Here is a 115,343-nt window from a genome sequence, read left to right on the forward strand (position 1 = left end):
TAGCAATAACCACGATCAGACGGCAGCGTGATAAAGCGTGGGGTAGAGCCACCCATCGGTAACAAGAAATAACTCTCTTGCTCAGCTTCCGTTTCCGCATCTTCTGGCGTGCTTGCCGTCTCGCCTAGCTTGGGATCGCTGGGTAACAACGAATTGCGTCGCACTCGAACGAACAAATAGAGCCCTAAGTTATTCAGCAGTGGAAAGCTCTCGAGTGTCACGTTCATGGGCGAGACAATCGGATAGAGTTCTTCCAAAAATACACGTTCAGCCGCTTCGCGATGTCGCAAACTTGCTTCCGCCAGATGCACATGCTCAAGCCCTTCGGCTCGCAGATTGGGTTCAATCTGTTCGAGGTAACACTTGTATTGATCGCGAACGATCTCATCGACGCGATCGTGTACCATTGCCAATTGTTCTGCCGGCGTGTGGCCGCTAGGATCCATTCTGTCCGGACGCTGTTCCTCTTGGATCTGCAGCGATCCAACGCGAACCATGAAGAATTCATCCAGGTTCGAAGCCGTAATTGCCAGGAATTTCAGGCGTTCCAGCAGCGGAACTTTGCCGTACATCGCTTGCTCCAACACCCGCTGATTGAATTCCAACCAACTCAATTCACGATTGATAAACGCGTCCGGGGGCAATTGCATTGTCATGCAAGTCTTTCTCAGCAAACTTTGATCGTTGAAAATCGTCACAACTCCAGCGTGGCCCACCGATTCTAGTTTGTCCTTCGAACTCTGAAAACCAGCGATCTATTAAAGACGTGAAACAGACTCCTCAGATAGCTGACCATACCGACGTTCGTTTAACGTGCCCATCTAGAGAGTAGCACCGTTATATCGCCTTCTCAATAATTTCGACTGCCATGTCGATTTGATCTTCGGTGACGACTGCGGGCGAAGGCAAGAAACGCAAGCGAGTTGGATCGCTGCCGGCTAAAAAGCCCATCAATCCAAGCTCAAACAATTTTAATGTCAAATCGTTCGCCTTGGTCGCGTCGCCATCACCGGGTGTAAATGCCAACATCATGCCTTCACCATAAGGGCCAGAAATTTTGCCTGGATGCTTGGCCTTCAGTTCCTCCATGCGCCTGACCCAATGCTGATGACGCCGCATGTTCCAACCTTTGGGGCCAAAACAGTCTTTGCTTTGCATTTCGCGCAGAGCTGCTAGGCCTGCATGGATCGATGCGGACGATGCGGTAAAGGTCTGCGATAGAATCGGGCCCTTAGGTTTTAAACCAGTTCGATACAGCGTCGCGCATAACTGCGTGATCTTACCAATGGTTACGATATCCGCGTACTTCTCCAGTTCGAAGTGCTGAAAGGCAAATGGCTGACTAAGCCGCCCGAACGTTTGCACTTCGTCAAAGATGATCGAGATATTGTTCTGCCGACAGATTTGGCAAAGCTGCGTAAAGTACTCTTTAGTGCCCGGATAGTATCCGCCTTCGCCAGCAACCAATTCGATCCAAATACAAGCGTGCTGGCCAGGGTAACGTGCGATCAAATGCTTCAAACCTTCGATCGCAGACTTTGTGGTTCCTTCAGGATCGCGGGGATGAAACATCGTCAAGTAATCGACGTCAAGCGTCTTGGGTAAACCCATCCGATAGGGAGCTCGGTCCGTTAACGCTGCTAATGCGAGCGAGCGGCCAGCGAAACAGTTATCGATGCAGATGACGCGGCTGGCGGGATGTCTTGCGTGGAACGCAATCTTCAAAGCATTCTCGTTGGCCATCGCTCCGCTAGTGGTCAACAACACGTGCTGCAGTTCTGATTGCTCCGGTTTCGCTAGTTTCAATAGTTCCTTGATCATGCTGACTGTGGGTGTGGATTGCTGCAAATTGCCTTGCATCACAGTGTCTTCAATGGCAGCGTCCACGGTTGCGGCAACGTTGGCAGGATGAGAATGCCCCATGCCATGCACGCCAATACCGACGATGAAGTCCAATTTGACACTTCCATCAGCTAGTTCAACAAACGGGCCATTACCTAGTCCACTAGACAAGTATGGAAAGAAAGTCGCCCCCCCTCGGCCAGTAGCCAGATCGTCCAATAGTTGTTTGTATTTGTGTTTCAGCGAAGGTTTGGAGGCTGATATCGCATTGAGCTTGGAACTGTGTTCTTGGACCGCTTCAACCAGCAATCGTTTGGCTTCTTGAATGCGAGGATCGTTTCGTAAAGCATCCGCAACTAATTCATTTGTAGACGGGAGTGCGTTCTCTGACATAGGATGCTTTCACTGGGATAAATTTACGGTTGGATACAACATAACGATACAAAAAAGACCCAGCGAACTCAATTGGGCTCGCTGGGTCTAAAAATTTTTAGCTTGACAAGTTGTCGCGATATTATCGGCGGTAGTTTCCGCGTCCGCCGCCGCTGCGATCACCGCCGCCGCCGCCGCCGCCACCACCGCGACGACCGCCACCGCCACCACTGCTGCGGTCACTCCCGCCGCCGCCACCACGTCGGTTGCGATAGTTGCCGCGTGGCTCGCGATCGCCACCGGAACTGCTTGGGCCGCCTTCACGACCGCCGCGGTCATAGTAACCCGCACCACGCTCGCCGCCGCCTTCTTCGCCTTCGACGTCGCCTTCAAATTCTTCGTCGTCCGCAGCACCCACGGCTACGGCCGCAAGTTCATCTTCCAGGCCCAATTCTTCTAGAGCTCGGCGACGCGACAACTTCACGCGGTCATGATCGTCGATGTCGATGACCAAAACTTTCATCGTATCACCGACCTTGCAGACGCTATCAACATTTTGGACAAAGCCGCTGGACAGTTCGCTGATGTGGCAAAGCCCGTCTCGACCTGGAAGGATTTCAACGAATGCGCCGAAGTCGCGAACGCTGGTCACAGTACCATCATAGATCTTGCCGATTTGGACCGTTGCGGTGCAAGCTTCAACACGACGAAGTGCTTCGTGAGCCGAATCGCGGTCGACGCTAGCCACGGTGACGGTGCCGTCATCCTCGACGTCAATCGTCGCTCCAGTGCCTTCCTGAATGGCGCGAATGTTCTTGCCGCCAGGACCGATCAGCAAGCCAATCTTTTCTGGGTCAATTTTTGTTCGCAGTAGGCGAGGTGCGTATCGCGAAATCTCAGTCCGAGGACGTGGAATGCAAGTCAACATCTTACGCAAGATTTCCATGCGTGCTTCACGAGCTTGCTTCAACGTTGTGCGGATGATCTCTTCACTAATACCGTCGATCTTTAGATCCAATTGAATGCCAGTGATCCCGTTTTGCGTTCCAGAGATCTTGAAGTCCATGTCACCAAAGTGATCTTCATCACCCAGGATATCGGTCAGCAGCGTATAACGATCGTTGCCGTCTGATCTTTCGCGAACCAAACCGATGCTGATGCCTGCGACAGGGTTGGTGATCGGAACACCGGCGGCCATCAACGCCAAGCAACCACCGCAAACGCTGGCCATCGAGGATGATCCATTGCTTTCCAGGATGTCGCTGATGATGCGAATGGTATAAGGGAAAGTATCGCCGTCTGGAATGACGGGTTCAAGCGAACGTTCGGCAAGGGCACCATGACCAATTTCGCGACGGCCTGGTCCGCGAATCGGCTTGCATTCACCCACCGAGAACGATGGGAAGTTGTAGTCCAGCATGAACTTCTTGCTGTACTCTTCGATGAGGCCATCGATCCGTTGCTCATCACGCGTGGTACCTAGCGTTACTGTGACGAAGGCTTGTGTTTCACCACGTTGGAACAGTGCAGTTCCGTGCGTACGTGGCAGCAAGTCTGTTTCGCAGTCGATGGCACGCAGTGATTTGCTGTCACGACCGTCGGCTCGCATGCCCGCAAGAATTAGGTCGCGGACCACTTTTTCTTCCAAGGCGTGATAAACGCGATGGAATGTATCGGAAGTCAAAGCGCCTTCGGCTGCTGGATCGGGAATGAGTTCCGATTTTGCTTTGTCGCGGAGGGCTCGCACCGCATCGGCTCGAGCGTGCTTGCCTTCGGTTAGTTTGGCGGACTTCATTTCCTCGTAGTAGCGTTCGCACATTTGCGACATCAGTCCCGAGTCGTCAATTGCCACAAAATCTCGTTTAGGCTTTTGGGCTTTCTGGGCCAACTCTAGCTGCAGATCGATAATTTCACGGATGACATTTTGAGCAAAAAGAATGGCGTCCAACATTTCCGCTTCGGGAATCTCTTGGCCGAAGCCTTCGATCATGACGACTTCTTTTTGGTTCCCCGAAACGATCATGTCGAGGTCGGATTCTTCCAATTGTGCGTCGGTTGGGAACGGCAGCAGTTCGCCGTTGACACGCCCGATACGAACCGACGCAATAGGGCCTTGGAAAGGCAGGCTGCTGATCAATAAAGCGGTTGCCGCACCGTTCATGGCCAGTACGTCGCCGTCATTTTGGAGGTCGCTGCTCATGACCATGCTTTGGATCTGGACTTCTTCAAAGAAGCCGTTCGGAAACAATGGTCGTAGAGGCCGGTCGATCAAGCGACTGGTCAAGATTTCCTTGTTGGTGGGACGGCCTTCACGTTTGATGAAGCCACCTGGGAATTTGCCTGCCGCAGCCATACGCTCGCGGTAATCGCAGGTCATAGGGAGGAAGTCGGTCCCTGGCCGGGAGGCCGAATTGGCGACGGCGGTCAAGACAACCGTTTCGCCATACTGAACTACCACGCAGCTTTCTGCTTGTTTTGCGTATTGTCCTGTGGACAAGGTCAAGACATTTCCGCCAATTTTCTTTTCTACTACGTATCTCACGATTTACCCAATTCCTAACTTTCAAAAGTCCTAACAATATGCGAGCCGCATGCATCAAAATTCAGATGCAGAAATATCCGCCAGACTCGCGAAGTTTGCAAATGCAGCACAGTGCAGATGCGTCCAAAACAACAAAACACAACAAGCGAACGAAATGAATTTGGACCGGTCGCCGGCCGAGCCAAAAAAGAGAAGAGAAACTTATAAAGCAAAGTCCCTTGGACTTTGATTGATGGGGCGATGAGTGAGCAAAGGTAACACTTGCCATCAGTCACACAATAAACTTTCCGCGACGAGTAGAAGACTCAAATACACGCGGCAATCCCTACAAGACGAACAGCAAAACACACCTTGGCGTCAACAACAAAAGACGCCAGCACACACTACCACATCAAGAAACCAAGACTGAGCTAGCTTCCAAGCCCAATCGAAACAGACGCAGAACCGCCTGAGCTGAAACCTACTTACGGATGTTCAACTGGCCGATAATGTCGAGATATCGGTTTGGATCATGTTTGCGAACGTAATCCAAAAGCGATCGACGACGACTGACCATACGCAACAAGCCACGACGGCTTGAATAATCCTTAGTATGGGATCGCATGTGTTCGGTCATCATATTGATGCGCGTGGTCAACAAAGCGATCTGCACGTCTGGCGACCCGCTATCGGCTTCGTTCTGACGAAACTTCTCAATAATTTCTTGCTTACTGGCAGTGACTGAACTCATCTTCGATTTAAAAACTCTAAGTAAAACAGGCTAAATCTTAGTTTATGAAGCCGACAAGCTTATCGAATTCCGCCAGGAAAGCAACGGCAATCTGGATTTTTCCTTATAGGCTATTGGAAGCTGGCTGACCCTAGCAAATTCAAAGCGGATTTTAGGCTGCCCTACCCCTACGCTGGCTATTGATCAGTATAATCCGAGACGCTTCCAGACTTTTGCGAGCAGAAAAGCCATTTTCTCCAGCTCGCCAAGGGGCTGTTTGCAAAATAGAGCCAGGAAAAATAGATCGAATCTCGCCCCCCTTTCGGAACCCCGCCTTATGCAAGCAACCGCTTCCAATAGCTCCGCGCCGCCACTATCGATGCCTTATCGCATCGTGCTTTCCATCATGATGTTCCTGCAGTTCGCGATTTGGGGCTCATGGGTCATCGTGTACTACCCGTTTTTAATCGAAAAGGGGTTCACGCCGGCACAAGCGACTTCCATCAATGCGAACATATTCTTGGGAGCCATGATTTCGACGCTCTTTGCGGGTTATATCGCAGATCGACTCATTAACAGCGAACGACTCATGGCTATCTGCCACTTTGTCGGCGCAGGATTGCTGCTGGCCATGAGCCAGGTAACAGACCCAGCGCAGTACAATTTGCTGTTTGTGATAACCCTATGCTACTCGCTGTTTTTCAATCCAACCCTGGCTGTGGTCAATTCGCTAGCCTTTCGAAATGTCCCCGACGGGGCTCGGGATTTTCCAGGCTTGCGTGTGCTGGGGACAATCGGCTGGATTTGCGCTGGTCTGTCTATTGATCGTATTTTTCCAGGTACCACGCTGGGCAGGTCTGGCGAGCAGATTTCCAATACGATTGGTGGCAACGGGCCTTTATTGCAAGCGGCGGTGCTATCGCTGGTTTTTGCCATCTACTGCCTCGTCGCATTGCCAAAGACGCCACCCACAGGAACCGGCGCAGTCGCGGCTGACTTTTTGCGATCAGTGGGAATGCTCAAGGACTTCTCCTACGCGGTGTTCTTCGTAGTGACCTTGGTCGCTGCGATCGCCATGGGCATGTATTTCAATTCCGCCGGTGATTTTTTGGCTAAGGGAGCGAAGATTGAAAACGTCGGATCTACGCTCGCGATTGGGCAGGGTGTCGAACTTTTCTTACTAGTGTTGCTGCCCTTCTTTTTGAAAAAGTTTGGTCTCAAGATTGTTATGACCATCGGCCTGTTCTGCTGGGCCTTACGCTACTTTTTGTTTGCCAACGGTGGACCTGCAGGATTTCCGTTAGCCATGGTATACATCGGCGTTGCCGTGCACGGATTTTGTTTTGACTTCTTTTTTGCTAGCGGCTTCATCCATGCAGACCGATCTGCACCTAGCGACCTCAAGGCGAGCGCACAAGCTCTGCTTGGCTTCTTGGTGTACGGTCTAGGCACTTGGCTAGGAACACTGTTCTGCGGCTACTTGAACAGTCGCTACCAAGACGAAGCTGGCGTCACAGACTGGTATCGTTTTTGGATCATGCCCAGCGTCATGCTGTTCGTTGCACTGGCAGCTTTCATCGCATTGTTCTGGCCGAAGAAAGAATACGCGGCAGAGCAAACACCAGCCTAGAGCAGCATGACTAGTCCACGGTTGAACCGCGTGCCTTGTGCCGGACGCGCGGTTCAGCTTACCTGGATGAATCGAAGAGTTCCTGAAGCTCGCTGAGCCTTTGCACAAGCTGCTGGACCGGTTGGTTTAACAGCGATTGCTCACTATCCACCGGGAGGTTCAACACTCGCTGAAGGGTCTGGATTTTCCCAGCCAACAGGCCCTCCTCGCGGCCCTCCTCGCGGCCCTCCTCGCGGCCCTCCTCGCGGCCCTCTTCGCGGCCCTCTTCGCGGCCCTCTTCGCGGCCTTCTGCCTTCGCTAAGCGCTCGATAGAAGTAATGTAAGGCATACTTTTCTCCTGCTCATATTGCTCTAGTTTGTGACGAAAATCAAGTTCCAGGTCGTCCGGCAAACGCATCATCCAGTCTATCACACGAAACAGCATGCGGACATCGCTTGCGGAAAATCCTTGCTCGTACAGCGGTCGCAGTAGTCGCAATTTCCATTTGCAGCGATCCTCCAAGTCGCCAGCGGTTCGCATCGTCACCAAATGGGCGACGATGACCACAGCAAACGGATTAGGCGAGTTCTGTAGCGTGTCGACTTTGTCTTCATAATCTAATAGTTTTACGATTGGGAACCGAAAATCAATCTCGCACCTAAAATTCGACTCTTTAAATCCGGACGGACGCCAGTTTGAATCGACGTCACCGAGCACAGCTAAGCTCACGACTCGCTTGTTATACTTGTCTCGAATTCGATAGAAATAGACAAACATGCGGTTGGCAAATTCGGTATCTCGCTGGCTTTGCACTTCCAAATGGATTAGTAGCCATGCCACAGAATCTGTTAGTAACTGGACTTCTACTAACTTGTCTACTGTTCGGACGCCAAGTTCACTTTGCGGTGCAATCTGCAACAACTCTTTGTCCAGCATTTTTGGTTCCACCGACCAATCGATCTGCGAAGCCAGTGCCGGAAAGCAGAGCTCTAGGAAAGGACGGAAGTAGGCGTCTAACGCCTCTTTCCAAGGATTGTCATAATCGGTCATCGGTCCCCCGTAACGTATTCGAAAGTCGCTTATGGCGAAGGTGTCCAGCACTAACGCAAGTTAGCATACATTGGCAGATATCGGTAATACACCTCAAGGCACATAGCGCCCATCGCAGTTGAATAGATGCGGCCGCCGTAACCACCCCAAACACAAGTCGGATCCCATGAGCCCGCTTCTGGACCAGTTGACTGCTGAGTGCTTACCAGATGCGGCTTGAGCGCTGCATTCCAACGAAGCCAAGCATCTCCCTGCTGTTGGAACATCGCCAGCGTAGCGTAATAAAAATAGTAGAAATTCTCTTCGCTCTGTCCAGGTAAATTGGCTAGCAACATTTCCGTCGCTTCCCGCTGCGCCGCTACGTTCCAAGCTCTACCCAGTAACTTTCGAGAAGCAAATGCTTCGGCGGTCATCGCAGGCGTTGGCGTCTGTCCCGGAATTGGACGATACACCGCCAGTCCTCGATTGGGACCCACCGCTACACTATCCAAAAATCGATGCATGCTCTCAAGCGTGTTACCGGGCAACTGCAATCCACCTCTCCTGCAGGATTGCAACGCAAGTGCTTGCCAACCAAACTGACTGAGATCACCTGGATCTCCAGTGTACTTCGCATCGTAACGCCATCCACCAGTCTGTGGGTTCTGTGCTTGCAACGTGTAGCTACAACCGCGATAAACCGCATCATGCAATCTGCTGTCCGATGTGATTGCGTACGCTTCGGCTAAAGCTAAAAGTGCAATCCCATGCGAGTACATTCTCGCGTAACGCACGTCGGGCTGATTACCAACCTGCTTAGGGCCAGCCAAATCACCCGAAGGCATTTGCGACGCCAATAGGTATTCCAGTCCAGCAATTACATTCGCGCGATAAGTGCCCGTTTGGTACGTGTGCCCATCTCCAAGGAACGCAAGCAACGCCAGCCCTGTAATTGCAGTGTCCGCCTTGCCTCCTGTTCCATAACGATTCTCATTGAGGGCTCCCGTTTCGCGTCCAGCACCACTCAACGCAGCACTCCAACTTCCATCAGACTGCTGCTTTCGAGCTAGATAGGCCAACGCAGCACTGACCGCCGCTTCCGATGAGGCATCGCCGCCGTTGGCCATCGCTAGTTGCGACCGCATTGGCGAAAACCTTAGCTGATAAATCTCACTGGAGAGTTGCTGTTCGGGTGCCGTGCTAGGCTGTAACTGTTTGAAATTCGACGACAGGTTGTCATCGGTCGATCGGCTGACTAGCGTCGCTGGTCCCCCGCGAGGCTCATCAAGTAAAGCGGCCTTGTTAAACGAAATTGCCGGTGCATCCGTTTGTTCCGAGCTCCCAGCAGTCGTCCTCTTTTCCACCGGAATGTCACCAGGTATTGGTGGCAGTACGTCTGGCATTTGCTCTGGCTGTATTTTCGTAGCCGTAGCATCAGTCCGCTGAGGTACGATGGGTTCACTTAAAGGCGCTAGGAATTCCGGCGGTACTTGCAGTCGAACTTCGGCAAGCTCTGTATGGATCGGCAACGAGAGTTCGTCGGCCAAGACATCTGGAATCTCAAGTGGTACCGGAGCTACAATCGGCTTGGCCCACTGCGGTGCAGTGACTTGTTCTGGAAATAGCTTGTCCGCTTCTTGCTTTTCTTGTTGGGCAGGAGTCGACGCCAAGACTTGAAAAGTTACGGGGGATTGATTCGTTGAAGGAGGACCCGATCCTTCACCATTGCCGGGATGGATGACTCGGGTTCCATAAGCGTACATCAGCAACCAAACGTGCGCCAAAACCGCAAGTGCAACGCATTTTGTCAGCGGTTTACTCTGCCCCCACTTGGTCCATGAAGCGATGGCTAACGAAATCGCAATCATGGCAAACACGATCCCAAGCACTACTGCCCACAGTTTCGAACCGTGGTTAAAAGCGGCCAGCGGAAGCAGATTCGATACCATCGCCGAGGTGCAGCAGAGTAGAACCGTTAAGGGAGCCAGACAAACGTCCATAAACCCCTCGTTACCTTCGCGCTGGCATTTGGCTTTGCGCCGTGATGATCATCAACTTCGTCACGCCCGCCGCACTGATAGCATCTGCGACATCAGTGAATTTTTGCAACGGAACATTTCCGTCTCCGCGGACGTCGACGCCGGTATCCGGGTACTGACTGACTGCTCGACGCAGTTCCTCGGTCAATTGTGATAGAGACACTGTACGGCTATCGATCGCAACCTCGCCAGCCTGCGTAATAGTGACCACCCGGTTTCGCGGACCGGGAATCATTGCTGCGGCAGCATTGGCTCGCGGCAAGTTTAAATTAATTTGTCGCTCCGATTCGTTGAAACGAGTTCCCACCATGAAGAAGATGATCAACAAAAAGAGGACATCGATCATACTGGTCAAATTGATCGTCGGCGCTTCATCGTCTCTTGATTTAACAAGCATGATCCATTACTCCCAATGAACGTGGAACATGTACTAAGCCGCTTTGCGAGTCCGCGACCTTGGACGATTCGATTCAATCTCCGCTAAACCTTCCGCACTGATGGTATCCACGACTTGTTGCGCATAGCCATCCATCTCCAACAAAAGTCGGTCAACTCGCCCCGTGAAAAACATGTAAGCGATGTACGCAGGGATCGCGACAAAAAGTCCGCTAGCCGTAGTCAGCAAAGCTTGTGAAATGCCGCCAGCCAGAAGCTCTGGACGGCCCATCGCATTGGCGCCTGAAATCTCGTTGAACGCTTCAATCATCCCCAGGACAGTGCCTAGCAAGCCTAGAAGTGGACACACGTTGCTGACTGCCGATAGCAAACGTAAGTGTTTTCGCAGCGATAACGTAACGCGTTCACCGGTGTCCATCACCGCTTGCTCTACATCCACTGCCGGTCGCCCATATCGACGGATCGCAGCGGAAATAATCTCGGCAATGGGGCTCGGGTTCTTTTGGCACAGTTCTAAAGCTTCTTCACGATCAATCTGTTGTTGCTCGAGCATTTCGATCAAACGACGCACAAAAGGTCTTGGGATCACACGCCCGCCACGCAGATACAGCAAGCGTTCAAAGGAGAATACCGTGACAACAAAGGAACAGAGTGCAATCGGATACATCATCCAACCTCCGTCATGAAAAATCTGCAACAAACTCCGCGTTGGGATTTTGCTGCTAGTTTCTTCGCCCGCTTCCGCTTGGATCGATGCCGTGGAGGGTTCGGGAGCTAATGGAGCTCCGCCAACGCCGGAGCTCGCATTCGCGTTGGGCAACGAAGCGATGCGAGCATTTGGATTGAAGGCAGGAGGCTGCTGCTGTCCCTGGCTGTTAAACTGCGGGTACTGCGCAAAGGCCACCGGCTCAGCGATCATCGCGAGAAGTATACCGACGAGTAAAGCTCGGATGGCATGCATTAGGGAGAACATGGGTTTGGGTTCGAGGAAATGCATTGAAACACAATGTAACGAGCGGAGCATATCTATCTATCGACGATTCCGCGTTAGCAATTGCACCGTATATCAAAACTATTCGGTTACTTCCAAAATTGCTAAAGCTAGCGTGTGCCATTTGGTTGCGTCTCCGCGACGCGGACGGATTGAGTCTCACTAGCCTGGCGTAATCTTTGATCTGCTTCGTCCACATGAATAGACGTTGGGTAATCTGCGAGCAAACGTTGATAAGTCGTGATAGCAAGTGACCAATCCCCAAGCATCTCGTGACATTTTGCTGATTGCAATTGCGAAACTGCGCACCATTGCGTCTGGTCTTTATATTGCAAGACAGCTTCATAGTTTTGAATCGCGAGGGGATAGTTTCTCTGCAGGAAGTATGTTTCGCCGATCAGCCATTGAGCTCGAGCAGCAATCTCATTTTCATCATTGGATGCTGCCTGGATCGCGGCCGCCAGTAGCTTGCGGGCTGCTTCCAATTCGCCTTTCGCTACTGCGATACGACCAAACAGATAGTTGGACGCCGCTGCATACTGGAAGTCGTCGGTTGCTGCCCGCAGATCGCTTGCAAACTGATCGGCGATGGACCAATCATTTTCAATTGCGGCAATCTCGCCCAGTCGCAGCGTGCTTAGGTATCGGATCTCTGGGGTTTCGGACAATTCACGGCTGGCTAAGATTTTGGCAAAAGATTCACGAGCTAACTCGAATTTTTCCAACTGGTAACTGCCTTCTGCCAGCAGTAAAACGGACGGAGCTCGCCAGCGGTCGGTGAGTGACAAGACGCTGACCGTTTTTTGAAGCATTTCGACACCTTGTGCGGCATCTCCACTGTCAATTGTCGACTTCGCCCAGCGAAATGCTACTTCGGAATGTAAATCCGTCGGCAGTTGAGGCCCTTCCAGTAGCTTGGAGCATGCCTTCGCTCGCTGACGATTGTCCACATATTCATCAGGCAAGCGAACATAATGGATGAGAGCACGCTGACGGACTTGGGCATCCATTGCCGTTTGTCCCAGCACCGCCAACTCGCTCACTAGCGATTCGGCAACCGTATGCTTCAGTTCCGCGACGATAGTTTCCAGCTTGGCTAGCTCCAACAGTCGCTGGCTAGGGGGATTCATCGCTTTGAGTTCCGCAACGAGCCCAGCGGATAACGCTTCGCCTCCTTGTGCGTTCTGGATCTGCAATAAAATCACGGTCGCTTTATAGGACAGTTCACTTAAAGTACTCACGTTCGCGCTTCGTTGACGAAGATCATTCAGCAACGCTGCCGCAGAATCCAACTGTTTTTCCTTCTGCAATAAAGTCGCTTTAAGCAACAATGCAGACAAGTAGTCGTGGGAGTTCATCTGCGAATCTTGGATCGAGCTTTCGCACAACGCCTTCGCTTCTACGAAATCAGGGTTGGTTTCAGCGAGTATCCAAGCGAGCTGGAGCTTGGTGGAAGCTCGCAATGGCTGCGGGATTTCACTGGCTAAGAGCTCTCGCAGAGACTGAATCGCTTCGTTTGATTGAGCCGCATGAGCATGGATTTGAGCCAAGCGAAATCGGCAATAGGGACGCAACTTTCCTAGCGAGGCATCCTGGGAGTTTGCCACATGAGCCAACCAAAACTCGAAATACTTTTGCGCCTTGCCTTCATTCCCCATCGCATAGAATGACTCGGCTGCCAAATAGATACTTTGCAGGTCGCTGGTTGACGGTTGCGATTGCATAGGCAGTGATTCTACCATTGCAATCACTTGTCCATACTCTCGCTGTAGATACAGGTTCAGCAACTGTTGGTAAGTAGGCACTACCGATTCGTCCGCCCGACTGCTGGGCGGTGCCCCTGCTGCTGCCGCAATCATGACAATGATGCCAAGCCCGATCAGCGGCCAGCGGTTCATGGAGCGTTTGCAGGTTAACATAGGTAAGCTTTGGATAACTTGAGTCGTAACGATCAATGGTGACCGTACTAAAAATCAAGCTAGCACTGCAAGAGCTTATGAATCGGTATTGAGATCGCTAGCAAAGACTAAGCTCGATTTGAGTCCAACCACATACCGCCAGCGGCGTTGCGATTTCTGATTCGCGGGTGCATCTGCAACGGGTACGGGCGCAACTATGCTTACTAGTTTTTCCGCTGATTGAAACTCAATTTTGGATTGTCCGAAACTACGCAAGCAAATACCTGGTGCCCCTTGAATCTCCAGTTCAACCATATGGTCGCTGCTCTGTAGGCAGCGGCAGTTTTCCGTAAGTCGATACGTCGAACCGAAGCGTTCCAGCGAGCGAGTTTTGCAAGCGAAATCAAACGCGACGGATTCGATCGTGGCATCGCCTTCGATCGCACAAGACCAAGTAGATTTGCCGGCAGAGCCTAATCCCATCAGCACCGGCGCCTTGCCCACACTAGCAACTTCCGCAACCAATTCTTGCATTGGACCGCTGGGCGGGATGTCTTGCGAAGGATCGCCTTCGACGCTTCGTAGGATCTCAATCTCACTCCCGTCTGGTTGTTGGGCAAAAATGCTATGGCCAAATCGGTCCGGTAGCCAATAGCCACGGACAACAATGGGGGTGGAACGGACTGTCAGTTCATTTCGAAAGTCTACTTGCACTTGTTCTGCGTTCATTTGGAATATTCTATTTTAATCTTCATCTGGTTCGGCGACTGAGCCATCGGACTTCATGCGCCATCGTAGGTAGGCATCCAGGAATCCTTGAATCTCACCATCTAAGACGGCGTGAAAGCTGCCCACCAAATGGCCAGTACGAGCGTCTTTCACTCGCTGGTCAGGATGCAAGAAATAGTTACGAATTTGCGAGCCGAATCCGACACGAGCTTTCGTTTTATATTTCGCATCTTTCTCCGCCTCCCGCTTGTCCACTTCCACTCTAGCTAGTCGAGCACGCAACATTTTCCAAGCTTGAGCTCGATTCTGGTGTTGGCTGCGTTCGGTTTGACAAGCAGCTACAATCCCGGTTGGAATATGCGTCAAACGAACTGCGCTGTCGGTTTTGTTCACATGCTGACCGCCGGCACCGCTTGCGCGATAGGTGTCTTCGCGAACATCCTTGTCTAGGATTTCGACTTCGGCTGAATCCCCAACTTCGGGCGAAACGTCAACTGCGGCAAAACTAGTTTGGCGTTTGCCTTCCGCATTAAACGGACTGATACGAACTAATCGATGTGTACCTTCCTCGCCTTTTAGGTAACCAAATGCGGAGGGGCCTCGGATGGCGATGGTTGCTTGCGTGATTCCTGCCTCTTCATTGTCGGCGCGATCCAGCAGTTCTACTTCGTAGCCATTGGATTTTGCCCAACTGAGGTACATGCCCAGTAGCATTTCGGCCCAATCATTTGCATCGATACCGCCGTCGCGTGCATGCACACTCAGGATAGCTGGACAATGATCGAGTTCACCGCTGAGTAAACTTTGGACTTCCAGTTGTTCGGTGGCGTCGTGAAGTCGTTGCAATTCCGCATCGACTTCAGCAGCCATGGCTTCGTCCTCGCCGGCCAACTCAATGAGTTCTTCGGCGTCGACAATCGCTTGAAGAGCTTCCGAAAGCGGCGTGACTACACTGCGCAACGATTTCAACTCAGAAAGCGTTTGCTGAGCTCTTTCCTGGGAGTTCCAGAAATCGGGTGCGAGCATCGATTCTTCGAGCTCTTTGACGCGAGAGGACTTGCGACCGTAGTCAAAGAGAGTCCTTGAGTTGGACCAGTCTTTCAGCAATTTCCTTACAACGATTGGATCGATCGATTTCGCTCATGAATTTCTCAGTAGTTTCAGCTAGATAGTTCGACTGCAGCAGTCAGTCGACAAGTATACGGCGAAGTAGGGAGGTCGTCCAAGGGCTAATGCAAAGCTTGAGCCAATGGATTTAGCTACAAAAGATGCTTCGCCTTGGCGGCCAAGTATTGATTCACCATGGGGCTGGTCAAATCGTTGGGGAAGGCGTCGATGGCCAAGACGCCTGTATGCTCCATTTTGCGGATAATGTCTGCTCGCCACAAGAGAACTTGAGCCGCGGCCGCGCTGCGGTACAACACCAACTCGTCATGATCCGGATTGTCAGCGTAATCAAAGACACGGCTATCTCGCAGCAATGCCAGGACGGGTAAATGAGCACGTGTGAGGTTCGACAGATAGTTGGTGACTTCAGTGGCCGAAACGTCATCGATGACATTGGTGATCAGGAAGACCATCGAGCGGCGGCGGCAGCTATTTGAAAAGTGAAGAAACGCTTTATCAAATCGCGTTGGGACAAATTCGGCGAAGCGATCAAAACCTGCGTGAATCAATCGATTCATTTGCGATTTGCCACTGTGCATTGGAACATAGGAATGGACGCGATCGGAGAAAGCCATCATCCCGACACTGTCGCCTTGAGCTAGCGCTACATAGCTCAGCATCAAGATGGCATTGAGCGCATGGTCCACCATGGTAAGGTCGCCTTGTTCGCTGGTCATCATACGACCACAATCCAGCAGGAACATGACGCGCTGGCTTTGATCGGACTGAAACTGCTTGACTGTCAGTTTATTGCGGCGAGCGGTACAACGCCAATCGATGTGCTTGTAATTGTCATCCTGATTATAGTCTCGCATTCGTTCGAAGTTGTTATCCTGACCTAATCGTCGAGTTCTGCGAACACCGATCAAGCTGAGCCGATTTGTTCGGGCTAGCACCGCGTATTCGGCAAGCTGTTGCATGTCTGGGTAGACATTCAATTCGCCGACGGCTGGTACGGTGTGAAAGCGGGACCAGAATCGCAAAGCGGAGAATCGTCGTAGATAGATCTTCTCAAATCGATAAACACCGCGTTTACTAGGCCGCATCGAGTATTCCAGCTCCATCGCACGGCGAGCAGGCAGTCGGACTTCCTGCATACTTGGACTAGCATTCAGTTCAGCGACATAATCGTCCTTGACTTGAACAAACCAAGCGAACCGCGAATAGTTCATGATCGACAGTTTTGCCGCGTGCGGCTTGCGAATAGAAGCGGTTCGCTGCATCCGTCTGGTTGCGCGAAGATCTACTCGACCGATCAAACTAGCTTGGTCTGCAATCAAAATAGCAAAAATGACCAAGTCGCCGATCAAGCTAAACAGCACAGGTTGTCTTACGATTACGCCTAGAATCGAAATCAGAAAGCTGGCTGCAAGTAGCCATAACAATTGGCGATTTGGATAGATTTTGGCCAACCATGCCACAAGTATCAGATAGACCAGCGCGACCAGTAGCAGTGCCCATGGCAAAACGTTTGCAATTGCATTAGCACTCATGAGCGCTTGCTTTCTATAAAACTGCGTTGCCTAGATCCGTGGAACTTCGATGCTACGCACCAGTTTGGTCAATTCCTGATCAACCTTTTGTCCCTCAACCTCCGCTTCGGCTGTTAGCACAACGCGGTGTCGCAGGGCTGGCAAAGCGATTTCGATCACGTCATCTGGGACTGCGAAATCGCGACCATGAAACGCTGCCAACGTGCGGGCACCTTGGACCAGCGCCAGTCCAGCGCGGGGCGAAGCTCCCATAAAAAACGTGGGCCAAACTCGAGTTTGACGAACGATTTGGTTGACATAATTCAGCAGTTTCGGTTCCACGCGAACCTTTGCGTTTTGTTTCGTTTGCTTCAAAATGCCTTCCGGGTTCGTCACTTGCTTGATACTTTCATTCAGCACTCGATTGATGTCCAGTTGTCGTGAATGAAGGTCTAAGACTTTCGCTTCTTCTTCTTCGTTTGGATAATCGACAATGGTCTTGAACATGAAGCGATCCAATTGAGCTTCAGGCAAATTGTAAGTGCCTTCGCTTTCAATCGGGTTTTGTGTTGCCATAACCAAAAACGGTCGCGGGACTTGGTGGCTGGTACCGTCAATGGTAACGCGGTACTCTTGCATAATTTCAAGAAGCGCCGCGTGAGTTTTCGCTGGGGAGCGATTGATCTCGTCGGCTAATAGAAACTGCGTAAAGACCGGTCCAGGGCGAAAGCGGAAATCTTGTGTCTTCAAATCGAGGATGGGAGCACCAGTCACGTCCGAAGGCATTAGATCCGCAGTAAACTGAATGCGTCCAAACTCACATCCCAACACACGCCCAAGAGTTCTCACGAATAGCGTTTTCCCCAAGCCAGGAACGCTTTCAATCAGCACGTGCCCACCAGAGAAAAGCGCCACCAGCGAGGTGAGTACCAATTCGTCTTGTCCCACATAGATGCGACTGATCTCCGTCTTAATCGCATTGAACAATTCGCGGCATGACGAGTTGCTGGAAGTTTCAGACGCCGCTACCGGTGGGGCTACTGGCTGAACCACAGGCGGAATACCGACAGCTTGCTGTTCAGCGCTGGATGCTGTATCTATGTCTGGTCGGTGAGGAAGCTGATTTTCTTCTTGGTCCATGCGATTGCTTATTTCTTGACGGGAAGTTGTTGCTTTGAGTTTGTAACAGATGATAAAGGATTTGATGAAGTTGCGGAGGGAGGCGTCGGCGAGGTAGTACCCGGATATTGCTGGGGCCTAAGGCTTGATGCTGGCAACGTTGCGGAATTGGAAGTTGGTTGGTCTATCGCAGCCCACAGCGACTTGGTTTCCTTGCGTATTTCACGATGGTATCGAGCAATGCTGCGGACTGCATAACCATGATCCCTAGTACGACGAAGCAATTGCCCGAACGCTTCGATGTGTTTACCAAAGTCGGATGTTCCTCGTTCTACAGGGGATTGCGCGCGACCAAAAATCGGCCATAGAGCAATCAACGCGACGACTCCCAACAACAGGCAATGCGCCAAGATGATGTTGAGCGGGTAAATCATGAACAGTGCCAAGCCGAAGGGGTCCTCAGATTTGGGCTTTCCGTAGCGTATTGTAGGAGAACTGGACTCAACAAATGCGACTCGACCCCTAGACTTTGTACTTTTGATTAGGGACATGGCCACTTTTCGCTTGTCTACGTCGGCCAACGCGTAATTGCAAAATAGCGATGCATTGGTCACCACCAGGAGCCTACTGTTCAGCCAACGTTCGCTACGGACCTCGAAAGCGAAAGGAGTCCCGTCCTCAGTTTCCAAAATCGAAGTTGTTGAAAGATAATCCAACGTTTGCCAAGCGAGTTGGTTTAGCACAGAGTCATCGACAGGAGTATATGCAGGCGTTGAGGCAGTGCTAAACTTGCCCAGTCGTTCCGAGTCTTTGGTTTCCGAATAACGTTGATCAGCCAGTTCCTCGAGGGTTGGTAAACGATTCTTCTGCGATTCAAGGGCAGCTTCTGCTTCTTCGACCGTTATGCTTGGACGCAACGTGTCTTCGTCGTAATCTGCGTAGGGGTCGTCCGAATGCTCATAAGTCGTCCATGCATTGGACTCTGCTTCCATTTGCTGCTGGACCAATTTATTAATCTCGGCATCAACTTCCTTCCGTAACTCTGCCATAAAGATCGACTCTAGCTTCGATTGCGAGTACTCGGTGATGGGAACGAGCTTGGTTCGCAATGAAGCTTGGCATTCAAGATCAGAATCCTCCGACCCGTCAAAAGCGCTTACGGTCGTTTTCCGCAATTGACCAAGCTGCGGTTCAACTACAAACCAACGGCTGAACTCAGGCGACTTTGGAGCAGAGTTGGTATACTTCGTAAAATAATCGGCTGCACTTTGCGCAGCTTGTTTGAAATACATCAGTCGTACGTCGGGGTTGACTAGCTGACTAACGTCCTTCCAGTAATCAGGCCCAGCTTGGTAGTCTCGACCTACATAGATAAATGTGGCGTCATTATTGTTCTGCAGCCAATCCTCGATCCAAGCCGACTGTTGGGCTGTGGGCGGGCTAAAATTGTCCGGCGTCCATACGATCGTCCCAAAATTATCAAGTCGCTGATTCAGTTGCGCAGTTTGAACAGTCCGCCGTCCTGAGTATTCGAACAGTTGACGGAACGCGCTAAAACCATTCAAGCTGACGTTGGCCGAACTCGATGAATCGCCATAGGTTTCTGACGGGAGTTTGGTGCAACCGGCGAACATCAACACCAACAGGAGCCCGCTTGACACCACACTAGGATATACGGGTTTGTCCGCACCTGACTTGCCGGATGTTTTGGACGCCGAAATCTCAACCGTGACGGCGTGGGCCGCCTCCAAGCAGGACGTGTATTCATTTTCAGTCAGGGTATGCTGCCCAAAAAACGCTCGCTCAAAGGAGAGCATGATCGTGCGGAAACTGGATGCAATCTGTGGTTTAGCTCGCAGTTCGCGAAGGTACATGCGGTTCGTCTTACCTCGCCTCAAGGTAACTAGCCGCTGGTGGTCAAGTTCTACCAGTATGAAACTAAACAAGTAAACAACTGCCATGTTGTAGTCAGACTGGCTGGCAAATCGTTTCGCGGTTGCTAAAAATCCGTCTTCAGCCACCTCTAATTCAAACGGTAGTTCTGCAATCTTGGCAGTCTCCAGGACCGCTCGGTTGGTGACCGATACCGCAGGGCGGAAAAACTCGATTGCAGGTCTGCGCAAAACGTGTACCAGTATCGTCAAAACCGCAATCAGCAACACAACACCAATCACAAGTACCATTGAGGACAAGTCAAAGAATGCCAGCCAGTTCCAATTCCAGCTTGGCGATGGCTGCCGCGGGTCATTGGCCATGCGATTTCGGTTGTTTAAGTAACTCTCATTATTAGGTAACGCGTTCGTCGCGGGCGCGGCCAATTCTTGCTTACTGGAATTCCACCATTTAGATGACGTTCCTGATCGCAAGTCCGGCGTCTTGGCATCTCGATTGGAACTGGGTAGATATCCGCAGCCAACCTGCAGAAGCAGCCAAACAACCAGCAGCAGCGATCGATATTGATACGTCTTACACATCAACTTTAGTCCAATCTAATACGTTCTGCTTCGGCCATAAAACGCAATCGAACTTCCCAACTTTCAAGCAAAATACGAGTGTCGATATAGCTCACAAATCGAAAGATTGTGGCAAAGATCGAAAGCAAGAATAAGTTGCCAGGAAACAAAATCAGCGAATGCCACCAAGTCCATTGATTGCCCGCAAAAAACAATTGCAAGGCCCACAACTGGCTGAATGTCATCAACAGCAGCATCAGTGTCCCCATTGAAGCCATGAAGATGAATCGCATGATTAGTTCTGAGGTAAGCAACTGGTGAAGTGGTTTGATTCGTTTGCGATAGGCCGACAACTGTTTCCGGATGGATGCACGGTTATCCGATTGAACAAGACCTTGCTCCAAAGCGATTACCTCAGGAGAGAAAGGTCTTACGGCTCGCAACAGCAGCGCAATTCCACAAACAACAAGCGGCAGTAGAAAGAGTTCTACAACAGGTTGAAAATCGCCTGAATATGTGGTCATCGCAACGAGTGCCGTCGCTGGGAGTACGCCGCGGTAAATACCCAACGCGAGAAATTTAAGCCATGGCAGGCGGCGATAGCTAAGCCAAATTTCCCGCCACGTGGCATCGACTCGGAACATCTGCTGGCCGATCGAGAATGTCAATGGAAGCATCGCTACGGGTAGCTGCAAGACGAACAAAACTGTCGCCAAGTACAGGAACCGGATATGCAAACTGCTTTGATCCAGCAGCAATATCGATTCACTTCGGGCAACGTTGACACCTGCAACAGGATACAGGACCGCGATATCGATCAATACCCACGGCAACCAACCGAGGGCAGCCAATAGGATGAAGCGTACCGGGAAAGTCCGGCAGAGAATGACAGTCAAATCCAGCAAGTCATAATTGGTACGCGAGCGAACTGCGATCAGAGTGTTATCAAGCTGCATGAAGTTCCTCGCTTTCGGCGCTCCCGAGAACGACGAAGTAAATCATCATGCCCACCGAACTCATGATCGCCCACATAGCCTTTAACAGGTAAGGGAGACTGGTTGGAGAAATACATGCTTCGGTGAAGGCGGCCAAGATGAACAACGCGACCGCTGACAGAATAATGGGTATCGCATCAATCGCGGATCTTCGCAGCGAAGCCAGCCGAGTTAACCCATTCGTGATAAAAAGCCCAACTCCCAATCGCAATCCAGCCGCTGCCGAAAGCGATATTGCCGTTAATTCAAAAGGCCCATGCGCGGTCACAAACTGAAAGAAGTTCTCGCCGCCTACGGCTGTTTCACGGGCCATATACCCAAACGAAGCGCCCAGCACAATGGCGTTGGAAAGCAGTTCGTATAGACACGGCAAGATTAAAATTCCCGCTCCAAAACATCGCAAACCGATCGATGTGTTGTGTTGGATATAGAATGCGGACATCATTATGTAGTGTTCTTGACCGACTTGAGATGCAATCGGTTCCTCGTACATGTCTTCCAGCCCGTTGATTTGATCTGATCCCAGGACGCGTTCAGCAAAGTTGGGGAACGCAGATTCGTTGGCCGCACATAGGGCAGCGATCGCAAAGAAACCAAAGAACAAAACGCTTGCGATCTGGACGCAGAGATCGTTAAGCACCTTGCGCGGCGTCACGACAAACACATTATGTGCAAAGCTGCGAAACGCGATGGCTCCAGAACCATACATCGTATTGTGCGACCGAGCGACCAAGTTATGTAGATATCGGACCGTTGGTGTTGGCAACTTGTTTTCATTAGCCATTGCCAGGTCGCTGCAAGTGCTGCGATAGTGCAGTGCAAATGTGGCGGCCTCCTCGCCGCGCATGTGGTGCTTCTTTACACCTTCGTCAATCTTGGTATTCAAGCGTTCCAGTGCTTGCCAGTTGTCTGAACGCTTTTTTAAGTACGCACCAATCTTCATAGCAAACTCACCTAGTTCATTCCTGTGGGAAGTGCCGCCGTGCTCGAAGTCAACAGCCCACTCATCGTTGCTGCAGGGGAAAATGTCGTTGCAGTTTCTTCCCAATCTGCTTTCTCATCTCGCAAATAGAATTCACGGTAATGAAGGGCGCAAACAATTTGATCGTTGGATAGGTCTAGTGGCAAGTCGTATCGACTGCGTATGGCGTTGACCAAAATCGCACTCAATTCATCACGTTGACCCTCGCTCATGCGATTGCGGCGATCGATGTACAGAGAGATCGCTTGAACGGTCGAAGGTTGTAGAATTAAATCAGCCGGCAGTTGGGCCGCCAAGGCGTCCATGACCGGATCGCTTAAGTCTGCAAAGCGATTTACATAATCAGCCTCAACGGCTACCACGATGGTATTGGCCGCAATGTCACCCAAACGTTGAAATCGCTTCGTGATGAACATGCACACGATCGCCGAAAGAAAAAGCGGAATCGGAATTCGGGTACCACTGAAGTCGTCAAACGTTAGCAGGTACATTGGCATGAAGTCAGCCGTCCGGCATAGATTTCGAATCAACGCGGCGATGAAGCTGACGGGCCTGCCATCAGCCATGACAACTTGAATTCCCAGCAAGCGTTTGCCAGGAGTTTGACCTCGGTTCAGGCATTCGAACAAGGTGCCGTAGAACCATGAAATAATGAAGTAGGAAATCAGAAACAGGGCAGTTGCGGTTGCAAAAGCGAGGGATGAATTACTTAGCGCACCGCTGCAGGTCAAGATAAAAAAGAGGCCCACCATGAAACCAGCGCGCAGTGAGAAATCGAGCACGAAGGCAGGCAGTCGCCGCGAGTAACCAGCTAGCTTGTAATCAAATCGCACATTCTCCGGAGTGGTCACCGTTGCGGTCAGATCGATTTCTTCGTGGAAATTATCAGTCCGCATCCGATCCCTTTTCTTGGCCGTTAAGTTTGTGCAAGCGTGTTGGCTGAGGCGCCCTTGGGACTCTATTCTACGTCAACGTATCAAGTTTTTGCACTAGCTCGTCAAAATGTTGCAGCGCTACATCCACTGGTTCGGGGGTGGTCATATCCACCCCTGCGTCTTTCAACAAATCTAGAGGATCTTTTGAGCAGCCTGATTTCAGGAATCGCAGGTAATCCTGCAACTCTTGCTTGCCACCTTCCAACACGCGTCGCGATAAGGCAATTGCAGCCGACAGTCCTGTCGCGTATTTGTAGACGTAGAAAGCACGATAAAAGTGCGGAATGCGGAAGCACTCAAGTTCCAGTTGCGGGTCGATCACAAATTCAGGACCAAAGTAGTCGTCCAGCAAGCCGCGATAGGTTTGGCGAAAAGTGGCAACTGTCAACGGTTCGCCCGCTTCCGCCATCGCATGGATCTTCTTCTCAAACTCCGCGAACATGGTTTGCCGAATGATAGTGGCCCGAATACTGTCGACTTCATGGTTGATCAACGCTGCTAGTTCGGCCGGGTCAGAAGCACGCTTCATCAATTCCACTGCCAACAACTGTTCGTTGAAGGTGCTGGCTACTTCCGCAACAAAAATCGTGTAGTTGTAATACTGGAATGGTTGAGTTGATGCCGAGTAATAACTGTGCATCGAATGGCCTGCTTCGTGGGTCAACGTGAAAACGTCGTTCAACACCGAAGGCTTGTAGTTCATGAGAATGTAAGGTTCACCGTCAAAACTGCCGCAACTGAACGCACCACTCTGCTTGCCCTTGTTTGGGTAACGATCACACCAGCGACCGCTCAAGCCAGCTTGCAGGGTGGACGTGTACTGGCTCCCCAGTGGACGTAGCGAATCGATGATTACCTCTACCGCTTGATCCCACGTATGATGCGTTTGACTGTCGGCAAGGATTGGGACGTAAGTGTCGTAGTGATGGATTTTCTCCAACTTCATCTTACGACGACGCAGTTGAAAGTAACGATGGACTGCAGGCAAATGCTTCCTGACCGCCGCAATCAAGTTATCGTACACGCTGATCGGTACATTGTCAGGAAACAGTGATGAATGCAACGCGGAAGGGTACTTGCGAGCTCGCGCATAGTAGACATCGGTATGTACGCTTCCAGCCAATGTCGCTGCCAATGTGTTTTCATGGTCGGCGAATTCAGCATAGTATTGACTAAACGCAGTTCGTCGAACTTCTCGCGAAGGGGATAGCAGCAGCGATGTGAACGTTGCATTGGTTAGTTCAACCTGCTCGCCCTTTTCATTCTCAATCATACCGAACTTGAGATCGGCATCATTGAGTTGGCGGAACGTGTGGCTGGCTGTATGTGCCATTTCGCTTTGCATCGCCAGCAGTTGCTCTTCGCGTGCTGACAGCGTATGTTCGCGATATCGCGCGACACGTTGAAGTACCAGCCAATAATCCTTTAATATCGGGTCGGCAAGAAACTCGTTCATTGTTTCTGGATCGATGGCCAGCAACTTGGGGCGAATGTAACTACCCGCCTGATTGCACCTGCTGGCAGCAGACTGAAAGCGGGCCAGCAACCCTTGATAATGACTGTTGCTCTGGTCTTCGGTGGTTTTCAGGAACGCGTAGACACTCAGGCGTTCGCCCAAACGATCCATCTTGGTGTCGAAGACCAAACAATCCAAAATAGATTGAGCGTTTTGTCCAAGCGTCTCTTCGAACTGCGCGTATCCAATAATGCTTTCGCTGTAGTTCGAGAAATCCTTTTCCCAGTCAGCGTCGGATGCGTAAAGCCGCGACAGATCCCAGGTATCTGAGGCATTGACCTCATCGCGAGTCAGTAGCTTGCTCATTGAACTGTTCACCAATCCTTTATCCAAAAAATGAACTGTATCAGCTTGCAACCTGATGCCACTGCAGAGGTTGCGTTGTGCGTTCCAAACAGGAATCCCTTTTCCGCCAAAATACGTTATGCTTATCTGATCAAATTTTTGAGATTCCTCAATGACGCGTCCGGCCGATGTGCGGTGATTTTGCCGACTTCTTCGCCTGCGGACCGCATGTAAGGATTTTACGAGGACCGCAAAGGTGAACAATGGCCAGTAAACGTGCCGCTAATGTCTTAGGGGAGCAACTGACAACCTGCAGTGTGAGCCCGATGACGGGTTTCTATCGAGATGGTTGTTGCAATACTGGCGCGGAAGACGCCGGCATGCATCTTGTTTGTGCCTTGATGACCGACGATTTTTTGGCATTCTCGAAATCGCGTGGCAATGATTTGTCTACGCCGATTCCGGCTTATCAGTTCCCTGGATTGCAGGAAGGCGATTTTTGGTGCCTATGCGTGCTGCGCTGGAAAGAGGCGTTAGAGGCAGGTTGCGCACCGAAGGTTAAGCTGTCGGCGACGCATATTTCTGCATTAGAATTTGTTGAACTGGATGACTTGCAAAAACATGCGGCGGAAGAATAGGCGCTTGCCCAACATTCTATGTTAAAGCTTGCTGGTTCACTAAACCGTTACCCTGCGCGAATTACGACCTTAGGGTTTTCTGCCCTCATCATCGTCGGCACTATTTTGATGCTGATACCATGGGTGATCGCGCCAGGCCGCGAGCCAATGAATGTCCTCGACGCGTTGTTTATGGCAACAAGTGCTGTCTGCGTGACGGGCTTGTCGGTGCGTTCGCTAGCCGACGATTTTAGTTTATTCGGACAAGTCGTGATCGCCATCCTGGCTCAAATCGGCGGCCTTGGAATCATGACTTTGACTACTTTCGTCCTCCTGGCCACAGGCGCTCGAGGAGGTTTGCGTCAGCAACTAGTCATCAGTTCTACGATTGCCGGAGAAACGAAAGTTGACCTCAAAACGCTGCTTAAACGCGTGTTGTGGTTTACGGCCGTCTGCGAATTGGTCTGCGTCGTGCTGTTATTCGGACGTTTCCTCTTTTACGACATGACCATTGGAGCAGCATTCTGGAATGCTGTTTTTCTTTCAATCATGTCATTCTGCAATGCAGGTTTCGCATTGGACAATACCAGCCTGATGCCGTTTCAGACGGATGTATATGTACTGGTCACCATTGCTCTATTGATAACCATTGGTGGTCTTGGCTATCCCGTGGTCTTTGATGTGAGCGCTTCCATCAAGAAGAATCAATGGCGATGGTGGGGAGACTTGCATATCCATTCGAAACTAATGCTATTGGGGACCACCATTTTGATTCTTGGTGGCACTTTATCGATCTTGTACTTGGAGTGGTTCAACCCGCTTTCCAAGAATTTGCCAGTTCAGGAGAAGGCATTGACGGCGTTCTTTCAAAGCATTGCATGCCGCACCGCAGGTTTTAATTCAGCCGACGTTACTCAGTTTGGAAATGCGACGCTGATCGTCATGATGATGCTAATGATGATCGGCGGCGGTGCGTGCTCTACGGCCGGTGGTGTCAAAGTGACCACCTTGGTCGTTGTGGTACTGTACGCGTACGCTAAATTTCGCTCGCGAGATAAGGTTACTATCTTTCGACGCACGATTCCTCAGCAAGCCGTGGATCGCGCTATCGCGACAGCCATGGTCTTTGTTGCAGTCGCATTGCTGGGGATGGTAGCGGTATTATCGATTGAAGAGATTGCAAGAAACGAACATACCCAACGCCGTGAGTTCTTGCAAATCGTGTTCGAAGTGGTCTCCGCCATTGGAACCGTTGGACTTAGCATCAACGAGACCTGGAACCTTTTACCAGGCAGCAAGTTCGTGATCATCATCTTGATGTTTCTAGGCAGGCTTGGCCCCATCGCTTTCTTCTCAGCTCTTTCTAGCACGCCCAAGAAAGCAGCCCTACAGTACGCTTCCGAAGAACCCATCGCAGGTTGATTATTATGGCAGAAAATCGTCGCTTTGTTGTCATCGGCCTAGGCACTTTCGGGTCCGCGATCGCTCGCAAACTGCATGAAAATGGTATTCGTGTCACTGGCATTGATGCCAGCACCGAACGCGTAGAAGAATGTCAACATTTTTTGTTCGAGGCGATCATTGGGGATGCTACCGATCGTGAAACATTGGCAGCGATGTACCTGGATCGTACGGACTCGGTCGTGATCTCGATGGGAGAAGACATTACCCGATCGCTTCTAGCGACTTTGCACGCCAAAGAGTTGGGAGCCAAACGTGTGATTGTGAAAGGTGTCACGCGCGAACATGGAAAGCTGCTGAAAAGCCTGGGCGTAGAACGCGTGGTTTTCCCAGAGATCGAGATCGCGCAGCAATTGGCCGATCGACTGACTTGGCCCAGCATTATCGACTTCTTGCCGATCGATTCGGACTACAGTTTCGTGGAAGCCGCTATGCCTGAAAGCTTAATCGGCAAACTGCTCATGGAATCGGATCTCCGTAGACGGTTCGGTTTGTGGGTCGTGGGCGTTAAGGATATCATGACAGGTAAACTGCATATGTTCCCGGATGGGGAATTCCGATTCGGTGAAGACCAAATGTTATTGGTCGTTGGCAAAGATCTAGATCTCCGGAAGTTCCGCGAAGTTCTCAAGTAAGTTGAACCCATCCAACACTGGGGGCCAATCAATGAAGTCAAAACGTGATGCGCAGCGCAAGGCGCAATTGAAACGAAAACGCGCGCTTTTGAAGTCTGAATCGAAGGCTAACCTACAAATACTTTTGGATGAAGCACTTGACTTGTTTCAGAGGGACATGCCAAAAGATTGCGTTTTAAAATGCGATCAAATCATCGCCTGCGAACCTCATTGTTACCCAGCTCATATAATCAAAGCCCGCGCATTCTTTGCGATAGGTGATATCGACCAGGCGATTAATACACTGCGAACGGTAGTCGAAGGTAGTAGTTGCGATTCTTCCGTACTGTGGTGTGAGTATGGATCCCTTTTGTCGGAAAAGGGACTAAACGATCAGGCGATCAGCGCTTGGCAAAAAGCGATTGAACTTGACGCCAATCTGCAGCTAGCGAGACGCAATCTCGCATTCCAACTCTATGCGTCTTCCGATCTAACACAAGCACAGTCGCATTTTGAATTATTGATGAAAGCTGATCCAAATGACGTCGAAGTTGTTCGGAGACTAGCAACGATTGCGGCCGATTGCGATGACATGGATAAGGCCGCTGCCTTACTAACGGAAGCGATCAAAAAGTTCCCCAAGGATTCAGAAAACTATCGCGTGCTATGCTCGCTCTACCGCGAAGCAGGAAACATTCCTTTGTATCGAAAATCGCTAGAAGATTGGTTGAAAGCGGATCCCAACAACGCTATCGCCAAACACATGTTGGAGGGGATCGCCTCCAGTGACGGCGTTGCCCCACCCCCACGAGCTAGCGACGAATATATACGCCAACTATTCGATCAATTCGCGCCCAGCTTCGACTCTTCCCTCAATGATCTGAGATACCAAGGCCCTGGACTGCTCGGCCGTGCCATTGAGGAGGTTCTAGGCTGCCATCCTAACGCCCAATGCCAACCGCAGGTCGATATCTTGGACGCTGGATGTGGAACGGGCCAATGCGGCGACATCCTGCGCAAGTACGCGGCCAAGCTGGTTGGCGTGGATCTCTCAACCGAAATGCTTAAAGTTGCAGACACGCGTCAGTTGTATGATCAATTGGTCGCAGACGAGCTTACAAAATACTTGCAACATACAGACCAAACTTATGACTGGATCGTTGCCTGCGATACATTCAATTATTTTGGTGAGCTCAAAGAGCTGATGGCAGCATGCAAACGAACATTGAAACCGAACGGATTACTTCTGTTTACTCTGGAACACAATGTTGAAACGGATTCTGCGGATTATGTGTTGAATCCAACCGGTCGCTACTCGCATAACCGCAAGTATGTTGAGCTATGCCTAGCTGAACTAGAGTTTTCGCTGTGCTCCCTGACGGAGGAGGTCATACGCTTACAAGCAGACCAAGCCGTAGCATGTCTAGTCGTTGTCGCCCGAACCATGTAGCTAAAATGGCTAGTGGCCGCTGGTCGCGAACTGCTCAAGCAGAGTCAAAGCTTTTAACATAAGTGCTCGATCAATGGAATGCACGTCGATGGGCTCGCCAATTTGACGCAGCATCGTCACTGTCAAACGACCACCTAAATGCTGACGGAATTCTTCCAAGCCAGCCAGCAGACTGTCATGGTCGCCCAGCAAATCGTTCCAAAGATTGAGGCCTAGATTTTGAAGCGCAGTACAGACATCATATGCCTCCGCCTCTGAAAGCCCGAACGCTAAGTGCGAGTAGATGCTATCGAGAGCCACTCCGATTCCAACCGCTTCTCCATGTGGCAAGCGATAATCACTCATTGCCTCCAAGCGGTGGGCAGACCAATGCCCGAAGTCTAGCGGCCTGGCCTCCAAGGCTTCAAACGCGTCGCCACCGGCAGTAATGTGCCTTAGATGCATCAAGCAAGAATCCTTAATGGCTTGCACGGCAACTGCCATGTCGCGTTCCGCAATCCGATGCGCATTGGTCAGCAGCCACTGAAATCGAGTTCGATCCTTCAGAGCTGTTACTTTCACCGCCTCGGAAAAACCGCACCGGAACTCCGCGTTTGGCAAAGTGCGCAGCAATCTTGCATCGTTGATAACAGCCCATGGCACTGCAAACGTTCCAATCCAATTCTTCTTGCCAAAGTAGTTGATTGCATTTTTTACTCCGACACCCGAGTCTGCTTGAGCAAGCGTCGTGGTGGGAATGCGAATCAGCCGAATGCCTCGATGGGCAAGGGCCGCCGCATAGCCCACGGCATCAAGAAACGCTCCGCCACCAATCGTGACAATATAGCTGCGTCGATCTAAGTTATGCTCGTTAACCAATCGCAAGACGTATTCGACTGCATGTGAGTCCTGCTTAATTGACTCCCCCCCCGCCAAGCAATGTAAATGGGTGGTCACTTCCACGCTCGCGGATTTTTGCAGGCCCTGCATCAATTCATCAGCAGCCGAAGAAGCATTCTGAATGGCTGATTCGCAGAGGACTAAAGTTCTAGCCGGTCCCGCACTCTCGCCATCCAGCAGGGAAGTCAATACGCTTAAATCCGCACTGCAAACATCCTCGGTAAACCTTAAGCGATGGGTAAAAGGGACTTGGAAAGCAATATCGAATCGATTGCTTTCCGCGCGATCGGACCCTGGGTGATCACTGGCTGGACGATCAACCTCGGAACGGTTCTCGGAAGAATGCGTTGCAGATACGGAGTGGCTAGGCGAAGAACTCTGCAACGGAACGGCTTTCAAATTGGCGGGAGCACGCTGTAAAGAAGACATGGCGACGTGCAGGTAGTGTGGGCGAAAAACGAGGCTAACTTAAACGATTATAACTCAAAACGGCTCGTAACTCCAAATTTCGATGCATCAAGCCGTTGGTTCATCTGGCTTGCCCGCTTGTTGAGCACTCTCTGGTTCAGATATTGGAAGATCTTGAGTTGCGGAAGGCGAATTGTGCGCTGTGTGCGGTTCCGACATGGGGGCCGTCGTCGCTGGCTTGAGTTGGTTTGGCGAGGGGGCGGCAGATGTCGTTACAGGAGTCGTGGGAGCCACAGGGGGGGCGGCTGTCGCTTTTGGTGTTGGTTTCGCGTCCTGCTTGGCCGTGCTAGGAGCACCAGCAGATTTGCCGTGCGGTTTGCCGCTGGGCTGAAAGACCAGCACCATGACCGCTCCAGCAATGGTGGTAGCCAACGCTCCGACAAAAAGCGGGCTAATCTGGCTCAGTGTCCCCGATACGCTCATTGAAACAATGGTATTGATGATCGGCGCAAAGCCAAATACCAGCGGCATTACGAAAATGGGCTTACCACCAAAGTTAAATGCATAGATGATTCCAAGAGCCCCCAATGCGCCCAGGGCTCCGGCACCCGTTGACCACAAAGCTCCCCAGAAATCCCACTGCCCACGATCCAAGCCGGTCTGAATCAAGATGAGGGGAATCGCAACTGCAATGAAGAAATACGCCAGACCAACACAGCAAAATGGACGCAAGCGAGAGCCGCCCATCCGCATCTGGCCAATATGCAAGACTGGGCCGTACGCTCCCCAGCAGAATGCCGCCATGATCATCGAGAATACGATCCCGGTTGTGCTGTTGAGTTCGTCTTTGGATTCGGACGTATTGGCCGACTGAACCGCAGCCGCTTCGACAACGGGCACTTCCGTCGACTGAAACGCAGCGAAATGAAGCACAGGAGCCGTCTGGTCGAGAGAAACGGAAGCAGTCACGGTGGCGGCGGTCTTTGCTTTTTCCGGCGAGCCTTTCGAAATCAAGACACCGATCGCTCCCAAGATCACCAGCCCCAAACCAACCACGAACAAAAACTTAATCTGGTTGAAAGTTCTGTTGATGGTAGCCGTCACCAAGGTATTAACGACTGGTGCTAGGCCAAAGACAAAAGGCATCACGTAGATTGGCTTGCCACCAAAATTCAGTGCCATGATGATCCCAAGGGCACCTAACGCGCCCACCGCACCGGCCACAAATGACATCACGGTGCCAGTAAAGGACCAAAATCCTTTCTCGCCGTTTTTCGTCAACATCGCTCCCGGGAATAAGACTGCGATGAAAAAATAAGCGACTCCTACAAACACAAAGGGCTTCAGCATCGCGTGGTCCATCAGGTCTTGCCCCTTATGCAGCAAGATTCCGTAGGTTCCCCAGGAAAAGAACGTCAAAGCCGTAAAGCCGAGGACTGCTGGAAGTTTGATCATTTCGCGTCGTGTGAAGGCAGGATGGTGCTAATACTGGAGCTTCAACCAATTCAGTTGCCGAGCACACTCAGCGGCCAAAGCTCTCTTTCCATGACGAATTGTACTTGGTTCGGGAAGTTCGCCCACTGCCAACCAGCAGAACTTTACATCTATCGTGCAACGAACTTTCCGAATGAGCCCTAAATTGATCCCTCAACGTTCATGGGGCATAGCGCCAGTTTTTCAAATAGTAGACCAAATCGGACATTTGTTGGGGATCGATCTGCATCTCAAAGCCGCTGGGCATCAGCGAGACACCTGTTGATTTGATCGATTCAATGTCCGATTTAGCGAGTTCACGCACCAGTCCACTGCTGGTTTGAATGTGCACCGTCGCTGCCGATTCTTGCTTGACAATCCCGTCGACGATCTCCCCGTCGTTCAGCAGAACGATAAACCGAAAATAGGCTCCATCAATGGCGCGATTAGGGTCTAAGATCGAAGTCAGCAACTGCTCGGGCGATTGCTGCCGACTGTCGGAGATATCAGGGCCAACGGCTGTGCCATAATTCTCCAGGCGATGGCAAGCGGCACATTGCTTACGAAATACGTCTCGACCGCTAGCGATATTGCCGACGGTGTCGAGATTTGTTTGGTAACTAGCCACCACGCTCGCTCGGTCAACGTCGATAGAGGCGGTCCATAAACGCTCGATACGCGATCTCAATTGCTCGTCGCGAACATTTCGCAACCGATCGGCTTGCAGTGTATCTAGCTGAGTAATCGTTATCTCGCCGGTCTCTAGCGTCGCAAGTAAGCTCTGTCGGCCACTGGGACCAGCCATCAAAGCATTGAACAACTGGTTGCGAAGCTCACCAGTGGCTGTAACGAAACGCTTGAGCAACTGCGCCTGGTCAAAGCTTCCGCCCTCGGCGCTCGTAGCCAACATCGCAGCCGTCGCGTGAGGAAACCGGTTTTGCTGAATCAAGTCCGCTTGCAATCTTTGTAAGTCGGGATGGTTTATAAAGGGTAGCAACCGAGCCAGTAGGAATTGTAATTGCGTATTGATCGAATCTGATTCTGCAAAATAGCGTTGACCGTGCTGCAACACAAAATGCTGCGTTGCAGGCAATTCCGCGAATTCCTTTCCGGCAGGGCTTCGTACCGAACCGTTGAGTAGAGTCGCTAGCCAAGCGACCTGCGAAGTCGATACTTGCGATGAATCCTGATTCACAGCATCGATTGCCCGAAAGATCATTGATTTGGTGGAGTCGACTGAATGAAGATCGCTGAGATTTCGCTTCACCAAATCTTCGTACCACAGGTGGCCATCGATTTCACGGTCAGAATCCATCATCACCTCGTGGACCGCATGCAAGAAAGCCGCCTTGTCCGAGACCGCGGGGTATAATGCAGCTAGTACATATGGATTGTTTGCGTGGCGACGTACCGTTTGGAACAACGCCAATTGCAACCGCGCAGCGTCTGATGCGGGGAGTTGATCCACCAGTGTGGCTGCATACCATGCTGCTTCAAAAGCCACTTTCGCATGGTCGCTTGCAAGCGAACCGATCAAAATTTCGAGGAACTCTACTTTGGCAGGAACTCGCTCTCTAGCCGACTTCCACGTCGCTGCTAGTTGAATGTTAGAGATAGTTTGAAAACGCTGCTGCCACTGCTCGATATCACGCTGCTGCGGTGATTGACTGGTCATGAATTTCTCAAATGCAGTATCCGTTGACAGAAACTGCATTCGCTCATCCCGACTTCCATCGGGCAAGGTAGGGGACACACGGTAAATGCGTCCATGCGCGTTGCCAAATTCCGCATCGGGCCGATCCTTCAGTTCGTCAGGAACCCATTCCGGGTGCTCAATCACTGCTCGATACATATCGATGACGTAGATACATCCATCTGGGCCAATCGTGATGTGGACTGGACGAAACCAAGGATCGCGGCTGGCTAAAAATTCCTGGTTGGATCGAATTGGTTCGGCTTTCGTGACGATGGAAGATTGGTCTAGCACTCCAGCGTGAACCAAATTCCCGGTAGGTTCGCAAACAAATACCCAGTCTTGAAAGGTTGTTGGCTGGGATTGAAATTGGATCTGCAAGTTAGCAATCTCCAGACCGCAGGCTGCCGTGAATTGATTTTGATGCAGATTGGAAGTTGTCCACGTTGGACTGACAGGATAAACCACCGAACGCTCGCCACTGGGGAGTACATCTTGTGTTGCCGCTAATCCCGTAAGTACCGTGCCACTAGCGATCTGATCTTGCTCCAAAATCACCTGCACGCAAGGATTGCGATTGCTGCAGAAATATCGACCGCCGAAACTATCCCAAGCCATGCCGAACTGGGAGGGCCCGGTGATCGCTTGGAATTCGCCGGTCTTTAAGTTCAAGCGAATATCACGACCACCGATATTGAGCTTCGATTTTTGGTCACCCCATTGGAACGTAACTTCTCGTGACCGCAGCCCATTACAAACGTACAACCAACCATCCGCACGAAGAGTCGGATCGTTCGCTCGTAGTTGTGGATTTTCTTCAGCAAGCTCCATCAACACATCGTGCGATTGATCCGCTCTTAGGTCGCCGTCGAGGTCCAGCAGTTCGATTAGCCGTCCTGCCGCAGTCACGTAAGCTCCTCTGGTCGTTGGTTGCACTCCGGTTGGAAACAACAGTTGTTCTGCGAACACCGTCGACGTCTCATAGAAGCCATCTTGGTCATTGTCCTGGAGCACAACTACGCGGCCCTTGGGCCGCTCGTTTGCATGTTGGGGGCCAGTGGGATAATCCCGCATTTCAACAACCCACATGCGACCAAGCTCATCAAATCGCATCGCAACAGGATCAACCACTTGTGGTTCTGATGCAGCGAGTTGAACCGAGTAACCAGCAACAATTTCCAGCGTTTGCAGTGCCTGAGAAGGGCTCAGTGCATCGGACGCTTTAGCGAAGATTGAATTGGCCGAAGGGGACTTTCCCTCTGCTGAACTCTTCGACTGTTGAGCTAGGCAACAACTGGTCCAAGCTATCGCGGCGAGAGTCGTCAAGTGAACTAGTCCAGCCGAGCGGCCAGCAATGCGGGGCGTATCAAACGCGTTCTTCTTAAGAAACTTCATGTTCGTTCCCAGTTCATGTCTTGCAAAGACAGCGGTCTTCACGCTTTGGCTATGTACAAATACAGACAGTGTACAAGTATAGACAGTGGACTTTATTCTAACACAGCAAGACGCGATCAGCTTGGGTATGCTACGCATGGCACCTACTGCCGTCTTCAAGAAGCTATCGAGCTAGGGTGGCTATCTGCGATTTAACTGGAAGAGCTCAAACATGGGGTCAGCATAGGACGCTGCCGTGGATTCCGTGAGTTCCTCGGTCATTACCGCGTCCAGTTGTGATTGGAAGATCTCCTCCGTTCGTCCGCCGTGAAAATACGCAGGCTTGCCGACCGTAGAACGCATTGACTTCATCAACTGGCCAAACAACGTTTGCCCAACAAAGTCTTTGAAAGCCTCACGCAGTTTTGTATCGCCTTCCGACGGTTGACTGCGATCATTGGCGAGTAGTCGCGAGGCGTTGCTCAATCCTACCTCGGACTCATTGAGCGTATTGGCAGATTGGTTCGCGGAGGAAAGTGGAAGCTCTGGTAGCGAGTAAGAACCTGATATTTGCATCATTCACCTAAGCATTTTACTACGAGGACTCGCACTCAGGGGCTCTGTGCCACCCAGCGAAACTTCCACTGATTCATTCAATAACTAATTCGCCGTACAGGTTGCCCTGTCGTTTGATCGCCTTGATGATCGCGATAACATCATCCGTGGGGACAGCTAACTTGTTCAACGCATTGACCAGGCTTTGCAGAGTTGGCTGTTCTTCGGGCACGCCAATCGTTGTCGTGCCAACAAAGGAGCCACCGGGTGCGCCTTTCGCATTGGCGCTGATCGAGATGTTTTTATGCGAGATCGCGATAGGCGAAATGGTCACATCTTCGCCGATGATCACAATGCCTTCTCGTTCGCGAATAACAACACGCTTGTTGCCGCGCAGGTTAATGACGGGAACGTCCAGCATCAGTGAGATAAACTGAATGGGGCGGTCTGCGTAGGTGGGTGGTACGGCGACTTCGATATGGATCTGATCGATTGCTCTTGCGGGAGCATCGAACTGAGAAGTACTGCCGTTAGAAACGCCCAGCCCAATTCGATATTCTTCGTTGATGCGATCTTCAATGTACTGGGCAGTTCCAAATGAGCTGTGCTCTTGGCTGAGAATCAGAGTGAACTTATTGTTACTGATAAAAGTGGTTTGAATGGCCGCTTCCATTTTGCATCCATTGGCGATCTTTCCATTGGTTGCAATCTCTTTCGTTTCGATCGTGATGGGACCACTGGCCAAGCCGTACACCGTTGGTTGATCGACACGTGGACCGAGTAAAGGCGTCAACAAAAGTTGGCCACCCTCTAAACTTTTTGCTTTGACGGCGCTGATGGTACAGTCCAGCAGATCGCCTGGTTGCGAACCAGTTCCAGGTACGGTTGCGGTCACGACTACCAAAGCCACATTCTTTGCATCGGAGATTTCGGCTGTCTGCAGTTGCCCTTGCACGTCTGCTGCGATCGGCGCTCCCATTAACGACAGCATACGAGCCAGCGCCCGGGCCATCGGTTTGGAATCGCCATCCCCGGTGCCTTTCAAGCCAACGACTAAGCCGACTCCTTGCAAAGTGTTTGTCTCTTGGCCTTTCACTCGGCATAGGTCGCGAATTCTTAGTTCATTTTGAGCGAACGCTGACTGTACATCGAGGACGGCCAAAATGATGACGGTGGCGCAGATTCCTCGCCATGAGGCTGCTCGAAGTATCGATCTTGCCGTACCGCTCATTTTCGTGGAATCCAAGTGATCATTTCGTGGCGTGAATGCAGGAGTATGGGGGGGTAACGAACCAGAACACGGCAAAACCCGTTAACAACATGCCCGCTGGTGACCGGAAACCCAACTAGTACAGGGCACAATTAGATGAATTGCCCCTCGGCGCAAAGACCACTTCGCCGACGGGCTGAAATTGATGGTGACTTAGGTTATCTTGGAAGATTGGGCAATCGACTTGATGCTTGCCGCTTGCATATGTGAATTATCGGAGATGTCATGATGGAACCAGAATCTATGCTCGATCGACGACAAGTCTTGCAGGCTGGCGGGGCCGCAGCAGGCCTACTGCTCAGTGGTCAAACGGTCGCTCGGTCAGCCGTTGCGCAAGAATCGTCGGCCATGAGCACCGGCAACATCCAGCCCAATATGATCGGAGTCTATGGTGAGTGGGCTGCTAAAATCGTTGGCGATCAACCAGCGAGTTTTTCATTTCGTTTGGACCAGTTTACCGATTTAGATGCTTGGCGTTCAGAAGCGCGGCAACGCGTGGAAAACTATTTACTCCAACCGCCTGTCGAGCCGATGACGGACGTCCAAACGCATGGTACCGAACTGTTTGAAGGGCTGCACATTGAGCAATTGAGTTGGCAGCTTCCGTATGGTCCGAGAACGAAAGCTGTCTTGCTCAAGCCAGCCAACTCTAGCGGCCGCCTGCCCGCGATCCTAGGCTTGCACGATCACGGTGGGATGAAATTCTTTGGCCACGAGAAGATAACCAAGACGAACGCGGCGCAGCATCCGATAATCTCAGAACATCAAACTAGCGATTACGGTGGCTTGGCTTGGGCGAACGAAATTGCCAAACGGGGATACGTCGTTTTGGTCCATGATACATACACGTTCGGGTCGCGGCGCGTTCTGCCGTCGGATCTGCCCTCCGTGCTTACGCGTCGATTGCCTCCGATGGAAGGCGATAGCGTGGAGGCCGTGCAAGCCTACAATAGCTTTGCGGGTGAGCATGAGCATCTTATGGCCAAGAGCTTGTTTTGCGCTGGGCTCACGTGGCCCGGCGTATTTCTTTCGGAAGATCAACGAGCGCTGGACTATCTCAGCTCACGTGAAGATGTCGATGCAAACCGAATTGGCTGTGCTGGGCTTTCGGGCGGCGGGCTCCGCACCACTTACTTGGCTGGCATAGACCCTAGAATCAAGTGCGCCTGCTGTGCAGGCATGATGTCAACTTGGCGTGACTACTTACTGCACAAAGCTTACACGCACACTTGGATGATCTATATACCGGGCTTGCCTCGCGAACTGGATTATCCAGAGATTTTGGCGATGCGAGCGCCGCTTCCCACGTTGGTCCTCAACAATAATGAAGATCCATTGTTCACATTGCCTGAAATGAAACGCGCCGATGCAATGATGCAAGCGATCTTTGCGAAGGCTGGTGCCAGCGATGCTTACCGCGCATCGTTCTATCCTGGCCCGCACAAGTTTGACCGAGAAATGCAGGCGGAAGCGTGGGAGTGGTTCGACCGTTGGCTGGCTTAAAGACTAATTATTGATGGGTGCCACCGTCGGCTCGATGGTCTCGGGAGTCTGTCCAGTAAAGCGAACTTCATTAATGCCAGGTTCCAAAAGCAATAGTCGCTCCAACTTGTTCTGATCTGTCGAAGCGAGGGTTGAGCTGGCGATAATCGCCGTGTTACCTTGGATTGCGACGTTGATACCTTGATACTTCGCGGCTTCGGGAATACGAGCTAGCCTGGCCATGAGCTGAGTTGCAGGAATCACTGGAATCGTGTCAAGCTCTTGACGCATATTCGATGCCGACAGCCGTGTGCGGATTTGCGATTGGTTGTTGGTCTGGTTCAAATTTGTATTTCGATTGTTTCGCCCCATGCCGCCGATGCCACCAATTCCGCCGATGCCGCCAATACCGCCGACGCCGCCAAGTCCGGTCGCTCCTGTCGTGCGACGCGCCGCTCCGGCGGCTCCGGTCGCTGACGCGGGCCCTCGCAGATTGCTTTCTGCTCCGAAGGGAGTTCGGCCGCCAAGACTCTGATTTCCAAAAGCGGACGTTGTCGGTTGAAACATAGAATTGCCTTGAGCGCCGCCACCGCCACCGCCACCCGAGCCACCTCCAAATCCGGAACCGAAGCTGTTCGCACCGCCTCCACCAGTTCCACCGCCACCGCCGGTTCCAAAACCGCCGGTTCCAAAACCGCCGGTTCCGCCCGTTCCAAAGCCTCCGGTTCCACCCGTTCCTCCGGTGCCAAAGCCTCCCGTGCCACCGCCTCCGCCGCCACCAAATTGAGCGAAACTTGAACTAGCCAGCGGCACGCACAGGATCACGGCCGAGCACAAAATGTTGCGAATTGAGCGTTTCATAATTGAGTGTCGTTTGGAAGTAGGCGACTGCAGTAAAACTTTGCGACTGACCGGCCGCGGATCTCAGACCGAGCCGTGGACCCTAAACCTTATTCTACAGCATACAAGCAACTAAACGCAAAAGTCGCTTCTACCAACAATTTGGTAGGGGATCTTGTTTAGGCTAATCCTGCCGCAGGACGTGGATAAGGCGAATGATCGTACGGTAAGGTGAAACCATAAAAAAAGCGGGTCCCATAGCATGAGAACCGCAAGAAATCACTAAAGTTTCGGTCGCTTCGGTTTACTGACGACAGATCATTAGTACGAGGAAGCGCCCGTTGCACCCACCACAATCGGATCAAGGCCGGCCGCAGCGCGTGCCGGGTTCAACATTTCCGCAGTACGCGATGCTCCCACACGAGTGACACCCATCTCCATGACTTGGATCAGTGTCTCATAATCACGTACCCCACCGGCCGCTTTTACTTGAACCGGGCTCGTGACGTTGTCGAGCATCAGTTGCAGGTCGGGCAGTGTTGCTCCTGTTGTACCATAGCCTGTGCTGGTCTTTACCCAATCGGCGTTCGCTGCGCAGCAAATTTTGCACAGTTGTATCTTTTGTTGATCGTTGAGGTAGCAGTTTTCAAAAATCACTTTCACCTTTCGGTCAGCTTGGTGGGCAAGCTTGACGATCTGTTGGATTTCCTGCTCGACCAGCCCGTAATCGCCACTTAGTACGGCCGAAATATTGACTACCATATCCAGTTCGATGCAGCCTTCTTCGATCAGTCGTTCAGCTTCATAAAGCTTGGTTTTCGTCAGGTTGGCACCGTGAGGAAACCCTACCGTGCTGCTTGGAAAGACGGTCGACCCCTTTACTCGTTCCACACAGTGTTTGTGATAAGCTGGCATAATGCAAATACTGGCGACGTCGTAGGCAAGTGCCAAATCGATTCCGGCATCAATTTGCGACAAAGTCAAAGTTGGGTTGAGTAAAGAATGGTCGATAAGCTTAGATATGCGGACGTACTCGTAGGCCATCAGGGGACTCCACTGGGATATATTAGGCGTATTAATAGTGCTCAAACTGACAAAGCTAGCGTGCTTGATGGGCGAACATAACAAAGAATACTCAGCTTGCAATCCTTTTGGATTACAAATCGGTATAGACGTCCCATTTTTGGTATCGCGGTGGTTTGGCCTGTGGCCTGTGGCCTTGGCAACCTGTGTCCCGTCCACCGACTCCTGGTCAAGTTTCCCAGCAACCTCAGATCGACAATAATTCCCTGCGAACCGTGCCTTCGCTCCAGGCGATCGGTCGCCCAATCGGCGTGATCATTTCTGCCGCCGGGTCTATGCCGCAAGCATACAAAATGGTCGCATGCAGTTCAGGGATTGTCACCGGGTCGGTTACTTGCTGAGCGACTTCGCTTGCGTATTGGGTTGATCTAGGATTTGTGCTTCCATGGACGTGCCCTCGGCGAAAGGGACCGCCGGCCACTAACGTGCTGAAGCCCGTGGGCCAATGATCTCGGCCACCGGCAACATTGATCTGAGGCGTACGTCCAAACTCGCCCGAACAAAGGACAATCGTTCTGCCCAGCAAGCCACGCTCATGCAACAGCTTGAGCATGGAGGACAAAGCCGCATCTAGTTCCTTCGCGCGTCGATATTGCAAGTTGTGATTGTCGACATGGGAATCCCAACCATTCAGTTCAATCTCCACGCATCGAACACCTTGCTGGACTAAGCGAATCGCTGCCAGACATCCTCTACCAAACGGCGTATTTCCGAAACTGGCGCGAAGCGTCTCGCTTTCTTTGTTCACCTCAAAAGCCTCCAACTGTTGCGTGTCCATCAAGTTGGTCGCGCTTTGAGCAGTCGAATTTTGCTGTAATCGGTTTTGTTCCAAATCACGCAATCGGCCTCGCAGGAATTCTCGATCGGCTATCTCCGCCATCATCCGCAAGCGTTTGCTCCTGCGATCTTCATCCACGCGAGCAACCAAGTTCGGCAGTGGCTCGTTCGGATCGCCCATCGTAAATGCGTCCAATTGCGGCCCCAAGAATCCTGCGCGAGCTGGTAACTGAGTCGGCAGAATGGAAATATGCTGAGGCAGATCCAATGCTTGATTACTCTTGTGAGCGAGAATCGCTCCGATCGCGGGATGTTCTAAGGTTGGGTCAGGCCGCCAACCGGTCTTGAAGTTGACGGTCGCTCGCTCATGATCCCCTTCCTTGCTTACCATCGATCGAATCAAGGTAGCGAAATGCATCTGCTCGGCAGTGCCCGGCATCGAATCCGCCAATTGAACGCCTTTGAGTGATGTCGCAATCGGCTTCACTTCACCTCCGATCAGTGTTCCCGGATGCGGGTCAAAGGTCTCCAATTGGCTCGGGCCACCTTGTAACCAGACAATAATCAACGAAGTTGCATTGGCCGAGCGTTTCTCGGCAGGCTGTACCGCAATGGTTTCAGCAAGCGCTGTCCAAGGGTTAAATAGCATCGATCCGGTCGAAGCAATCGATGCGGTACCTATAATCTGTCGCCGTGAAAATCGACGATAGGATTCGCACGCAGCAGTTTCTATTTTACTAATCATCTCTAACTCGCCGTCACTTTCCGTTGAATGTCAATGATTCCACTGCATCTCAGCACTGTTGAGCAGGGCGTAACCGAGGTCACAAGCGGCTGCCACTTTATCGCGGCGACTGGTCTGGCGATCTTTAGCAACCTCATTATCCTGCGGTAGATACTCGCTCTTCAACTGTTCATACTCTTGCGTTGTCGGATACCGATTCAGAAAGACCAGATAAACATGCTCGATTAAAGCATCATCGTTTAATGCGAATGCTCCAATCCTCGATACGGCGTTGGCTACCAAGTCGGATTTAGTCGAATCGCCACTAGCCTTGCCGTTGAGTAACAGCAAACGTTGGGTGATCGTCGGCGGAATGCCATTGAGTTCCATATCGCCAAGGTCTCCAAAGTCCTTTGTGAACTTATTCAGTTCATCGCTACGCCCAAGTTGTTGCAAGATGTTCGAATCATCGCTCAGCCTAGTTAGATTGGCAGATTGAAAAACCGAAAGCGCGATCTGCTCAGGTCGCAAACGCGAAATTGGGAATGCAGCCCAGCATAGCTCATGGGCCTCGGTAATCTCAAAGTCTTCGGCCCGCGAATCGCGACGAAACGTCTCGCTGCTCGCGATCAATCGAATCAAACTTTTGATACTGTAGTCGCTAGCAACCAACGCTTTGGCCAGCGTTTGCAAGGGTTCTAGCATTTCGGCATCGTCCGTAATATTATCGACCGGGGCAACCATCGGATGGCCGGTCATTAGCCCCCAAACTCGATTCGCTGTTGCTCGTGCAAAGTAATCGTTCTGCTGGTGCGTCAACCAACTAGCGAGCGCCTCTCGTCGCGGCAATTGCTCATCAAACAAGTCCTGAACGAAGGGGATCTGCGCATCGATTTCCGTCGGCTCTTCATCACCCAACAAGGTCGCTTTGTAAGTGCGGGCATCATCCGATACGCCAGTCAACGGATTCTTGACATTCACGCCGTCAAAGAAGGCCGCCAACCGATGGAAATCCTCTTGCGTACCTGGCTTGAAGCCCTCCTGCGTCGCTAAAGAAACATTACCGAGGAAATCATCATGGCATTGCAAACAATCGATTCGTTTGGCCAGGAAGACTCGCGAAACGCGACCTGCCATCCGGACGGGGTCCGCTCGACCATCCTCATCACCATCCGCAGTGGCGGTGTAGAAATTGACTTCGGGACGATCTGTCCAGAGTCCTTTGGCCGTGATCAATCTGTGGACCAACTGGTCGTAACGAAGATCATTGGCAAACTGTTCCGCCAACCACAATCGAAATCGACGCCGTCGATACACGAGAAAAGGCCCGTTGTTGTCCCCCACGTAGGCTCGAGTAAAACGCTCGCTCCAATAGTTCGACCACCGATTGTCGGCCAAGGCGGAATTGACAAAAGCGTCGATCCGTTGTTCTTCCGGCAGCTTTTCCAACGAGCGAATGTCGCTGAGCGACAGACCCGAGCCGAGCAGCGCCAGCGAGAGTCGTCGGCAGACGGTCAGCCAATCTGCTGGAAGGGTTAGGGCCAAATGGCGTGCTTCCGCATGGGCAGCAATCTGCGAGTCAAACTGCTGCAAAAAGCTTGCTTGTGCTTCGCTCCATTTTGCACGAGGAGCTTTCAAGCTCACCGACGCGGCGGTACTTGCAAGCTGGAGCGGCGGATCGTACTTGGAGGGAACCATTCCCAAGCCTAGGGTCAGCACAAAGCCCATCACAAGCAGTGCTCCTGCAACTAGCCGAGCCCATTTCATTTTGGGTTGTCCTGTAGGGGGCGTTGTAAAAACTTAAAAAGAGTTCTGCGGAGTATTCGCATGGACGATCGCGTTATTGGGAGAAACTCAATCGGTTTCCCTGCTATTGTGACAATTTGACCGGCATTTTGTGCAACGGTAAGTGCCGGTACGGAAAATTCCCCCGGCTGCCCCCGATTGCAAAATGCTCCTCATACCTGCTAGTATATTGCAGACGGCGGCAAGGCGTGTGGCGATCGAAGTAACCTTCGGCGGCCCATAATGTTAAGTTATCGCCTTCTGCCCGTAAATTTTGTTCAAAAACTCGATTTTCAGAGACTGCTAGGCACGAATTTCATTTGTTCGGCCAGCAGTCTCCGGGACTCGATCGGTCTGAACGCGAAAGCAGTGATATGCCTCCTATCTTAGTTTTCTTACTCTGGCTGCGGTTAGCGACTGAAGATCTATTCAGTCTGCCCCGAAATTGCTTGAGATTCGAATACGTGCCAACAGACGACCATCGGTTGGCTGCGGATGTGTGCCCGTCAACTGCGGAAACCAGCTCCGCGTTCTCATCGAAAGTCCACTCGAGACTAAAGCTAAAGCCAACTTTCGCAGCCTTGGTTTGTTTAGATTCTTCGTCAAATCTGATGCTAGAAAACAACCTGACAGGGCTGCCACGCAGATCAAGGAACGTAGAACGTGGTAGATTTTCATTTTTCAAATTCGATTTCAACATGCTTTCTGCATGGGAATCTCAACTTACTCGCTGCCGATTCCAGCGGCAGCGGTGTCTTGCTGTTGATCGTTGCGGCAATCTCAATTCTTGTCGGAGCTGGGCTCTATCACGCACTCAGCGTACTGCGAGCGCGTGATGCAAAGGCCCAAGCGGCCAAAATTATCGAACAAGCCAAAACCGATTCGGCGAACTTAGTCAAACAAGCGGAACTCGAAAAGAAAGAAAAACTGCTCGCCCTGCAAAGCAAGTTCGATTCCGATTTAAACAGCCAACGTCACGAGTTGCAGAAACGCGAAAAGCAGCTTGAAACCAAAGACTTGCAACTAAAACAGGCCAGCGACGAATTTCGAAAGCAAGAGAAGTTCGTTGAACAGACCCAGCGCAGGCTCTCCGAACGTTTGGAAGAAGCCACGAAACGGAGCAAGCTTTATGGTTCACTGATCGAAAAGCAAAATGAAGAGCTGCAGAAGCTGACCGGCCTTTCCAAAGAAAAAGCAACCGAGATGTTGATGGAGAACTTGCGAAAGGAACTCAGCAGTGAAGTCGGCGGTGTTCTGCTGAAACATGAACGCCGTATCGCCGAACAAGCTGAAGAAAAGGCCCGCGATATCTTGTTAACCACCATGCAGCGGTTCGCTTCGATGTACACGGTCGAAAACACCACGAGCACCGTTGATATCCCTAACGATGATATGAAAGGGCGAATCATCGGCCGCGAAGGCCGCAATATCCGCGCTTTCGAAAAAATCACCGGTTGCGATGTGATTATCGATGATACGCCAGGCGTGGTTATCGTCAGTGGTTTTGATCCTGTTCGCCGCGAGGTCGCACGGCAGTCGCTGATCAAGCTCATCGCTGATGGAAGGATTCATCCCGCTCGGATCGAAGAACTATTCGCTTCGACTCAAAAAGAGATCGAGAAATTTATTATGCGCAAGGGAGAAGAAGCCGCTGAAGAAGTTGGCGTTAATAATCTTGCTCCAGGCGTTCTAGAACACTTAGGCCGACTGCACTTCCGTACCAGCTATTCTCAAAACGTACTACGGCATAGCGTCGAAGTTGCTTTCTTGTCAGCCATGATTGCTGAAATGATAGGCCTTGATCCACAACTGGCTAAACGCTGCGGTCTGCTGCACGACATCGGCAAGGCATCGGATCACGAAACCGAAGGTGGCCACCCCAAGATCGGCGCTGACCTGCTAAAACGCTTTGGCGAGAACGAGCATGTTGTCCATGCTGCATTAGGGCATCATGACCTGCTGACAACCGAATATCCATACACATTGTTGGTGGCCACCGCCGATGCATGCAGTGCATCTCGGCCAGGGGCTCGACGCGAATCGTTGGAACGCTATGTCAAACGGATGGAAGAACTCGAAACGATCGCTCGCAGCTTCAATGGTGTCGAGCAAGCGTTTGCTATTCAAGCCGGACGGGAATTGCGAGTGATCGCCAATAGTACAACGACCGATGACGCTGCTGCAGCCAAGATCTGCCGCGATATTGCTCGCGCCTTCGAACAACAACTGCAGTATCCGGGGGAAATCAAAGTTACCGTCGTGCGAGAATCACGATTCATTGAACTGGCTCGCTAATGAAATGAACATGCAATCTGATCGCTTTCCTGAACTTGTCGAAAACTGCATCCGATGCGTTATGATCGGAGATGTTGTCGGCAAGCCTGGAATGCGAGTCGCATGCGCCGCAGCTCCTTGGTTGCGGCAACGACTGCATGCCGAATTCTTGGTCGTCAATGCGGAGAATGCTGCCGACGGAACAGGGTTGCGCAACTCCGAATTCGATCGACTTATCCAAGCTGGCTATGATGTTGTCACTTTGGGCGATCATGTTTATCGAAAAAAAGAGATCATCGACCGCTTGCATCACAGTGATCGACTGGTGCGGCCTATGAATTTCCCACAAGGTTCGGCTGGTAAAGGCGCTACGGTCGTGAACTCGCGTTATTCCAACACACCCATATGTGTAATCTCACTGATGGGGCGGGTTTTCATGCGGCCTGTCGATTGCCCGTTTGCAGCCTTCAGCAAATATCTCGCTGAGTCTGCCGAGCTGCCGGTCGTTCGTTTGGTCGAATTGCATGCAGAAGCCACCAGTGACAAACAAACGTTTGGCTGGTTCGCCGACGGCAAAGTCAGCGTGGTCTGCGGGACTCACACCCATGTTACTACGGCAGATGAACAAGTTTTACCGCTTGGTACCGGTTACCACACAGACATCGGCATGACTGGGCCGTTTCGCAGTGTGCTGGGCAGAGACATTGAAGCGGTGATTCAAGCGACCGTAAACTTTGAACCGGTTGCATTTCACGTAGCCACTGAAGATGTGCGCATCTGCGGAACCTATTTTGACATCAACCGCAGCTCCGGCAAATGCGAACAAATTCATCGGCTGCAGTGGTCAGAGTCCTTGTTGCAATCGTGGGATGCCGAGCAGCGGAAGCTTGCAAGTCGCTTGTAGTCCCGCCTGCCGAACGTCACCGTGGTTCGTAGTCCCGCATTCAGGCGGGATCAGTCGTTCGTAGTTCCGACCGACTGCAAACGGAAATTGGACTGAGCAGCGTAAGAACGAAAAAAGGTCGCTCAGCGAAAAGCCGCGCGACCTCATGAAAGTTGTTCGTCAAATTCGCCGGAGCGAACTCGCTTATCATCCAACATTACTTAGCTGGTGGCATGATCACAGTGTCGATCACATGGATCACACCGTTGGTGCCTACGATGTCGGTCTTCACGACCTTCGCTTTGCCGTTGAGCATTACGCTGCCGTCCTTCACTTCGATGGTGATTTTGTCGCCGCTCACTGCCTTGGCTTCATCCAACTTAACAACGTCTGCAGCCATGACTTTTCCGGCTACTACGTGGTAAGTCAAGATCTTTTGAAGCTTCTCTTTGTTCTCTGGCTTCAGTAGGTCCGCTAGAGCGTCCTTGTCGACCTTTGCAAACGCTGCGTTGGTCGGAGCGAAAACGGTGAATGGACCTTTGCCGGACAATGTTTCAACGAGATCTGCGGCCTTAACGGCGGCGACCAAGGTCGAGAAATCTTCGTTGCCGACAGCGATTTCAACAACGCTTTGTGTTGCAGCGGGCTTATCTTCCGCATAGGAAAGCAATGCAGGTGCGGAGCATAGAGCCACGGCAGCGACGCATGAGAGTAGGAACTTCTTCATCTTAATCAAATCCTGGTTGGGTATGTGTGGTGTAAGACAGTGCAGATCCTTGGTAGGCTGGCAAACTGTAGGCCTCCAGTTGCCGAAAAACCAAGGAAAAAATTGCCAGCGAATCGAATTGGGCGGGCCAGACAACTGAGCTGCCCGCGTCTTTCGTTCGCTGCTGCATCATAGGACCGCGTCAAGGGCGAATTAAAGATTTTTGCCTTAAAAATAAGCGGCAATTGGTCCCGCTGCTGTCGACAAGCTTTCCACATTCGACGGCTTGGAGTTTGTGAACAGTCGATGAAATTTTCCTACTTCACCCGCAGGAGCAAATGTAGCGGTTAAAGCACGCTCCGAAACAAGTTTTGCACAACCAAGCTCGAATTTTCTAAAGTCCAAAATTGACGTTTTAGCTAGCACACTTACAATCCAGCCCAAGTCGCTTACGAATGCATCGCGAGTTATCGCAGCAGTCGCAACGGCGAAATTGGCATGAAGGCCAAAGGAAAGGTTTGCAGGCTCCGCTCGGGCAATTTTTCAAGCAAAAAGCAACTGTTTAAGGCCGATAAGTCGTCTTTTCATTGTTGCCAACGCAAGAAAGAAGGCTTGGGAAGCTTGCAAGTTCAATTGTTGTCGCGGTAGTAATAGGAACGCGGGTTTAACTCAGATGATGCAAGCGGAACTGGTTGATGCTATCGATCCGAAAGCGACACTTCAGCGGTCTTGCAAAGCCCCTGAGGTAGCTTCACCGGGTCGTTTTTCGCAGCCATCTTCACTGAGCGATTTGGCAAAGAATGCCAGTTCGCCTAGTGGCGACGATCAACTCGGTCCGTTTATGGCACACCTGTTGCATACGCTGGGTTCCAGTGCGTTTGACTTGTGGTTTGGGCCGCAAACGAAAGTGCGAGTTGAACAGCAAAAGATCTATGTGGAAGCCACCACAGACTTCATGGTCGATTGCATCAAGAATTTTTGCTTGCCAGAACTGAATACAGCAGTTGAGCAGTTCTTCGGTGCCGAGCACTCGATTCATTTGCAAGTCCTTCAGCCAGTGGGCTTGCCAAAAGAGTCTGCGGCCCGAGCGCAGCAGCCAGCGGCTGCTGAACCGAATTCGGCTGGTCAAATGTCGGTTGGCGTTTGCGAGCAGACCGCGATGGCTTCTGGCGAACCGCACGTGGTCGCGTTGAGGCCCTTGAGTCAATCGACTGGTATCGGCCAGCGCGTCAGCGTTCGCCAAGCGGCTATCGCTTCAGTGAACAGCAGGCCTCAATCGCCTTCAAAAAATTCCGTTCAGTCTGCGCCGTCCGAGGCTCCTGCCGCCAAGAGCATCAATAGCTTCTTTGTGGGCAAGAGTAATCGACTTGCCGCGACCGCCGTCGATATGGTCGTCGACAAACCTGGCGAGTTGGGTCTTCTGTTTATCTATGGTCCCAACGGTGTTGGCAAAACGCACCTGTGCAAATCGATCCGCGAACGTTTGCGAGCCAGACACTCGATGCGACGCGTGATGTACATGACGGCTGAACAGTTTACGATCGATTTTTCCGAATCGACTCGTGGGACAGGCTTCACCGCATTCCGTAAAAAGTATCGTGATGTTGAAGGGTTGATTTTGGATGACGCTCAGTTCTTCCTAGGCAAACCGCAAACGTTAGCCGAACTGCGCAACACGTTGGATGACCTGCTTGGAAAGCGACGGCAAGTCGTCATGACCGCAGATCGGCCGATGTCCGAATTGGTTGGCATGGGTGGCGACCTGCATGCGCGTTTATCAGGGGGCGTTTCCTGTTATCTGGATGCGATGGATAAAGACATACGTCGAATGTTACTGGCGGATATTTGCCGCAGGCATCAAGTCGAATTGGAGCCAAACACGTTAGACGATTTAGCCGCCAGATCCAGCGGTGATGGTCGAGCGGTTTACGGATTGGCATTTCGATTGATGACACAGCAAAGGGCCAATGGCGGTAAGCTCACACACGAGCTTGCGATGAGTTGCACCTACGATCTATTTCAAGCTAGTCAACCGGTTCTGCGATTGAATGATATCGAGCGTGTGGTTTGCGATAGCTTTGGGCTGGATCCCAAAGTGCTGCGGGCCAAGAATCGCAGCAAGAACGTGAGCGCTGCTCGCATGCTTGCGATGTTCCTGGCGCGGAAGCACACCGCGTCTGCCTTTTCCGAGATCGGTCAATATTTTGGCAATCGGCAGCACTCGACCGTGATTTCCGCTCAGAAACGCGTGGAAGATTGGCTCAACAGCGATGAGAAACTCAGTCATCGCAGCGGCGAAATCAGCATTCGCGAGTGGATGAAGAACGCTGAATCCACTCTTCGTGTTGGCTAGCGATCAGTAACCAAAGCCGGCCCGCAGGATAAAGCAGTTTTCTAGATCGATGCTGTCTTGAGGGCGGACGCGATAGATCAACTCGCGGTTGAATGCATAGCCTGCCTCCACAAATGCTGTCCGTTGACCTGCTCGCATCAATTCATTGCGTCCGAATTCCAATCCCAGCATGATGCGTAAATCGTTGATGTCGATCGAATCTTCGGTGTTGTCAGCACGCGTGATCGTCCAAGCGCCCCCGCCCAGGTAACCTGTCGTGTACCACCACATGTCGGTTTGGCCTAATGTCGCTAGATAGTGTGCCAGCTTGGGTTCGGGAAAGAACAGGTCGAAACGAGTGTCCGGATTCGGCGTCCACGTAATGCCGCCTGCTGGCAGCAGTTTGATACGATTTCGGTCCAGCCAGTAAACTCCTAAACGTCCAACCGCGGTGGGTGTCAGGCGCACACGTCCGAGAAGCTTCCCGAGAATCCGAAAGCTTTCATCATTGAAGGTATCGTAGTCCGTGAAAACGCCTAAACGAATGCCCGTTTCCAAGCCAAAGGTGCGAGCCGGATCGGTTTGCCATCCTATATCCAAGAACGCGCTATAGGCCGCGCCTGGCAGGTCCGCCGTGGCGGAAGAAGGGCCTTCCCATAGATGGCTGGAGTACGACGGAACTAGGTACAACGGTTCTGTTGAACCGAAAAACCGAGGAATTGCGAACGCTAATGAGATGTCGCTATCGTTGATCTCTAGGTTTTCACCAGGGTTATTGCTAGACTCGCCATCGCCGGCCAGCCAAGTATGTCGAAAACGGACGCCTTGAAAGAAGCGTACTACTTGCGGAGGATTGTTCGTCCACAGCGGCGTACTGCCATTGTTGAACCAACCGCTGCCAAGCCGCCAGTTGTTTCCGTTCACCCATGAATCTGGAAAGATACTATTGGTGGTACCCAGTCCCTGATTAAAGGTGTAGGGATTCGCCAAGCCGGAATTCGAAGGAAACAGTGCTGGCGGAGCCATATTGGGGTAAACCCCCGCGCTGGTCGGGGCTGGCATGTTGTAGTTGTAGCCCGGTGGCATCGCACCCAAATTGGGCTGTGGCCCCAGCGGCGTGATGGTCGCAGGTCCATACGTGACATTGGGCACCGCCCCGGTGGCAGTTGGAAACGTCCCCGAGGTAGTCGGGAAATTGAAGCCAGCATTTGGGGGAGGGGCCGCAGGTTGAATCGTGCCCACGGCAGCCCAGCCGCTGTTGGCCGACGGAGCTGGTGGGAAAAGTGGCGAACCCGTGGTGGGCGGTGGGTTCCAAGGATTCGCGCTGGTGGACGGGAACTGAACATTTTGGGCAAGCAGCAACGTCGCACCCGTCGGCACCCAGAACCCGAGCGCACAAGCCAGCATCGCAAAAACGATTGCAGGCACACGGATTTCAAAGCTAAAACGGTGGATTTTCATAAGGATAAGGGCGGCTACCGCACAAACGCCGACTTCAGGTCGACGTACGTTGCAAATGCTTGGGTCCGAACAGTTCGCATGGCCCACGCAGGCCCAATTGCTGCCAGCTTAGAGCTCATATCTTGAGGCAGCCGAAGCGGTCAAGCCGACTTTAATGAAAAGCCGGATTTTGTCGAAATTTCCAATAAGGGGAGAGTTTTAGGCAATGTCGCTAGGTAATATAGAACGTTTGCGGCATTTAGTTGCAACTTGCTCTATTCCCAACTATCGTATTTGTGGGTGGCTGCGAGGCTGCCAACATCGCAAATTTGCTTGAATGACTCGGAATTCGAAAAGTCCCTTACGAGGAACCTATGGCCAGGCTTGGAACCTTAACCAGATTAGCTCTTCTGTCGGCTGCCTTTGCCTTCATGACTTGTAGCCACGTATTCGCACAAGCTGGGGGGGGCAACCCGTTTGGCTTGGCCGGTATTGATATCGACGCGGAAAACGTTTTGCGTCTACGACAGACTGACCCACGACTTCGCGAAGCTCAACTGCAACTGGCTCGCCAGAATCATGGCAAAGTGGCTGTCGCACCACTGCGCAAAGTATCTTTGAATCGTTATGAAGAAGCGGTCGCTAAAGCAGTCGATCAAAACAGCCTAGATTCGATGCTGTTGAGCGTGGCAGGACTGACTCGAATCGAATATGTCATGTATCTGCCAGGTTCCAAAGACATCATCATCGCAGGACCTGCTGAAGATTTAACCTTGGACGCCAATGGCTACACCGTGGGAATCAAATCTGGTCGGCCCGCTTTACGGCTGGACGACTTGATTGTCGCTCTGCGAGCCTACGGACCATCGGATCGGCGAGTAGATTACATCAGTTGCTCGATCGATCCAACTCAAGAAGGTCTTGCTCGCATGCAAGCTTACCTCCACAGTTTAGATGGTCGCATTCCGCCGAATACTTCGGTCGAAAGCATCGCTGCCACGATGAAGGATTCACTTGGCTACCAAACTGTCTCGATTCATGGAGTCCCAACGACGACTCGATTCGCGCAGACCCTGGTGGAAGCGGACTATCGCATGAAGCTGATCGGGATTGGCCTGGAGCAACCGCCCATTCGCATGAAGAGCTGGGTCGCTCGCGTGCCTGGCAGTTCACGTAGTGCCGGATCGCTGCAACGTTGGTGGTTCGAATCGGATTACTCTGGCGTAAAGGTCAGCCCCGATGGCATGGTTTTGAAGTTAGAAGGCCAAGGCGTCAAGCTGGTGGGTGAAGCTGAACGCGTCAGCCGCAGCGGTGAACGTACCGCCAGCGGAAAAGCGGGTGATCCAGCCAGCCAAGCTTTCACCAGAGAGTTCACTGAAAAGTTTGAAGAGTTAGCCGATACTACTCCCGTTTTCCATGTCATGCGTAACTTGTTTGATCTCAGTGTCGCAGCCGCTTACATTCGTCAATCCGACATGTACTCGATTGCCGCTTGGGACTTAGGTGTATTCAACCGCGAGGATGTGTTGCCTGTCCAAGGCGCACAAAGCCCACTGCAAGTAGAAACCGCAGTCAACGCAATTTGGAAGAACGGACGTTTGATGACTCCGATCGGCGGCGGTGTGATGATCGATTCACGCAGTGTTTTGAAATCGGACCAAGTCGCCAAGAGCGATGAGCTTAACAATACTCAAGAACTTGCATCGGCTCCTTCGGATCTTAAAGAAGGTCAATGGTGGTGGGACTAGTCCTTGCCACCACGGTCTAACCTGAAACAACTGAAGCCTGGAATTACTTCCAGGCTTTTTTGTTTTCAGAAATCAACTGTGTATTGTCGTGCATGTTGAAATGTAGCAATCGATATGCATAACTTGATTACGTTGTTCGCAAATTAGTATCGCCTGTGCTTTTCCTTGTGCTTCAGACTTAAATTATAGAAGGCAGGTTAAGCATTTCTCCCATCGTCCCGCCGAAGGTGCGATTCGAGAAGCTCTATAATTCGCGCATTTTGCGCCTCAACTACGGCCATGTGCTTTTCGGTTATCTCCATGTGCTGTTCAGAAAGTTCCATCTGCTTCTGAGCACGTTCCAGATATTGACCTTGTTTCAATGCTCCCGACCGGCGTGTGAACACGTACAAATAGATTAGGATGCCTGGGAATATGACTGAGAACAAGATGGTGCCCCAAAATTGCGACGAAACATCTGCTTGCACCAAAGCATCTTTCGCCATGTCGGTGTCGGGTTGCGCCGTTGCGAGTGGCAATCTCGTTGCTACGGACAAAAGTACAAACACTAAAACTAGGTTTACGTATCTAATCATGAAACTTTCCTCAATGAAAAGCGAACAACGCTGCTGACCATCAGGTCTCCTTGGGTGGCTATGCAGTGCGTTTCGGGAACAACCACTGCATTGTCTCAAGTTCGCCCCATGTTAAACGAGTCATTTTACTTGACGAGCTTCTGTGAGTTCGAATACACGTCGGGCTGGATATTGCGACTCCAATATGTATCTCATCGCTCTTTTATTTCTTTGATCTCTTGTATGCGCTGCGCATAGTACTTCTTCATTGCCTTCTTCAGTACTGCAGGATCTTCCCCCGGTTCCAGTATGAATAACCGGGCAGGACTAACAAGACGATCCAGGATCTGTTGGCAGATTTCACCGACCGTCAAGACGCGATGCGAAAACTTGAAATCCCTCCAGTAATCGACAGACCGTGTCAAAGTTTGATCGTCCAAGTGGTCAATTAAATGTTCCACGCAGTCGAATCCAACGTCGAAATATAGTGCTTCGGCCGCGTTCAATCTGAAGTGAGCTCTTTCCGACTGTGCATTAACAGAATCTTGCGATTTCAAGAACAATGAAACTGATGAGTCTAGGACACGAAGTCCGCCGTTGGGCTGCATGTACTGGACTGCGTTGACATTACGTAGGTCCCAAATTAGGTATTCGATCAGGTCTTCTTTTCGGGGTTCGCTTTCCTCAAGCATGCGTTTCAAGGTTTGGAGGCGATTGTCGCGGATGTGAGCGTGTGGGGAATCTGGGAAAAGCATTTGATGTTGCTGATGGAAATCAAGCAACACGCTCCAAGAACGCGTCGTATTCGAGAATTCCTTCGTGAGCCACCAGAACGCTACAGTGTCATCTGGACCGTTTCTCGCTTTCGCAAACACTTGATAGCTATTGTCCGAGGTGAAGTCCTGGGAAATCGCAACATTTCCGGCTGCAAGAAGCGTTATTAAAAAAACGTAGCGCATAAGTATTTGCTCGATCAAAAATGTCGCTTTTCACCGGGCCGCGGCGAACGACTTTTTCTTGAAACCCCGCGGCCCGAGTTTTACGAGTTGCAATTCTCTAAGTGGGTGTCCGTTCAATGAGCATGTAAGACGTAGGCGAGCTTCTCGTGCTCTAGGTTCCGTTTTGACAATTTTTAAGCAGATAGTATACCAATGAAAGACGTGCTGTTGCCAATGCCACGACGAAAGATAGAGGCGGAGCCCCTCAGTGTAGCGCCGAGCGAGGACGTTGGGGCTCGTTGTCTGTCAGTGAGTTGGTTAAGGCCAAACTGCTTTGGATTGCTTGGCTTTGGCTCTCACCGCCAAACTATGGAACAGCGTCAACGATCAACTTTTGGGGGTTCTGATCGCGGCCTCAATCGCTTGCCAAAAATCTAATCGCATTCCTTCTGCGTCGATCGCTTCAAACACTTTGACCTTCCGAGGATTGTCCGGGAATTGTTCGACGTTCTCTGCATCATGAATGATGGGGGCACCTACTTTCACCTCGGTTGCCAAAGCGGGACGTAGGATGGCTTCAATCAGTGCGATATCCCACATCACTTTGCTTTGACTGTAAGCCGTTCTTGGGAAGGTTTCCCAACGATTGACCAGCAAATCCCATACGCCCCCCTGCCCCTTCAAGTGCTGATCGACATCCTTTTTGGTAAGCTTCATCTCGACGCTTACAGATCGCGCTGGCATATGCAAGTACTCAACTTGCGACTCGAAAATTGCCTTAACAGCGTGGATGTCGTTTCGCCAATTAAAAATCCCTGGCCCCCACTGACCGTCGTTGTAGTCGCCGTCAATGAATGCAAAGATGACTTTTGGTTCAATGCTTGGGTCCAGCACAAGTGCAGATGCAAGATTCGTACACGCCCCCAACGCAATGACCAGAAGCTTGTCGTCGGGGCCACCCGCGTGAGCTTGCTGGATGATAAGACGCGCGGCAGGCGAGTCCACTGGTTCGGTCGGCGAGGTCATCGACCGGTCGGCCCCGAGTGGATGTGGAATCGACGATCGAAGGTTCATTGCGTCCAGGATTTGTTCATTGAAGACCTGACTTTGATGCACCGTGTCGTTGCTTACGGTGGAACGCGTGAAATGTGCGGACGTGATGCCTACCACGCGAAACTCTGGGGCGACCAGTGCTCGTACGATCGCGTATAAATCGTCGATCTCGTTCGCTGTGTCAGCATCGACGATGACACGCGTCTGCTGGGCCCCCTGGCATTGAAACGCCAACCCGCTGTTGAACCAAAACGCAAGAACCACCAATAAAGAACGCGCAAAAACCATAAGTGCAGACCTTGCTATGATAAATGTTCTTTCAACGTGCTGAAGGACCACGAGGAATCGATAAGCTTCGATCCGTTCCATCGCTCACGCGAGCCGCTGTGCAGCACACCAGCCAATCAATTATACCCAAAGCGGGACCAACGAAGTATCTGGGGTGGTTTTTACTAAAAAACCAAAGTTACCGCTTGACGGCAATTCAATTGAGTACTAAAAAACCAAAATACGAAAAAACCAAAGATTGTGATGGAGCTGAGATGGCAAGACCGAAAGCAAAAGAATTGACTCAACGGGAGCTAGAGGTCATGCACCCATTTTGGGAAAATGGCGAAATGACCATTGCGGAAGCTCAAGAGTGCCTAGACCAGCAGGGACGAAACTTGGCGTACACGACCGTCGCGACCTTGGTCAAGATTTTGTGTGAGAAAAGTTTCCTAAAACAAACAAGCGATCAACGGCCGCATCGCTTCAAACCTCGGCGATCATTCCAGGACGTTTCCGGTAAAATGATCAAAGACTTGGTTCAACGCGTCTTTGGCGGGTCACGCGAAGCGATGCTGTTGCGATTGATGGAAGACCAAGGACTGACGCCTGCCGAACGTAAGGCACTTCAACGTATGATCGACGACTCAAAAAATGATCCTCAGAAGTAGGGCTGCACCATGTTCACATTCGAGGTTTCTTACAACATTCTATGGCTGGCATATCAAGCACTCTTGTTTGGTGCTGTTGCGACGTTGGTGCTTAGTTTTGCGCCACGAGTATCCCCTGCAGCTAAAGTCTGGATGGGGATCTTGGCTCTAATCGCCTTGATATGCTTGCCCCTGCTGCGAACAATTCCGTGGCGACAAGCGGCGCTATGGACGTTGACTACCACTAGCAGGCCAACTGTTGGCAGCCAAGAAACGAACATAGAGTCACTAGCTATGGAATCGCCAGCTTCAATGGACGGCTTCGAGAATGTTTGGCTCGCATGGGTGGACCAATCCGCAACTTGGTTGAATACAACAGCGACGACGGTGAGCGGTCTGACAAACACGACGAATCATTCAAGTTGGCTACAAGCGTTACCGCTGCTGTTACTGGCTTTCATCGGATTCGGCTTTTTGCGACTGGGGTATGCGTATCAGGAAGTTCGAGAATTGTATCGCCTCTCGACGCGACAGGTACCGCCGAAGCTTGTGCAGATGGTTGACGAATTGTGTATCAACTCCAACGGCGGACAAAATAAAGTAGGTGTCATTGAACTGCGATCTACACCTAGTTTGACAAGCATGGCAATTGTTGGAGTTTTCAAGCCCGTTGTCCTTGTCCCTGCTGACTGCAGCCAGTGGAACGATATTGAACTGCGGACTGCGTTGGCTCACGAACTGGCGCATCTGCAGCGGCAAGATCATCGTTTGAACTTCGCCGCGCAAGTTCTGCTTGCGTTGCAATTCTTTAATCCATTTGCGCATGCCATTGTGCAGCGTCTGCGAATGGAACAGGAGCTGGCGGCCGATACGCTGGCAGCTCCAAAAGTCGGTGGTCAACAAAGTTATCTATGTAACCTTGCCGGAATCGCTTTGCGGCGCACTCATTCTCCGATGAGTTGGGCGACTCTTGCATTTCTACCATCTCGCCGTAACTTCGTTCGGAGGCTTGAAATGTTTCGCTCGTTGAAATTACAACACGATCGCTGGAATACAATTGCAGCCATCTTAGCGCCTTGCGTCCTGATGGGATTTGCGGTTTGCATCGCCGCTTGGAATCCAGTCCTTGCACAGCCATCACTTGGCCAATCATCCCCGCCATCGTCAGCTCGCGAGTCAACTGATTCGACGGCTGCTACTTCAGAATCTACAAGAGCATTACCCTCGATCGTCGACTACGCCAGCGGCTCAGACGCAGTGGCGGCTATTCAAATCAAGGTCAGTCAGTTGCTGAATGTTCCAGCAGCCAAAACTATTCTTGATCAGATTCCCAAAGAGGCGCGGCAACGACCATTTGGCGGTCAAACGATTGATTTGTTTGAAATCGAAGAAGTCTTGGTCTTGCTGTCGAATCCCAACGACCCACAGCAAGTGGAAATCTTGACGCGAGTGTCTCCCGATGCAGACTTGCAACCTTCGGAACAACTGGAAGCGATACGTTTAGACGCGAGAACCTACTTGATCGACCCAAAAAGCGACTCTAGTCGTTCCAAACTTCGAGCCCAACAATTAAAGCTAGCGGCGGCGACAAAACCAAACCTTGCACTAGCCGAACTGCTCAATCGCCATCCAGAGGATACCATTCGTGGGGGTGCTTTGGTTGGACGCTTTCAAGCGAGTATTCCAACGCCGCCCGAACTGATGGGCTTTGCCCCAATCTGGACAGAAACCACCGATGCTAGCTTCGGTTTAGCCATTGTCGATTCAATCCAAGCCAACGTGTACTTGGATACCAAAGATGCTAAGCGAGTTAGCTCGACGCTCGAAGCCACACGGACGCTAGCGATGAATGCGATGCAGAGCTTGTTTGCTCAAATGGATTCCGCCTCCGCACCGAAATACAGTTCCGCAGTCAATGCAAATAACGAGCTACGATTGCTGTCGAGCCTCTTGCAAACCGTGGCCTTACCAGTTTTGGAAAAAGCGACGATCCAGACTGAAAGTGATCAAGTCCGCGTCTCATTGAGCGTCGACCAATCGGCTCCCATTCTACTCGGACTTTTGATGCCAGCGATTCAGTCGGCGCGAGAGGCCGCAGTTCGTATGCAAACCACAAATAACATGCGTCAAATCGCACTTGCATTACTGAATTACGAAGCAGCCAACAAGCGTCTACCACCCAGCGTGATCGTCGAAAATGGGGTAGAGCGGTCATGGCGGGTCGAGATCTTACCTTATTTGGAGCAAGACGCGTTATACCGTCAGTATCGCAAAGACTTGCCTTGGGACAGTCCCGAGAATCTGGCAGTCCTGAACAAAATGCCCGCCCTCTATCGATCGGAAGTTGATAAGCAGGCAACGATGACACCGTTTCGTGCGATTGCTGGCCCCAATGGAATGTTTCCCAAGGAAACGGGACTAAGTTTGCGTGAAATTGAAGATGGATTATCCCTAACGATCTCCTTCGTCGAATCAGTTCAACAAGTTCAGTGGACTCAGCCTGATGAGTTTTCACCCAGTCCCGCTGATCTGCTAGCGAAAACTGTATTTCCCGGTGGTTTTCATGCGGCTTTCGGTGATGGGTCGGTTCGTTTCGTGGCCCAGAGCATCGATTTCAGAGTGCTCGGTGCCATGTTGACCGTAGCTGGCCACGAGCAAATTCAGTAACCAGACATGTGGACAGTCGAAGACCGTCAAATTCGGCTTATCCGGCAAAGTTTGCTTAAGTCGCCAAGTCGACTGGTCGATTCAAGGATTATCTGTCAACATGGTTTGCGCTAGTTGGCAGATCCGACGTTTCACCACGCAACTATGAAGGATGCGAATCGTGCGTTTGCTTTGCTCTACCGCCCTCGGTCTTGTCCTGATGAACAGCTTAGGTTGTTCGCTGTGCTGCTCACCCTATGACTTGGAATACATGACATATGGGACAAGGACGCCGAGAGTTGATCAGCAGCACGGTCGTGTCGGCTCGCCCTTCAGCGATCCGACGCTTACAGGCACTGTTACCTCGTCGGTAGATTCCGAGTATGGCTCGACGCTTTCAGAATCTGAGTTCTATGAACAACCTCCGGAGTTCGGCGGTTCGACGATGTCCATCGAACCGTTAGATTTCTAGTTTTTCATCCATGCTGCTAGCTTTTCTCTACATCGCCATCGGTATCGTACTGCTCATCTATGGAGCAGATTTGATGGTGAAGGCATCTTCTAAGCTCGCCATCAGTGCGCGCATTTCTCCGCTGGTGATTGGATTAACGATCGTAGCATTCGGCTCCAGTGCACCAGAAATGGCAGCCTGTGTTGCTGCCGCAATACAAAACCAAGGTGATCTCGCCGTCGGCAACGTGCTGGGTAGCAACATCTTCAATACGCTGGTCATCCTTGGCCTCTCCGCGGTCATCGTGCCATTAATTGTGGCTAGACGACTGCTGACGGTCGACGTTCCGTTGATGGTGGCTGCTACAGTGGTGGCCTACGTCATGTCGTTGGATGGAATTCTGGGACGCATCGATGGTCTATTGCTGTTTACTGCCGTGATCGCTTATACCTTTGTCTTAATTCGCCAAAGCCGTCAATCTGCAAAGACAGCGGTGCTTGACGTCACGATCGACGATTTGCCAGGCGCTAAAGTCGGTGCCAAGAGCATGTTATGGGAAGTCATTCTCATATTCGTAGGCATTGGCTTGCTGGTCTTTGGCTCAAAACTATTGGTCTCGGGATCCGTCACTTTGGCTAAATTGGCCGGCGTAAGTGAACTGTTGATTGGTTTGACCATCGTATCCATCGGAACCAGTTTGCCCGAAGTTGCCGCGTCGGTGGTGGCCGCTATTCGAGGAGAGCGAGACATCGCTGTGGGCAATGTCGTGGGCAGCAACCTATTCAACATCTTGTCAGTGCTAGGCCTTTCTGCTTTCCTCGCGCCTAAAGGGATACCAGTGGTCTCTCAAGTGCTTGAGCATGATTTCCCTATCGTTTTGGGAATCTCATTTCTGTGTCTGCCGATCTTTTATTCCGGTTCGAAAATCACCCGAGTTGAAGGCGTCTTACTGCTGTTTTTGTACGGAATGTTCTTAACAGCACTGATCCTTGGCGAAACGGGTTCGGCCTATGCGCCTGCCATCAAACAGTTGAACTTTTTGGTCATAGCACCAATTGCAGCGCTGGTTGTTACGATTCACGCCGCGATTTCATTTTTCCACAAACGCAGCGGCGAAGAGGTCGCGTAAGTTCGGGTGGCGAATCACTGAGTTGTCGCAGAGGTTGTTCTACCTGCCCAGAGCAGGAAATTCGGCAAACCGCGTTAACTGCTGTCTCGTTCGCAAATATGATTTAACTTGCACCGACGGACAGGAAGTTCACTGTACGACGGACTTCCGCTCCGTCGTACAATGCACTCCTAATTTCAAACAGTGACAAAGCACTAAACCGCGGTTTCTAACGAAAGCAGTCGCTCGTTGCCCATGCGGTTGCAGAAATCTCCAAAACTCTCGTCCGGTTGCTGATGGTTCTTGAATGCAACAAGCAGCGGCTTCAAGGTAGGGACGATTTCTTCCAAGGGTACAAGATCTTTGTAGATGAATGCGAGTCGCGTACCGATTCGCGTGCCACCTAAATACAGCGTGTACTTGCCCTTCGCTTTTCCAACCAACCCAACATCCGCATTGTAGGGGCGAGCGCATCCATTGGGGCAACCGGTCATGCGGACCGTGAATCGTTCCTTCTCCAGCCCGAGTGTATTAAGTTCACTTTCCAAATGGTCAATCACCTGAGGCAGTACTCGCTCACCTTCGGTAATCGCTAGCGAACAAGTTGGCAAGGCAACGCACGCGATGCTCCAACGCCGAACGTTGCTAATCTCCTCGGAAAGCGGCAATTGATTGCCTTTGATGATGGCTTCCAAGCGAGCTTTGTCTTCCGGTTTGATGTTGCAAAACAGAATGCTTTGATGCGCTGTCAACCGAATCTCAGGTTTCAATTCGGTGCAAATCTGACGCAGTGCTCGTTTCCACTGTCGATTGCCATCATCGTACAACCGTCCGTTTTCGACATTGAAGCCGTAAAACCACAGACCGTCGCCTTGTTGATCCCAACCGATGTGGTCGTTGTGTTCCGTTACATCATCGGAGGTGCAGTCTTGCAGCTTCTCGCCAAAATACTCTTCGACCTTTGTCCGGAACCATTCGACGCCTCGTTCCGCGATCAAATACTTCAGACGAGCGACCTTACGATCGGCTCGATTGCCGTAATCGCGTTGCACCTTGACAACCGCTTCGGCGACATCCAGTGCTTGCTCGACGGAGGCAAACGCCATGCGGCGAGCTAACGCGGGGAATGTTTTTTTGTTCGCTGGGGTCGTTCCTAAACCACCGCCAACCGTCACGTTATAACCGATTACTTGGCCGTTCCGAATCACCGCAATGAAGCCAAGGCAGTTGGTGTAAACATCAACGCAGTTGTCGTTGGGCAGAGCGACTGCGGTCTTGAACTTGCGCGGCAAATAGACTTTGCCATAAATGGGCTCGACTTCTTCGTCGCTGCCACCGATCAAAGTGGACTCGCCCGTTGTATCGTCGGTCAACCATGCCTCATAGTAAGCTTTGGTCTGTGGAGCCAAGTGCATCGCGATATCGTATGCGAACTGCTGGATCACTGGACGAATCGAGTCCTTGTACGGAGCTGGGCAGGCCATGACGTTTCGGTTTACGTCACCGCAGGCCGACAGAGTACTGAGTGCCATATGGTTGATACGGGCAATACACTGCTTCAAGTCTGATTTGATGATCCCATGCAATTGAATGCCTTGGCGAGTCGTAACCTTGACGGTCGTATTGCCGATCTCATCGGCCAAATCAAGATGTCCCAGCAATTGCTCGGAGGTCATGATTCCGGCCGGAATGCGGCTGCGTACCATGAAGCTGTGCGCCTTTTGACTTTTGCCACCTTCTGTGGCTACACGTTGTTCGCGGTCATCTTGCTGGTAGGTACCGTGAAACTTCAAAAGCTGAACGTCCGCTTTCTCAAATTTTGCCGTATCTTGCAGAAGTTCTTGGACAATTGTGCCTCGCAGGTAGTTGCTCTCAGATTTGATTCCCTCAACGGGACTTAGCTTTTCTTCAGACATTGAATATGCTTCTTTAACAATTGGAACAAGCGAGTTACAATTCCCGCTTTATAGACCTATATCGCTAACAATTTTATCCCGGATTGTCAACGTAACCGCGCAGCTTTAGCTGTTTTTGAGCCTCAAACATACGATTTTCTTGAGCTTTCCGTAATACCAATCTCCCTAAGTGTCATCGATGGGAGCTTGGCACGCGACGGAAGGTTCACGTATCTGACTTATGGTCGCAGCCGCTCTTGATTCCGCGACTCGTTGCCGAATTCAACATTAAGCCGCTCTTATGCCTGCACGAATTCTAGATGGTAAAGCAATAGCCTTGGAAATCCGTAGCGAAATCGCTGAAGAAGTCCGGACTTTTGTTGCGACCACAGGTTTCGCTCCCAAACTGATGGCAATCTTGGTTGGAGATGACCCTGCCAGCCACGTTTACGTGCGAAACAAAGAACTGGCGTGCTCGAAAGCAGGAATTGCTGGCGAAGCCCTTCGCTTGCCAAGCGATACAACTCAGCAAGAGTTACTGCGAACCGTCATGGAACTTAACCAAGATCCGTCATGTCACGGCATCTTGGTGCAACTGCCATTACCTAGCCACATCGATGCTCGCGCGGTCCTGGATGCGGTAAGCCCCGAGAAAGATGTCGACTGTTTCTCTCCAGTCAACGTTGGCTTGTTGAGCCAAGGTCGACCACGATTTTTACCCTGCACTCCGCACGGTATTCAACAGTTGCTTGGTCGCTGCGGGATTCCCGTCGAAGGCAAGCATGTGGTCATTGTCGGTCGCAGCGATATCGTGGGCAAGCCAATCGCCATGATGTTGGCTTTACCCAACGGGCCGTTTGGTCGCACCAATGCCAATGGCACTGTGACGATTTGTCATTCGAAAACATCGAATCTCAGCGAGCACACTTTACAAGCGGATATCTTGATTGCTGCGATCGGAAAGCCCAATTTTATTACCACTGGTATGATCAAGCCCGGCGCAGCGGTGATTGACGTGGGCATTAACCAAACCGACGCTGGGCTTTGCGGCGATGTCGATTACCAGGTCGCTTTGCAAGTCGCTGGTGCGGTTACGCCGGTGCCTGGAGGTGTCGGTCCATTAACTATCGCCATGCTGCTGCGAAACACACTAACCGCCGCTCGTGAACAAACGAGATAACTCGGTATCCGCTCGGCAACCGTTTCTTAAGTGCCAAGGTTGAAATTGCTGCGAGAATGAGCTTGTAACTCTCGATACGACTCATAACTACGTTTGAGCCAGACACTAAGATAGAAGCAAGCGACCAACAATATCAGCGAGAAAATCTGGAACCAAAGTAGCTTGCGCTCTGAATCCAGTACTTTCATATCCACTTCTTTCTTACTCAACTCTTGCTGCGTCCTCTGCTGACGCTCCAGCTCAGTACGCAATTCGCTTTGGTATCGCGTCTGCAATTCGCTCAGTTTTTGCTGATAAGAATCTTGAAGTCGAGCCAACTCCGCTGCTACAGCCGCTTGGCTATTGCGTTCTGCATTGAAGCTAGCCGGATTGACGTTCAGTCCAGCGTCTGCAACTCGAAATGCATCTGGGCTACTAAACTGATTCGGATTGTATGGGCTATTGAAAGGGCTTGTTGAATTGATGGGGGGGACGGTTGGGAGCTGCGTGTTGTTGGTGCCCACGAAGCCACCGCCGAATCCCGTGGAGTTCTGGTTCTGAAAGTTGGAACCGCCTAAAGGAGTGAAGCCATCAAGAAGCGTATTCTGCCCCTGCGTGTTCTGGCCTGAGTTGGTCCACTGGGACGGATTGTTCTGGTTCTGAAAACCCGGACTACTTGGGTAAAGTCCCGTATTGGGCGAAGTGCTGGGCAGCGAAGGTGGATCGAAGGACACGCCTGATTGCGGATTGCTAAATCGATCTTGCGTCGGTGCAACAGGGTATAGGGGCTGATTTTGTGTCGCATTACTACCACGACCACCCAAGGCTGGGTTGTTGGTATTGATTGGCTGACTTGCACTGGTCGTCGGTGTACCGCCCAAGGCGGGATTGGATGAAAAGTTCTGTTGAGCAGATGTGGAAGGCACGGTGAAAGGACTGCTGGGCGGCACCGATAGCGAACTGCCATTATTGCCGAATGTGTTTTGGCTGACGTTTTGAATTGCACTGCTAGGGTTGGAGCGACCATCAATCTGCGCGAACTTGTCGTCCAGCGCCCGAGGGTCGGCATTGAGCATGCTCAATTGCAGATCGTTGCTCGCATTTTGTTTCTGCAACTCCTGCTGCAGCGTTTCCATCGGCGGATCACGATCAACAGCGGTTGTTCCGGCTTGAATCGTCACATGCGACATAAACGCCAGTATGTAATCAGGAAGCTCGATCGTCGCTTCGCTACCTTCGAGCAGTCGTTGCACCGTGGCTGGTGTGAGTTTGATGATATAGTTCAATTGGCCGTTATCACGCACCTTCCAACCATCAATTCCCTGGTCGGTACTGAGCACGGATGCTTGTTGTCCCCACGCAATTTGGGCGGTCAAAAGCATGAGAATGAAAATTTTCAGGATGTTCATAAACTAGGCTCCCGTCGCGAAACGACTACGCGCACGACTAGTACTTTAATGCTGATATTCGGTGGGTTAACAGGGAATGCCCTCTATGTTAGATAGTTTGGGCGGCTGAAGTAAATAGAAGTCGTTGCGAGAAAATCCACAGTTTGAGAGATTTAAGGCGACGTTTTGCGGATTTGTATCTCCGCGAGGCTGTAAAGTGGGCCTTGATTGCAACCCGGGCAACCCGCGGCTGCTTTCGCCCACTGCTGGGGTGACTTAAGATTTTTATTCCAAAAAGGCCAGCTCCGACACTGTACTGGGCGAGCCGCATACAACATACAGCCTCGCGAAAGTGGGTCCAAGAAGATGCAGTCGCCGTCGGAGTACTCGACCAGCGACTTCTTCAAGCCCACGCGTCGAACGAATTTTCGCTCGAACCCATCGACGTCATCGGCCATTCCATAGGCCGCTGCGAGAGCAGCGATTTCAACGTCATCTACCCACACGTATCCCTCAGAAGGTCCGCTGCAGCAGTTACCACACTGCGTGCACTCAAACTGCAAACCGCTTTGATACCAGGGTAGATCGTCAAGCTGGTCGGCCGCTAAATCTTCCACTGTTCCAACTCCTTTAACGCTCGACTTAGTGTCTCCAAGTCGTCATCCGTAGTCGTGTGTCCTATCGAAAATCGTAGCGTTCCTCCTGTGGAACGCGAGCCAATGCAATCATGAATCAAGGCCGCACAATGAAGCCCTGCGCGGACCTCGACGCGATACGTTGCATCCAAAATAGCAGCCCAATCGGTTGGGCTCATTTGCGAAGAATGGGGCCGGTCGCAGATCAAGCTAAAGACGGGAACGCTCAGTTGCCCTTCACCATGGCCAACTAACCGACCCATTGAGGTAGATGCTAAAAGTTCGAACAAACGGTTGCACCGAAGTTGGAATAGAGAGCCAGGCTGGCTCGCATGCTGTAGCTTCAAATACTGCAAGCCCGCTAGCCAACCGACCATAGCGGCCGTATTGCGATTGCCTGACTCTGCCACTTGCTGCCACTGGAAATCACCCTCCAACTGCTCGCTCATTGAACCTGTTCCGCCGATCCACAGCGGTTGCCATTCTGGGTGCAACGTTTGTCTGGCGTACAACATACCCGTACCTAATGGGCCACCGATGCCTTTATGACCCGGTGCTGCCAGCAAGTCGATGTGGCTGGATTGCACATCCAGCGGCAGATATCCCAACGACTGTGCTGCATCGACCATGAACAACGCTTCATGTTCCCGCGCGATCCGACCAATTGCATCAAGGTCGTTGACTGCGCCGGTAACGTTAGAGGCAGAACTGACAACCAACAGTTTAGTATTGGGCAGTATCGCAGCGTCCATGGCCGCAGGATCGACGACTCCATCGCAGCCCACATCCACGGCCGTCCATGCAATGCCACGCTGCTGTTGCAGCAGTTGCAAAGGTCGTAAAACGCTGTTGTGTTCGGCTTTGGTGGTGACCACGTGATCGCCACTTCTCAATACACCCGCTAGGGCATAGTTATTCGCTGACGTACCGTTGCTGAACAAGCCCATTTCATCCGGCGTGGCATGAATGAACCTTGCTAGCTCGCTACGCAACTGCTGCAGTTTGCCTGAAGCAGCCAGTGCACTGGAATGTCCGCCACGGCCAGCCGATGCGCTCGCATCGCGTTCGAATTCCGCCATAGCTTCCACCACACCGGGCAAGCGCGGCCAAGAGGTGGCTGCATGATCAAAGTAAGCACGTTGCATCGCTGGCACTAACCTCCGATTTGATACATGGCCCGCTCGGGTGGATGGAAATCCACCTGTGCAATTCCATGAGCAGGATGCTTGGCCGCGATCGCCGCGCGGACTTGGGCTTCAATTTGTTGTCGCATCTGTTCCATCGTTAAATCGGAGTCCATCAGTTGCTTGATGTCCCATTCCTCCTGTCCAAACAAACAATTTCGAATCTTGCCTTCTGCAGTTAAGCGAATGCGGTCGCAATTGCCACAAAAAGGTCGACTCACCGGGTCAATGAAGCCAACGGTCCCATTCCCCTCAGGCAGGCGATAGTCCTGCGCAGGCTGTGCGTCGCGATCGCGAAGTACAGGCTGCAGCTTTCCTAACCGAGCTTCGATCAACCTTCGCAACTCGCCTCCAGAAACCATTCGCTCTTCATTCCATTGCCGATCTTGGTCCAGTGGCATGAATTCGATAAACCGGAGTGTCAAGTCACGGCTGGTAGCGAACTGCACTAGCTCTAGAACCTCTGACAGATTGATATCCCGTAGAACTAGTGCATTGAGTCGCGGTCGCATTCCGGCTGCGATCGCCGCTTCGATCCCCTCCAGCACCGAATTCAGTCCTTCTCTTCGCGAGATTTGGCGAAAGGTATCCTCGCGCAAGGTATCCAGCGAGATGTTGATACGATCCAGCCCTGCGGCCAGCAGATCGTCGATCTGAGCTGCCAGCAGGATGCCATTGGTGGTCAGTGCGATTTCGTCGACAAGCGGTACTTGTTTCAGTGCCCTGACCAGTTTGTGCAAGTCCATGCGGACCAGCGGTTCACCCCCGGTCAATCGCAGTCGAGTGATGCCAAGTGGAGCAACCACTTCGACGAATTGAGCGATCTGTTCGAAAGACAACAAGCGATCTTTCGACAAGAATCGAATCGGTCCATCGCTCATGCAGTACTGGCAACGAATATTGCATCGATCAGTAACACTGATTCGCAATGATCGATGTTGCCGATCAAATCGATCAACAAGCGGAAGTTGCATCATGAATTCAAGTCCTGCTGTGGATGAATCCAAGCCCCAGAGCCTTGTGCATCAAAATCTTTTTTCCAAATCGGCGCATCTTGTTTAAGGGTATCAATCAACCATTTAGCCGCTTGGAAGGCCGCCTCGCGATGAGGACTAGAAACGGCGACTGCAACACTGACTTCTCCCACGGGCACTTCTCCTAGGCGATGGTAGATTGCCGCGTGACGAATGGACCATCGCTCCTTTGCTGTTTGAATCATCGATTCTAGTTGGATACGAGCCATACTTTCGTGTGCTTCGTATGCCAGCTTGGTCGTCAATTGCTCTCCGGTCCAACGCCGTGTACTGCCAGTAAACAACACAGCCGCTCCACAATCGATGTCTTCGACCGCTTGCAAGAGGTCCGCAATATCAATCTTCTGATAAACCAGTTCAACCATCTCAACCACCGCTCACTGGCGGAATCATTGCGACTTCCGAATGCGGGTCTGTGATCATCTCTGTATTGTGGACAAACTGGCCATTCAATGCAAATCGAGAGCGACCAACCAATGGCTCAAGCACTGGATGTTGAGCGACCAGCGTAGCCGCAATTTGGTCCAACGAGGCCGGCAACGGAACATCGAGCGTGACTTTGCGAGTGCCCGCGATTTCGGCGGCTCCGGCAAAGAGCAGGATTGTCACTGAGTCGTGGTGGTGGCAGCCGGGGCGCTCAATCGCTCGATTGCAGTCACCATCCCTTTGGCTTTGGTCCATGTTTCTTCCTCTTCTAGTTTGCTGTTGCTATCGTAGACGATGCCGCCACCTACATTCAATTGCCACCATCCGGCTTTGGACAAGATTGTCCGAATCAGGATATTCCAATCGCTGCTAGAGTCCAATGAAACGTAGCCCAATGAGCCGCAATAAGGGCCGCGATGCGTTGGCTCAAGCTCCGCGATAATCTCCATCGCTCGGACTTTGGGTGCACCGGTGATGCTGCCGCCTGGAAATGTCGCTGCTAGTAGGTCGGTAACATCCAAACCGCTTCGCAAGCGTCCTTTAACCGAACTGACCAGATGTTGCACTTGGGGATAACGTTCAACCACACAATATTCTGGTACTACGATCGAGCCAGGCTCACAGACTCGAGACAAATCGTTGCGGAGCAGATCCACAATCATGGTATTTTCCGCGCGATCTTTGGCACTGCAAGCAAGTTCTTCGCGCAGCGCTAGGTCCTCTGCCTCGCTTTGGCCCCGAGGACGCGTTCCTTTAATGGGTCGCGTTTCCACCCAGCGATCGGACTTCATCTGCAAAAAACGCTCGGGCGAAGAGCTGATCAGTTGGAAATCGCCACCGTCGAAGTACCCCGCAAAGGGCGCAGGCGAGTAATCGCGGAGTTCAGAATAAAGAGTCACAGCGTCGCAAAACGCTGGCCGCATCAGTCGTTGAGCCAAGTTGACTTGAAACACATCCCCCGCAGCAATATAAGCTCGGACGCGATCAATCGCTGCTTGCAAACCTGCTGAATCAAAAGTACCTATCCAATTCCGAGCCAAACGGGTGTCGAATTGGTCGGCCGTTAGTCCATGAGCGGTCGCATGCGGGGACACAGCGAATTTCGGATAAGCAGCCGATGACTCATCGCTGACTGGGTTTTCCAATAAACTCCAAACAAGGTTTGCACGCTGTGCGGCTCGAACTTGTCGAGATTGCGGATTCAACTCGGGCAGCCCTTGGGAAATAAGCCAGCCGCGATCCAGTACCTGGTCCCAAGCCAGGACCACATCGTAAAATCCAACCAGCGCTAACGGGTACTCAAATTCATTATGCTTGGCCGCAGGTATTCGTTCAAAGCAACGGCCAAGATCGTAGGACAGCATCCCCATGGCACCACCCTGCATTGGCGGAAGTCCCGCAATAGCGGCTTGCGTCGGTAGAGCTCGCAATCGCTTTGCAAAACCGGCCAGTGGATCTACGCAACGGCCGTCCAAGCGAAACGTATCGAAAGGATCTGCGGCCAGGAACGAATAACGCCCCAGATTCGGATGCCTGCGAGAGCTCTCCAACAAGCAGACATGCGGCAGATGTCGCAGTCTCTCCAGGGCCAGAGCAGGCACCAGATGCTCAGGTAGCGGTCGTACGACAGGCTCAAACATTTTCTTGCATACTCAGAAGAAAAGCCAACTCAGTTCGGACAGACCGAACCTGAGTTGGCTTCAATGTAGCTTCAACGCGCAAGCAGGCTGTTGATTTAATCAGCCAGAACGCGTTAGAGTCCGGTTCGTTCCCGTTAACCGGGTGCTAACGCACTCCGGCTGATCGTCATATTCCAGGTTGGGATTAAATCAACAGCTTGCAGGGTGCGTTAGGCTGATTCAACACAAAGCACGGTAGCTATTTGATCTTGCTGGCGTTTCCAGCTTGGCCAAACGCAACCATACGAGCGATACAAACTTGTTTCATCGCTTCTCGCGCAGGTTTCAAGTAATCACGTGGATCAAATTTCTCAGGCGATTCTGCCAAGACCTTGCGAATCGCGCCAGTGATCGCCATACGGCAATCGGTATCGACGTTGATCTTGCGAACGCCACTCTTGATTCCGCGTTGAATTTCTTCCACAGGCACGCCGTAAGTTTGCTTCATCTGCCCACCATACTTGTTGATGATGTCTTGCAGTTCTTGCGGCACGCTGCTGCTGCCGTGCATTACCAAGTGCGTGTTAGGCAATCGCTTGTGAATCGCTTCGATGCGGTCCATAGCCAATACTTCACCGGTTGGCTTCTTGCTGAACTTATAAGCGCCGTGACTGGTACCGATGGCAACGGCCAGTGCATCGACATTGGTATCTGCAACGAACTGCGCTGCTTCTTCTGGATCAGTCAGCAATTGGTCGTGACTTAGTACGCCTTCCGCACCGTGGCCGTCTTCCGCTTCGCCACCGCCTGTCTCCAACGATCCTAAGCAACCCAGTTCGCCTTCGACGCTGACGCCTTTGGCATGGGCAAGCTGAACGACTTTCTTCGTAACAGCAACGTTGTAAGCATAGTCGGCAGGGGTCTTGCCATCTTCCTTTAACGATCCGTCCATCATGACGGAAGTAAATCCGTTCTCGATGGCCGACATACAAGTTTCCGGCGAATTGCCATGGTCTTGGTGCATGACCGTTGGAATATGTGGGTACAGTTCAGTCGCTGCAATCATCAAATGACGCAGGAAGTTATCGTTGGTGTAAGAACGAGCGCCTCGCGACGCTTGGATGATCACAGGAGAATCCGTTTCCTTTGCCGCTTCCATAATGGATTGGATCTGCTCCATGTTGTTAACATTGAAAGCAGCCACACCGTAATTGTTTTCTGCCGCGTGATCGAGGACTTTACGCAAAGGAACCAGAGCCATGCAGACAACTCCCGAGTAGTAATAAGTGGTCACAAAGAATCAAAACAAACGCGGCGACTCGATTGCCTCTGCGTTTTCAAGCGAATGTCCGAGATTATGGTCGCATTCTCCCGATACGCAAGGCGAAAAGGCGTTGTCGCTTATTTTCGATCACGAGCGTTCATCCAGCGTCACGCTGACTTCCGTTCGCTTTTCATTGCGAATCAGCCCAACCACTACTGGCTGCCCGACTGGCGATTGCTCGATAATTGTCGAGAGTTCGGTAGGACTGTGAACAGCCTGTTCGGCGACTTGCAAAATCGTATCGCCACTTTGGATTCCGGCTTTGGCAGCAGGCGAGCCCGGTCGCACTCGCACGACGTAAGCTCCTCCGTTTCGGATGGGCAGGTTGAGTTTGACGGCGATCTGTTGCGGCAATTCCACCGTGGTTACCCCCAAAGCAGCTCGCCGCACCGCGCCACGCGACTCCAGCTCACTGACGATCCACTGCATCCGTTTGCTAGGGATGGCAAATCCAACACCCACAAAGGTGCCACTACTGGAAGCGATCGCCGTGTTGATCCCGATCAACTCACCGTCTAAGTTAGTCAGCGCGCCGCCGGAATTGCCAGGATTGATCGAAGCGTCCGTTTGCAGGAGCTGTCCGCTGACCAAGCCTTTCAGGATGCGGGACTTGCCGCTGATGATGCCTGCACTCACGGTTTGTTCTAATAGGAATGGGCTGCCCACGGCGATCACCCAGTCACCGACGGACATTTGGCTGGAATCGCCCACTTCGATCGCCTGCAGAGGTTCAGGCGTTTTGATACGCAGGATCGCGATATCGCTGGCCTCGTCGCGGCGAACATCGCTGGCTGGGAATTCACGGCCATCAGCCAGACGTACGCGGACTTCTTTTGAATTCTCGACAACATGGTTGTTGGTCACCACCAATCCATCTGCCGACAAAATCACTCCCGAGCCGGCACTATAATTCGTGGCGCTATCGTCCAACAATTGCAGTTGGTCCAACGTTTCATTGACATCCGCTCGTTTGGCCAAGACCACAACCACCGATGGCATGACCTTGGAAGCAGCTAATCGAAAGGCCGCCGATAAATCTCTAGCAGTATTCTTGGCTTCGTTGACATCGGCGATCAAATCTTTGGAGCTGACACTGGGTAGCCCAGGTGTTGACGGTCCACTGTCTTGGGCGAAAACGAACTGGCCAGTCCCGAGGGTACTTATCAAAGTGCCACAAACCAATTGCATAAAGCGGTGCGGTAATCGCATAATCAACCCACGTTTGCAGAATAAAAATGACTTCACAATCCCATTAGTTTAACCTGCTTGAGCAAACTTGGCAGGTGTGAACTTTTTCACAGGCTCCTACTTGCCTGTGGTTTTCACGCCACCTATCGTAAGAGCGATTCGTAAACAACCTTTTTTGGAGCCGATTTCCGTTATGTTTAACCCTATCAGTGTGATCGAAAGAAAACGTGACGGACACGAACTGACCCGCGAAGAGATTTATTCGATCGTCGCTGGATTTACGCAAGGGGCAGTCAAAGACTACCAAATGTCGGCCTTTACCATGGCCATCTGCTGCCGTGGCATGTCTAGCGAAGAAATCTCCCATATGACTGCTGCGATGCTGGGCAGCGGTCGCCGCTTGCAAAAAGTGACGGATCGACCTCGCGTGGACAAACATTCGACAGGCGGCCTGGGCGATAAAGTCTCCTTGATCTTGGCGCCACTGCTGGCCTGCCACGGATTGGATGTCCCTATGCTCAGCGGACGGGGATTGGGGATCACTGGTGGAACCCTGGATAAACTAGAAGCGATCCCTGGTTATCGCACCAACTTAAGCGAAGAAGAGATCGAGCAGCAATTACGGCAGATTGGTTGTGTGATTACTGGGACTACCAAGGATGTCGTGCCAGCCGATCGAGTCCTCTATGCGCTTCGCGATGTGACTGGCACCGTCCCTTCGGTCGCATTGATCACCAGCAGCATCATGTCCAAGAAAATGGCTGAAACGTTGGACGCACTGTCGCTGGATGTCAAGTTTGGCACCGGTGCGTTTATGCGAACACGCGAGCTAGCCGAACAACTGTCCGCTTCGCTGTGCCGCGTTGGCGAATCCTTTGGCGTCCGCACCACAGCCCGCATCAACGATATGAATTTTCCAACGGGTGATATGGTTGGAAACTTGAACGAAGTCTTGGAATCGATTGATATCTTGAAGAATGTTGGCCCGCGCGACGTCACCGACTTGACGATTGATTTATGCGCGGACTTGTTGGTCAGTTGTTCGGTTGCTTCAACGCATGCAGAGGCTTGTGAGAAGCTGCGAGCATCACTGGCGGATGGTTCTGCTTTCGAGCGCTTTGAAGAAATGGTGGCCAGCCAATCAGGCCGCTTGAAGGATTTGCCGAAGCTCGCAGACTGTTCCGTGTTGAAAGCTGATCGCAGCGGAAGTCTAACCAGCGTCGATTGCTATGCAGTCGGCATGGCTGTGATTGCATTAGGCGGCGGACGCAGCGAAGTTGGGCAAGCGCTTGATCATCGCGTGGGACTACGCATGATCGTTCGCCCTGGAGCCGTAGTGGCCGCCGACGAACCCCTGTGCGAAATCTTCAGCGATCACCCTGAGAAAACGCAAACCGCCAAAAAGTGGCTGCAAACTGCGTTCAAAATTGAGTAGACGTACATATCTCACTTTACAGTAGCAATTGATCACCGCAGAGCGATTGCTAGCGGCAACCTACGCCATGACGTACAATGACGCTTCCCGGCAAGTCGATCCTTGCATTTGCTGTCTGGGCGTACTTTACTTTCTAAGCTTTCCTATTGGGGTGCAGCGCATGTTCCAATCACGTACCTTTGCGGCCACCTTGGCTTTGTGTTTCTCAACTCTATCGACGGCGGCCATGGCAGTCGAATCAGTCCAAGTGGATATCTATCGCGGTGACGCGGAACAAGCGAGCGAAATTGTCACGGCGTGGAAATCGATTAACGATCAAGAGCTCGAGGATCGACGCGTCAAACTCCAACTCGCTTTGGTGCCCGAAGCAGAACAAGACGACCGTGTCTTTATTATTTGGACTGGCGTTCAACGCAATTTACCTATTTCCAAAGCACTGGTTAAGCTGCACGATACGCATCAACCGATGTTTTCTCTTGCCTTGCAGCCGACTGACTTTACTCCTTCCAATTGGGACGAGATTCAGCCAGATGAAGTCATTGAGTTGCGAACATACATTACTAGCGAAGGGAATCTAGCTGCGATTCACAATCGATTTCGCGATCATACCATTAAGCTTTTCGAGCGTCATGGCATGAAGAACTTGGCTTACTATCAACTGCTCAGCGATGAAAGGGCGACCGTCGGGGATATTCTGAAAGCTTTATCACCGCTGGGGCAAGAGTCTGCCAACGTCGAGGCAAGTTTGAAATCGGCTGAGAATACTTTGGTCTACTTCTTGGCTCACAAAAGTGCAGAAGCTGGTGCTGCTTCCTTCACCGCCTTTCGTGCTGATCCCGAATGGATCAAAGCCAAGACCACTTCCGAAGAGTTGGCAGGAGGATCGTTGACCGTCGGAAATGGCGTTAAGAGTTTGTACCTAAAGCAAGTCAAGCCGTAGGTATATCATCAGTATGGCGAAGAGCGCGACTTGTGATTTACAGCGGTGTGAGAACAAAGGTCGCTCAACACCGCGAGATAGATTGACGCTTGTGATTCGCCGCCGGCTTACTTCGCATACAACGGTGAATCAGGGCGGCCGCCGCTGCGAAGATAAGTCACCAGGTCACGTACTTCCTCAGCCGATAGCGTGTTCAACAATCCGCCTGGCATCATCGACACTGGGCTCGGACGCGTTTCGACTATTTCACTACGTTTAACGCTTGTAAAGTTCTCAGGATCCAGCATGTTGGTCGCGATGCTTAGACGATCGCCATTCATATTCGCGACTCGACCCACCACCACGCGATCGTCCTCCAGTAAGAACTGAGTTGATTGATACTGATCGCTTATTTCTTTATTGGGTTCAACAATTGCCACCAATAAATCTCGCACCGAGAAGCGACCGCCAGCGCCGGTCAGGTCCGGCCCTTGGATACCGCCCTGCCCTGCGAATCGATGGCACTGGTAACACTGAGCGACTGCAAAGAGCTTCTTGCCGTTCTGGTAGTCAGCACCGCTTGAGGATTCCAACGCGGTGGCCAGTTCATCGACATGCCACTCCTTGACGAAGGTGCGTGCTTGCAAGGCTGCGGCTGGGTCGATCTTTGTTGGCATCTTGAAGACCAGGTCGCCTAGCTCTGCCTTGGTCGTATCGTCCAAGGTGGCGATCGCAGCTTTGCGAATATTGTCGATAAAGCCGCCGAATGACTCGCCTCCGCGGGCCGAAGCGACATCAAAGAACCATTGGAAATAATCGCGACGACTCGCTTCATCCCACCCGGTTTTTATTTCACGCAGGCAGAGCGCATAATGAATTTGGTCATCGGCTGAACCGCTAGTCTTCATCAACTCAACCGATCGAGCGACCGCACCTGGAGCTTTCAAGTGCAACAGCACTTGAGCCAACTCGCGGTTGACCAGTGGAGCGTTTATGTCGTTCAAATAGTGTGGCAACAACTGAGCAACTACACTATTGCGGTCCTCATCGGTGCTCGTGCCAAGTCGAATGTATAGCAATTGATAAGCTCTCAGCAGTTCCAGTTTTGCCGTGTCATTGAGCGACGACCAAGCGATGCTGCTGAGCGAAGCGAGCATGGGCGATAGGTCGGAGGCTTCACCGGTTCGAGCTAGCGCGACGGCGGTGGTGATACGGGAAAGTGAGTCTTGCAGCTTCATTGCATCGGCTCGCCAAACAGCAGGCGACTGATGCTCTAAAACAATTCTGGCAGCACTGCGAACTGCGCGGTCCGGATTGCTCAAATGCTGAATAGCCAATCGAATGTAAGCTCCATCTGCATCTGGATGGTGACCAGCTTCCAACTGACGTCGAAGCTCCGCTTCGGCAGGGACTGAAGCAATGACGGATTTTGGTGTAACCTTGTCCCCTTGGTAACTTACGCGATAAAGTGCGGACTGTGTTTTGCGTCCTCCCACAGCCACATACAGACAACCATCTTGTGGCCGTACCACAAAATCGGTGACCGCCATGGGGGCTGCACTGATGAAGGGCTTCAGACTGCCTTCGTACGTCCCGCCTTTTGGCTCTAATTCAACCGCATAGATGACACCATAGCTCCAGTCGCCAATTAGCAAAGCGGACTGATAAGGTTCCGGAAAGTTGGTGCCGTATCCAAAGGCGATGCCCGTAGGCGATCCATAGCCTACATCCACCACCGAACCAAACGAGTCTGCTGCGTACTCGGGGTACTTTCCTGTACCATTTCGCCAACCAAAGTCGACTCCGCTGACGACATGATTGACTCGAGTAGGGCGATACCATGGGGTTCCAACGTCCCATTCCATATCGGCGTCGAAGGTAAACAGATCACCTTGCTTGTTGAACGCAATATCATATTCATTACGAAAACCAACCGCGATCAATTCCACATCGCTGCCATCGGGATTGAAGCTGAGCACAAAGCCGCCTGGCCCCATGCGGTCCGCCATGAACCCGCGTGCGTCCGGCATGCGTCCCAACAAATGGTCGTTGCCCCAAACCTTAGGCACGCGTGAGTGATGGATCGCTTCTGGGATTTCGCTGTCGTTGCCCGAGCAAGCGTAGAGTCTTCCGTCAGCCCCTTCAATGATTGCGTGTGGCCCATGCTCCGATGTGCCCGACATCGGGATAATTCTGGCAGAAGTCTCAAACGTTCCATCGCCGTCCATGTCTTGTAGACGATAAACTCCGCTGCCCTCCGCAGCATCGCGTCCATTCACATTGACATACAGTCCATCTTTGGTGGGACAGATTCCTTGGACCATACCTACAGGTGCGGCGATGGACTGTATTTGTAACTCTTTGCCTTCGCCGGGCAGATGGACACGATACAAGCCCCCATACTGGTCACTAACAATCAGCGAGCCATCGTGGTCCACGGCCATGGCTACCCACGAGCCTTGCTCGTTGAGTGGCACTTCGTAAACCAAATCGATCTGAAAGCCTGCTGGTACTCGAAATGCATCAGGAGGTGTCGAACGCAATTCGGCTTGAGCATGTCGCACGAGACTAAACTGTACTGCGAATGCTAGAAAAAAAATGGAGAAATTCTTCATCGCTTAAATTGTGCCAAGGGAAATTTGGGAAGGTGGGGAAGTGATCCTAAATATGATCGGGGACCCTAGATGATATTTCAAGGGTAGATATCGCACCAATCCAAACTTGGCTGTTCCGAGAACTTTTTGTCAAATGCTCATCGCAGAGAGTGAACTCGTGAGAAGTTCCATAAACCGGTAGCTTGGTTGCTCTCCTGTGCAATTGATTTCGTTATATTCAGGCGTGTTCCCGCTTCTGTTCAAACGAGATCTTTATTCGAAATATGAACGCTAAACCCAATACGCCACCCAATGGTCATAGTTCCAGCAATGTAACCAGCCTGCATGATGCAACCTATCAAGGGAAGCTTAGCGATCCGGCGATCCCAAATGGTTGGGAAGGCATGGTCGAAGTCGAAAACAAGTTGTCTTGGTCGCGGCTTCAATACAACGACCAACATTCGGGGGATTTGTTGCGTCAGTACATCTATATTGAGATGGCTGCCAGCGATTTGGTTTTAGATGATGTGGCTAAGGCGAAAGTGGATTTGCCTGAAGGCGTTCTTGCCAACCTCGAAGAAAAAAATCGTTTGTTAGCGCAGCTTCGCGCTCCCATCGACAATCGCATCGAAGGCTTTCTGAATCAACACTTCGCTGATCTCAAACTTGATTCGCCGCTACGACTTCCAGACCAAACTCTTGTATTGGATAGACACGGCATGGCTCGCGAACTTGCCCTGCCCGATAATGGCAACTATTGCAAGAACGAGTATGTCAGTTCTTATCGCTTGGCCAACGGCGTGCTGCACAATCCGGCCGCCGACCGACGTACAACCGCTGGCACCTTCCATGTGACTGAAGGTGGCTTGCCAATTCCGGATGATAAGGTCGCTGTTCCGAAAGCGGTTTTTGCGGAACTGTTCAAGCGCGCGGTCACTCCGCCAGACTCTTTGTTGGAACTGCCGTTTACATCCGGAAGCAATTCTCCTGCTTACACATTTGTCTCGTTGCTTGTTCGCCCGCTGGTCTGTCCGCGCGTGGAGGGCTTTAGCCGTCGCAAGACCATGGAGATTCGATTCTTTGCACCTGGCGCATTGGTGGCAAACTTGGACTTTGTGGAGTCGATTTTTGGTAATGCCGGTGATCCGTTAGTACCGGAGAACGATGCGGCATTGGATGTTTTGCATTGGACTGGTCATACTGGCTGCGTGATCCTGGCTCCGCATCTGACGAAAGTCCCAAAGAAGGATTTGGGACTACCGCATTGGGATGCAGCAACCGAGCGTCAGCGAGCGCATGGGATGGCGTGGAAAACAGAAGATGAGTTATACAATGGCGGACAAGCGTTCAAGCTAACCTGCCGTACCGCCGATGGCGTGATCGTTACCTTGATTGCAGATAATTACTTTGGATACTGCAAGAAAGAAGTAAAGACACAGATCAGCTATGCCGCGAATCTGCTCGGGAACGTCGAAGAGGAACATGCTGGCGGCGCGATTGCTTTCCCGTCGCATCATTTAGGTGAAGACTTTCAACTGGATTCCCGTCGTTACAACGGTCGAACTTTTGCAGATGTTGCCCGCGACTACGGAAATCACTTTATCGAAATACATGCGGACGGTTATGGAGTCGACAGCCAATGCCCTAACATTATTTACGTCAACGAAAGTGCGCACTTCAGTCTTCGCGATCAGCAGATCACCTGGGTACAGAACGGATTTGAGAAATCATTAAAGCTCGAAGCCGATAAAACATATATCGCGCCAAGTGGCTATCGTTTGAAGATCGAGAAGCACCCATGGGCTCCTTCGTGGCGCATCGTCGGCACCAGCGGCGAAGGTACCGTCTGCCATAAGCCTTGTACCGTTAGCGGTGGTGGGAAAAGCGAAATCAGCAAATCGTTGCGAGACTACATGCTGGCAGGGCCAATTTTCGTCGCCAACGTCGATGAAGATTTTGACCTCATCGATAAGATTCTAGCCCGCGATTACAGCGACCGTTGGAAGCCGGATGCGGCTGACAAACCAGATTATACCAAGCGAAAGACGCGTAAGATCCTCGATCCGAAACGTTCACTGGGCAGTGTCATCAAACTGCTAACTCCCTCGGATGAATATACGGACGAGTACAACAAGTATCTCGCTTCGATCCCAAACCACATTTACCCGATTGTTTTTGCAGTCAAACGATTTGCAAAACCAGACTGGGTCGATTCTTGGCGAAACTACTTTGGCGTCGATGTGGTCAATGGTTCCGATGGGCATGAGCTGAAGTATGGTAATCGAAAAATAGTCGGTCTCTACCTCCGCGTCGGCTTAGATACGCAAGGCCGCTGGCGTACTTACAAGTTGCGTCAGGATTTTGCTGCCGCTGTTAAGATTCAATTGGAAGACGACATCACGGCTTCCGTAGTCGCCCCAGGTGCCTCGCTGCCACATCTTCCCGCAGTGAGCAAAGACCGCAGTTATAAGTTTGTCGCCAATTGCGAGTTCCGTTTGTTCCAAAGGCCAGACGATGCTGTTCACCGCGGCTTCGATAAACAAACGGAGAATGATGTCGCCGCCAAAGGGAACTTCTTCTGTAACTATCAACCGCTGACCAAGTCCGATGTCCAAGCAGAACGAGAAGCGGTCGTGGACTTTGACCAGTATACCGATCCGATGAAGGCTACGTTGAAGGGGTTCACGTTGGATGAGACTTCCGAGTTCATCGTCAGCAACGCTCACCCTCGACTGGTGGATGGCAAGCCGAGCAAGAACCCACGCTATCTGCAAGATCGCCCCGACTTGGTAAATCCGCTGGATCGATACGTCGCGATGCGTGCTATGCAATTAGCACGATCCTCGCCACCTAATGTCGAATTGCCGACTCCGGTGAACGCGATTCTTTCCGGTCGCCGAAACAATCCTCCAGATGCCAAAGCTGGGTATCGGTCCTTGGCGGTCTATAATCCGATTCACTATCAGGAGATGCCTGAACTGTTCATGGATTACGTCTGCTCGTTGACCGGCAAGAGCCCATCGACGACCGGTGCAGGCAGCGAAGGCGCGCTGACCAAAGGTCCGTTCAACGCACTGCTGCCTGTCCATGACTTAAACGCTGCCATGGTCAGCATGATCTTGTGTGGTATGGGTGGGTTTTCAACGGCTGCTGGACATATTGGACCAGATATCGAGGTCAGCCATGACATCAGTTTGTTGGTCCCAGAAATTTGGTGTCGCCTGTTCCCCCACGAACGCGAACCCGAGTATTTGATCCAAAACGGAATGCTCAAACGCCTCGAAGATTTCGATTACGAAGGCAGAACGATCAAACAGTCGCGACTAGGATATCGAATCACCGCAAAATTTGTCGAGCGTTTCTTTGGTCGCGTTTTCGACAACCCGAACAAAGTCTTCGATTCCAAGATCCTCAAGCCAGAGGAGCAGGATATGACCGCCTACGTCGACGGAATTGACCACATCACGGAAGTCCAAAAGCGAGTTGCACTGCGCTACTTCGAAGATGGATCAATCGACAAAGCCATTCCGCCACTGCGTGCAATCCTCGAAATCATGGCTCATGATCACTTTGAAGGCAAAGATCAAACCGATCCAGAAATCGTACGACTTTTCGATCGTGCAGAAATGCTCAAGAGCGATTGGTACAAAGCTCGGCTGCAAATGAAGCAAAAGGTGGATCATCGCTTGTGGGAACGCCACGTCGCATATTTGACCGAGTATTGCGCGCGAACAACGCACAAGACCGTCATCTCTCGGCTGAAGTTGGACGAGCGACTGCAAGAAGCTCGTGAACGACTTGCATATTGCCAAAGTGAATCGTACCTCAACCGCGTTCATGCAACCTTGGGCGTTGATCCGACACTGTATAGCTAACGGACCTAGCCTTCCCGCGGTTTCCGCGCGACGGACAGTAGCTGCTGAGCTATTGTCCGTCATTGCGGCGTTTTGATAGACTTCTCTTGGCCGCCGCCCTTCAGACGACATCGCACAACGTGCAGATGGTCGACCGGCCCTCGCTCATTTGACACAACTTGCCTGCAAAATAGCTCTTATGGAAATCGTCATCACGGCCGTCGGTCCAGATAATGTTGGACTAGCTGACCCCATCATTCATGACATCAGCACACGGGGTGGAAACATCGCGGAGATCCAGATGTATGACCATGATGAAGCGGCAGTTTTTGCCATGATGTGCAGACTGCACATTGACGCAAGTCAGCTAGCCCCTATTCGTCAACAGATGATCGAAATCGGCCAGCGCAAGAAACTCGAGATTCGAGTTTGGTCGCCCAACGTTCGCGCCGATAAGCCGAGACTTGCGATCTGCACCACCTTTTTGGAAGACGTTCCGCGAGCTTTGTTGGAAGCGTTGGATGACCAGAGCATTCGCGCTGAAGCGACCGTCATGTTGGGCAACCGGTCGAAGTGTTCTAAGCTTGCGGACGAATTCAGTGTGCCTTGGGAGTATATTGGTCGCGACGATGGATCGGCCGACGATGCATTGATGGTCGAACTGCTGGACCGATACGATGTCGACTATATTGTCCTTGCAAGATACATGCGCGTGCTGCCACCTGATACTTGTTGGAAGTTTGCTGGGGGCCGTATTATCAACTTACATCACGGATTGCTTCCCAGCTTTCCAGGACTGCGGCCTTACCACGATGCGTATGCCGCTCGCATGTTAACCTTTGGCGCGACCTGCCACTTTATTGTCCCTGAACTGGATGCCGGGAATCAGATCATCAATCAGCGAACATTTTCGGTATCGCATGGCACTGCGCTGAACGAAGTCATCCAAATTGGACAACGCGAAAATGAACCCGCGTGTTTGGTGGAGGGCGTGCGTCGAGTGGTCGATCGCGAAGTTCAATTGCATTTTCACCGCGTCATTGCTTCGCGCCCACCAGTTTGATCGTCGATTGCTTCATCGGGATTTTCGCCCGCTTCCGTTGCATGAGGCATTGTTTCCAATAATGTTTCCAGTCGCTGACGCAGCAGTAGCATCTGATCTGCGCTCCATTGCTGCCCCACATGCGCCACTACGTAAATGACAGCGAGAATTCCTATGGCAAGTATCGCCAGCCATAGGCCCCACATCGTTTCTTTCAACATCCACTGCGAGTAAGCCAGAATGGCCGCAAAAAAGGCAGAAAAAATGGCTAACAAGTATGCAATCCAAACACAAGTCCAGACGTCCACGCGCGGAGCAAATCGACCATGAATGACAGTCTGTAGATGCTGCTCAGGGTCAGTCTTGTTTTGAACATAAAATGAGAGATGCGGGGACCACAAACGATGCTCTGAAGCGGGCAAATGAAGCTCACCGTACTCGCCGTGCATCAAGAAGCTATCGCGCCGTCCGATTTTTTTGCATTCGCTCGCCAGATGATTTAACAATGTGTGCGGTTCGCACGGCACAACCAACTCGAACGTTGGACGCATCTTAAACCACTGCATGATCGCCTCTTGAATACTTCTGACGTGGATTGGCAAGCCTGCTGATTGTGCCTCGGTCAGATCTACATTACATACAACGCGGTCGTACCAACTAACGACTCGCAGTCCCAGCTACGCTCGCTGCAGTGTAACAAACTTCGAGGCGTCTAGGTGGCTGGTGACTGCAGAACCAGCAGGCTAACTTCTGGTTTGCAATTGATGCGGAGCGGCTGTGTCCCCGCTAACCCTCGCGAGACGTGCATCACATAGTCTTGCCGTTGAAAGATACCAGAGGCAAAACGGCTGCCATGCCAACTTGGGGAGATGATCGGGCCGACCAACGGGAGTCGAACTTGCCCGCCATGAGTATGCCCACACAATGTCAGTTGGCATGCGTTTTCTATCGCCCATGGCCACTGGTCTGGGCCGTGGCTGACTGCGATCCGAAGTAAATTGGTGGGCCTTTCGTTACGCAATTCTCGCTCGCTGATGTTCCTTTCGGCAAAATCGAACCAGGGGCGTTCGTTACCAAACAGTTGCAGATGCCTCTGCCCCTTGGTGCAATGGAACTGATGGCTGGTCTTGCCAAGATCCACCCACCCGAGTTCATTCATTTGTTGTCGCACTAGCTCCGGATCCGCTATTCGCGTGTCGTGATTCCCCAAAACATAGTAGCAGCCAAGCGGTGCTTGGAGTGGTCGCAAAAGCCTGCTCAAACAAGAGATGGTATCTTCTCGGTCGATGAGGTCTCCAGACAAGATGTATAGGTCTGGTCTTAATTCTGAGATCGCCTGTAGTGCGGCCACATAATATCGGTCTTCATACCAGCCTGTCAGATGTAAGTCCGACAGATGCGCAATACGCAACGCGTGCCATGCCTGAGGTAAGCTTGGAATCGAAAGGTGTTTCGTCGACACGTCAATCCAGTGAATCTCATTGCCTGGAAACTTCGCCAGCCCCTGCAACCAACGCGGTTTGAACGGGATCTTCCCATGACGCTCCGTCGTGTTAATCAGCGCCGACTGGATGTTCGCAGCGTGATTTCGTTGCGACCAATATTCCGTTCGACCCAATATCCAGCCTGGCAATAACAAGCACAGACTGCTCACGTTGACTGCCGTGAAAATCACAGCTGGCCATGACAACTGGGCCAGGGCACGAACATCTTGCAGCATTCGAAGAATCACTGGACCGTCGGTAGTCAGTACCAGGATGGGTATGAATACAAAGCTGGCCAATATAACTTTTTCTATGCGTTTAATTTGTCTGCGTTCAAGCCCCGTCGCATTGATTCGATTGAAAGCAAATACATGAAGCGCGCCGTGGCCAAAGACGACAGCCAGTACAAGTATGCATCCGAGGGCTGCCATGAACCGTCACATTTCTAGTGCCAGAGACTAGCCGAATTAAAGAGGAGAACTAAGCTGCCGAACTTTGGTACACGTCCAAGATGGTTTCAATCACGCTGACCAATTGATCCAAACGAAAAGGCTTAAAGAGAATTGCCTTAGGATGCAGCCCAGCCTGGCGTGCTTTTACGATAGAGTGGCCTGGGTCATATCCAAAACCTGTCATCAGCACCATGGGCACCGGAGACATGTAGTTCTGTAAACGCATCATCAACTGATACCCAGAGAAATCGGGCAAACGGATATCGGAGATGATCACATCATACGCTTCGCCTTCGGCACAATTGCGGACCATCAATACCGCCTCTTCGCCTTCTTGAGCCGTCTCAACGATGCAGCCGTAGCGTTCCAACAACGTATGGGCATCGTTGCGAACTTGTTCATCGGCATCGACAACCAAAATGCGGCTGCCACGGAATTTCTGAAATTGCACCGCGTTACAACCCGGTGGAGTAGCCTCGGCTGGCGATAGGGATTCGCCAATTCGATGGATCGCTCGTTTCACCTCGCGAGCCCGCTTCAAGATCCGCTGTAAGCGACCCGTGACGGCCACGTCGTGCCCGATGTATTTTTCCATGATGTGAACTGCGTTCAGCAGGATATCGTCGATCGGCAAAGCTACCGCCGCGTGAATTGCCTCACAGCTTTGCTGCGCAGCATTGGTGCCCTGAGCCACCAGTAACTCTAGTGTGTTCAACGCGACTGCCACATCACGTGCAAAAATCTCCAAGAACTGCTGGTCACTCTTATCAAAGGCACCCACCACTGGACTTTCAACGTTGATCGTACCGATCAATTGGTCGTGCAGAATGATCGGCACCGTGAGGGAACTGCGAGCCCCTTGAAATCCCTGGAGGTAAAGCACATCGCATGTGGTATCCGGACACAAGTAGCTCTTGCCGCTAGCCGCCACGTATCCTGTCACACCATTACCACGCGGACTTGCTTGCAACCGTCGATCGGCCGCCGTTTGGTCAATCCCAACCGACAGCAGCGGTATCAAATTGCCAGTGGCATGTTCTAGCAGACGGATTTCGATGACTTCAACGTTCAACAAGTCCTGGGTGTAATGACGAATGTTATCTTTTAGCAATTCGATACGTTGTTCAACATCCATCGCAAAGATCTCGTCAGGTTTGAGATCTGTAAGCTGCGATCCAGCCTGGTGAATTGCCGCCAGCTTTTGCTGTTGGAGAATCTCAGCCGTTACATCGCTGAGTGTGACGATCAGATACTTGTCGTCACTGCTGCCGTCAGAACATGCGGTTTTGGGAGATGGCACCGCATACAAGTGATAGAATTTGCCATTGGAACATTGTAGCGTGCAAGTGGAAGAACGATCGGTAGCGAAAGCTGTCTGCAGCGGACAGACCTCGGTCCCCATCGTTTCGGGGTTGTCCAATGCTTCATAGAACGCTTGTCCCAATAAAGTCTCTTCGCTGAACCAGTTCGCCAACTGGCGATTGACCCAAACCACGTTCAGACGCTGATCGACGACTGCTACGCCTTCGGGCAAGCAATCTAAAATTGCGTCTCGAGTCGCTTCAAAACTTTGCTGCCCCACCATTTTCAAATTCCTACCCGAAATTCTCCAACGCGCCTAATGATTGATCACCCAAGAGTGTTGTCGCATCACGTTGTTCGAAACACACAACACCTTAAGTCATTACGCTATTTAACCACGCAAAGAACAAACAATACCCTTCAAATTCTTAAGTATCGACAACTATATGGTTGTTAATCAGCGATAGCAATTCAGTTTTCGAGACAAAACCGCTGACGGGTCGGCGATAGTGTGGCAGAAAAATCCGAGACATGAAGCAGTCGCGGAAGGCAGGATTAAGCTCTAGTTCGGTGCGTGTCCCTTAAAGAGCCTTAAAGAGAATTGCAACGCCTGAGATGTTGATTCCGTTGCAACTTCAACGGCAGGCAGTTCGCATGCGATCGACTTGATCGCGCCGAGGATTGGCTGTAAAGAATTCCGGAAAATTATCCTTTGTTGCTGACGGGCACTTGGCTGGGAAAGGGCTGTTGGGGCCTGACTATGTGAAGTCTCCGTAGTTTTTTGGTGAAATTGCTGTACAGTATAGGCACGCTGCGCCCCTGGGAATTGCTTGTTGGAACAGCGTCGGATTGTACAGTTGTTAATTTAGAAAAACTGGGCAATTTTTGCCGGTATCGTCTTCCAAGTTAGGCTCTTCAAGATAAACTTCTGTCATTGTTCAATTCAGGAAAGCCTGCATACATCTGTACAACTAGAAATCCCGCGGAATTTCTTGAATTCGAACAAGGAATTGGTTTTCCGCTTCGATCCAAAGCGAACGCTTTTGGTCGTTGGATATTTGTGTGGTGGTGGGGGAAGAAGCCCCCGTTTATAAGCTTTTTTGAGGAGACAGCAATGAAGTTGCGTCCGTTATATTTTCTGGGATTAGCAGCCATTCTTGGCGTTAGTCCGCTTTATGCACAAGACTGCGGATGCAGCAGCGGCACCCCCGTCGTTAGCTCTTCTTGTGATTCTTGTGGTGGAGCAGCCAGCAGCATGGGTTCTGCTTGTGGCCCAACGATCAGCTATGTCGAAAAGACCGTCATGGTTCCAACGACGGTTGCTGAGACTCGCATGGTCAACAAGACGATGTGCAAAACTGAAGAGCGTACCCGTACTTACACGGTTACCAAGCAAGTTCCACGCGTTGAACAACGCACTAGTGAAACTACCGTTATGGTTCCACAACAAAAGACTCGCACCGAGACTTACTCGGTAACGGTTCCTGTGACGACCCAAGTCGAGCAATCTTACACCGTCCAAGTGCCTCGCACTGTGACCGAAGAAGTTCCATACACTGTGAACGTTACGGTTTACGACGACAAGACTGAAGAGTACACCGTCCAAGTTCCAACCACAGTGCAAGAAGAAGTTGCATACACTGTGATGGTTCCAGTGACAACTCAAGAAGAGCAAAGCTATACCGTTATGGTTCGCAATGTTGTTCAAGAGCAAGTTCCTTACACGGTCACCGTTCCTGTGGTAACACAAGAACAAGTTCCTTACACCGTGATGGTTCCCAAGTATGAGACCGTTGAAGTTCCTTACACTGTGCAAGTGCCTGTTACAACGCAAGTTGAGCAAAGCTACACAGTCAAGGTTCCAGTTACGGAAACTCGTACCGCTTCTCGTACTGTCTGCCAACGCGTTCCAGTCACCACGACCAAGACCGTTTGCAAAGACATGGGCAGCTACCAAACCGTGATGGAAGAAGTTCCTGTGGCTAGCTCTTGCAGCGTCAGCAGCTCCTGCGGTTGTGCAGCTCCTGCTGCTCCAGCATGTGGCGGTTGTGGCACTTCGGCTTGCGGCGGCGGATGTGGCGAAGCAGTTAGTGCTTGTGCACCTGCAACTCGTACCGTTTGCAAGAAGGTTTGGGTTCCAAACATCGTTACAGAAGAAGTTCCTGTGACGACCTATACAACTCAACAAGTTGAGCAACCTTACACGTACAACGTCACCACTTATAACGACGAAGTTCGCACTCGTATGGTTAACCAAACCACCTACACAACTGAGCAACGCACTCGCAGCGTTCAGAAGTGCACGATGGTTGCTGAGCAACGCATGCGTACCGTGAACAAGTGCAGCTACACCACCGAGCAACGTACTCGTACCGTTAGCAAAGTTGTTTGCACTCCTGAAACTCGCACTCGCATGGTCAACAAGACTGTGATGCAACCAGAAAACCGTACTCGTACGGTTAGCAAGGTTGTTTGCAACACCGAAACTCGTACACGTACCGTTAAGGTTCCACGAGTTGTTCAAGAGCAAAAGACTCGTACGGTAAGCAAAGTGGTTTGCGATACTGAAACCAAGACCCGCATGGTTGCAAAGACCGAGTACAAGACCGAAGAACGTACTCGCGAAGTTAGCTACTGCGAAATGGTTGCCGAAACCCGCACCAACACTTACAACGTGACCATCATGGACACCGTAAGCGAAGAAAAGACCGACACCTACACGGTCCAAGTTCCTTACACCGTTCAAGAAGAAGTAACTGTCAACGTTTGCAAGATGGTTCCACAAACCGTTACCGTTCCAGTAACGACCGGTTCTAGCTGTGGTTCGTCTGTCATCAGCGGCAGCGCTTGCGGTGCAGCAGCATCGTCTGGCTGTGGTTGTGCAGCACCTGCAGCAGCTCCAAGCTGTGGATGCAACTAAGTTTACGGATGTCGAACGGGTTTCCCGGAAGACTGACTAACTAAAAGCAGAAAGCCGACTTGCGGTAACGCAAGTCGGCTTTTTCGTTTTCACAGCGAAGCTGGCCGACGAGCAGGAAAACTTACCCCACTATTTCTAGAGAGCGATGTAGGTGCAGCAAGAAACCGGACGATCCACCTAACGAACTGGTGGGAGTTGGATCGCGCTGCAGAGCCAAGCATCGACGCGAAACAGAGCCTTGTGCCTATTTTTCGCAATAGGATTGGTGCGCTGAGGCAATCCTGACTCGCGAGCATGTCCGATCGGGGCTCTTGTCCACGTCGGACATCGCTTTGGTGTTCTAGACAGTTGCTTAGACTTCAGTAGCCGAGGCGGGACTCGAACCCGCACGAGGTATAACCCTCCCAGGATTTTAAGTCCTGTGCGTCTGCCATTTCGCCACTCGGCCATCTTCGCTGCCACCGACCAAGGCTTCGTCTCAAATTCAACTCACCGGCTCGTCCAAGCAACGGCGAAAATTATAGCGTCTACCGCCGCCATGAATAGACTGCACGTGGTCGAACCCGCAGACTTCTCTACACCGACATAACTGCTCGCAAACTAGCGGTAGCCAAAGGCTACACAAGGCAGGGTGCGGACCAGGAACTGGCTAGAACTACGACTTAATGCTCGCGTTTTTCTAACCTGCGTTGCCAGTTTCTGTGTTCAGACACATAATACGATCCAACTTTGCACAATGATCATTCCTGGAGTTCAAGTACAATGCTCGATTTGTTCGACAAAATCAAAGAGTCCGCTGCGTTCATTCGGTCCCAATGGAGCCAAACTGTCGATGTCGGTATTGTGTTGGGAACCGGTCTTGGGCCGCTGGTGGAACAGATCGAGATTGAAGCGGCGATCGAATACGAAAAGATCCCCAATTTCCTAAAGTCGACGGCTACCTCCCATCGCGGTCGGCTGGTTTGCGGCAAACTGTGCGGGCTCAATATCATGGCTATGGAAGGACGCTTCCATATGTATGAGGGCTATCCACTTAAGGACATTACGCTGCCGATTCGCGTTATGAAGGAATTGGGGGCCAAGCTGCTGGTCCTCTCCAATGCGTGTGGAGGACTGAATCCTAACTATCGTGGCGGAGATATTATGTTGATTGACGACCAAATCAACTTGATGGGAGACAACCCGCTGATTGGAATCAATGACGACCGCCTGGGCCCTCGATTCCCCGATATGTCACAGCCCTACGACAGCAAGCTGATTGACGCAGCGTTGGCGGTGGCTCGCAAACACGATATCGTGGCTCATAAAGGAGTCTTCGTCGCAGTCGCCGGTCCTAACTTAGAGACACGGGCGGAGTATCGCTTCTTGCGGATGATCGGTGCGGATGTCGTCGGGATGTCAACAGTTCCCGAAGCTATTGTCGCCGCGCATGCCGGCCTTCGTACCATCGGTTTTTCGGTGATCACCGATATGTGCTTGCCAGATGCGCTGCAGCCCGCGAACGTGGAAGAAATCATTGCCACAGCGAATGCCGCGGCTCCGCGTTTAACCAAACTGGTGATGGGCGTACTGGAACATGTCAAAACATCAGCGGCTGGTTGAGACACTTCCGATCACTCGGTCATTGGGGAAATTTGCCAGTATGTAAGTATTGCTGGCATCAATGACTTCCACATCCGAAACGTGTTCGCTGCCGAAGGGTCGACCATGATTCATTGCCTTCAGGCCAATCCGATGGCGGCCCGCCGGCATCTCAATTCGAATCACCTGAATCTTTCCTGGCAGCAAACTCCAACACCGTGTGTCCGCGACTTCGGTCGCTTCCCACGCCACCCCCGCTGCATCCATTGCCAGTGAGATGAGCGGGTCGGTGTTCATCGTGTCCTTTGCGGCCACGATTGTGGTTTTCTTGATGATCCTACGTGCGACGGCTCGGGCCAGGATCTCTTTTCGATTTAACTCATAGGCCCCAATTGCTAAACGGTCGATGTCTGCAATCGTCTCCGTTGGCCCCACTGGGCGTTGGTCTACACTGACAAAGACTTGTTCCGTCGGTGACGGAGTGATCTGAATGGCAGGAACTTGGATAGGAGCAATCGTCGGTGGAACGTGGTAAGGTCCGGCCGCGGAAACAATCCGATCGGCAATCAAAAGTACGTCGCTGGTCGGTTGTTCTGTAACCGCGACTTTTTGAGGGCCTTGTCCCACCAATGCAAAGACATAAACGACACCCATGCCCGGTTGCGAATGAACGCCTTGTCTAGCGCGATGCAAGTCAAAAGCAAAAGCACGTACTTCGGGATAAAGTTCGCACACGCGGCCGTAATTGGAAATCGCTTCGTCGTAGTCATGGAAGGTCGCTTCGCGGAGCATGCCTCGCAAGTAAAATCCGAATGGCACGATGGGGTATTGAGAGATCTTTTCTTCTCCCAGCCGCTCATAGGCCGCTTGATAGATGGCCTGTTGCTTGCTATCCAATTGCAAAGAGTAGCTTTCCGCATCTACGCCGCCATTGAATAAATTGCTGAGTGCCAGAAATGCTCGTAACAGAATTCGTTCGTATTCCTCGCCCGCATAGGACCTTGTCCGATCGTCTGTCCAATACGACGTTGCCGACTCTGCAAAGGATTTCTGCTCCAAGTGATCGAAACGATCACGGATCTTTCGCAAACGATTCTCGCAAGATACTGCATCCCCGCGGGTCAGGTCCACGATGGCAAGATCCAACTCAACACAATCTTTGTCGCTGCGTTTATTGGCTAACTTCTCTAGCTGATAAACGCTTTGTTCTATGTTGTTGGAATAGAAAGCTTGCCTAGGGGCAGAAATCCGTTTCGCATGTGTGGCGCAACCCACTGTAAACAGCAGGCACATTGCAACGACAGTGACCAGCGCGTGTTGCATGTTAGCTTAGGTGTCGACCTGCGTTGAAACTCGGTAACGGCAATGAATTCGACAATGAGGTATAACGGCGAGCGGCTGTTCCATGGACTACGCTTCGTTACACCAGAGATAGTCTGAGAGTGGATTAGGATTTCAGCGGGTTATAATTCCAAAACTTTCCAACTGGCGATTTGTGGTAGCCCTTGCGCACCTCCGCCGACTGTTTGTCATAAGCACCAGTCCGGATATCAGTCAGTTCCAATGTCAGAAGATAGTCACGCTGGGTGCTTTTGTTCTTTTCGGTGGTTCCGCTGGTTAAAGTCGCATACAGCAGATAGTCGATGGGAGCCCCTTGTCGCTCGAGGGTTGCGGTGAACAACTGCATATTGCTAGGCACCAGCAGAGAATCAGGTCGCAGACGGGTTTCCTTCAATGCTGCATCGACCAAACGCCGACTGATCGGTTGAAAGCAATCCGATTGGACAATCTGAGTGTCGATCTGCTGATATAGTTGATCTTTGAAATCGCCTAACTCTTCGGCGCTCTTGTTCTCAATGCCTACGAAACAGATTGTTTTGCACGCTGGTTGGCCATCGTAACTGACTAACTGGTTCGGTGAGAATTGGGACTGTCGCTCTAACAGTTTTGCGACGGCTTCGTCGACCAACGGATCGAAGACTTCGGCTCCTGCCGCATGTGAGCCCACGATGTTGGAATCATCCTTTTTCAGAACATGTGCATACTGATAGCTGCGGCACCCTGCAAAAGAAGTAGCAGAAATTCCAAGCAATAGAAAGCTTCGTCGTTTCATCATTGCATCCATGCAATTGGGTAATTGTACAGCTAATCTTTGACGTCTTAGCTGATGTCGAAAGGAAGGCCAAAAGGATTCATCGACTAAACTAAGCCATCAAGCTCAATGTTCTCGGATTGGTCAGCCGGATGGTCTCAGATTACCTATCTTGTTGCAAGGGTACTTTCTGAGGATTGCTTGCATTTACCCGCTGACTGAAATCTTGCCGAGTTTCGACATCAAGTTTGTTGTAACGCCTTTAGGCGGAGCCGGTTTGCGTATTCCGAAGGCAGTGCAGTCTGAAGCCAGAACTACCAACAAACATCGAACGCAATTGCGTCGGTATCCCCCAACGCAGCAACGTTCTACGACTGGCTATCAATGCGGCCTGTTGAGTACGCGGTCAAACAACTTTCGCCCTGCAAATGCTATTAGTGCGACCACGGGCGGCGGAAAAGGTGTCAGGAACCGAATCAATCGATTTGACATAAACGGTTCCTGACACCTTTACTCCAAGACCTTTCTGAGCCTGCCTAAAGTGCAGCAACTCTTCGACTGTGTCTTGAATCTCGGCACCGCGGAAACGGTAGATAATCTTGTCCTTGAAGTTGATTTGGGCCAAAGTTAAACCACCGTTTGGCCCGGGACCATCGACATCAATGAATTGTCCGCCAGCCCTACGGAACAACTGTCGATATACTTCTGGATCGTCTCGCCTGCAACGCGAGTCGGGATGCGCATTCTTTGCCTGCTCGCGCTGAACGCATCATCGATCAATCCCTTAACTGGGGCTACGCCGAAATCGATAGAGGCGTTGGAACGAGACGCAACCACTGAATAAAGAACAAAGCAGACTACGACACAAAGCAGAAAGTTCTTTTTGGTTCGCAGAAAATCTACAGGTGTGTCGTAAGTCACGTGTCGGCTCCTTATTGCAATAATCTACTTTCACTGTTGCTGAAGTAAACGACCCTCCAATCGGTACCAAGAGCTGATTTCAGTAACTCCCAGAGGCGTCTACCCTCGAGTTCAAACGCTTGCTCGTCGTAGGCGTTGGCGAAGCCAGAATCGGGTGGGTAGTCCTGATTCAATGTGGCGTCATACCTGTCGGCCCAATCCTTGAGAGCTTTCTGAATGTCATCTGGTATTTGTAAAGCATCGAGTGCGTCAAACTCAATTGGCCCAGGTTGGTCACCATCTACCTGCCATAGCACCGTGCCGCCGTAATCCGCCATCAACTTTAGTGTCGTAGTCATAGTTACTCTTGAAATAATTTACTTTGGAAACGCCGTGACAATGAATCCATTGTTCGCAATACCTATGCCGATCTGATGCGTCTGACCGTTGAATACAAATTCGTAGATCGATCGTACATTTCGCCCAGTTCCCGATGTGCCAACAACTTTTCCGTTCGTAAGTGCTTCGAAGATCGCATTCGGAATTTGGTCTTCCGGAATTCCCTTTCTCGCGAAATCGTCCGCATGACGCTGAATGATGTGTTGAAGGCCCGCACTTGCATTCCCCTTTTCAAGGAACACGATACGCCCGTCAGCAAGTTTTCGAATATCAATGATATCCGCAGGTGTATGTTTCACACCAGCTTTGGCCAGAAGGTCGAGCAGTCCACCCTTTGGGGCACAGCCCTAATTAGAAAAACCGGTGTTCTCCAACACCGCCACCGAAAGGAGGCCGAAAACGACAGCATGGATAAGTGCCGCTATGCGTCCCATGTTCTCGACATCAAGTTGCTGTTACCTCCCAATGTTCGGTATCACCAAGAAGTGATTGTTTGGCGGACTTGTTCAGTGATTCAGCGATTGCCATCGCAACGGCATACGAGACACCAACTTCGGCTCCTTTGCGGATAGTTCCTTTCAGCTCGTAGATATCCAATGATAGACCTCCCGCCAGGCCGAGCCGTCGCCGTGCATGTGTCAATCCTTCTCCGCAGAAATAGCGAATCGAATCTTCTGCGAATCGTTCGCCATCGTCGTTTTCCAGCTCCGGACTCATCTTGAATTCCAACTGCAGCTTCCGCTCGCTCAATTCTGTCGCCAGGACTGAGACAACGCAGTGGGATCGCATCGTACTACTTGAGAGTGACACCGTAGCTATAGTCATAGTCGAGTCCTAGTGGGTAAATGGCTTAACTGCATTTGGGGCGACCCTGAATCCCATTTGTTCAAGTGCAGCCTTTACGCCTGGAAGTACGTCAGATCCAAACTGGAAGGTGTAGCTAATGTTGTTGATCTCGCTTATCACGCCAGCCGGGCGTATGGTTATCTCGCCAGCGGCAGATGCCGCTTGTCCGTTCCCAAGTGTCAATTGCAGGGGGAAAAGGTGGCAGGAACCGAATCAATCAATTCGACATAAACGGTTCCTAACACCTTTACTTTCATTGTCACTTTACAACCCCCATCAGCCTAGAAAGATCGCGAGTGACGGGTCCGGCTCTATGGTTGGAACCGCGCGCGAGAGTTCGAGATGTTCATTGGGCGTAATCAATCCCCATTCCAATAAAGCTGCCAAATAGCCTTGCCAACAACATGCATGCCTGTCGTCGTAGTCGTCTTTTGATCTGGCTTCTTCAAGTCGTTTTCGAAGTTCTTCATATTTAGGCATCTCCATTTGCTATGTCCTCGGAACAGTTACAACCCAGTCTGGGCCGTGGATAGTTATTGATTGAATCTTGCCACCAAGTCTGTTATCAGCACCATAGGCACGCCGAATTCCTCGCTCAGCAATCTCTCGGGTGATCCCCGTTTGGTATCGGGCAGCAACCAAGATATGAACGGCTTGCCCCCGCCCATCCATTACTCGGCTTGCAATGGCTGCCGAAATTCCGTCCGACGTTGCATTGACGACACCCGAAACCGTCTTCAGCTCGTGGCGTACCCCATCAATTATGAAATCGGGTGTTCGCCCTGCTGACGTAGGTACAATTTCAACCCGTTTTCCTTGCGGCTTTGGGTGAGGAAAAGGTGAGGAAAAGGTGTCAGGAACCGGGTGAGGAAAAGGTGTCAGGAACCGAATCCATCGATTCGACATAAACGGTTCCTGACACCTTTATGCTTTACTTTATGACCTTTATGACCTTTATGTTGCTACCCGATCTTACTTGATCCTGAAAAATTGAAGAGATGGCAGCCGGCGTCTTTTCTTCACGCAAAGGGGCTAGGACGCAAAGGAAAGCGGTTCGGGGGATCTGTCCGGTGTTAGCGCGAGCAATCGAGCGAAGCCTTATGCTTGATTGTATAACGAATTCAGGGAGACCTCGAATAAGAGTCTAGTGGTCGTTGCTCCATTAGATTCGTCGGTCTCTTTCGATTCGTTGGAAATTCAATGGCCGCTTAACTAGCCCCAGCAACTCGCCTATGTCGTGACATAATCCAATCGATTGCTGACGCAGCGATCCGATCACTTCGGTTATACCCCAAGTTCCAGGCTATCGATGCCAACGATCTAGAGTCAAATTTAGGAAATTGCTCCGATAGGCCGCCTAGTGTTGGAGACTGAAAAACGCGGACCGATTGGCGTGGGAACCATTGGTAGATTCGAGTCAGGTCTTTAGCAGCGATCGCAACTTCACATCCATTACCTATCAATCGCGAAGCTAATTGTGAGAATCTTTGGAAGTGAGAAGAACCTGCCCCCCATTCCCAGCAGTATAGAATCCGGGTTTTTCGTTTCATGGAAGCATGATACCAAAAACAAAAATACCTCCAACAAGTTGCTCCAATGATTAGAGCAAAGCCAACGAACGATGCCACGGTTTGGCTAAGCGACATTCGTTGCCAAGAGCGCTTAGGTGGCTTGCTGAAGCATTATTCTCCGAAAGCCGCCTGACCGATTTGGCTGAGCGCAAGCCAAAGTCCATTTACATCGAGTTCTATCTGGAGTCGATTGTGAATCGTCACGCGCCTTGCTGCTTCGATTGCATATTCCCCTACCGCGTCACGATGTGATCATTCAGGAACAAACCGTTGCATCGCATCGGTTCGACGAAAACCTCGTTTCTGGTCCTTGATTTTTGCTTGAACTTAGTTTTTTGCACAGGGCGCGGGCTGACTCACATTCGCGACGACAAATTACCAATCAGATGTAGGTACTAACGAAGCAGCACCTGTTCCTCTGTCAACGTCGTATACGATGACGATCCTACCCAACTCTGGACGCTCACCGGGCACGTACGCCATACACCGTGCCACATCCTTGTCCATGGAAGTTCCAAGAGTCACTCGTTGTTGCTCATCCGTAGGTAGCCGTGCAAATGCATCCGATGATTTGACCATCGCGCGAACAATTCCTTCGATTTCATCCAATGAGAGTCTTTTTGTGTTAGTTGCCATGATTTTAATCCCCGAAAGGTGTAAAGATGCTGTAACTGCCACGTGCATTGTAAATTGCGCTGCGACGCTGCCCAAAGATTTCGAGAATGATGCGATCACCTTCCGATGACATTAGCGAACCAAGTGATGTTTGACCTTGCAGAATTGGGTGCGTATGACCCGATAGACGCCATCCTTGCGATGCCATTTGGCGTGCCCACTGTTCAGTGACAACACCATGGAAGCCTTGCGTACTTCCGCGAATAACCAAACGGCGGCCGCCCAAGGTCAGCATTAAGAACTCATCACCGGTATGAGCAGTCAACGCTGCCAAATCGGTCATACTCACTGATACCTTATGAACTAGCGTCTGACTTCCGAACTCCGAGAGACGATCCAGAAGGCCTTCTTGCCTACTGCTCAAACGTCCGTAACCGTGGAAGATCGCAGCAGGCTTGCCCGTAAGCGGGCTTGCGATCGTTAGTCCACCCTTTGGGGCATCAACAGCGACCTTCGTTGCTTTCCTAGCCTTGAGAGCAGACTCGATGAATGCCTTGCCGCTAAAGGAAAATCGAAATGCTGATTGTAACGCGTCGATCGTATTGATGGTACCGGCAATGTAGACGGGGGGAAAAGGTGTCAACGGGTGGGAAAAGGTGTCAAGAACCGAATCAATCGATGCGACATAAACGGTTTCTGACACCTTTACACTTCACAAGTCGAGCTGTGCTCGTCCAGGCCCTACCGGCATGAAGAGAAGAATGTCCTTTCCACTTTCGTATTTTTCCCCATACTGTACCAAGACGCCGAATTCTCTAAGTTCGGCGGCGAATTGTTCCATTTCCGCTTTGGTCAACGGGTTACTTGGAACTCTGTTTCGAAGACTCATCAATGAGTCACGTAGTACACCACTAATTGGGGCTTGGCTAAATCACTCAGTCATAATGGATCTCCAGTGGGGGCCAAACGACTCCTCGGCAAGCACGCGACTTTCTTTGCCAAAGTACTGTTCGATGCGATCGAGATAGAAGGGATGTTCTGTCTCCTTGAAGTAGTCAAGACTCCGGTTTGCGTCCGAGGTCATGTACATCGGGACATTGTGCAAATGATCTGCTTCGATGTAGACCCTATGGAAGTTGCCCTCCCTATATGCTCCTTGCGCGTACGTTAAACCAACTCGGAGAATCTCGCATAAAGCGTTAAAGTAAGGCATTTTGACTCTCTCCAAGTCTTTAGCGGTTACATCGCCAAGATTCCGAATAATGTTGATGTAGCGATCGGCACGCCACTTCATGATCTCATCGTTTTCAGTTTCGACGTGTTTTGCATACTGTTCAATGCCTTCCAAAAACACTCTCGATGGCAATTCGCTATCAAGTCCCGCAAGCATGAACTTTGCTAGTTCGATCTCATACTCGCCCCGTGGCACATCTTTTCTATGTCCCGCACCGCGGATTCCATCGAAAACATCACCAAAAAGCCGAAGCAATTGCTCGCTCATCTCTTTACGATCCTTACTGGAAGAGCCCAAACTCCATCCCGCAATGCTGCTTGAATGCGAGTCAAACCGCCATATACCCGTAGGACTCCATTTGACAACTCAAGTTCGATCGGATGATCAAACTTCCTCCAGTCCCATTTACCCAGGCTTTCCAGTTTCGATGGGACGAACACTTCATGTCCGCCGGGTATGCCACCAAGATTTGCAAGCTTGTTTATATCCATTGCCTGCGCGTCCGGCCATCTCTTCATGGCCTCTGCAAGACCATCGGCATTCTTTCGAATTGCGTCCGCTGCGTTGCCCGTAAGTCCTCTGCGAACGACCTCGCCATCACGGACGGCAAAGGTGTCGGCAAAGGTGTTCAGAAAGGTGTCAGGAACCGAATCAATCGATTCGACGTAAACGGTTCCTGACACCTTTACTTTTTCTCGGGCAAGACGTTATGAGTCTATGAGTTCATTCGCATAACCTTAATCGAACTGTCTGGCTGAACGGTTATTCTTACGTCGTCGCATGCTCGTTCTACAGGAATCCGCACTTTTGCGGGCATTGAAGAATTTGCAAACGCCATCATCTGGTCAAATCTGGTTTGAGAAAACAGGGTGCTATTAACAACTTCGCTGTTTTCTTTCCTGTGTCGGATCACTCTAAAGCCTTCCTCGAATCGCTTAAACTCAATCGACTCTACGGAATCGCGAAGGTAGCTCGATGCGATTCCCACGAGTAACCGCTTGCCATTTAGGACAACACGTTCTTGTTCCGAAAGTTCAATCCTTGATGAAAGTGCGTGGTTTACGGCTTCTTCATACTCCTCGATAAGCTCTCGATTCGACGAATCATACACATATCCGTCGTCCATAAGCCGTTCTCCGCACGTACCACACGACCAAATTGGGCTTCCGTTACCGATTTCAAAACTACCACAAACATCGATGAGTCCAAGAAGTACAAGGTCTCCAAGCCAGCCAGTCGGATCGCCCTCAACAACCGGGATATAGTCAATGCTCCTACAACTTGCACAAGCGTGTTTAATTGTTTTCTGCATCATAGTCTTCCTCCAGCAGCCAAATACTCATCTTGCCAAGCAGCCAAACGTGTAGTCGCAGAATCAATCTCGATCTTCGTCCCACCATTGGCTTTCAACCAATTCAACACATGTTCTTGAGCGTCCATTTCCAATTTCGCGACAAACTTTCGATCTCCACCCATTCGGTTCCAAGCCCTAGCTCTGTCCAATGCGGACTCAGCAGGGCGTGATTTTGCCCATTCAAGAAACTGGTTGTAGTGCTTGAATTCTTCCAGAAACTCCATTCGGGTTGCGTCAGCTCGAAGAAATACCGTCGGATTACCAGCATCGTCTAAGCCGAACTTTGCAAAAGCCGTTTTTGAACTGCGTGCCAAATTGCTCGGTTCGTTCGGAGCCAACTTGTTTCCTTCATACAAGCGACGGCGAGCAGCCGGAGTTCCCCATTCGATCTTGACGGCCGTGTTCTTTGCCGCGACCAACGGTCCAAAATCTGAAACAAGTCTCACGTCGCCGCGAGGTAGCTTGTCAAGAGCGTTTAGTACGCCCTTTGGCGCAAGATCAGCTAATTGTTTACGTCCGTGGATAACATTCGTGGAGTCCTGTACCAATTCGCGAATCTGTGTCAGCCCGCCGCCTGACGTTATTCGGTCGAGTTTCTCAACACGCTTGATCGTAAGAACATCTGTTATCCTTGTCAATTGATGAGCATACTTGGCCAATCCAGGAACACGTGAAAGCCGCGATAGTACCCTGGCCGGCGCCATCGCTGCGCTAACAACACCTCCTGCACCACCTGCCGGGGACGTGATTGCGGAAAAGACAGAAGCTTGTACAGCCTCAAACAAGACCGATCCCGCTACGTAACCGATCTCTTTAGGGCCGATGCCTTTAATCACATCCGCCAAAACTGAAAGAACAAGAACCATTTCCGGGCTCGCCTGATCAATGATTTTCTCTGCACGCGCAGTTACTGTCTTCGTGGAGCCTCTATCAACTAACGAAGTTGTACCCATCCTCAGAGACAGCGGCACTTCCGCACCCAAAATGGAGAGTAACTCTTGGCTCAAAGATAAAATTCCAGGAGTGGCCTTCGGAATAGCCGTGGCCATTTGAGTCGCTGCAACTCCAAACTCGGCTAGTCTTGTCTGGAAGTAGTAAATGTCGAAGCGTTCGTCACCGTGTACGTCGAAGCAATATCCGATGGATCGGTGACAGTCATACGACACTAGTTGCCAAGAGCGCTTACTTGGCTTGCTGAAGCATTATTCTCCGAAAGCCGCCTGACCGATTTGGCTGAGCGCAAGCCAAAGTCCATTTGCATCGAGTTCTATCTGGAATCGATCGTGAATCGTCACGCGCCTTGCTGCTTCGATTGCATATTTCCCCTACCGCGTCACGATGCGATCATCCAAGAAAAAACCTTTGCACCGCATCGGTTCGACGAAAAACTCGTTTCTGGTTCATGATTTTTGTTTGAACTTAGTATTGCACAGGGCGACAAGGCGCGCGAGTTATCATGCCTTCAACTCTAATCCGTCAATGAACTCCCTAAGGGTGCCGTCTAACTCGAAAATGCCAAAATCGAAATCGTAATAATAGATTTTACCCTCATTGTTAGTGCTGCAACCGATAGCAACAACGTTTCCCCCGAGAATTCCTAAGAACGGAAACACACCAAACTCTGCCAAGTAAGGCTCAAAACGTTCGCTGATCGAATCTAACTCTTCTAGTGGAAAAACTTCGTCAATAACGAGTACATCATCGGGGATTTCACTGGCAAGATGAGCATATCTCGAAACCTTGATCTGTTTTAAAAGAACATCCTTCCTGTTGGAATGGTGCAGGACGGAGCTAATCAAAGACATTGCTAGTTGTTTGTTCATTGTGTTTGTCATAGTTCGGGCGGAGATGGGAAGTCTAATGGATTGTTGGGATTGGCGATATTGTGTTGAATTACAGCACGTCCACCAGTATGTCCCACTCCACCATTTCGTACGGAGTGAACGCTTCTTGGAACCAACATCATTGATTTGCCGTCCTGGTGATGATGCCACACAAATTTCGCGGCGTCGTAGCTGTCCATCCCAGCAACTTTCATTGCTGCTGTAATGTCATCCGACATTTTCCCCGACAGGCCATTCACTCGCACTGTCTTAACTGAATATGGAGTGAAGTCAGGAAAGCCAAATGCATCGAATCGAACTGGCCCGCCCAAAGTCTGACGAGTGACGCCCGCCAAATCAGAATTGATGATCTTGCGACCGTTTACACTTTTCGCGGCGTTTGCTTGTAATCGTTTGATAATTAATTTATCAAGATCTTGCAAGTGTCGAGCAAGATTCTCATTTGTAATCGCGCGTTTTTCCAACTTATCTACTAGGAATTTTCTAGCAGTGTCGGCTGCGGACGAAAAGTCATTAGTTTCAGACCAAGTCTTAATGAACAGTTGCTCTGCTTCTCTACAGGCTGCGCCAACGTTGTGAACCCAAACGCCAGCTTCACCCACAAAGTACGTGTGATCATCAGTTACTGAGAAGTTGTAGGTGGTAAAGTTTTCACCTTCTTCAGCCTCCTTGATCTCGATCGATTCAATTTGAGCCGCTTGGTGATCTACTGACACCAAGGAATCGCCGACTTCAAGTTCTTTAGCTGCAACGAATTTTCCACGATTGGACACGTAGAATGGGTGCTCACCGGTGCACGCCAATGACTCACTGGCCGATGTGTTTCGGTATCGAACCGTGTACAGCTTAGTTGGATTCGTGACAAACAGCTTGGTTACAGCTTTGAACCGATTCTCAGAGCTTGGTTCGTACTCATCCCTGCTCAGTACTTCATCACCGATGGCGACATCTTCAATGTTCTTCAATCCGAAGCGAGTATGAACCTTCGTGCCAGCGACAAAACATAATCGATAATTGAATCCCATGAACTGGACCGCACGAGACAATGTAAGGACTGCGGTATCCAAAGCTCCATACAACTGATTGACTGCGGGAAGTCCCAACACCTTTTCAAGTCGAGCGGCCAGTTTTGCCCGAATTGCACCAGTTGCGCCTTGCTTTAACGCGTATACGAGAGCGGCGTCTGAAACGACTTCCCATAGAATTACGCCCGCGATACGTCCTGATAAAGCAGCTACCTTCTCTGCGGGCAGATTCTTGAACTGCTCATACTTCTCTACCACCTCGAGGACTAACTTCATTGAAACGCCGCTAAGCGTGTCCAACAGAAATTGAGTTTCATCCGAAATGCCCCTTTGCCAGAAGCTAATCGAATTTTGGACTAACATGCTATTCATATCACCGCGTAGCAGTGCCCTGTAGCCACGTAAATCGTCGTACTCTAAAAGTTCTTTAAGACGATTCAAATCACGGAGAACTATTTCAAGGCTACGGGATATATTGGCAATGCTTTCTCGATTCTCCTCGATAAAGCTCGAAACAGCTTTGCCCGTTTCCAAACCCATTCTGGCCATCTCTTGTGATGCAGCAAGTGGATTCAGGTATTTGACCACTGTCATACTTCCTGAAACAACACCTTTTCCTATCGCATAAATGTTTGTCGCGTCTCCAACTATCCCATCGACAAAGAAGCCATATGCGGTGTTTTTCAAAAAGGTAGTAGTTAAACCGATCGAAGTAGTTTGCTGAGCGTCCGCAAGAGGATTTGGATTCCCCAATACGATATTTGATCTCTGATTTAATTTGGTCTTGTCGATAACGATAATTGCTATGTCCAACGACGTTTTATGATTCGGAACTTGAACCGTAAGTCCTCGGGCAGACAGAGGCAAAGATTCTGGCATGGGCTCGACGTCGGATATGTTGGACAAAGAATTTCCACTCAAAGAGTCAGTCGAACTAAGCACCGCGGAATGATCAACTGGATTGATGTCTGGTCTATCGTTGACCGGTGCGCGCGAAATGCTTCCCAACAGGCTGAATAGCTCGCCAACTCTAGAAGACATGAATGAAAGAATCTTGCCTATCTCTCGTGCACTACTGTTAAATCCGTTGGTGATCGGCGCTGAGCTGAAGTTACCAGCATCGGACGCTTGGTTCGGAATACTGGGGTCAGTCAGCTCGAACAGCTCATAATCCATGTAATAGCCAGCATGGATGTCGTAGCTCCACTGGATGTTGTCAGCGGTTGCTTTCAAGTCGAAGAAACCGCTGGGCAGAGCTAGCTCGGTAAGCTGAGCAAGGGATACATCCGATGGGGCTGGGGAATTGATGCCATAGTCCCAGATGCCCGTGTTGTAATAGCCATAACCGTACAAGAGATTGTTGTAGTACAAGCCGTTTCCGAAATGCCCCCACGCTCCCCAGTTCCAAGACAAGTACATGGTAGAGGCCGTCGGATTGGGTAGCGCTGAGATCTGCGAATGGAAATCCGCTAGCGAAGCGTTCGTCACCGTGTAGACCGAAGCAATACCCGATGGATCGGTGACATAAGGCAAATCGGACTTGTAGCTACCATGGTTGACTTGCTGGTCGATGAGTTGCGCTTGGGCATGAACCGAATTGTGGGTAGACTGAGCTAGCGACGAGTTGTGGCTAGCAGAGCTATTGACGTGCGAAATCTTCGAAGCGGCATCTTCATTGGTATGTAAAATTTCCCAAGCGGCGTGGGAGATTGCCTTGTCGATGTCCAGTGTCTTCCGAGCATTGCTGGTTGCCGTCACCAAGTCCGCTTGGGCTTCGTACTGCAAGGCATCGTACAGTGCCCACGGTGAAGGTGAGGACGAATGAAGGCTGGCTGCTGCGGTTGCGAAACTATCCGCTTCGTATTGCTTGAAGAAAGCGTCGATGTTGGCCCAGTCGGTGATTGACTGCGCATAAGCGTTGGATTCAGTATTCCAGTAGGTTTGCTCGGCTGTGGTCTTGTAGTTGGCTAACGCAGCTTCTGCAGAAATACGATTGAGAGTTGCAGACCGGTTGGTGGTCCCATCAGAGCGTAGTCGAGTGGCCTGCTGTGTCCCTTCAGCCTGATACCAGGAACTCTCAGCCGCATTCGTTGCGTCTTTCAGGTCGTTTGCGGCCGTTTGAAGGCTGGTGGTTCGTTGGGAAGAACTCTTATTGTCGACGTAGGTCTTTTCAGCCGCAGCGACTGCTTTGTCGTGAGCATTCTGGGCGGCGGCAATCGCGTCTGCGTAGATCTTGCCAGGATTGCCCAAGCTTTGGAAGTAGCTGTCCGTCGACGCTGCTAGATGAAACGTCTGATTGTAGGCACCATTGGCGATTGCAATGGAGTATTGTTCTTGACGGTTAGCGATCTCATGTTCGCGAGCTACGTAGGCGACCATCAAGGTGTTGGTATAGGCCGTTTCGGCTGCGTTACGATAGTTTGCTAATGCAATATATTCACTTGATGCCGATTGCCACCAAGTTTTCCGTGCTTGAGCCGCCTGCACCAGATACTGAGACCAAGGAAGGTTCAGATCATCATGGATAGATTGATGAGCGGCGACACGGGCATTCTCCTGTGCGTTCCAGAAAGTAACATCGGCAGTGGCCAGCGAGGATCGCTGGCTATTGCGTGCGATGGTCTCATTAACCCAAAAAGTGCTTTCCGCGTTGGCGATATTTGTATCACGAGACTTGGCAGAAGCGGCCACCGCGACAGCTTGAGATTTGATGGCTAAAGCGAGTTCTTGTTGATAAGTTCTATTGGCCGTCGCGTTGGCCAACGTGTAAGCCACACGGTTGGTAGACTCAGCCTCTTCCCAAGCCTTACGTGCATCCGCGATGGCTACGGTACGATCGTGAGCGCCTTCAGCAAGCCCGTTGTCACGATCCTTTACCTTCTGCTGCAGCGTCGAGGAACTGGTTTCGCCATAGGTTCCTAACTGGTACGCCAACTGGACCTCGGCGTGTTTAACGGCGTTCGCTTTCTCGGCTCCCGAAGTACCAATTTCGTAAGCCTTTTTGTTCTCGGCCGCATTTAACCGACGATCATTTTCGCTGACCAGCAGCGCAGTACCACGATTGGTTTCTTTCGTAGAAGTTGTAGTTGCCAAGTCTCTGGCTTGATCGGCCGCAACTTTTTGATGAGTTTCGATTTGTAATGCCGTGGCGTTGTTGCGAACCTGCCGCGCAAGCTCTACATTGTAAGCCAACCAGCCATCGGCTGTTGCCTTTTGCGTTGCGTAAACGACGTAAGCAGTGCTTATATCATCAAGCCAATCCGCCTTGGAAGAATAATAGGCCGTATCAAAGCTAGTGTTGGCGTTGGAAAGACTAACCAACGCTTGCTGTTTGTGATAAAGAATCTCGGCGGTCGCGACGAGACCGGCACGGTTAACCAAAGCGCTTTGTTCGAGATTGACCCGATTGACCATTGCGGCTGATTCACCGACCACTTGCAATCGATTGGCAGATGCCAAATCATAAGTCAGTTGGTATAGGACGGAAAAGGTGTTAGGAACCGAATCAAATTCGACATAAACGGTTCCTGACACCTTTACACTGTTACACCTATTTTTACTTGAATCTATTTTTGGACAGGGCGTGGCGCCTATCTGCTGCGTTCGTTTACTTTTCCCTCCAACAAATTATGCAGTTCGCACAATCTTGCTAAGTGGCCATCATAAAGCTCAGGATTAGGCGAATCTTCTTTTTTCATCGCCTGCACCTCTAACCAATAGAGATCGAACGCCCTTGCAAAGGCGGTTATCATGTCTTCAGAAAAATTTTCTTTCATATCTATAAAATACAACTTGGAATCTACGGCTAGCTTCAATTCACTTTTAACTCGTTCTTCAGGTTCCGTCTTTCCAAGTTTACTGAGTACCCCTTGAGCCATCGCACAAAAACCGCCCCCCGATACATCCCAATCGCTATTTGATAAAATAATTGTTCCAGCCATCTACATTCCTTATAGCCCTAAGTTTCCGCGAAGATCAATGATTCGACGGCGTTCAATGTCACTCAAGCCGTTGATAAGGTTTTTCAATTGCGATAGTTGAAAACTGTTGAGACCCGAAGAATCCACAACAGCAATATCGTTCTTGACTCCGTCTACGTGTCGTTTTAGGGAGCGAAGCAAATTCCCATTGTTTAGCTGCTGTTCAAAGTATGTGGGATTTGTCGTCCAGTGATCGTAAGACCGCCCCCAGCGATCCAATCTGCCGCATCAGACGGGTCGCGAGTAAGTCTTCGGCCAAGCAGCATGGAAAAGGTGTCAGGAACCGAATCAATCGATTCGACATAAACGGTTCCTGACACCTTTACTTCACTGACGGAGCAGAATGTCCATTCAAAAGCATCTGAACTGCATCTCTCTTAAATTCTCTGTGAACTGTCTTCGTACATTTGACGTCTGCTTCGCGCTCTTTGCGCTCATCCTGAAGGTCTCCTTGACCGTTCATTCTAAGCCCTGAGTGCGCCCAGAAAACCGGTACCACCTCTGAGTTGCTACGTCAGGATATCTTGGACAACATTTCCATGAACGTCCGTCAGACGATAGTCGCGGCCTTGAAAGCGGAACGTAAGTCGCTTATGGTCGAACCCTAACAGATGCAAGATGGTGGCATGTAGGTCGTGAACATGAACCGGTTGCTCGGTCACATTAAAGCCCAACTCGTCGGTCGCACCATATGTCAAGCCTGGCTTAACACCGCCTCCCGCCATCCAAATCGTAAAGGAGTTGGGATGATGGTCACGCCCATCATTTCCACCTTGCACCATGGGTGTTCTTCCAAACTCACCGCCCCAAATAACCAGCGTGTCATCCAGCATCCCTTGTTGTTTCAGGTCCTGTACCAAAGCCGCGCACGCTTGATCAGTCTCTTCGCAGTTGCTCTTTATGTCTTTGGTCAAACCGCCGTGTTGATCCCAGGACTCGTGAAACAACTGGACAAAGCGAACCCCTTGCTGGACAAGTCGCCTTGCCAACAGGCAGTTGTTGGCAAACGAACTTGCACCGGGCTTAGCACCATACATGTCTAGAATTTGCTGAGGCTCATTGTCAATCGCCATCACCTGCGGCGCGCTAGCTTGCATGCGAAACGCCATTTCGTACGATTCGATACGAGTCGCAATCTCAGGATCTCCCACAACATCCAAGCGGCTTTTATTCATTTGATTCACAGCATCTAAAGTTTGACGCTGCATCAAAGTATCGATGCCTTGGGGATTCGACAAATACAAAACCGGATCGCCTGAGCTTCGGAATTCAACGCCCGAGTGAACTGTCGGTAAGAAGCCACTACTCCAATTGCCAGAGCCAGCGCTAGGCCCTTTCTTTCCACTGTTCAATACAATGTAAGCTGGCAGGTCTTTCGACTCGCTGCCCAATCCATAGGTAACCCAGGCTCCCATGCTTGGACGGCCGAACTGCTGCGAACCAGTACTCATCATCAACTGTGCGGGAGCGTGATTGAAAGCATCGGTTTTCATCGACCGCACAATACAGATATCATCAACTACCTTTGCAAGGTGTGGCAACAGCTCGGAAATCTCTGCTGCTGATTCTCCATGTTTAGCAAACTTATACTTTGGCCCCAATAGTTTGGAGTTCGGATTGATGAAAGCAGCTCGATAGCCTTGCAGGAGGTCTGCTGGGGGAAGTGTGCCATCCAGTTTAGCCAACGTCGGCTTGTAGTCGAACATTTCGAATTGGCTTGGTCCGCCTCCCATAAACAACAAGATCACATTCTTGGCCTTGGCGGGCAGAGGAGGAGTCTTCGCAGCCAACGGGTCTAGGGCCGGCTCGGCAGCCGTCGCTTGCTCCGCCGCCATGGTTGCCAGCGCGAGGTGCCCTAGGCCAAAGCCACATTGCTGCACAAACCATCGTCGATTGATCGGAGTCATGGGAATATTTGTTCTTTCAATAACTTAAAACTCAGTTGAACCCAAGCCAGCGACTGCTGTCTTACTCTCTGCAAATCGTCTCGTCCAAATTCAAAATCGCACGGCATGCAACGATCCATGGAGCAATGGTTTTGCTGCTTAGTCCAGTAAGTTGCAAGCACTGCGCATCATCTAAACCAACCAGGTCCTCTGCTGGAAACTCGCCTGCCTGAATCCTTGTTCGTTGTTGATCGAGTAGGTTTTTTAAAATGAGCAGCTCATGCGGCTCTAAGGATCTAGCCGTGCACAGGCGAAATGCATACTGCAGTCGCTGCTCATCTTCGCCATCACAATCACGTAGCACGCGAGTAGCCATCGCACGAGCAAATTCAAGGAACTGAGTTTCATTCAGCATGACCAGCGCTTGCAATGGTGTATTGCTGCGTTCACGCCGCACGCAGGCTGAATCACCTTTGGGTGCGTCAAAGACTTGAAAAGTGGGATAGAGTACGGATCGATAGCGATGGACATAGATGCTACGGCGATATTGCGACGGATCATTCTTCCAGTCCCAAATCTTGGGGCCATAGCTCGCCGGTGGCTCAAACAGGAACGCGGGTGCCGGCGGATACACGCTTGGGCCGCCGATGTCGCGATTCATCAAACCGCTGGCTGTTAAAGCAATGTCACGTACCACCTCCGCATCGACGCGAAATCGCGGGCCTCTGGCTAACCAGATATTGCTTGGATCAAGCTCGGCCAGCTCCTCCGAAATGACTGAGCTTTGCCGATAGGTTTGCGACATCACGATCAGCTTGTGAATATGCTTCAAACTCCAATTGCTGTCCATCAGTTCCACCGCTAGCCAGTCCAATAAAGCAGGATGGGAGGGTGGAGGAGATTGGAAGCCGAAATCTTCAGGCGTGGTCACTAGTCCACGGCCAAAATAAGTTTGCCAGATACGATTTACGACGACGCGGGCCGTGGTCGGTGATTGCCGGTCAACCAACCACTTGGCAAAACGCAAACGCTCTGGCTCTTGTGAGACCGGTATTTGATGCAGAAACGCTGTCGCGCCGGGCCGGACCTCTGGCCCCTGACTTAGGAAGTCGCCTCTCAGCATTACAAAGGTGTTGCGAGGCGTCTCCAACTGAGCGACAGCCAACTGGCTATACGGTTCGGGGTAATCATTCCAAAGTTTTTCAATCGCCGCGTGTACGCTCTGGAAACGTTCCTGCTGACTTATCCAGTAGTGCAACAATATTCGATCTTTGTGACTATCGATCAGAACCGAACGATATGCATTTTCTACTCGGCTAGGTATCTGTGGCTTGGCTTCTGCATCGTCCGCTGTCACCGAAAGTCGGTAACAACCAATTAAGTAGTTTTGATTGTCGTCCGAATTCCAGCCACCGTGATTCATCTGCAACGAGCATGTCAGCCTAATCCCGCCTCCAATTTCCAAGGGAACTTCAGGAATAAAGACGGCATGGCAATCTTCATTGCGGCGTCCAGGGCCAAGGTCCGTGGTCCAAGCTGTTTTGCCATTGCCGTCGATTGCATAGTCTATGGGGCCAGTGACGCGATCATCGCTGGCCGTGTCCTTCTTTCGAAAACACGGTTGCAAAGTACGCTCAGGAGCCGCCACGTCGGAATAAGCTCGCACAAATTTGATCTGCGTGACCTTGCCGGGCTCATCAAGCGGCGTGACAGACGCTGTAAATTCCGTCAAAGCTCCCGTGCCATAGATCGATCGGCCAGGACCTCCGTGCGGTAACTGCGGGTGTTTCAGTGCGTCCAAGCGAATCGCGGTGATACGATCGCCTGGTAACGTGCCAGACTTGATTTCAAAAGGCAGACTGACTGTGGTTTGCGTAGGAGCGTAGCTTTCACTAAGCACAGCGCCGTCTTCCAGCAAACGAAACTTTTGACCATCAAAGGGTAAATCTGTCGGGGTAATTGTTGTCCATGTCGGCAATTTAGCCATTTTATCACGGTACCAAGCCGAAGCTTCTGTCTGCCAATCCGGATAGGACGCTTTTAAATCCCCAGCGATCTTTTGAAACTGTTCGTCAATAGTTGCGATCTGCTGGAGTTGTGCGGGCGTATGCACCGTCACTATGGCTTCGTGAAAATCATTCAGTGCGGCGAACATCTGATAGTATTCGGTGTGCGTCAGCGGATCGTATTTGTGGGTGTGGCACTGAGCGCACTGTGTTGTAATACCGAGGATCGATTTTCCAATAGCATCCACGCGATCAAACATTCCTTCCACACGGAACTGCTCTGGGTCTGCCCCACCCTCTTCATTCACCATCGAATTGCGTAAAAATCCAGTCGCGATGGTATCGGATTGAGAAGCGTTTGGCAGTAAATCTCCAGCAATTTGTTTGATGATAAACTGGTCGTAGGGCATGTCTTGATTCAGCGCATCAATTACCCAATCACGGTAAAACCAGACGTCTCTCGGTTTGTCTTTCTCGTAACCATCGCTATCGGCATATCGAGCGGCATCCAACCACCAGCGTCCCCATCGTTCGCCATAGTGCGGCGATTTCAACAATCGATCCACAGCTTCGGCATAGGCATTCTCCGAGGTGTCAGCAAGGTAATCGTCGATCTCCCGTGGCGAAGGTGGCAAGCCTAGGATATCCAAATAGATTCTTCGCAACTGAGTCACTTTGGTTGCGGCTGGCGAGGGAGCTAATCCCTGTTTCACCATCGCTTGCAAGACAAAAGCATCAATGGCTGAGTTCTTCCAGGCGGCTAACCCCGGTGCAACGTCGTGTTCTGGAACTTCTGGTCGCTGCGGGGGCTCAAATGCCCAGTGTCCGCTGTAGGGCGAACCTGCAGCCAACCATTTCTCAATTAAAGCCAACTGCGCAGGTTGCAATTGTTTCTCACTGCCTGCGGGGGGCATCTTCAAATCCGGGTCGTCCGAAGTAATGCGTTCCCATAGTAGACTTGATTTCCAATCTTCTTCACGGATAGCTCCCGCGGCCACCGCATCGTCACGGCGATCTAACCGCAATTCCGCCTCACGCGAGCTTTCATCGGGACCATGGCATAAAAAACAGTTGTCGCTCAAAATGGGGCGTATGTCGCGACTGAAATCAATCGTAGACTCTTCGCCTAAGCCGCTGTTTGCCGCGAAGGACATCAACGGAAAAACAGCAACGATGAGAAAAACTCGATAGCTGAACATAAGACACTCAAGAACGCGGTGGGAAGGCAGGAAGCATTATTATAACCTGCCCACGTTCCTCGTACTACCAAGCCCACGCTAAACGTTCCAAATCAGTCGGCGGCTTGGCGCAAATGCCGTTCTCGAAACTCGCTTAGAAAATCGAGGAATCGATTTTGTTCAAGGGCTTGGCGGGCAGCTTTCATCAACGTCTGGTAATACGTGATGTTATGCAGCGACAAAAGAATAGGGCCCAGCATCTCTTTGGTTTGAAACAGATGCCGCAGGTAAGCTCTGCTGTACTTGCAAGCAACGCACGGGCATGATTCGTCCAGCGGTCGCGGATCGTCTTGGTATTTGGCGTTTCGGATTTTGACTTGTCCGTGCGACGTAAAAGCCATTGCATTGCGACCATTGCGAGTTGGCATCACGCAGTCAAACATGTCGACCCCCAGCGCGATCGCTTCCAACATGTCATGTGGCGTGCCGACGCCCATCAAATAACGAGGCTTATCTGTCGGTAAGGCGGGGCAAGTCGTGCCAAGGATGCGCAGCATCTCTTCTTGCGGTTCACCTACACTGAGACCGCCAATCGCATAACCATCAAAACCGATCTGAATGAGATGTTCCGCGGACCAAACCCGCATCTGGCTGTCGAGTCCGCCTTGCACAATGCCGAACAAACATTGATCAGTCCGCTTCGATGCCGTCTTACAACGTTCAGCCCATCGGATACTGCGTTGGCATGCATCCCAAATGACCGCTGGCTCATTAGGTAACGCCACCACATGATCTAGGATCATTGCAATATCGCTGCCGAGATTTTCCTGAATCGCGATCGCGGTTTCAGGAGCTAATCGCACCATGCTTCCGTCAATATGGGATTTGAAGATCGCTTCCTGCTCGGTAACCTTCGTAATGTCGTTCAGGGAAAAGATTTGGAAGCCACCTGAATCGGTCAAGATCGGGCGTGACCACCGCATGAATTGATGCAGTCCACCCAAGGCCGCGATACGTTCCGAGGTTGGACGCAAATGCAAATGGTAAGTATTGCCCAGTAGGATTTCCGCTCCTGTCTGCTTAATCTGCTCGGGCAGCAACCCTTTGACGGTGGCTTGTGTGCCCACTGGCATGAAGGCTGGTGTATTGACGACTCCATGCGTCAACGTCAGCGCCCCTCTGCGTGCAGCGGTTGCGGTGTCCTGGCACTGGATTTGGAAGTTGTTGGACATCATGGCAATAAAAAACGGCGAGGAAGCTTTGCGTTTCCATCGCCGTCATTTTGTTTTCGTTTTTAATACACGGATCAGTCACCACGCAACTTCAGGCCAAGGCCGGTCAGCTTCTCACGAACTTCATTTAGACTGGTCACGCCAAAGTTCTTGCATTCGAGCAAATCATCGCCCGTCTTGCGAACGAGTTCACCGATGCTGGACAACTGCAAACGAACCATACACTTGCGAGCTCGCACCGAAAGGTTCAAATCCGAAATTGGTCGTTCTAGAAGAGCCTGTTGGTCTTCGGTCAGACCGGAGATATCCAATGGTGGTTCTGTTTCTCGCTTATCGTTGGCAAACTGACCCAAAGACAATCCGCGACTGGTCAACATATCGCGAATTTCAACCAAGGACGTTTCACCAAAGTTTTTGCTGGAAAGCAACATCTGCTCGGTGGTTCGAGTCAGGTCACCCAGCGTACGAATTCCCATCTTCTGCAAGCAGTTGCGGGCACGTACCGACAATTCAAAATCACTTACTGGAGTATTCAACAGTTGGCTTAAACGTTCGTTACGCTTAGCCATATCTTCATCGAACAGCACGTTACCGCCTGCAGCGGCATCCTTGGCGTAAAGTTTGGCTCGTGCATGATCTGGTTCGACTTCCAGAACACGACGGTAGCAAGCCGCAGCTTTGTTGTACTCGTTGCGATCCTCGTAAATCGTTCCAAGGTTAATCAATGTGCCGACATGAGCGGGCATGACCGACGCTGAACGTTGGTAAAGATCGAACGCTTCTTCATCTAATCCGATACGGTCATACATCAATGCCAAACCGAATAAAGCACCGGCGTGTCGTGCATTGACCTGAATTGCGCGTTGAAACAACTTCATCACTTCATCGCGATTTCCACCCGTCGCCGCGACGGTAGCTCCGCGCTGATACAGATACTCAGCGGTTTGTTCTACGGGGCCAAAAATATTGTCCAGCAACCGCATAGCAGTTTCCAAATCACCTTGATACCGTTTGGCCTCTGCAATGGCGATATTGCAAACTTCCGGAGTGTAGCCCGATTTCTCGGCCGCTTCGAAATAGCTGATCGCCTTATCCAGTTCGCCGCGCTGCAGATACACTTTGCCGAGATAATACTGTGCAAGTGCTCCGCCATCGCCTTGTTTCAGCGACGATTCCGCTTCCGAGAACTTCCCGACCAGCACTTGGCACACGCCCAGTCGTGTCAGTGTTGCCGGTGAAGGATTTTCGTTAGCCTGTAATTCATTGACGGCATCTCGCAACAAGGCGAATTGCGTCATATCGTCAGCTATGGCGTTCGCAATCCGTTCAACATCTTGCGGTCCAAAGCTTTGGTTCGAAAGTACAATTTCACGTAAGTCGATACCCATATCGGCGTGAGCCATAACCATTCGCTAATCCCCAAAATACCAGCGATTTGTTGCGCAAAAATGCGATCAAAAAAGGAAAGAGCCAGCAGTGGGAGTCGAACCCACAACCCCCGCATTACGAATGCGGTGCTCTGCCAATTGAAGCTATGCTGGCTGCAAACTATTTGCAGTGTAGGCATGAAAATTGCCACAAGCTGAGAAAAGATAACTTCTCGGTGGCATTTTCGTCAAGGGGTTTGCTGGCTACCGAGGGGTTCAAAAGTTGTCCTAAATAGGTTAAGACAACGGCTTTGGTCGTCTCAACCGCTAAATTCCTACCAGACCGTCTTTATGCTCAGCCCCACTCCAATCGATCCTAGCCAGCGATCCTGGAGGTCTGAGCTTCGGCAAGCGATCCGACAACCGCGGGTTCTGGGCGAATTTTTGCGGTTGCCCGAGGCGATGATTGTACAAGCGGAATCGCTGGCCGATAAAGGCTTCCCTTTCCTTGTTCCCTGGCATTTTGCTCGTCGAATGCAGCCGGGCAACATTCTCGACCCGCTACTGCTGCAGGTATGGCCCGGCGAGTTCCGCTCCCAATCGCCGAACTTGCAGGCCGATTCCGCTTCGCTTCGCGAGGATTATTCACCCGACCCAGTAGGTGATCAAGATGCCGTAGTGGCCAATGGTTTACTACATAAGTACCGCGGGCGCGTACTGCTGGTTACGACAGGCGCATGTGCCGTCCATTGTCGTTACTGTTTCCGACAAAATTTTGATTATGGCGAAGTCCCCCATCGTTTGGAGGACTGGCAGCCTGCACTGGACTATATCAGCACGGACGCTTCGATCCACGAAGTCATCTTGTCCGGCGGCGACCCATTGTCGATTGTCGACTCGGTTTTGAGCAGATTGATTGAATCGCTTGAATCGATCTCGCACGTCAAGCGGCTCCGTATTCACACGCGTCTACCTATCGTTCTACCTTCCCGAATCGACGACGAATTCGAAGCTTGGTTTTCCTCCAACCGCTTTTCCCGTTGGCTAGTGGTGCATTCCAACCACGCACGCGAGTTGGATTCGGATGTACAGGAGGCAGTGCTACGTCTACGATCGATGAATTGCACGGTTTTGAATCAAAGTGTGTTGCTGCGAGGAATTAACGATACCGTCCAAGCTCAACAAGAGCTTTGTGAGCAACTGATCGACATGGGTATTCTCCCTTACTATATGCACCAGTTGGACCAAGTTACAGGGGCTCAGCGGTTTGAAGTTAGCGAGTCTACCGGCTTGCAAATTATCGATGAATTACGAAAACGCCTGCCGGGTTTTGCAGTCCCCAAATACGTTCGCGAAATTGCCGGCCAGCCCCACAAGACACCGGTGGAATAGCGGTTGGTCTTATCCATTCGAGCAAATTATCTGCTAATGAACTCGATTCGAGCGAATGGCTTGCTTCAAATTCCACCATGCTTCAATTTTTTGAATACTTGTTTTGCCCGCTTAGGTTTCTTGACCTAGTTTTGAGATGCGGTTGATACGGACTTTAGTCTCTCCGCTCCTGCAAAGTCTTTTCGAGGTCACAATGAAGCACAGCATTGCTATGGTCTTAAATCTCTTGCTGGCTATTTCTGCCAGGGCTGTTGAATCGCCCATTGTTCGTGTGGAGGAAAAGTGGGAACTGACTATCAATGCTCCCGACGAACAAATTGATGCACCGCAAATCACTACTTGTATGATGCCGTTTGGAGAGTACAGCGACG

The 115,343-nt window shown here is 51.2% G+C and carries 87 protein-coding genes and 2 tRNA genes (2 of these 89 only partly in view); 23 read left to right on the forward strand and 66 right to left on the reverse strand.

Going from position 1 to position 115,343, the window contains the following annotated elements:
* From ppk1 to rpsO, 4 genes are all read right to left on the reverse strand, one after another.
* A protein-coding gene (gene ppk1 / locus SH302x_RS07580; protein ID WP_479368126.1) for a polyphosphate kinase 1 crosses the window boundary here: on the reverse strand, positions 1-656 show its 5' end (the start). Its footprint begins 1,525 nt before the window's first position; the window shows 656 of its 2,181 coding nt (coding positions 1-656); the start codon lies at positions 654-656; the stop codon falls past the left edge of the window.
* 181 nt (positions 657-837) lie between these two features.
* A complete protein-coding gene (locus SH302x_RS07585; protein ID WP_479368127.1) occupies positions 838-2,235 on the reverse strand; it encodes an aminotransferase class III-fold pyridoxal phosphate-dependent enzyme in 1,398 nt (465 codons plus the stop codon).
* A gap of 121 nt (positions 2,236-2,356) precedes the next feature.
* Positions 2,357-4,759, reverse strand: a complete 2,403-nt coding sequence (gene pnp, locus SH302x_RS07590) for a polyribonucleotide nucleotidyltransferase (protein ID WP_479369248.1) — start codon at positions 4,757-4,759, stop codon at positions 2,357-2,359.
* A gap of 457 nt (positions 4,760-5,216) precedes the next feature.
* Positions 5,217-5,486: a 30S ribosomal protein S15 gene (rpsO, locus tag SH302x_RS07595; protein ID WP_479368128.1), complete on the reverse strand. Its 270-nt coding sequence runs from the start codon at positions 5,484-5,486 to the stop codon at positions 5,217-5,219.
* Between the two features lie 316 nt (positions 5,487-5,802).
* Between rpsO and SH302x_RS07600 the strand changes: the two genes are divergently transcribed.
* Positions 5,803-7,095: an MFS transporter gene (locus SH302x_RS07600; RefSeq protein WP_479368129.1), complete on the forward strand. Its 1,293-nt coding sequence runs from the start codon at positions 5,803-5,805 to the stop codon at positions 7,093-7,095.
* Positions 7,096-7,153: 58 nt separating this feature from the next.
* Here SH302x_RS07600 and SH302x_RS07605 read toward each other — a convergent pair whose 3' ends face one another.
* The 14 genes from SH302x_RS07605 to pepF form a co-directional block, all read right to left on the reverse strand.
* A complete protein-coding gene (locus tag SH302x_RS07605; protein WP_479368130.1) occupies positions 7,154-8,125 on the reverse strand; it encodes an RpnC/YadD family protein in 972 nt (323 codons plus the stop codon).
* A gap of 50 nt (positions 8,126-8,175) precedes the next feature.
* A complete protein-coding gene (locus SH302x_RS07610; RefSeq protein WP_479368131.1) occupies positions 8,176-10,104 on the reverse strand; it encodes a prenyltransferase/squalene oxidase repeat-containing protein in 1,929 nt (642 codons plus the stop codon).
* Positions 10,105-10,114: 10 nt separating this feature from the next.
* Entirely contained in the window at positions 10,115-10,540 is a 426-nt protein-coding gene (locus tag SH302x_RS07615) for an ExbD/TolR family protein (protein WP_479368132.1), read from the reverse strand.
* A gap of 33 nt (positions 10,541-10,573) precedes the next feature.
* Positions 10,574-11,512: a MotA/TolQ/ExbB proton channel family protein gene (locus tag SH302x_RS07620; RefSeq protein ID WP_479368133.1), complete on the reverse strand. Its 939-nt coding sequence runs from the start codon at positions 11,510-11,512 to the stop codon at positions 10,574-10,576.
* A 128-nt stretch (positions 11,513-11,640) separates the two neighbouring features.
* Positions 11,641-13,428: a tetratricopeptide repeat protein gene (locus SH302x_RS07625; RefSeq protein WP_479368134.1), complete on the reverse strand. Its 1,788-nt coding sequence runs from the start codon at positions 13,426-13,428 to the stop codon at positions 11,641-11,643.
* 96 nt (positions 13,429-13,524) lie between these two features.
* Positions 13,525-14,157, reverse strand: coding sequence for a hypothetical protein (locus SH302x_RS07630; RefSeq protein WP_479368135.1), 633 nt, complete (start codon positions 14,155-14,157; stop codon positions 13,525-13,527).
* Between the two features lie 15 nt (positions 14,158-14,172).
* Positions 14,173-15,301, reverse strand: a protein-coding gene (gene prfB, locus SH302x_RS07635; RefSeq protein WP_479368136.1) for a peptide chain release factor 2 whose coding sequence is annotated in 2 segments (ribosomal slippage) — positions 14,173-15,228 and positions 15,230-15,301 — 1,128 coding nt in all. Because the reading frame shifts where the segments join, the coding sequence is not laid out codon by codon here.
* Between the two features lie 115 nt (positions 15,302-15,416).
* Entirely contained in the window at positions 15,417-16,817 is a 1,401-nt protein-coding gene (locus tag SH302x_RS07640; protein ID WP_479368137.1) for a DUF58 domain-containing protein, read from the reverse strand.
* 30 nt (positions 16,818-16,847) lie between these two features.
* Complete coding sequence (locus SH302x_RS07645; protein ID WP_479368138.1) at positions 16,848-17,936, reverse strand: AAA family ATPase; 1,089 nt, start codon at positions 17,934-17,936, stop codon at positions 16,848-16,850.
* An 8-nt stretch (positions 17,937-17,944) separates the two neighbouring features.
* A complete protein-coding gene (locus tag SH302x_RS07650; RefSeq protein ID WP_479368139.1) occupies positions 17,945-20,389 on the reverse strand; it encodes a DUF4129 domain-containing protein in 2,445 nt (814 codons plus the stop codon).
* Positions 20,390-20,394: 5 nt separating this feature from the next.
* The gene (locus tag SH302x_RS07655) at positions 20,395-21,324 is read right to left on the reverse strand and encodes a hypothetical protein (RefSeq protein WP_479368140.1); all 930 of its coding nucleotides are present in this window, start codon (positions 21,322-21,324) and stop codon (positions 20,395-20,397) included.
* Complete coding sequence (locus SH302x_RS07660; RefSeq protein WP_479368141.1) at positions 21,314-22,306, reverse strand: stage II sporulation protein M; 993 nt, start codon at positions 22,304-22,306, stop codon at positions 21,314-21,316. Before SH302x_RS07660 ends, SH302x_RS07655 begins: the two co-directional genes overlap by 11 nt.
* 11 nt (positions 22,307-22,317) lie before the next feature.
* Positions 22,318-23,241, reverse strand: coding sequence for an RDD family protein (locus tag SH302x_RS07665; RefSeq protein ID WP_479368142.1), 924 nt, complete (start codon positions 23,239-23,241; stop codon positions 22,318-22,320).
* Between the two features lie 67 nt (positions 23,242-23,308).
* Positions 23,309-25,102 carry an oligoendopeptidase F gene (gene pepF, locus SH302x_RS07670; protein ID WP_479368143.1) on the reverse strand — a complete coding sequence of 598 codons (1,794 nt, stop codon included), beginning with the start codon at positions 25,100-25,102 and terminating at the stop codon, positions 23,309-23,311.
* 242 nt (positions 25,103-25,344) lie between these two features.
* On the opposite strand from pepF, the gene SH302x_RS07675 reads away from it, so the two are divergent.
* From SH302x_RS07675 to SH302x_RS07690, 4 genes are read left to right on the forward strand one after another with little or no spacing between them, the layout of a single operon-like run.
* The gene (locus SH302x_RS07675; RefSeq protein ID WP_479368144.1) at positions 25,345-25,719 is read left to right on the forward strand and encodes a DUF2237 family protein; all 375 of its coding nucleotides are present in this window, start codon (positions 25,345-25,347) and stop codon (positions 25,717-25,719) included.
* Between the two features lie 18 nt (positions 25,720-25,737).
* The gene (locus SH302x_RS07680) at positions 25,738-27,120 is read left to right on the forward strand and encodes a TrkH family potassium uptake protein (RefSeq protein WP_479368145.1); all 1,383 of its coding nucleotides are present in this window, start codon (positions 25,738-25,740) and stop codon (positions 27,118-27,120) included.
* Between the two features lie 5 nt (positions 27,121-27,125).
* Positions 27,126-27,794: a potassium channel family protein gene (locus SH302x_RS07685; protein ID WP_479368146.1), complete on the forward strand. Its 669-nt coding sequence runs from the start codon at positions 27,126-27,128 to the stop codon at positions 27,792-27,794.
* 31 nt (positions 27,795-27,825) lie between these two features.
* Positions 27,826-29,223 carry a methyltransferase domain-containing protein gene (locus SH302x_RS07690; RefSeq protein WP_479368147.1) on the forward strand — a complete coding sequence of 466 codons (1,398 nt, stop codon included), beginning with the start codon at positions 27,826-27,828 and terminating at the stop codon, positions 29,221-29,223.
* Positions 29,224-29,232: 9 nt separating this feature from the next.
* Here SH302x_RS07690 and SH302x_RS07695 read toward each other — a convergent pair whose 3' ends face one another.
* The 5 genes from SH302x_RS07695 to SH302x_RS07715 all read right to left on the reverse strand — a co-directional run bounded on the left by SH302x_RS07695 (position 29,233) and on the right by SH302x_RS07715 (position 36,836).
* Positions 29,233-30,531, reverse strand: coding sequence for a 3-dehydroquinate synthase (locus SH302x_RS07695; RefSeq protein WP_479368148.1), 1,299 nt, complete (start codon positions 30,529-30,531; stop codon positions 29,233-29,235).
* Between the two features lie 87 nt (positions 30,532-30,618).
* A complete protein-coding gene (locus SH302x_RS07700; protein ID WP_479368149.1) occupies positions 30,619-31,965 on the reverse strand; it encodes a hypothetical protein in 1,347 nt (448 codons plus the stop codon).
* Positions 31,966-32,164: 199 nt separating this feature from the next.
* Entirely contained in the window at positions 32,165-35,071 is a 2,907-nt protein-coding gene (locus SH302x_RS07705) for a PVC-type heme-binding CxxCH protein (protein ID WP_479368150.1), read from the reverse strand.
* Positions 35,072-35,251: 180 nt separating this feature from the next.
* Positions 35,252-35,629 (reverse strand): rod-binding protein, encoded by a 378-nt coding sequence (locus SH302x_RS07710; protein ID WP_479368151.1) that lies wholly within the window; start codon positions 35,627-35,629, stop codon positions 35,252-35,254.
* Positions 35,630-35,699: 70 nt separating this feature from the next.
* The gene (locus SH302x_RS07715) at positions 35,700-36,836 is read right to left on the reverse strand and encodes a flagellar basal body P-ring protein FlgI (protein ID WP_479368152.1); all 1,137 of its coding nucleotides are present in this window, start codon (positions 36,834-36,836) and stop codon (positions 35,700-35,702) included.
* A gap of 264 nt (positions 36,837-37,100) precedes the next feature.
* Here SH302x_RS07715 and SH302x_RS07720 point away from each other — a divergent pair, with 264 nt between their 5' ends.
* Entirely contained in the window at positions 37,101-38,378 is a 1,278-nt protein-coding gene (locus tag SH302x_RS07720; RefSeq protein WP_479368153.1) for a dienelactone hydrolase family protein, read from the forward strand.
* A 3-nt stretch (positions 38,379-38,381) separates the two neighbouring features.
* Here the strand turns inward: SH302x_RS07720 and SH302x_RS07725 are convergent, their stop codons facing one another.
* The 4 genes from SH302x_RS07725 to SH302x_RS07740 form a co-directional block, all read right to left on the reverse strand.
* Complete coding sequence (locus SH302x_RS07725; RefSeq protein WP_479368154.1) at positions 38,382-39,218, reverse strand: hypothetical protein; 837 nt, start codon at positions 39,216-39,218, stop codon at positions 38,382-38,384.
* Between the two features lie 300 nt (positions 39,219-39,518).
* Positions 39,519-40,241: a deoxyribose-phosphate aldolase gene (gene deoC, locus SH302x_RS07730; RefSeq protein ID WP_479368155.1), complete on the reverse strand. Its 723-nt coding sequence runs from the start codon at positions 40,239-40,241 to the stop codon at positions 39,519-39,521.
* A gap of 226 nt (positions 40,242-40,467) precedes the next feature.
* Positions 40,468-41,802, reverse strand: coding sequence for a DUF1501 domain-containing protein (locus SH302x_RS07735; protein ID WP_479368156.1), 1,335 nt, complete (start codon positions 41,800-41,802; stop codon positions 40,468-40,470).
* Positions 41,803-41,832: 30 nt separating this feature from the next.
* Positions 41,833-43,548, reverse strand: a complete 1,716-nt coding sequence (locus SH302x_RS07740; protein WP_479368157.1) for a DUF1553 domain-containing protein — start codon at positions 43,546-43,548, stop codon at positions 41,833-41,835.
* Between the two features lie 681 nt (positions 43,549-44,229).
* Here SH302x_RS07740 and rny point away from each other — a divergent pair.
* Together rny and SH302x_RS07750 are read left to right on the forward strand one after the other, a co-directional pair.
* Positions 44,230-45,861, forward strand: coding sequence for a ribonuclease Y (rny, locus tag SH302x_RS07745; RefSeq protein ID WP_479368158.1), 1,632 nt, complete (start codon positions 44,230-44,232; stop codon positions 45,859-45,861).
* A 10-nt stretch (positions 45,862-45,871) separates the two neighbouring features.
* Positions 45,872-46,744: a TIGR00282 family metallophosphoesterase gene (locus SH302x_RS07750; protein ID WP_479368159.1), complete on the forward strand. Its 873-nt coding sequence runs from the start codon at positions 45,872-45,874 to the stop codon at positions 46,742-46,744.
* A 196-nt stretch (positions 46,745-46,940) separates the two neighbouring features.
* Here SH302x_RS07750 and SH302x_RS07755 read toward each other — a convergent pair whose 3' ends face one another.
* Entirely contained in the window at positions 46,941-47,450 is a 510-nt protein-coding gene (locus tag SH302x_RS07755) for a fasciclin domain-containing protein (protein WP_479368160.1), read from the reverse strand.
* Positions 47,451-48,102: 652 nt separating this feature from the next.
* Here SH302x_RS07755 and SH302x_RS07760 point away from each other — a divergent pair.
* Complete coding sequence (locus SH302x_RS07760; RefSeq protein ID WP_479368161.1) at positions 48,103-49,782, forward strand: DnaA ATPase domain-containing protein; 1,680 nt, start codon at positions 48,103-48,105, stop codon at positions 49,780-49,782.
* A 3-nt stretch (positions 49,783-49,785) separates the two neighbouring features.
* Here the strand turns inward: SH302x_RS07760 and SH302x_RS07765 are convergent, their stop codons facing one another.
* Entirely contained in the window at positions 49,786-51,222 is a 1,437-nt protein-coding gene (locus SH302x_RS07765) for a hypothetical protein (RefSeq protein ID WP_479368162.1), read from the reverse strand.
* Between the two features lie 353 nt (positions 51,223-51,575).
* On the opposite strand from SH302x_RS07765, the gene SH302x_RS07770 reads away from it, so the two are divergent.
* Positions 51,576-52,949, forward strand: coding sequence for a DUF1598 domain-containing protein (locus SH302x_RS07770; RefSeq protein ID WP_479368163.1), 1,374 nt, complete (start codon positions 51,576-51,578; stop codon positions 52,947-52,949).
* 197 nt (positions 52,950-53,146) lie between these two features.
* Here the strand turns inward: SH302x_RS07770 and SH302x_RS07775 are convergent, their stop codons facing one another.
* From SH302x_RS07775 to SH302x_RS07785, 3 genes are all read right to left on the reverse strand, one after another.
* Entirely contained in the window at positions 53,147-53,524 is a 378-nt protein-coding gene (locus SH302x_RS07775; RefSeq protein WP_479368164.1) for a hypothetical protein, read from the reverse strand.
* A gap of 191 nt (positions 53,525-53,715) precedes the next feature.
* Entirely contained in the window at positions 53,716-54,462 is a 747-nt protein-coding gene (locus tag SH302x_RS07780) for a hypothetical protein (protein WP_479368165.1), read from the reverse strand.
* Between the two features lie 366 nt (positions 54,463-54,828).
* On the reverse strand, positions 54,829-55,782 hold the full coding sequence (locus SH302x_RS07785) for a nucleoside hydrolase (RefSeq protein WP_479368166.1): 954 nt from the start codon (positions 55,780-55,782) through the stop codon (positions 54,829-54,831).
* 254 nt (positions 55,783-56,036) lie between these two features.
* Here SH302x_RS07785 and SH302x_RS07790 point away from each other — a divergent pair, with 254 nt between their 5' ends.
* The 4 genes from SH302x_RS07790 (at position 56,037) to SH302x_RS07805 (ending at position 60,637) form a co-directional block, all read left to right on the forward strand.
* A complete protein-coding gene (locus SH302x_RS07790; protein WP_479368167.1) occupies positions 56,037-56,432 on the forward strand; it encodes a BlaI/MecI/CopY family transcriptional regulator in 396 nt (131 codons plus the stop codon).
* 9 nt (positions 56,433-56,441) lie between these two features.
* Entirely contained in the window at positions 56,442-59,078 is a 2,637-nt protein-coding gene (locus SH302x_RS07795) for a DUF1559 family PulG-like putative transporter (protein WP_479368168.1), read from the forward strand.
* A 199-nt stretch (positions 59,079-59,277) separates the two neighbouring features.
* On the forward strand, positions 59,278-59,529 hold the full coding sequence (locus SH302x_RS07800; protein ID WP_479368169.1) for a hypothetical protein: 252 nt from the start codon (positions 59,278-59,280) through the stop codon (positions 59,527-59,529).
* 10 nt (positions 59,530-59,539) lie between these two features.
* A complete protein-coding gene (locus tag SH302x_RS07805) occupies positions 59,540-60,637 on the forward strand; it encodes a calcium/sodium antiporter (protein WP_479368170.1) in 1,098 nt (365 codons plus the stop codon).
* Between the two features lie 194 nt (positions 60,638-60,831).
* On the opposite strand, the gene SH302x_RS07810 is transcribed toward SH302x_RS07805, so the two are convergent.
* Positions 60,832-62,532: an NADPH-dependent assimilatory sulfite reductase hemoprotein subunit gene (locus tag SH302x_RS07810; RefSeq protein ID WP_479368171.1), complete on the reverse strand. Its 1,701-nt coding sequence runs from the start codon at positions 62,530-62,532 to the stop codon at positions 60,832-60,834.
* A gap of 280 nt (positions 62,533-62,812) precedes the next feature.
* On the opposite strand from SH302x_RS07810, the gene SH302x_RS07815 reads away from it, so the two are divergent.
* Positions 62,813-63,691, forward strand: a complete 879-nt coding sequence (locus SH302x_RS07815) for a bifunctional 5,10-methylenetetrahydrofolate dehydrogenase/5,10-methenyltetrahydrofolate cyclohydrolase (protein ID WP_479368172.1) — start codon at positions 62,813-62,815, stop codon at positions 63,689-63,691.
* 26 nt (positions 63,692-63,717) lie between these two features.
* Here SH302x_RS07815 and SH302x_RS07820 read toward each other — a convergent pair whose 3' ends face one another.
* The 9 genes from SH302x_RS07820 to SH302x_RS07860 all read right to left on the reverse strand — a co-directional run bounded on the left by SH302x_RS07820 (position 63,718) and on the right by SH302x_RS07860 (position 72,489).
* Positions 63,718-65,079 carry a hypothetical protein gene (locus SH302x_RS07820; RefSeq protein WP_479368173.1) on the reverse strand — a complete coding sequence of 454 codons (1,362 nt, stop codon included), beginning with the start codon at positions 65,077-65,079 and terminating at the stop codon, positions 63,718-63,720.
* 152 nt (positions 65,080-65,231) lie between these two features.
* Positions 65,232-65,675, reverse strand: coding sequence for a YkgJ family cysteine cluster protein (locus SH302x_RS07825; protein ID WP_479368174.1), 444 nt, complete (start codon positions 65,673-65,675; stop codon positions 65,232-65,234).
* On the reverse strand, positions 65,663-66,838 hold the full coding sequence (locus SH302x_RS07830; RefSeq protein ID WP_479368175.1) for an aminotransferase class V-fold PLP-dependent enzyme: 1,176 nt from the start codon (positions 66,836-66,838) through the stop codon (positions 65,663-65,665). The genes SH302x_RS07825 and SH302x_RS07830 overlap by 13 nt, the downstream gene beginning before the upstream one ends.
* A gap of 8 nt (positions 66,839-66,846) precedes the next feature.
* Positions 66,847-67,854, reverse strand: a complete 1,008-nt coding sequence (gene moaA, locus SH302x_RS07835; protein ID WP_479368176.1) for a GTP 3',8-cyclase MoaA — start codon at positions 67,852-67,854, stop codon at positions 66,847-66,849.
* The gene (locus SH302x_RS07840) at positions 67,851-68,276 is read right to left on the reverse strand and encodes a molybdopterin synthase catalytic subunit (RefSeq protein WP_479368177.1); all 426 of its coding nucleotides are present in this window, start codon (positions 68,274-68,276) and stop codon (positions 67,851-67,853) included. The genes moaA and SH302x_RS07840 overlap by 4 nt, the downstream gene beginning before the upstream one ends.
* A gap of 1 nt (position 68,277) precedes the next feature.
* Positions 68,278-68,520, reverse strand: a complete 243-nt coding sequence (locus SH302x_RS07845; RefSeq protein WP_479368178.1) for a MoaD/ThiS family protein — start codon at positions 68,518-68,520, stop codon at positions 68,278-68,280.
* Positions 68,517-69,977 (reverse strand): anthranilate synthase component I family protein, encoded by a 1,461-nt coding sequence (locus tag SH302x_RS07850; protein ID WP_479368179.1) that lies wholly within the window; start codon positions 69,975-69,977, stop codon positions 68,517-68,519. Before SH302x_RS07850 ends, SH302x_RS07845 begins: the two co-directional genes overlap by 4 nt.
* A gap of 238 nt (positions 69,978-70,215) precedes the next feature.
* Complete coding sequence (fba, locus tag SH302x_RS07855) at positions 70,216-71,217, reverse strand: class II fructose-bisphosphate aldolase (RefSeq protein ID WP_479368180.1); 1,002 nt, start codon at positions 71,215-71,217, stop codon at positions 70,216-70,218.
* A gap of 150 nt (positions 71,218-71,367) precedes the next feature.
* Positions 71,368-72,489 (reverse strand): S1C family serine protease, encoded by a 1,122-nt coding sequence (locus SH302x_RS07860; RefSeq protein ID WP_479368181.1) that lies wholly within the window; start codon positions 72,487-72,489, stop codon positions 71,368-71,370.
* 172 nt (positions 72,490-72,661) lie between these two features.
* Here SH302x_RS07860 and SH302x_RS07865 point away from each other — a divergent pair, with 172 nt between their 5' ends.
* Both SH302x_RS07865 and SH302x_RS07870 read left to right on the forward strand, forming a co-directional pair.
* Complete coding sequence (locus SH302x_RS07865; protein ID WP_479368182.1) at positions 72,662-73,903, forward strand: thymidine phosphorylase; 1,242 nt, start codon at positions 72,662-72,664, stop codon at positions 73,901-73,903.
* 160 nt (positions 73,904-74,063) lie between these two features.
* Positions 74,064-74,843, forward strand: a complete 780-nt coding sequence (locus tag SH302x_RS07870) for a hypothetical protein (RefSeq protein WP_479368183.1) — start codon at positions 74,064-74,066, stop codon at positions 74,841-74,843.
* A gap of 107 nt (positions 74,844-74,950) precedes the next feature.
* On the opposite strand, the gene SH302x_RS07875 is transcribed toward SH302x_RS07870, so the two are convergent.
* The gene (locus SH302x_RS07875; RefSeq protein WP_479368184.1) at positions 74,951-77,437 is read right to left on the reverse strand and encodes a c-type cytochrome; all 2,487 of its coding nucleotides are present in this window, start codon (positions 77,435-77,437) and stop codon (positions 74,951-74,953) included.
* A 263-nt stretch (positions 77,438-77,700) separates the two neighbouring features.
* On the opposite strand from SH302x_RS07875, the gene SH302x_RS07880 reads away from it, so the two are divergent.
* Entirely contained in the window at positions 77,701-81,291 is a 3,591-nt protein-coding gene (locus tag SH302x_RS07880) for a PPi-type phosphoenolpyruvate carboxykinase family protein (RefSeq protein WP_479368185.1), read from the forward strand.
* 178 nt (positions 81,292-81,469) lie between these two features.
* A complete protein-coding gene (locus tag SH302x_RS07885; RefSeq protein ID WP_479368186.1) occupies positions 81,470-82,333 on the forward strand; it encodes a formyltransferase family protein in 864 nt (287 codons plus the stop codon).
* Here the strand turns inward: SH302x_RS07885 and SH302x_RS07890 are convergent.
* The 3 genes from SH302x_RS07890 to SH302x_RS07900 all read right to left on the reverse strand — a co-directional run bounded on the left by SH302x_RS07890 (position 82,300) and on the right by SH302x_RS07900 (position 85,833).
* Positions 82,300-82,878 carry a hypothetical protein gene (locus SH302x_RS07890; RefSeq protein ID WP_479368187.1) on the reverse strand — a complete coding sequence of 193 codons (579 nt, stop codon included), beginning with the start codon at positions 82,876-82,878 and terminating at the stop codon, positions 82,300-82,302. The two genes, SH302x_RS07885 and SH302x_RS07890, sit on opposite strands and share 34 nt — an antisense overlap.
* A gap of 146 nt (positions 82,879-83,024) precedes the next feature.
* Entirely contained in the window at positions 83,025-84,227 is a 1,203-nt protein-coding gene (locus SH302x_RS07895; protein ID WP_479368188.1) for a metallophosphoesterase, read from the reverse strand.
* A gap of 49 nt (positions 84,228-84,276) precedes the next feature.
* Complete coding sequence (locus SH302x_RS07900; RefSeq protein WP_479368189.1) at positions 84,277-85,833, reverse strand: response regulator; 1,557 nt, start codon at positions 85,831-85,833, stop codon at positions 84,277-84,279.
* An 831-nt stretch (positions 85,834-86,664) separates the two neighbouring features.
* On the opposite strand from SH302x_RS07900, the gene SH302x_RS07905 reads away from it, so the two are divergent.
* Positions 86,665-88,470, forward strand: coding sequence for a hypothetical protein (locus tag SH302x_RS07905; protein WP_479368190.1), 1,806 nt, complete (start codon positions 86,665-86,667; stop codon positions 88,468-88,470).
* 363 nt (positions 88,471-88,833) lie between these two features.
* On the opposite strand, the gene SH302x_RS07910 is transcribed toward SH302x_RS07905, so the two are convergent.
* A tRNA-Leu gene (locus tag SH302x_RS07910) sits at positions 88,834-88,918 on the reverse strand.
* A gap of 314 nt (positions 88,919-89,232) precedes the next feature.
* On the opposite strand from SH302x_RS07910, the gene SH302x_RS07915 reads away from it, so the two are divergent.
* Entirely contained in the window at positions 89,233-90,072 is an 840-nt protein-coding gene (locus SH302x_RS07915; RefSeq protein ID WP_479368191.1) for a purine-nucleoside phosphorylase, read from the forward strand.
* On the opposite strand, the gene SH302x_RS07920 is transcribed toward SH302x_RS07915, so the two are convergent.
* The 19 genes from SH302x_RS07920 to SH302x_RS08010 form a co-directional block, all read right to left on the reverse strand.
* Positions 90,058-91,374: a COG3014 family protein gene (locus SH302x_RS07920; protein WP_479368192.1), complete on the reverse strand. Its 1,317-nt coding sequence runs from the start codon at positions 91,372-91,374 to the stop codon at positions 90,058-90,060. The two genes, SH302x_RS07915 and SH302x_RS07920, sit on opposite strands and share 15 nt — an antisense overlap.
* A gap of 124 nt (positions 91,375-91,498) precedes the next feature.
* Positions 91,499-92,167, reverse strand: coding sequence for an LpoB-related protein (locus SH302x_RS07925; protein ID WP_479368193.1), 669 nt, complete (start codon positions 92,165-92,167; stop codon positions 91,499-91,501).
* Between the two features lie 908 nt (positions 92,168-93,075).
* Positions 93,076-93,402 (reverse strand): immunity protein CdiI family protein, encoded by a 327-nt coding sequence (locus SH302x_RS07930; protein WP_479368194.1) that lies wholly within the window; start codon positions 93,400-93,402, stop codon positions 93,076-93,078.
* An 18-nt stretch (positions 93,403-93,420) separates the two neighbouring features.
* On the reverse strand, positions 93,421-93,741 hold the full coding sequence (locus tag SH302x_RS07935; protein ID WP_479368195.1) for a hypothetical protein: 321 nt from the start codon (positions 93,739-93,741) through the stop codon (positions 93,421-93,423).
* Between the two features lie 145 nt (positions 93,742-93,886).
* Entirely contained in the window at positions 93,887-94,267 is a 381-nt protein-coding gene (locus tag SH302x_RS07940) for a hypothetical protein (protein ID WP_479368196.1), read from the reverse strand.
* Positions 94,268-96,234: 1,967 nt separating this feature from the next.
* A complete protein-coding gene (locus SH302x_RS07945; RefSeq protein WP_479368197.1) occupies positions 96,235-96,495 on the reverse strand; it encodes a hypothetical protein in 261 nt (86 codons plus the stop codon).
* A gap of 4 nt (positions 96,496-96,499) precedes the next feature.
* Positions 96,500-97,177 (reverse strand): hypothetical protein, encoded by a 678-nt coding sequence (locus SH302x_RS07950; protein WP_479368198.1) that lies wholly within the window; start codon positions 97,175-97,177, stop codon positions 96,500-96,502.
* Positions 97,178-97,405: 228 nt separating this feature from the next.
* Entirely contained in the window at positions 97,406-97,975 is a 570-nt protein-coding gene (locus SH302x_RS07955; protein WP_479368199.1) for a hypothetical protein, read from the reverse strand.
* Positions 97,972-98,391 carry a hypothetical protein gene (locus tag SH302x_RS07960; protein WP_479368200.1) on the reverse strand — a complete coding sequence of 140 codons (420 nt, stop codon included), beginning with the start codon at positions 98,389-98,391 and terminating at the stop codon, positions 97,972-97,974. The genes SH302x_RS07955 and SH302x_RS07960 overlap by 4 nt, the downstream gene beginning before the upstream one ends.
* 32 nt (positions 98,392-98,423) lie before the next feature.
* On the reverse strand, positions 98,424-98,834 hold the full coding sequence (locus SH302x_RS07965) for a hypothetical protein (protein ID WP_479368201.1): 411 nt from the start codon (positions 98,832-98,834) through the stop codon (positions 98,424-98,426).
* 185 nt (positions 98,835-99,019) lie between these two features.
* Positions 99,020-99,928: a hypothetical protein gene (locus SH302x_RS07970; RefSeq protein WP_479368202.1), complete on the reverse strand. Its 909-nt coding sequence runs from the start codon at positions 99,926-99,928 to the stop codon at positions 99,020-99,022.
* Positions 99,929-100,516: 588 nt separating this feature from the next.
* Complete coding sequence (locus tag SH302x_RS07975) at positions 100,517-100,885, reverse strand: hypothetical protein (protein ID WP_479368203.1); 369 nt, start codon at positions 100,883-100,885, stop codon at positions 100,517-100,519.
* Between the two features lie 8 nt (positions 100,886-100,893).
* Positions 100,894-105,465, reverse strand: coding sequence for a polymorphic toxin-type HINT domain-containing protein (locus SH302x_RS07980; RefSeq protein WP_479368204.1), 4,572 nt, complete (start codon positions 105,463-105,465; stop codon positions 100,894-100,896).
* A gap of 56 nt (positions 105,466-105,521) precedes the next feature.
* On the reverse strand, positions 105,522-105,872 hold the full coding sequence (locus SH302x_RS07985) for a hypothetical protein (RefSeq protein WP_479368205.1): 351 nt from the start codon (positions 105,870-105,872) through the stop codon (positions 105,522-105,524).
* Positions 105,873-106,420: 548 nt separating this feature from the next.
* Positions 106,421-107,818: a DUF1501 domain-containing protein gene (locus SH302x_RS07990; protein WP_479368206.1), complete on the reverse strand. Its 1,398-nt coding sequence runs from the start codon at positions 107,816-107,818 to the stop codon at positions 106,421-106,423.
* A gap of 61 nt (positions 107,819-107,879) precedes the next feature.
* A complete protein-coding gene (locus SH302x_RS07995) occupies positions 107,880-111,002 on the reverse strand; it encodes a PSD1 and planctomycete cytochrome C domain-containing protein (protein ID WP_479368207.1) in 3,123 nt (1,040 codons plus the stop codon).
* A 92-nt stretch (positions 111,003-111,094) separates the two neighbouring features.
* Positions 111,095-112,216 (reverse strand): tRNA guanosine(34) transglycosylase Tgt, encoded by a 1,122-nt coding sequence (gene tgt, locus SH302x_RS08000; RefSeq protein ID WP_479368208.1) that lies wholly within the window; start codon positions 112,214-112,216, stop codon positions 111,095-111,097.
* 71 nt (positions 112,217-112,287) lie between these two features.
* Positions 112,288-113,622: a tetratricopeptide repeat protein gene (locus SH302x_RS08005; protein ID WP_479368209.1), complete on the reverse strand. Its 1,335-nt coding sequence runs from the start codon at positions 113,620-113,622 to the stop codon at positions 112,288-112,290.
* A 59-nt stretch (positions 113,623-113,681) separates the two neighbouring features.
* Positions 113,682-113,755, reverse strand: a tRNA-Thr gene (locus SH302x_RS08010).
* Between the two features lie 176 nt (positions 113,756-113,931).
* On the opposite strand from SH302x_RS08010, the gene epmB reads away from it, so the two are divergent.
* Both epmB and SH302x_RS08020 read left to right on the forward strand, forming a co-directional pair.
* The gene (epmB, locus tag SH302x_RS08015) at positions 113,932-114,972 is read left to right on the forward strand and encodes an EF-P beta-lysylation protein EpmB (protein ID WP_479368210.1); all 1,041 of its coding nucleotides are present in this window, start codon (positions 113,932-113,934) and stop codon (positions 114,970-114,972) included.
* Positions 114,973-115,165: 193 nt separating this feature from the next.
* Positions 115,166-115,343, forward strand: partial view of a hypothetical protein gene (locus SH302x_RS08020; protein ID WP_479368211.1) — the 5' end (the start) only. 434 nt of this gene lie beyond the right edge of the window; only the first 178 of its 612 coding nucleotides appear in the window; the start codon lies at positions 115,166-115,168; its stop codon lies off the right edge, out of view.

It is taken from the genome of Njordella calcicola, assembly GCF_056494125.1.

What these genes read in the sequence shown, in the direction of transcription:
- SH302x_RS07990 (WP_479368206.1), bottom strand. Translation starts at nt 107,818, where the DNA reads ATGACTCCGATCAATCGACGATGGTTTGTGCAGCAATGTGGCTTTGGC.
- SH302x_RS07975 (WP_479368203.1), bottom strand. Translation starts at nt 100,885, where the DNA reads ATGAACAAACAACTAGCAATGTCTTTGATTAGCTCCGTCCTGCACCAT.
- SH302x_RS07795 (WP_479368168.1), top strand. Translation starts at nt 56,442, where the DNA reads ATGTTCACATTCGAGGTTTCTTACAACATTCTATGGCTGGCATATCAA.
- SH302x_RS07925 (WP_479368193.1), bottom strand. Translation starts at nt 92,167, where the DNA reads ATGATGAAACGACGAAGCTTTCTATTGCTTGGAATTTCTGCTACTTCT.
- SH302x_RS07610 (WP_479368131.1), bottom strand. Translation starts at nt 10,104, where the DNA reads ATGGACGTTTGTCTGGCTCCCTTAACGGTTCTACTCTGCTGCACCTCG.
- SH302x_RS07850 (WP_479368179.1), bottom strand. Translation starts at nt 69,977, where the DNA reads ATGTTTGAGCCTGTCGTACGACCGCTACCTGAGCATCTGGTGCCTGCT.
- SH302x_RS07740 (WP_479368157.1), bottom strand. Translation starts at nt 43,548, where the DNA reads ATGAAATGGGCTCGGCTAGTTGCAGGAGCACTGCTTGTGATGGGCTTT.
- SH302x_RS07720 (WP_479368153.1), top strand. Translation starts at nt 37,101, where the DNA reads ATGATGGAACCAGAATCTATGCTCGATCGACGACAAGTCTTGCAGGCT.
- SH302x_RS07605 (WP_479368130.1), bottom strand. Translation starts at nt 8,125, where the DNA reads ATGACCGATTATGACAATCCTTGGAAAGAGGCGTTAGACGCCTACTTC.
- SH302x_RS07690 (WP_479368147.1), top strand. Translation starts at nt 27,826, where the DNA reads ATGAAGTCAAAACGTGATGCGCAGCGCAAGGCGCAATTGAAACGAAAA.
- SH302x_RS07775 (WP_479368164.1), bottom strand. Translation starts at nt 53,524, where the DNA reads ATGATTAGATACGTAAACCTAGTTTTAGTGTTTGTACTTTTGTCCGTA.
- SH302x_RS07600 (WP_479368129.1), top strand. Translation starts at nt 5,803, where the DNA reads ATGCAAGCAACCGCTTCCAATAGCTCCGCGCCGCCACTATCGATGCCT.
- SH302x_RS07735 (WP_479368156.1), bottom strand. Translation starts at nt 41,802, where the DNA reads ATGATTAGTAAAATAGAAACTGCTGCGTGCGAATCCTATCGTCGATTT.
- SH302x_RS07820 (WP_479368173.1), bottom strand. Translation starts at nt 65,079, where the DNA reads ATGAACATCCTGAAAATTTTCATTCTCATGCTTTTGACCGCCCAAATT.
- SH302x_RS07665 (WP_479368142.1), bottom strand. Translation starts at nt 23,241, where the DNA reads ATGCGGACTGATAATTTCCACGAAGAAATCGATCTGACCGCAACGGTG.
- SH302x_RS07655 (WP_479368140.1), bottom strand. Translation starts at nt 21,324, where the DNA reads ATGCAGCTTGATAACACTCTGATCGCAGTTCGCTCGCGTACCAATTAT.
- SH302x_RS07650 (WP_479368139.1), bottom strand. Translation starts at nt 20,389, where the DNA reads ATGTGTAAGACGTATCAATATCGATCGCTGCTGCTGGTTGTTTGGCTG.
- SH302x_RS07895 (WP_479368188.1), bottom strand. Translation starts at nt 84,227, where the DNA reads ATGGCAGCCCTCGGATGCATACTTGTACTGGCTGTCGTCTTTGGCCAC.
- tgt (WP_479368208.1), bottom strand. Translation starts at nt 112,216, where the DNA reads ATGATGTCCAACAACTTCCAAATCCAGTGCCAGGACACCGCAACCGCT.
- SH302x_RS07705 (WP_479368150.1), bottom strand. Translation starts at nt 35,071, where the DNA reads ATGAAGTTTCTTAAGAAGAACGCGTTTGATACGCCCCGCATTGCTGGC.
- SH302x_RS07700 (WP_479368149.1), bottom strand. Translation starts at nt 31,965, where the DNA reads ATGATCAAACTTCCAGCAGTCCTCGGCTTTACGGCTTTGACGTTCTTT.
- SH302x_RS07685 (WP_479368146.1), top strand. Translation starts at nt 27,126, where the DNA reads ATGGCAGAAAATCGTCGCTTTGTTGTCATCGGCCTAGGCACTTTCGGG.
- epmB (WP_479368210.1), top strand. Translation starts at nt 113,932, where the DNA reads ATGCTCAGCCCCACTCCAATCGATCCTAGCCAGCGATCCTGGAGGTCT.
- SH302x_RS07945 (WP_479368197.1), bottom strand. Translation starts at nt 96,495, where the DNA reads ATGGCAACTAACACAAAAAGACTCTCATTGGATGAAATCGAAGGAATT.
- SH302x_RS07880 (WP_479368185.1), top strand. Translation starts at nt 77,701, where the DNA reads ATGAACGCTAAACCCAATACGCCACCCAATGGTCATAGTTCCAGCAAT.
- SH302x_RS07860 (WP_479368181.1), bottom strand. Translation starts at nt 72,489, where the DNA reads ATGCGATTACCGCACCGCTTTATGCAATTGGTTTGTGGCACTTTGATA.
- SH302x_RS07675 (WP_479368144.1), top strand. Translation starts at nt 25,345, where the DNA reads ATGGCCAGTAAACGTGCCGCTAATGTCTTAGGGGAGCAACTGACAACC.
- fba (WP_479368180.1), bottom strand. Translation starts at nt 71,217, where the DNA reads ATGGCTCTGGTTCCTTTGCGTAAAGTCCTCGATCACGCGGCAGAAAAC.
- SH302x_RS07870 (WP_479368183.1), top strand. Translation starts at nt 74,064, where the DNA reads ATGTTCCAATCACGTACCTTTGCGGCCACCTTGGCTTTGTGTTTCTCA.
- SH302x_RS07920 (WP_479368192.1), bottom strand. Translation starts at nt 91,374, where the DNA reads ATGCAACACGCGCTGGTCACTGTCGTTGCAATGTGCCTGCTGTTTACA.
- SH302x_RS07800 (WP_479368169.1), top strand. Translation starts at nt 59,278, where the DNA reads ATGAACAGCTTAGGTTGTTCGCTGTGCTGCTCACCCTATGACTTGGAA.
- SH302x_RS07930 (WP_479368194.1), bottom strand. Translation starts at nt 93,402, where the DNA reads ATGACTACGACACTAAAGTTGATGGCGGATTACGGCGGCACGGTGCTA.
- SH302x_RS07760 (WP_479368161.1), top strand. Translation starts at nt 48,103, where the DNA reads ATGATGCAAGCGGAACTGGTTGATGCTATCGATCCGAAAGCGACACTT.
- SH302x_RS07620 (WP_479368133.1), bottom strand. Translation starts at nt 11,512, where the DNA reads ATGTTCTCCCTAATGCATGCCATCCGAGCTTTACTCGTCGGTATACTT.
- SH302x_RS07770 (WP_479368163.1), top strand. Translation starts at nt 51,576, where the DNA reads ATGGCCAGGCTTGGAACCTTAACCAGATTAGCTCTTCTGTCGGCTGCC.
- SH302x_RS07955 (WP_479368199.1), bottom strand. Translation starts at nt 97,975, where the DNA reads ATGAGCGAGCAATTGCTTCGGCTTTTTGGTGATGTTTTCGATGGAATC.
- SH302x_RS07865 (WP_479368182.1), top strand. Translation starts at nt 72,662, where the DNA reads ATGTTTAACCCTATCAGTGTGATCGAAAGAAAACGTGACGGACACGAA.
- SH302x_RS07630 (WP_479368135.1), bottom strand. Translation starts at nt 14,157, where the DNA reads ATGAACGCAGAACAAGTGCAAGTAGACTTTCGAAATGAACTGACAGTC.
- SH302x_RS07780 (WP_479368165.1), bottom strand. Translation starts at nt 54,462, where the DNA reads ATGCGCTACGTTTTTTTAATAACGCTTCTTGCAGCCGGAAATGTTGCG.
- SH302x_RS07965 (WP_479368201.1), bottom strand. Translation starts at nt 98,834, where the DNA reads ATGGACGACGGATATGTGTATGATTCGTCGAATCGAGAGCTTATCGAG.
- rpsO (WP_479368128.1), bottom strand. Translation starts at nt 5,486, where the DNA reads ATGAGTTCAGTCACTGCCAGTAAGCAAGAAATTATTGAGAAGTTTCGT.
- SH302x_RS07640 (WP_479368137.1), bottom strand. Translation starts at nt 16,817, where the DNA reads ATGAGTGCTAATGCAATTGCAAACGTTTTGCCATGGGCACTGCTACTG.
- SH302x_RS07840 (WP_479368177.1), bottom strand. Translation starts at nt 68,276, where the DNA reads ATGGTTGAACTGGTTTATCAGAAGATTGATATTGCGGACCTCTTGCAA.
- deoC (WP_479368155.1), bottom strand. Translation starts at nt 40,241, where the DNA reads ATGGCCTACGAGTACGTCCGCATATCTAAGCTTATCGACCATTCTTTA.
- SH302x_RS07660 (WP_479368141.1), bottom strand. Translation starts at nt 22,306, where the DNA reads ATGAAGATTGGTGCGTACTTAAAAAAGCGTTCAGACAACTGGCAAGCA.
- moaA (WP_479368176.1), bottom strand. Translation starts at nt 67,854, where the DNA reads ATGATGCAACTTCCGCTTGTTGATCGATTTGATCGGCAACATCGATCA.
- SH302x_RS07900 (WP_479368189.1), bottom strand. Translation starts at nt 85,833, where the DNA reads ATGGTGGGGCAGCAAAGTTTTGAAGCGACTCGAGACGCAATTTTAGAT.
- SH302x_RS07805 (WP_479368170.1), top strand. Translation starts at nt 59,540, where the DNA reads ATGCTGCTAGCTTTTCTCTACATCGCCATCGGTATCGTACTGCTCATC.
- SH302x_RS07890 (WP_479368187.1), bottom strand. Translation starts at nt 82,878, where the DNA reads ATGCAGTGGTTTAAGATGCGTCCAACGTTCGAGTTGGTTGTGCCGTGC.
- SH302x_RS07985 (WP_479368205.1), bottom strand. Translation starts at nt 105,872, where the DNA reads ATGGCTGGAACAATTATTTTATCAAATAGCGATTGGGATGTATCGGGG.
- SH302x_RS07940 (WP_479368196.1), bottom strand. Translation starts at nt 94,267, where the DNA reads ATGACTATAGCTACGGTGTCACTCTCAAGTAGTACGATGCGATCCCAC.
- SH302x_RS07875 (WP_479368184.1), bottom strand. Translation starts at nt 77,437, where the DNA reads ATGAAGAATTTCTCCATTTTTTTTCTAGCATTCGCAGTACAGTTTAGT.
- SH302x_RS07830 (WP_479368175.1), bottom strand. Translation starts at nt 66,838, where the DNA reads ATGCAACGTGCTTACTTTGATCATGCAGCCACCTCTTGGCCGCGCTTG.
- SH302x_RS07815 (WP_479368172.1), top strand. Translation starts at nt 62,813, where the DNA reads ATGCCTGCACGAATTCTAGATGGTAAAGCAATAGCCTTGGAAATCCGT.
- SH302x_RS08005 (WP_479368209.1), bottom strand. Translation starts at nt 113,622, where the DNA reads ATGGTTATGGCTCACGCCGATATGGGTATCGACTTACGTGAAATTGTA.
- SH302x_RS07645 (WP_479368138.1), bottom strand. Translation starts at nt 17,936, where the DNA reads ATGGACCAAGAAGAAAATCAGCTTCCTCACCGACCAGACATAGATACA.
- SH302x_RS07615 (WP_479368132.1), bottom strand. Translation starts at nt 10,540, where the DNA reads ATGCTTGTTAAATCAAGAGACGATGAAGCGCCGACGATCAATTTGACC.
- SH302x_RS07995 (WP_479368207.1), bottom strand. Translation starts at nt 111,002, where the DNA reads ATGTTCAGCTATCGAGTTTTTCTCATCGTTGCTGTTTTTCCGTTGATG.
- SH302x_RS07905 (WP_479368190.1), top strand. Translation starts at nt 86,665, where the DNA reads ATGAAGTTGCGTCCGTTATATTTTCTGGGATTAGCAGCCATTCTTGGC.
- SH302x_RS07755 (WP_479368160.1), bottom strand. Translation starts at nt 47,450, where the DNA reads ATGAAGAAGTTCCTACTCTCATGCGTCGCTGCCGTGGCTCTATGCTCC.
- SH302x_RS07710 (WP_479368151.1), bottom strand. Translation starts at nt 35,629, where the DNA reads ATGATGCAAATATCAGGTTCTTACTCGCTACCAGAGCTTCCACTTTCC.
- SH302x_RS07725 (WP_479368154.1), bottom strand. Translation starts at nt 39,218, where the DNA reads ATGAAACGCTCAATTCGCAACATTTTGTGCTCGGCCGTGATCCTGTGC.
- SH302x_RS07585 (WP_479368127.1), bottom strand. Translation starts at nt 2,235, where the DNA reads ATGTCAGAGAACGCACTCCCGTCTACAAATGAATTAGTTGCGGATGCT.
- SH302x_RS07765 (WP_479368162.1), bottom strand. Translation starts at nt 51,222, where the DNA reads ATGAAAATCCACCGTTTTAGCTTTGAAATCCGTGTGCCTGCAATCGTT.
- SH302x_RS07885 (WP_479368186.1), top strand. Translation starts at nt 81,470, where the DNA reads ATGGAAATCGTCATCACGGCCGTCGGTCCAGATAATGTTGGACTAGCT.
- SH302x_RS07695 (WP_479368148.1), bottom strand. Translation starts at nt 30,531, where the DNA reads ATGTCTTCTTTACAGCGTGCTCCCGCCAATTTGAAAGCCGTTCCGTTG.
- SH302x_RS07790 (WP_479368167.1), top strand. Translation starts at nt 56,037, where the DNA reads ATGGCAAGACCGAAAGCAAAAGAATTGACTCAACGGGAGCTAGAGGTC.
- pepF (WP_479368143.1), bottom strand. Translation starts at nt 25,102, where the DNA reads ATGAGCAAGCTACTGACTCGCGATGAGGTCAATGCCTCAGATACCTGG.
- SH302x_RS07785 (WP_479368166.1), bottom strand. Translation starts at nt 55,782, where the DNA reads ATGGTTTTTGCGCGTTCTTTATTGGTGGTTCTTGCGTTTTGGTTCAAC.
- SH302x_RS07625 (WP_479368134.1), bottom strand. Translation starts at nt 13,428, where the DNA reads ATGAACCGCTGGCCGCTGATCGGGCTTGGCATCATTGTCATGATTGCG.
- SH302x_RS07970 (WP_479368202.1), bottom strand. Translation starts at nt 99,928, where the DNA reads ATGGTTCTTGTTCTTTCAGTTTTGGCGGATGTGATTAAAGGCATCGGC.
- SH302x_RS07810 (WP_479368171.1), bottom strand. Translation starts at nt 62,532, where the DNA reads ATGTCTGAAGAAAAGCTAAGTCCCGTTGAGGGAATCAAATCTGAGAGC.
- SH302x_RS07915 (WP_479368191.1), top strand. Translation starts at nt 89,233, where the DNA reads ATGCTCGATTTGTTCGACAAAATCAAAGAGTCCGCTGCGTTCATTCGG.
- SH302x_RS07750 (WP_479368159.1), top strand. Translation starts at nt 45,872, where the DNA reads ATGCAATCTGATCGCTTTCCTGAACTTGTCGAAAACTGCATCCGATGC.
- SH302x_RS07680 (WP_479368145.1), top strand. Translation starts at nt 25,738, where the DNA reads ATGTTAAAGCTTGCTGGTTCACTAAACCGTTACCCTGCGCGAATTACG.
- SH302x_RS07715 (WP_479368152.1), bottom strand. Translation starts at nt 36,836, where the DNA reads ATGAGCGGTACGGCAAGATCGATACTTCGAGCAGCCTCATGGCGAGGA.